Origin of the sequence: Gordonia amicalis, assembly GCF_022059885.1 — a bacterium.
Classification (GTDB): Bacteria; Actinomycetota; Actinomycetes; order Mycobacteriales; family Mycobacteriaceae; genus Gordonia; species Gordonia amicalis.
This window is the reverse complement of the sequence record NZ_CP091855.1, coordinates 3973952-4089294: the sequence shown is the minus strand read 5'-3', so window position 1 is coordinate 4089294 and position 115343 is coordinate 3973952. Positions and strand designations below refer to the sequence as shown.

Here is a 115343-nt window from a genome sequence, read left to right as displayed (position 1 = left end):
CACCATCTCCATCACGACGGCGAAGGCACCGGCCTCCTGGACCGCGATCGCGTCGGCGATGAGCTGGTCGGCGCCGTCGCCGCGACCCTGGACGCGGAAGCCGCCGAGGCCGTTGACGCTCTGCGGGGTGAACCCGATGTGCGCCATGACCGGGATGCCGGCGGCGGTCAGTGCCGCGATCTGGGGGGCGACGCGCTCACCACCCTCGAGCTTGACCGCATGGGCGCCGGTCTCCTTGAAGATCCGGAAGGCGTTCTCGAGGGCGTGCTGCGGCCCGATCTCGTAGCTGCCGAAGGGCATGTCGGCGACGACGAGGGCGTGCGGCGCACCGCGCACGACCGCGCGGATCAGCGGGATCATCTCGTCGACGCTGACCGGGATGGTGGTGTCGTAGCCGAGGACTACGTTGGCCGCCGAGTCGCCGACGAGCAGCACCGGGATTCCGGCGGCGTCGAAGATCCGGGCCGTCGAGTAGTCGTAGGCGGTGAGCATCGACCACTTCTCGCCCTCGGACTTCATCTGGGCGAGGTGGTGGACGCGGGTCACACGACGTTTGGGCGCGTCGGTGGCGGGGGTTGCGGTGGAAGCACCATAGACCGAGGTTTCGGACATCGTCGTCTCTTTTCCTGCCTCGAGTCCCGGCTGGCCAGAAGGGCGCGGCGGGTACCCGGGTTGAACACGGACAAGCGCCATTGTGTCACCGCGGATTTGTGGTGTAACCGCCGTACGTTATGCAATTGGTCACACCCCGCTCGGGGGTGGGCAGGGACCGTTGTGCAGCGGCCGTCGCGGTCCTTCGGCATCCGGGCTGTTCGGGGGCTTCCCAGCCCTACGGGTGGTTGTCCCAGATGATGGGATGGCGCCGACAAACTCGCTGGACAGCGAGTTGGACTTGCGCGTGTAACACAGATTTAACAGCCGACTTCTAATGTCGGCGACCATGGATCGCCAAAAGGAATTCGTGCTGCGGACCCTCGAAGAGCGCGACATCCGTTTCGTTCGACTGTGGTTCACCGACGTACTGGGTTATCTGAAGTCCGTGGCGATCGCGCCGGCCGAGCTCGAAGGCGCCTTCTCCGAGGGCATCGGCTTCGACGGCTCGGCCATCGAGGGCTTCTCCCGCGTGTCCGAGGCGGACACGGTCGCCAAGCCCGATCCGTCCACCTTCCAGATCCTGCCGTGGACCACCTCCGCGGGTCGGCACCACTCGGCCCGCATGTTCTGCGACATCGCGATGCCCGACGGCACCCCGAGCTGGGCCGACTCGCGCCACGTGCTGCGTCGCCAGCTGAACAAGGCGGCAGACCTCGGCTTCAGCTGCTACGTGCACCCCGAGATCGAGTTCTTCCTCCTCAAGGACGCGCCGCTCGACGGATCGGTGCCGACCCCGGCCGACTCCGGCGGCTACTTCGACCAGGCCGTGCACGACGCCGCTCCCAACTTCCGCCGCCACGCCATCGAGGCGCTGGAGTCGATGGGCATATCGGTCGAGTTCTCCCACCACGAGGGCGCACCCGGCCAGCAGGAGATCGACCTCCGATACGCCGACGCCCTGTCGATGGCCGACAACGTGATGACCTTCCGCTACCTCATCAAGGAGGTCGCGATCAACGAGGGTGTGTGGGCCACCTTCATGCCCAAGCCGTTCAGCGAGCACCCCGGTTCGGCGATGCACACGCACATGAGTCTGTTCGAGGGCGACATCAACGCCTTCCACAATCCCGACGACCCGATGCAGCTGTCGGCCACCGGGAAGAAGTTCATCGCCGGCATCCTGCACCACGCGTCGGAGATCAGCGCCGTCACCAACCAGTGGGTGAACAGCTACAAGCGTCTGATCCACGGCGGGGAGGCCCCGACCGCCGCGACCTGGGGCGGTGCCAACCGGTCCGCGCTCATCCGGCTGCCGCTGTACACGCCCAACAAGGCGTCGTCGCGCCGCATCGAGGTGCGCAGCCCCGACTCGGCCTGCAACCCCTACCTCACCTTCGCCGTCCTGCTCGCGGCGGGTCTGAAGGGCATCGAGGAGGACTACGAACTCCCCGACGAGGCCGAGGACGACGTCTGGGCCCTCACGTCCGCCGAGCGCCGGGCGATGGGATACCAGGAGCTCCCCGGAAGCCTCGCGGAAGCACTCACCAAGATGGAGAACTCGGAGCTGGTCGCCGAAGCCCTCGGCGAGCACGTGTTCGACTACTTCCTGCGCAACAAGTGGTCCGAGTGGACGGGCTATCGCAGCATGGTCACCCCGTACGAGCTGAAGAACTACCTGCCGCTGTAGGGACCAACCCGGTCACGTTCACCGACCGCGATGACATCATCGGTGGTCGGGCCGCTACTTTTGTGATGTGACAAGACAATCGGGACGCAGCGCGGTACCCAGCACGGGACGGCTGGGACTTCTGGACACCGCCGCGCCACAGAACCTCGCCGAGCTCGGCTGGAACACGCCCGAGTCCGTCGACGTGCTGTGGGCGCTGTCGCGGGCGCCCGACGCCGACCTCGCCCTGCGTACGCTCGTCCGTCTACGTGGGGCCGTCGAGGACGAGTGGTCCGAGATCGACTCGACGCTGCGCACCAACCGGTCGTTCCGGGGTCGTCTGTTCGGCCTCATCGGTTCCTCCGACGCTCTCGCCGATCATCTCGTCGCCGAGCCGGCGAGCTGGCGTCTGTTGCTCGCCGACGAGCTGCTCGACCGGGACGAGGTCGATCGCCGGATGCTCGAAGCCGTCGGCGCCGAGCCCGAGCCCGGGGAGATCGAGAAGGGTAATCGCGTCTACCGCGCGAAGCTCACCGGACCCAAGTCCGTCGTCGCCCTCCGCCGCGCCTACCGCGACCTGATCCTGCAGCTCGCCGCGCACGACGTCGCCTCGACGGTCGAGGACGAACCGGTGATGTGGCTGCCCGAGGTTGGTGCCTATCTCTCCGACCTCGCCGACGCAGCGCTGACCGCGGCACTCGCCGTCGCCTTCGCCGAGGTGTGCGGCGAGGACCCGATCCCCGTCCGGATCGCGGTCATCGCGATGGGCAAATGTGGCGCGCGCGAGCTGAATTACGTGAGCGATGTGGACGTCATCTTCGTCAGCGATCCCGCCGACGGGGTCGCGTCGCGCATCGCGGGCGAGATGATGCGGATCGGTTCGCTGGCCTTCTTCGAGGTCGACGCCGCGCTGCGGCCGGAGGGCAAGTCCGGCGCGCTGACCCGCACCCTCGAATCCCATGTCGCGTACTACGAGCGATGGGCCAAGACCTGGGAGTTCCAGGCGCTGCTCAAGTCCCGCGCGATGACCGGTGACATGGAACTCGCGAACGAGTACATCGCGGCGGTCAAGCCGATGGTGTGGAAGGCCGCCGAGCGTCCCGACTTCGTGCCCGAGGTGCAGAAGATGCGACGCCGTGTCGAGTCGCTGGTTCCGGAGGGGGAGCGCGAGCGCAATCTCAAACTGGGACAGGGAAGTCTGCGCGACGTCGAGTTCGCGGTGCAGCTGCTGCAGATGGTCCACGGACGAGTCGACGAGAACCTCCGGGTGATGCCGACGGTCGACGCGCTCGCGGCACTGACCGCCGGGGGATACGTCGGACGTGACGACGGCGCGAATCTCAGTGCGTCATACCAGTTCCTGCGGTTGCTCGAGCACCGGCTGCAGCTGCAGCGGATGAAGCGGACCCACCTCCTCCCGAAGCCCGAGGACACCGAGGCCCTGCGCTGGCTCGCGCGTGCAGCCCACATCCGGCGCGAGGGTGAACTCGACGCGACCGGCGTGCTGCGCGAACAGATCCGCCATCAGACCCTCCGCGTGCGGCGTCTGCACCAGAAGCTGTTCTACCGTCCGCTGCTCGAGGCGGTCACCCGGTTCAAGCCCGACGAGCTGACCCTGAGTGACGAGTCGGCCGAGAGGCGTCTGGCCGCACTGGGTTACGCCATGCCCGACCGTGCGCTCAGCCATATCCGCGCGCTGTCGAACGCACCCGGACGCCGTGGTCAGATCCAGCTCCTCATCCTGCCGCAGCTGCTCGAGCACATCGGTGACACCCCGGATCCCGACGCCGGCCTGCTCAACTACCGGCGGCTGTGCGAGGCGCTCGAGGACAAGGACTGGTTCCTCCGTCTGCTCCGCGATGACGGGGTCGTCGCCGAACGGCTGATGAAGGTGCTCGGCACCTCGGAGTTCATCGCCAACATGCTGATGCGGTCGCCGGAGGTGATCCATCAGTACTCCGACGGTCCCGACGGTCCGAAGCTGTGCGACATCCGGCCCGAGGACGTGGCCAAGGGGCTCATCGCCTCGACCGTGCGTCAGCAGGACATGAAACGTGCGGTCGCCGTTGCCCGCTCGCATCGTCGTGCCGAACTCGTCCGGGTCGCCTCGGCGGATGTGCTCGGCCTGATGGACGTGCCGACCGTGTGCAAGGCGCTGTCGAGTGTGTGGGCCGCGGTCCTCAACGCCGCACTCACCGTCGCGATCAGAATCTCCGAACGAGACCGCGGCAAGCCCGCGCCCGCACGCATCGCGGTGATCGGCATGGGCCGGCTCGGCGGCGGCGAACTCGGATACGGCTCGGACGCCGACGTGCTGTTCGTGTGCCAGCCGAACCGCGACGCCGACGAATCGGAGGCCGTCCGGTGGTCGCAGACCATCGCCGAGACCGTCCGATCCGCGCTCGGCAGTCCCAGCGCCGACCCGCCGCTCGAGGTCGACACGGGGCTGCGTCCCGAGGGACGGAACGGGCCGGTCGTGCGAACCCTGGCCGCCTACTCCGCCTACTACGCGCAGTGGGCCCAGGCGTGGGAGGTGCAGGCGCTGCTGCGCGCGCACCAGGTAGCCGGCGACGAGGCCCTGGGGATCGACTTCCTGCACATGATCGATCACGTGCGCTACCCGGTCGGCGGGGTCAGCAACGAGGCGGTCAAGGAGATCCGGCGCATCAAGGCCCGCGTCGACGCCGAGAGGCTGCCGCGCGGAGCCGATCCGGCGACCCACACCAAGCTCGGCCGCGGCGGACTCGCCGACATCGAATGGACGGTACAGCTGCTCCAGCTGCGCTACGCCCACCGCTACCGCAGTCTCCACAACACGTCGACGCTCGAATCGCTCGATGCGATCGGTGCCGCGGAGTTGTTGTCGGAGAACGACGTCGCGTTGCTCAAGAACGCGTGGATCACCGCGACCAAGGCACGCAACGCCCTGGTTCTGGTGCGCGGCAAGCCCGTCGACCAGCTGCCCGGCCCGGGCAAGCAGCTACGACAGATCGCGTTCGCCGCCGGCTGGCCGGAGGACAAGGCGTCGGACTTCCTGGAGAACTACCTGCGGGTGACGCGCCGGGCGAAGGCCGTGGTGCGCAAGGTCTTCGGCGCATAGGCGCCGCCGCTGGTGTACGGGGGGACAGATGAAGAGGTTTCTGTGGGTGTCGGCGTACATCCTCGGCTGGGCGATGCTGGCCGGGGTCCTGCTGGGGGTGTGGCTGCACTTCTACCCGTCGCGCGGGAGTGCCGCCCTGTATCTGACGAGCGGGGTGCAGTTCGCGCTCATCCCGGCGCTCATGGCCATCGCGATCTTCGCGGCGCTGCGTCGCTGGTTCATGCTGGTGATCGCGCTCGCGGTGTCCGGTGTGCTGGCCTACACCCAGATCCCGCTGGTGATCCCGGCGAGCGCCCCGCAGGGGCAGGAGTTCACCGTCGTCTCCGCCAACCTGCTGTTCGGTGGTGGCGACATCGGCGTGCTGGAGAAGATCGTGGCCGACGCGGACCCCGACCTGGTCTCCCTACAGGAAGTGACTCCCGAAGCGCTGGAACGCATTCGCGGGAGTGAGATCGCGCGCCGGCTGCCGAACGAGTTCGCGATCCCGTATCCGCAGGCCGCGGGCACCGCGTTGTTCACCAGGCAGCCGCTGTCGGAGCAGTTCAACATCCCCGACACCATCCTCCACAATCTCCAGGCGCGCACAGATCTACCCGGTGCGCCCGGGACGCAGGTCCTCGCCATCCACCCGGCCGCACCGCTGTGGGGCGAGAAGGACGGCTGGTTCCACGACATGGGCATCCTGGCCGACCACTTCGCGAAACTGCCCGCGGGGCGCGTTCTCGCGATCGGTGACTTCAACTCCACCTGGAACCACGCGACGTATCGCAAACTGCTGGGCAACGGGCTCGTCGACGGTACCGACGTGGCGGGTGCGGGCTTCCTGCCGACATATCCGACCGACAAGCGGATCGGCAACCGCCCGCTCGTCGCCATAGATCGGGTCATCCTGCGCGGATTTGTGGCCACGTCGATGGACAGTCATCACCTGCCCGGTTCCGATCATCGGGCGCTGGTGGTAACACTGGTTGCATCATGAGCGCCAGCATCTCCGGACCCGGCACCGCGGGCCCCAGTATTTCCCAACGCCTTCGCGAGGCCACCTCCGTCGCCCACCAGCGTGCGGAGCACGCCCCATTCATCGACGACCTCATGTCCGGTCGTCTCGACAGCGGTGACTACCAGCGGCTGGCCGTGCAGTTGTACTTCGTCTACGAAGCCCTCGAAGCCGTCGGCGACGGTCTCGCCGATGATCCGGTCGCGGGCGCCGTCGTCGACGACAAGTTGCGCCGGCTGCCCAGGCTCGGAGCAGATCTAGCGTCGTTCGGCATCGACCCGAGGTCGTGCGCGCCGCTGCCGGCCGTCGCGCGGTACGTCGAGGCCATCGAGGCCACGCGAGATGACCCGGCTCGATTCGTGGCACACCACTACACGCGGTACCTGGGAGACCTGAGCGGGGGACAGGTCGTGGCCCATCGCATGCGTGAGCACTACGGTGTCGATGCCTCGGCTCTGAGCTTCTACAGCTTCGACGGCATCGAGAAGCTCAAGCGCTACAAGGATGCCTACCGTGCGAGACTCGACGCCCTGCCGCTCGACGCCGCGGCCACTGAACGACTCGTCGAGGAGGCCATCGCGGCATTCGACCACAATCAGGCGGTCTTCGGCGATCTCGACGGGGCCGACGCCGCCTGAGAGTGACAGGACAGCTCGGTCGGGGTTCTAGTTCACCTGGAGCTTGACGGTGCGATCCAGCACGACCTCGTGGAGGTCGTCGCGGCCCTTGACCAGTTCGATGCGCAACTGATTGTCGTCGAGGCGGCTGGTGGTGCGAACCACGCGCGGGGTGCCTTCGAGGCTGATGCGGTCCCCGGGGACAAGATCTTCGACATAAACATCTCTGGTCATACGACCAAATTAAGGCCGGACAGTGTGGCTTGGCAGAGCAAGAGGTCACATTTGTGCGGCAGATCACATAAGCGGATGTTCAGTTCACGGCAACGAAACGTTTTACTACCTCGCGGTGGGTGGCAGGGGGATCGTGGAGGACGAGACGTCACCGCGATCCCAGGCGGGCTACCCCGGGCGCGAACCGGCGCCGTGTCGCAGTAGAGACATCGCCGCGATGGCTCTGGACGACGAACGCCCCGCCCGCGAGAACGCGGACGGGGCGGTCGTAGGCGATTGCCCGGATCAGCAGTCGTAGTAGAGCGAGAACTCGTACGGGTGCGGACGGATCTGCACCGGCTCGATCTCGTTCTCACGCTTGAGCGCGATCCAGGTCTCGATGAGGTCCTCGGTGAAGACGCCACCGGCGGTGAGGTACTCGTGGTCCTCCTCGAGGCGGTCGATGACGGCAGACAGCGAGGTCGGGGCCTGCGGGATCGACTTGGCCTCCTCCGGCGGGAGCTCGTAGAGGTCCTTGTCGACCGGCTCGTGCGGCTCGATCTTGTTCTTGATGCCGTCCAGGCCGGCCATCATCATCGCAGCGAACGCCAGATACGGGTTACCCGAGCTGTCCGGGCAGCGGAACTCGAGGCGCTTGGCCTTCGGGTTGTTGCCGGTGATCGGGATACGCACACAGGCCGAACGGTTGCGCTGGCTGTAGACCAGGTTGATCGGGGCCTCGTAACCCGGGACCAGACGCTTGTAGGAGTTGACCGTCGGGTTGGTGAACGCCAGCAACGACGGCGCGTGGTGCAGGATGCCGCCGATGTAGTAGCGAGCCAGATCCGACAGGCCTGCGTAGCCGGCCTCGTCGTGGAACAGCGGCTTGCCGTCCTTCCACAGCGACTGGTGGGCGTGCATGCCCGAGCCATTGTCACCGAAGAGCGGCTTCGGCATGAAGGTGACCGACTTGCCGTTCTGCCATGCGGTGTTCTTGATGATGTACTTGAACAGCTGCACGTCATCGGCCGCGTGGAGCAGCGTGTTGAACTTGTAGTTGATCTCCGCCTGGCCCGCGGTACCGACCTCGTGATGGCCGCGCTCGAGCTCGAAGCCCGAGTTGGTCAGGTTGGTCGACATCTCGTCGCGCAGGTCGACGTAGTGGTCGTACGGAGCAACCGGGAAGTAACCACCCTTGGGGCGGACCTTGTAGCCCAGGTTGGGGCTGCCGTCCGGGTCGCTCGGCGAGGCGGTGTTCCACCAGCCCGACTCCGACTCGATCTCGTAGAAGGTGCCGTTCATCTCCGAACCGAAGGACACCGAATCGAAGATGTAGAACTCGGCTTCGGCACCGAAGAAGCAGGTGTCGGCGATGCCGGTCGAGGCAAGGTAGTCCTCGGCCTTGCGCGCGACGTTACGCGGGTCGCGGCTGTAGGCCTCGCGGGTGAACGGGTCGTGGACGAAGAAGCTGACGTTCATCGTCTTCGCCTTGCGGAACGGGTCGATCCGCGCGGTGGCCGGGTCGGGCAGCAGCATCATGTCCGACTCGTTGATCGACTGGAAGCCGCGCACCGACGAACCGTCGAATGCCAGACCGTCCTCGAACACGTCCTCGTCGAACGCCGAAGCGGGGATCGAGAAGTGCTGCATGACACCGGGCAGGTCGCAGAATCGGATGTCGACGTACTCGACACCTTCCTTCTTGATGCCCTCGAGTAGTTCTTCTTTACTGCTGTACACCGTGCGGTGACTCCTTCGTGATCGGGTGGTCAGTGGTACTGACACGCCACACACATCCGCCGCCGAGAAACAGCAGCGGATCTCAGCGGCAACCGTATGGAGGCGAAGTTGCCCAGGCGTCAAGTCCGTGTTTCCCCCGTGTTACACACCCGGTGTTCTTGGCGACACACGGCTCATACCTCGGAGAACGCACTCGGCGAATCCCACCCTAGCCCGCTGGGACGACCGGGGAAGACCGAAGGGGTGACGCCCACGACTACGATGGACACCAGTGAACGCCGCGGTCGTCGACGATGACGCCGCGGTCGCGAGAGGAGTCATCACGATGGGACGAGTCACCGGTTCCTGGCTGTCGGGACCGCAGATCGGTCCCGGCGAAGGCGTCGACAATGATTTCCGCGGTCAGGACCTCGGTCTGCCCGCGTCCGGACCCGGGTCGCTGGCCACCGGATGGCCGCGCGTGGCCGGGTTGCTCGTCGACTGGCTGATCGCCGGCGGGCTCGCGATCCTGTTCGTCGGCTTCGATTCGTCGATCCTGGGCACCACTCAGCTCGGCATCTGGTTCGTGATGGGCATCTTCGCGGTGTCACTCTTCGGATTCACCCCCGGCCAGTACGTCCTCGGAATGCGCGTGGCCCGCGTCGACTACGGGCCCGAACGGAACACCGCCGAGGCCACCGGCAAGGAGAGCCCCGCCGCCGTCGGCATCGTGCGCGCCTTCTTCCGGCAGCTGCTGATGGTGTTCCTCGTGCCGGCCCTGATCAACGACTACAACGGTCGCGCCCTGCACGATCGCGCGACCGGGACGGCGATCCTCCGCACACGCTGAGCCCCACCCCGCAGAACCACCACCAATGGAAAGATCCACCACCCGATCGGTGGTGGATCTCTCCATAAAGGGTGGGTTTGCGCAGTCGGTCAGCCGCGACGACGCGCGGTGCGCTGCATGCTCTTCATCTTCGCGTTCCCGGGCAGCGGGCCCTTCGGCATGCCGGGACCGGGAGCCTTGCTGCTGAGTGCGGCGAGACGACCCTCGAGGGTCTCCATGCGCTTGCGGTCGATGTTGCTGGGCAGCTTGTTGAGGTGGCGTTCCAGCTTCGACAGCGGGACCTGACCGTCGTCGTTACCGACCATGATCTCGTAGATCGGGGTGTCTCCGACGACACGCGCGGCCTTCTTCTTCTCCTGGTTCAGCAGCGACTTCACGCGAGTCGGGGAGCCCTCACCGACGAGGATCACGCCCGGCTTGCCGATCACGCGGTGCACGGCGTCGAGGTGCGAGGTACCCGACACGGCCTGGGCCACGCGCCACTGACCCCGCATGTTGCTCAGCGCCCACCCGGCGGCACCGGGCTGGCCCTCGGCCTTGGTGTAGACGTTCTTCTGCACGCGACGGCCGAACAGGATGAACGCGCCCAGCACGCCCAGCACGACGCCGAGCGGGATGAGCAGCCACGGCGAGCCCAGCAGGAAGCCGAGTGCCGTGAACACCGCGATGGACAGCACGATCACACCCACCATGTAGGGGATGAGTCGCTTGTCTTCCTTGCGCTGCATCTGGAACGCCTGCCACAACTGCTGGCGCCGTTCCTTCGATGCAGCCTTGCGGGCCTGCTTCTTCGCGGCCTTTGCTTCCTTGCTCACGGACTGCGCCTTTGCCATATGGCCAGTTTACGTCCGGTCGTCGGGCGACCTGCCGCATGGTCGGCGGGCGCGGCTACGAATGCGTCAGCGGGCGAGCCGTGCCATCAGGCTCGACGCCTCCTGGCTGGCCGAACCTTCGGCGGCGAGGTGCGCCAGGGCGGGCGAGATCTCGCGGCCGTGGTGAGCCATGGCCTGCGCGTACAGCCGACCGGCACGGTAGGACGACCGCACCAGCGGACCGGCCATGACCCCGGCGAACCCGACCTCCTGGGCGAACTCGGAGTGGTCGACGAACTCCTCCGGCTTGACCCACCGCTCGACGGGATGGTGTCGCGGCGAGGGACGCAGATACTGGGTGATCGTCAGGATGTCGCAACCGGCCTCATGCAGGTCGACGATGGCCGACTGCACCTCCTGCGGCGTCTCGCCCATGCCGAGGATCAGGTTCGACTTGGTCACCAGGCCGAAATCCCGGGCGGCGGTGATGACCTCGAGGGAGCGTTCGTACCGGAACGCCGGACGGATGCGCTTGAAGATGCGGGGCACCGTCTCGAGGTTGTGCGCCAACACTTCCGGCCGGGCCTCGAAGACCTCGGCCAGCAGGTCGGGCTTGGCGTGGAAATCCGGGATCAGGTTCTCGACGCCGGTGCCCGGGTTGAGCCGGTGGATGGCGCGGACGGTCTCGGCGTAGAGCCAGGCGCCCTCGTCGGGCAGGTCGTCGCGGGCGACGCCGGTGATCGTCGAGTAGCGCAGGCCCATGGCCTGGACGCTCTCGGCGACGCGACGCGGCTCGTCGCGGTCGAGTTCGGCGGGCTTGCCGGTGTCGATCTGGCAGAAGTCGCAGCGTCGGGTGCACTGCTCACCCCCGATGAGGAAGGTGGCCTCGCGGTCTTCCCAGCATTCGTAGATGTTGGGGCAACCGGCCTCTTCGCAGACCGTGTGCAGGCCCTCGCGCTTCACGAGTCCCTTGAGTCCGGTGAACTCAGGGCCCATCGTCGCGCGGGTCTTGATCCAGCTGGGCTTGCGCTCGATCGGGGTCTGCGCGTTGCGCACCTCGAGTCGCAGAAGTTTGCGGCCTTCGGGAGCCGGTGAGGTGGGAGCGGTGGTCTCCGGTGCGGTGGCCGAGGCCGGGGGTGTGGCGTCGGGGGCACCGGGTCCGGGGGTGAGAGGGGACGCGGTCACCGGACCGATCCTACGCTCGCGGTCGTGGCGGCTTCGGTTGCCGTCGGGTCGGCCTCCCGCGGGGTGTCCAGGGCAGTCAGAACCGCGGTCGCGGTGGCGTCGAGAAGGGACGCGACCGAAAGCGGTTGTGCCAGTTCACGGGCCAGCGAGGTGACGCCCGCGTCGGCGATCCCGCACGGCACGATGGCCTCGAAGGCGGACATGTCGGGATCGACGTTGAGGGCGAACCCGTGCAGCGCGACCCCGCGCGCCACGCGGATGCCGATCTGGCCGAGCTTGCGTTCACCCGCGTCGTCGTCGATCCAGACTCCGGATCGTCCCTCGACGCGCCCGGTGGTGACCCCGAGGTCGGCGCACACGGAGATGAGGGCACTCTCGAGGCGCCGCACGTATTCGACGACGTCGAGCGGCTCCGCCAGCTTCACGATCGGGTAGCCGACGAGCTGTCCCGGTCCGTGCCAGGTGATGCGCCCACCGCGGTCGACGTCGATGACCGGCGCGCCGTTCGTGGGCCGGTCGGCGTCCTCGGTGCGTTTGCCGGCCGTGTAGGTCGACGGGTGTTCGAGCAGGAGGAGCACGTCGTGGTCGAGCGTGCCGTCGGCGCGCTCGGTCGCCAGACGGTGCTGCATCTCGTAGGCCGCACGGTAGTCGACGATGCCCAGGCGCCGGACCTCGATCGGAGCCGAGTCGGCGCGGACGGAACGGTGGGTCATGTCGCCGGCTTCATCGCGTAGGTCAGGGCCTGGCGGATCTCGGGATGGTTGAACGTGAATCCGTGTTCGGTGAGCACGCGGGGTTCAACGCGTTGACTGAACAGAATCATTTCCTCCGCCATCTCACCACCGACGCGGCGTGCCACGAATTCGGGCACCTGCAGTACCGCGGGACGGTGCACGGCCTTGCCGAGGGCCTTGCAGAACTCGCCGAACGGCAGGGATCCCGGAGCACTCAGGTTGACCGGGCCGGCGATGCCGGGGGAGTCGAGGAGGAACTCGATCGCCCTGACCTCGTCGATGAGGCTGATCCAGGAGAAGTACTGCTTGCCGTTGCCGATCGGACCGCCCAGCCCGAGCTTGAACAGCGGCCGCAACTTGCCGAGCAGACCACCCTGCGCGCTGAGGACCGGCGCGGTCCGCAGCAGGACGACCCGGGTGTCGGGGCCCGCGTTGGCGGTGGCGGCGCGCTCCCAGTCGACGACCAGCCCGGCGAGGAATCCCTCACCGGGACCATCGGTTTCGACCGCCGCCCGGGTCCCGGTGTCACCGTAGAAACCGGTGGCGCTGGCGCTGATGAACGTCGGGATGCCCAGGTCGCGCACGGCCTCGGCGAGTACTTCGGTCGGCGTGATGCGGGAGTTGCGCAACTCCTGCTTGAACCGCCCGGTCCATCGACCGTTGCCGACGCCGACCCCGCCGAGCGAGACGACCGCGTCGACGCCGTCGAGACTCTCGGCGGGCATCCCGATGGTCTCGGGATCCCAACTGAACTCGTCATCGGCGAGTGCCTCGCGGCGGACCAGACGGATGACCGTGTGGCCCGCCGCGCGCAGCGAGTTGACCAGGGCGTTTCCGATGAGCCCCTGTGAACCTGCGACGGCTATGCGCATCGATCGCCTCGACGTCGTCGTGTACCTAGAGACCGAGGTCCGCGGCGAACGAGGCCTCTTCGAGGCGCTTCTTCACCGTGGTGAGGAAACGGCCCGCGTCGGCGCCGTCGATGAGACGGTGATCGTAGGTCAGCGGCAGGTACGACATCGACCGCACCGCGATCGACTCCGAGCCGTCCTCCCCGGTGATGACGACCGGACGCTTGACGATCGCGCCGGTGCCCAGCATCGCCGCCTGCGGCGGGACCAGGATCGGGGTGTCGAACAGGGCGCCCTGGCTGCCGATGTTGGTGATGGTGAAGGTGCCGCCGGCGAGCTCGTCGGGCTTGAGGCCGTTGGAGCGTGCACGGGAAGCGATGTCGGCGATGGCGCGGGCGAGACCGGCCACCGACAGGTCATCGGCGTTGTGGATGACCGGCGACAGCAGACCCTGCGGGGTGTCGACGGCGATGCCGAGGTGCACCTTGTCGTAGTAGGTGATCTCCTTGGCGTCCTCGTCGATCGACGCGTTGACGTTCGGGTGGACCTTCAGCGCCTCGACGACGGCCTTGGCGATGAACGGCAGGAAGGTGAGGTTGACACCCTCGGAAGCCTTGAAGTTGTCCTTGGCCGCCTTGCGCAGGCCGACGATCTTGCTCATGTCGACCTCGAAGACCTGAGTGAGCTGAGCGCTCTGCTGCAGCGACTCGCGGGTCTTCTTGGCGGTGATCTGACGGATGCGGTTGATCTTCTGGGTGGTCCCGCGCAGCTCGGCGAGCTCGGGTCGGATCTCCGGCGATGCCGACGGCGCAGCCTCGGCGGCGGCCGGCTCGGCCTTCTTCTCCGGCGCGGCGGCCGGCTTCTTGGCGGCCTCGGCGGCGGCCAGCACATCCTGCTTGCGGATGCGGCCGCCGACCCCGGTGCCCTTGATCGAGTTCAGGTCGATGTCGTTCTCCGCGGCCAGCTTGCGCACCAGCGGGGTCACGTACGGGGTCGACTCGACGGTCGGCGGGGCCGACTTCGCGGGGGCCTCTGCCTTGGGCTCTTGCTTCGGCTCCGCCTTGGGTTCTTCCTTCGGCTCTGCCTTGGGTTCTTCCTTCGGCTCCGACTTGGCCTCGGGCTCCGGCTCCGGCTCCGGTTCGGGTTCCGGCTCGGGCTCCTTCTTCGCCGGGGCCGCCGAGGCGTCACCGATGACCGCCAGCTTGCCGCCGACCTCGACGACGTCGTCCTCCTGGGCGAGGATCTCGAGCAGGGTGCCGGCAACCGGGGAGGGGATCTCGGTGTCGACCTTATCGGTGGAGACCTCCAGCAGCGGTTCGTCGGCGGCGACCTCGTCACCGACGGCCTTCAGCCAGTTGGTCACCGTGCCCTCGGTGACGGACTCGCCGAGTTCGGGCATCAGCACGTCGGTGCCTTCCGCCGAACCCGAACCGGTGTCGGCGGTGGGCTTCTCGGCCGGCGCCTCTTCTTCGGTGGAGGGCTCCTCGGCGGCCTGCTCGGGCTCGGGCTCGGGGGCAGCGTCGGTGGGTTCGTCGCCCCCCGCGGAATCGTCGGAGCCGGAATCGTCGGAGCCGGCCTCGTCGGCGTCGCCGATCAGTGCGAGTTCACCACCGACCTCGACGACATCGTCCTCCTGGGCGATGATCTTCGTCAGCACGCCCGCGGTCGGAGCCGGGATCTCGGTGTCGACCTTGTCGGTCGACACCTCCAGCAAGGGCTCGTCGGCCTCGACGGTGTCGCCTTCCTCCTTCAGCCACCGGGTGACTGTCCCCTCGGTGACACTTTCACCAAGGGCGGGCATCTGGACGGAGAAGGCCATCGTTGTGAACTCCTGAACTCGACGTGGTGGTCTGTGGATGTGGCCCGTCGGTGTGTGCTCCGTGGGCACGGGGGTGGGAAGCGGTCAGGGGACCGCCGAGATGAGGGGCGGGTCAGCCACTCATCCCCGCGGATCACCCTACCCGTACGCCGCGTCGCCGACTGGATTCGGCTCGTACTCGGCGGTAACGATTCTCAAGCGTGGGATGCCGGTCATGTCAGCCGTTGGCCGCGATGTCCTCGAGCACGGCGGCGATGGTCCGGACGGGTACGCCCGTGCCGCCCTTGGTGGTGTAGCCCCACGGGCTGCCGGTGTTGAACGCCGGTCCCGCGATGTCGATGTGGGCCCACTGGACATCCTCCGGCACGAACTCCTTGAGGAAGATGCCCGCGGCGAGCATCCCGCCCCAGCGATGCGGGGTGATGTTGGCCAGATCGGCGACACGGGATTTGAGGTCGGCACGCAGTTCGGCGGGCAACGGCATCGCCCAGGCGTTCTCGCCGACCTCGGCCGACCGTGCGGCCACCCGATCGCGGAACTCGTCGGTGCCCATGACGCCCGGGGTGCGGGTGCCGAGCGCGACCATCTGCGCACCGGTCAGCGTCGCGGTGTCGATGAGGTAGTCGGGGTCGTCCTCGGCCGCGCGCACGATCGCGTCGGCCAGGATCAGCCGGCCCTCGGCGTCGGTGTTGAGGACCTCGACCGTGCGTCCGCCGTACTGGGTCAGCACGTCACCGGGACGCTGGGCGGTGGCCGACGGCATGTTCTCGGCCATCGGCACGGTCGCGGTGACCGAGACGTCGAGGTCGAGGCGGGCGGCCAGGATGGTCGCGGCGATGACCGCAGCGGCCCCGCCCATGTCCGAGGTCATCTGGTCCATGTTCGCGGCGGGCTTGATGGAGATGCCGCCGGTGTCGAAGGTGATCCCCTTGCCGACGAGGGCGACCTTCTTGGCCGGCTTCTTGCCGGTGTGGGTCAGCCGCACCAGGCGCGGAAGGCGCGCGGAGCCCTTGCCGACACCGATGATCCCGCCGTAACCCTGCGCCTCGAGTTCCTTGTCGTCGAGGATCTCAACCTTCAGGCCGGCTTTGCTGCCGAGGGTGCGGGCGCGGGCCGCGAACTCCTCGGGGAAGAGGTGGCTGGGCGGGGTGTTGACGAAGTCGCGGGCGATGGCCACGGAGTCGGCGACCGCGATCGCGCGGTCGAGCTCCGCCCTGGCCTCCTTGGACTTCGACTCGACCAGCAATGTGATGCGTTGCGGCGGAGTCTTCTTCGGCTTCGACGACTCGGAGCGGAACTCGTCGAACCGGTAGGCGCCGAGGAACAGGCCTTCGGCGGCGGCGGCGAGGTCCACCGACGACAGGGTGGTCGCGACCGACTCGAGGCCGTCGAGTTCGCGGGCGACGATGCCCGCGGCCTGACGGACCTGGTCGGCGTCGTCGAGATCGTCGGCGTCCCCGAGACCGACCGCGACGACGAGGTCGACCGGCAGCGACTCGGGTGCCGCCAGGCGGGTCACCTCGCCGTGCGAACCGGTGGCCCCGAGTGCGGTCAGGGCCGCGGTGATCGCGACTGCCTGCGCGTCGTCGAGGACGCCGTCACCGATGGCGAGCGTCGGTTCGGCGGTGGACTCCTCCTTGCCGCCGGCCTTCTCGTCGCCCTCCGGCGCACTGATCAGGCCGATGACCAGGGCGGTGTCGCCCTTGCCGATCGAGGTGGACAGGTCGAATTCGGGGCCGCGCACGCGGTCGACGGTGTCGTTCTTGCTCACCCGCTCAACTCTGCCACAGCGCGCCGCATGTCGGCGGCGACCGCGGGACCGCTCCGGTCGGCGTGCGTGGCCCGATAGCGTATGGCCCATGAGTGAACTCCTCGCCGGACCCATCGCCGACCGTCATGCCGCACTCGGTGCGAGTTTCGCCGAGTTCGGCGGCTGGAACATGCCGGTGTCCTACGCGGGCACCGTCGCCGAACACACCGCGGTGCGTGAGGCCGTGGCGATCTTCGACGTCAGCCATCTCGGCAAGGCGCTGGTGGCGGGACCCGGCGCCGCCGAGTTCGTGAACTCCACCCTCACCAACGATCTCGGCAAGATCGTTCCCGGCAAGGCGCAGTACACGTTGTGCTGCAACTCCTCCGGTGGCGTCGTCGACGACCTGATCGCCTACCTCGTGAGCGACGACGAGGTGTTTCTGGTCCCCAACGCCGCGAACACTGCGGCCGTCGTGGCACAGATGTCCGCCGTTGCGCCCGAACAGATCTCGATCACCGACCAGCACCGCGACCTCGCGGTGTTCGCGGTGCAGGGTCCGCGCTCGCCGGAGGTCCTCACCGCACTGGGCCTGCCCGCCGACATGGAGTACATGGCCTTCGTCGACGCCGAGCTGTCGACGGCGGACGGGAACAAGCCGGTCCGCGTGTGCCGCACCGGGTACACCGGGGAACGCGGTTACGAGCTACTGCCGCGGTGGGACGACGCCGGCGCCGTCTTCGACGTGTTGCTCGAGGCGATCACCGAGGCCGGTGGACAGCCCGCCGGCCTCGGTGCCCGTGACACCCTGCGCACCGAGATGGGTTACGCCCTCCACGGTCACGAACTGAGCCCGGAGATCACCCCGGTGCAGGCGCGTTCGAGCTGGGCGGTCGGCTGGGACAAGCCGTCGTTCTTCGGGCGCGATGCCCTGGTCGCCGAGAAGGAGGCCGGCCCGGCGCGTCGGCTCTACGGACTCAAGGCCACCGGCCGCGGCGTGCCGCGCGCCGACTGCGCGGTCCGGTTGGGGGACAACGCGATCGGCGTGTGCACGTCCGGGACGTTCTCGCCGACCCTCAAGCAGGGCATCGCGCTGGCCTTGCTGGACACCGCGTCGGGCGTCGCCAAGGGCGATCAGGTGATCGTCGACGTGCGGGGGCGTGATCTCACGTGCGAGGTCGTCATCCCGCCGTTCGTGCCCTCCCACGTGTGACCCCGGCGGTGTGACGCTGCTCCGTGGGCCGTCTCACGCCTCGCGGACGGGCTCGATAATGCTTTTGCGGCCAGCGGTACCATGGGCCGCATGACCTTGGAGTTCAACCGTACCGAGCATCCCCATCCGGTGTCGGACAGCCGTCGCGCGGAGATCCTCTCCGCCCCGGGATTCGGCCGCTACTTCACCGACAACATGGTGATGGTCGACTACGACGCGGACAAGGGCTGGCACAACGCGCAGGTACGTCCGTACGGTCCGATCGCGCTCGATCCCTCGGCGATGGTCCTGCACTACGGTCAAGAGGTCTTCGAGGGTCTCAAGGCCTACCGGCAGCCCGACGGTTCGATCGCCGCGTTCCGCCCGGAGGCCAACGCGGCGCGACTGCAGCTCAGCGCCGAGCGTCTGGCGATGCCGGCGCTGCCCGTCGAGGACTTCATCGCCTCGCTCGAGGCGCTGCTCGCCGCCGACCACGAGTGGGTTCCCCCGTCAGGTGGCGAGGAGGCGCTCTACCTGCGTCCGTTCATGTTCGCCTCGCAGGCAGGCCTGGGTGTCAACGCGCCCTCGTCGCAGTACATCTACTCCGTCATCGCCTCGCCGGCCGGTGCGTACTTCTCGGGCGGCATCAAGCCCGTCAGCGTGTGGCTGTCCGCCGAATACGTGCGCGCAGCTCCCGGTGGCACCGGCTTCGCCAAGTGCGGCGGCAACTACGCCGCGGCCTTCCTCGCGCAGCGTCAGGCCTCCGAGCAGGGCTGCGATCAGGTCGTCTGGCTCGACGCCATCGAGCGCCGCTACATCGAGGAGATGGGCGGAATGAACCTGTTCTTCGTGTTCGGCTCCGGTGCCGATGCACGCCTCGTGACCCCGGAACTGTCGGGTTCGCTGCTGCCGGGCATCACCCGGTCGTCGCTGCTGACGCTGGCCACCGACGCCGGCTTCGCGGTCGAGGAGCGCAAGATCACCACCGAGGAACTCCGCAAGGGCGTCGCCTCGGGTGACATCACCGAGGTCTTCGCCTGTGGCACCGCCGCGGTGATCACCCCGGTGGGCCGCGTCAAGGGCGTGGGCGAGGACTACACGATCAACAACGGTGAGACCGGTGAGGTCACCCAGGCCCTGCGCGACACCCTCACGGGTATCCAGCGTGGCACCTTCGCCGACACCCACGGGTGGATGACGGAGTTGTACCGGGCCTGAGTCCCAGGGATCTCCTGCGGCACAGACATTCTGGCGTCACGATCGGCGGATCGTGGCGCCAGAACTGTTGTGTGCGGGTCTAGACGAGCAGACCGACCACGGCGAGCGCGACACCGAGTTCGATGGTCGCGCCCAGGACGTCGCCGTTCAGTCCGCCCATGCGACGCGCACAGTGCCGGGTGAAAACCCATGCGAACACCACGATCACGAGGACGACGACGAGTCCCTGCACCACCGCGACGAGGTCGAGGTCGATGCCGGACCCGTTGTCGCGCAGTCCGATCGGGATCGTCGCCACCGCGGCGACCAGACACCACACCGGGATCGAGAGCCGCTGGGTGCCGGCGACGAGGGCGCCGAAACCGTTCGGATGAGCGGGCGAGATCGACGTCCGGGTGCCGACGACTGCCCCGAGTCGGCCCAGCGCGACCGCGAAAGCGATTTCATACCAGCGGGATTCGCCCACGAGGCCGGTGAATCCGGCGGTCTGCAGACCCAGTGTGAGGACGAGGGTCGCCACCCCGAACGGGCCGACGGTCCCGCTCCGCATCACTTCGGCGACGCGCTCCGGCGGTCCGTAACACCCGAGCCCGTCGGCGGTGTCGGCCAGGCCGTCGAGGTGCATTCCCCGGGTGAGCGCCGATGTCAGGACGACGACGAGGATGCCGGTGAGCGTGGCCGGGAGGGCGGTGAACGACAGTCCGGCGGCCAGGGCAGCCGCCGCGGCACCCACCACGATGCCGACGACGGGGAGTGCGGCCATCACCGCACCGCCCAGCGCGCGATCCGGCGTCTCGTCCGGGTCGGTGTCCGTGCCGACGGGAAGGACGGTCATCCAGCACAGCGCGGTCCGGACCGCCCGAGACGGCGAGATCAACGGTGAACCGGCCGTGTCATGCGTTCAGGTCGACGCCGTGTCATGCGGTCAGGATGACTCGGGGGCGGGTTCGGGTACGGCTGAGTCGTCGCGGTCGGTCACCCCGGCTTCGGCGAAGGTCGCCATCGAGATGAGGATGTCGGCGGCCGACTGAACGACCGGCAACGCCAGGACCGCACCGCTGCCCTCACCGAGTCGCATCGAGAGGTCGAGGACCGGCTCGAGGTCGAGATGGTCGAGCGCGATCCGGTGTGCGGGCTCGACCGAGCGATGTCCGGCGATCCACCAGCGCATGGCGCCGGGCGCGAGTTCGTTGGCGACCATCGCGGCCGCGGTGATCACGACGCCGTCGAGGATCACCGGCGTGCGACGGAGTGCGGCCTGGGCAAGGAATCCCGCGGTGGCCGTCAGGTCCGCGCCGCCGACCGCGGCGAGCAGGGCGAGCGGGTCGTGGACCACCTTGCGGGCGCGGCGCATGCCGTCCCGGATCGCGGCGGTTTTCCGCATCCAGCCATGGTCGTCGACACCCGTTCCGCGCCCGACGATCTCGACCGGCTCGCGGCGGGTGAGCGCACCGATGAGGACGGTCGCCGGGGTGGTGTTTCCGATCCCCATCTCGCCGGCGATCAGCAGGTCGCTACCCGAGTCGATGAGCCGATCGGCGATGGCCCGACCGGCGGCCAGCGCGGCGCGGGCCTCGGCGAGGGTGATCGCGTCGGTGGTACGCAGGTCCTCGCTGCTGCGACGGACCTTGAACGTCGACAGGTGGGGAGCGGTGTCGGCGTCGACGGACATGTCGACGACCGTCACCGAGGCGCCGACACGTGCGGCCATCACGTTGACCGCGGCGCCGCCGGCGGAGATGTTCGCGACCATCTGCGCGGTCACCTCGGGCGGGAACGCCGAGACGCCGCCGCGGGCGACGCCGTGGTCGCCGGCGAAGACGACGACGCTCGGCGACGTGATCGGTGCGGGTGGGCACTGGCCCTGGCACGCCGAGATCCAGACGCCGATCTCCTCGAGGCGTCCCAGTGAACCCGGCGGCTTGGTGAGCGTCGCCTGGCGCTCGCGGGCCTCGAAGGCGATCGCCTCGCTCGGCGGGGTGACCGGTTCGAAGACCTCGGCGTCGGTGGGATCGGGGAGCTCGCCGGCGGTCGTGACGGGGGTGGGCTCGACAACGTGTCCGTGCGTGACGGGGGCTGGTGTGACCACCGGAGCAGTCATGGCGTGGTGGGGGGCCGGTGCGGTTGCCGCCACCGTTGCGCCGGAGGTGTCGTCGGCGACCGCGTCGCGCGGTAGGTCGAGCACCCGGCCCGCCACGACGAGCGACACCCGGTCGCACGCCTGAGCCACCGCGGAGTTGAGTGTGCCCAGCAGATCCTGGAACAGCCGGCCGGCCGGGGTCGGGGGAACCAGGGAGAGCCCCACCTCGGAACTGATCAGCACCACGTCGGCGTTCATCGTCTGCAGCGCGTCGCAGAGGTCCGCCACGTCGGCGTCGAGATCGATCTCCGAACCCGAGTCCCAGCCGTCGACGGCGTCGATCCGGGCGGTGAGCCAGCTCCCGAGGTCGTCGACGAGTGCCGGGATGTCCGGTGCCGCGCGCAAGGCGTCGGCGAGCTCGGTGGTCTCGATGGTCGTGTAGCGATCATCGCGACGCTGCCGGTGGGTGTTGACCCGCGCCGTCCACTCGGCGTCCGACGTCGTGACCGGGCCGGTGGCCAGGTACCGGATCTGCCGATGCGCGCGGAGCAGCGACTCGCCGTATGCGGATTTTCCCGAACGCACACCACCCAGGACGAGTGTGCGCGTAGCGCGATCGGCCATTGATCAGACTTCGTCGCCGCGCGACACCGACGGCTTGGGCGCACGCATCTTCCGGAGCTGCATGGCTCGGGTGAACGCGTACCAACCGAGCTTGAAGCCGCCGTCCTGTGAATCGGGATAGCGTTCGGCGACACGGCGGTTCACGAGACGACCGAGGATGACGCCGTCGACGGCCATCAGGACGACGAAGGCGACGAGGATCAGGTTGGTGAGCGCGGCCGCCCGCGGCACCATGAACATCAGCACGATCAGCACGATCGCGAACGGCATGAACAGCCCGGCGAAATTGCGGCGCGCGTCGACGAGGTCGCGGGTGTAACGGCGGACCGGGCCCTTGTCGCGAGGCATGAGGTAGGCCTCGTCGCCCTCCATCATCCGCTCACGCTGCTCGAGGCGCTTGGCGCGCCGCTCCGCGGAGAGCTGCTTCTTCTCTTCCTTGGAAAGAGTGTTCTTCAGTTCCTTCTTGCGTGCGCGCGCTTCGGACCGGGTGGTCGGCGGCGGCGCGACGGGACCACGGCGACGGTTCTCGGCCTCACGACGCTTGGGCGTCGGACGGCCCTTGCCGGGGGTGGTCTTGCTGCCCTTGGCCGGCGCGGAGTCCTCGGTGGCCGCGTCGTCGGCGGCGTACGTGGTCACCGAGCTCTCGCCGGAATCCTCCGACGTTTCGTCCTTCTTCCATGGCAGCTTCACGCCTACGAGCGTAGGTGATCGTGATTGCGGTCGAAACGCGTGGTCGTCGCTTTTCGGTGGACCCTTGCGGTCGCCCAAATCGGTCACGCTGCCGGGTGGCCACCGCGTCCCTATACTTCGTGCCCATGACCCGGGACGGAAGTCGGCGTTTGCACGTTCTGATCGCGCCGGATTCCTTCGGCGACACGATGTCGGCCGTGGTGGCCGCGACCGCGATCGCCCGCGGATGGGCGGCCGCCCGACCCGGCGACACCCTCGTCCTCGCCCCGCAGTCCGACGGCGGACCCGGCTTCGTCGACGTCCTGGCCGCGCGGTTCGGCACTCTCGTCACCGCGGACGTGCACGGTCCGCTCGGCGCGGGTGTCACCGCGCGCTGGCTCTTCGACGACGCCTCGTCGACGGCCTACGTCGAATGTGCGCAGGCGTGTGGTCTCCATCAGCTGGGCGGACGGCCGACCCCGCGGACCGCGGTCGCGGCCACCACGCACGGTGTCGGTGAGCTCGTGGCGGCGGCTCTGGCACGCGGGGTCCGGCGGCTCGTCGTCGGGCTCGGCGGCAGCTCGACGACAGATGGCGGTGCGGGACTCGTCGACGCCCTGGGCGGGCCGGAGCGGGCGCGAGAGAGGCTGGCCGGCATCGAGATCGTCGTGGCGTCGGACGTGGAGAACCCGCTGCTCGGCCCGCTCGGTGCCGCGACGGTGTTCGGGCCGCAGAAGGGTGCCGACCCCGACACCGTCGAACTGCTCGAGGAGCGCCTCACCGAATGGTCGGCGACCCTGAACGGGCTCGCGTGCCGGGACATCACCGCCGACGCCGGTGCCGGCGCCGCCGGTGGGCTCGGCGCCGCGCTGCTCGCCCTCGGTGGCCGTCGCGTGTCCGGGGCGACGGTCGTCGCGGAGGCAACCGACCTGACGGCCGACGTCGCGGCCGCCGACCTCGTCATCACCGGCGAGGGGAAGTTCGACTCCCAGACACTCCGCGGAAAAGTGGTCTCGGCCCTGCACCATGAGGCGTCGACCGCGGGCGCATCCGGTGCCGGCGCGCCGACCCTGGTCCTCGCCGGACAGGTCGCGCTGTCGGCGGCTGAGATCGAGGAGGCCGGCATCGCGGAAGCGCATGCCATCGTCGACGTGGCCGGGTCGGTCGAGGTCGCCATGAGCGACGCCGAGAACCAACTCGTGAAGCTCGCGGAGACGGTCGCCGGCTCCTACCCCGCGCACTGGGGGAAACGCACGTCCGAGTAGGCGGGAATACAGCGCGAAGGAGTACGGTTGTACGCACGGGCACAACCGGTCGACCTCCCGGCGAGCGGGGTGTTTCCCGATCATGCGCGGGCAGCAGGTCTCGCGACGCGATCGGGCCACGTCACACCGGGACCACACCACTACAGGAGCATCAATGACCGTGCAGAACGAAACGGGCACTGCCACCGGCGTCATCCTGAGCGACGCAGCAGCCAGCAAGGCCAAGGCACTGCTCGACCAGGAAGGTCGCGACGACCTCGCGTTGCGCATCGCCGTGCAGCCGGGTGGATGCGCTGGTCTGCGCTACCAGCTCTTCTTCGACGACCGCACCCTCGACGGCGACATCACCTCGGACTTCGGCGGCGTCACGCTGGCCGTGGACCGGATGAGCGCTCCCTACGTCCAGGGCGCCACGATCGACTTCGTCGACACCATCGAGAAGCAGGGTTTCACCATCGACAACCCGAACGCGACCGGCAGCTGCGCCTGCGGTGACTCGTTCAACTGAGTCGAACACGTCTTCCGGCACCGGCCGTATCCCTTTTCGGGATGCGGCCGGTGTCGTATGTCGGGGCAGTGGGTAGCGTGGACAGCTGTCCGACCAAACAACTGAAGGGCTGAGAGCGCCAGTGGCAATCGTTGTATGCGGCTCCATCGCAACCGACCATCTGATGAAGTTCCCCGGCAAGTTCTCCGAGCAGCTGCTCGGCGACCACCTCGAACACATCTCTCTCAGCTTCCTGGTGGAGGACCTCGTCGTCCGCCGCGGCGGCGTCGGGGGCAACATCTGCTACGCCATGGGACAGCTCGGCGGCAACCCGGTGCTCGTCGGGGCGGTCGGCTCGGACTTCCACGACTACCGCAAGTGGCTCGAGTCCAACGGCGTCGACTGCCGGGGAGTACGGGTCTCCGAGACCCATCACACCGCCCGCTTCATGTGCACGACCGACGAGACGATGGCGCAGCTCGCCACCTTCTACGCGGGCGCCATGAGCGAGAGCCGCGACATCTCGCTCGCCGACGTCATCGCCGAGACCGGTACGCCGGAACTCGTGCTGATCGGCGCCGACGACCCGGCCGGCATGCTCAGCCACACCGAGGCCTGCCGCGCCGCGGGAATCCCGTTCGCCGCCGACCCGAGCCAGCAGCTCGCCCGTCTCGACGGCGAGCAGGTCCGCACGCTGATCGACGGCGCCGCCTACCTGTTCACCAACGAGTACGAGTGGGGCCTGCTGCGCCAGAAGACCGGCCTGTCCGAGACGCAGGTCGCGGAGATGGTCGGCGTGCGCGTCACGACCCTCGGCAAGGACGGCGTCGAGATCGTCGAGCGCGACGGGACCCGTCTCCATGTCCCGGTCGTCCCGGAGACCGAGAAGGTCGACCCGACCGGCGTCGGCGACGGCTTCCGGGCCGGCTTCCTGTCGGCGCTCTCCAAGGGGCTCGGTTTCGAACGCGCCGCGCAGGTCGGTTCGATGGTCGCCGTCCTCGTCCTCGAGACCGTGTCGACGCAGGACTGGACCTGGGACGTCGAGTCGGCACTCGCACGCATCGAGGGTGCGTACGGCGCCGATGCCGCCGCGGAGATCAAAGCGGCTTTCTGACAACGTCTTTCGCTGACGGGTGGTGCGGGCAATGGCCTGCGCCACCCGTTTTCGCTCAGCAGTGGTCGGTGACCGGTCTGACATTGCCGTCGCGATCGGTGATGTGACAACGTGGAGGCAGAGTCCGCTCTCCTGGACTCCCGGACGAGGGGTGCTGTACCCGGTGTGCGACAAGACGGCCCGCGGGAGGCTGTCATGTCGTGGTTGATACTCGTGCTGTCCGGTGTTCTCGAGGCGGTGTGGGCCACCGCGCTCGGCAAGTCCGACGGTTTCACCAAGGTGGCGCCGTCCGTGGTCTTCTTCGTGGCCCTCGCCGCCAGCATGGGCGGTCTGGCCTTCGCGATGCGTGACCTCCCGGTGGGCACTGCCTATGCCGTCTGGGTCGGTATCGGTGCGGTGCTGACCGTCGTCTTCGCGATGGTCACCGGGGAGCAGCCGGTGTCGCTGGTCCAGGCGTTGTGCCTGGTGATGATCGTCGGCGGTGTCATCGGCCTCAAACTGGCCCACTGAGCGCGCGCCTGACCACTGAAAACCGCCCCTGGCAAGCGCCCTTCAGAGGCTCGCCGACGACAATGTGTCGTCGGTTCGCCTGGTGAGGGTCGTTTCCAGGGGCGGTTTTCGGGGCCGGGCAGCGACAGGGGCTAGAGGCGGACCGGGTAGGTGTGGTCGACGATCTCCGGCACGATCGAGCCCTCGACGAAGATGCCGTGCCAGATCATGAAGATCAGCACCGTCCAGAGGCGACGGCTGTTGTCCACCACGCCTTCCCGGTGCTCGTTCAGCATCGCGATCACGGCGTTCTTGTCGAAGATGTGGTCGGTCTGGCTCTCGGTGATCGTGTCGTGCGCCCAGTCGTACATCTCGGTGCCGGCCAGCCAGTGGCGGATCGGGACCGGGAAGCCGAGCTTCTTGCGGTGCAGGACATGCGCCGGGACGATCTGCTCGAGCGCCTTGCGCAGCGCGTACTTGGTGGTGCCGTGCGAGATCTTCTCGTCGTGCGGCAGCTGCTCGGCGATCGCGAAGACCTCCGGGTCGAGGAACGGCACGCGCAGCTCGAGCGAGTTGGCCATCGTGATCTTGTCGGCCTTCACCAGGATGTCGCCGCGCAGCCACGTGAACAGATCGAGATGCTGCATGCGGGCCACCGGATCCCAGCCCTCGCTCATCGCGTAGATCGGCGCGGTGACGTCGGTGTGGGTCCACTCCGGGCGATAGTCGCGCAGTACCGCACGCAGCCTGGCGTCGTCGAAGCTGCGGGCGTTGCCGTAGTAGCGCTCCTCGAGCGTGAGCGAGCCGCGGTGCAGCAGGCTCTTGCCGCGAGTGCCCTCCGGGATGCGGTCGGACAGTTTGCCGGCCGCCCGACGCAGCGGGCGGGGGAGACGGTCGAAGGCCGCGAGCGACAGCGGTTCCTTGTAGATGGTGTAACCACCGAAGAGTTCGTCGGCGCCTTCCCCGGACAGCACGACCTTGACGTGCTTGCGTGCCTCGGCGGCGACGAAGTAGAGGGGGACGAGGGCCGGGTCGGCGACCGGGTCGTCGAGATACCAGACGATCGACGGCAACGCCTCGATGAACTCCGACGGTCCGACGACCTTGACGACGTGCTTCGCGCCGATCGCCTCGGCCGACTCGGCGGCCACATCGACCTCCGAATACCCCTCGCGCTCGAACCCGGTGGTGAAGGTGATCAGGTCGGGGTTGTGGCGGATCGCCAGCGCGGCGATGGCCGTCGAGTCGATGCCGCCGGACAGGAACGAGCCGACGGTGACGTCGGCACGCATGTGCTTGGCGACCGAGTCCGCGAGAACGTCGGCGATCTCGTCATAGCGTTTCTGGCGCGTGGCGTCGGTGACGGGACGCACCCCGAACTGCGGCGTGAAGTAGCGGCGGACCGAGAGCGGACTGCCAGGGGAGGCGGTGGCGTGGCAGCCCGACTCGAGCCGGCGGATCGAGGCGTGGATGGTCTCGGGCTCCGGGACGTACTGCAACACCGTGTAGTGCTCGACCGCCCGCGGGTCCAGGTCCTTGGACAGGCCGACGCGCTCGATCAGGTCGAGGAGGGACTTCTTCTCGCTGCCGAAGATCAGGCCACCGGGCCCAGATGCCACGAACAGCGGCTTGATGCCGAACGGGTCACGGGCCAGGAACAGCGACCGGTTCTCGGTGTCCCAGATGGCGAAGGCGAACATGCCGCGGAGGCGGCGCACCGCGTCGGGGCCCCAGTGGTGGAACGCGGCGACGATGGCCTCCCCGTCCCCCTCGGTACGGAAGGTCGCACCCTCGTCCTCGGCCAGCTCGGCGCGGATCTCCAGGTAGTTGTAGATCTCGCCGTTGAAGACCAGTGCGTAGCGGTCGGGGTTCTCCGGCGGGCCCCAGCGGAGCGGCTGGTGAGAGTGCTCGATGTCGATGATGGAGAGTCGGTTGAAGCCGAAGACGATGTTCTCGTCGTGCCAGGTGCCGGGCTCGTCGGGACCACGATGCCGCATGCAGTGCGAGGCCACCGCCACCGCGTCGACGACCTCGGTGGCCGTCCGGTCGGATGTCAGAAGGCCGAGCAGACCACACACGTTGGCTTCTCCCCAATCTCGTCGCGAGCACAGGCCCCGACGGGCGTCGGGTCGGGTCCGAGTATGCCTGAGCCACCAGCGGGATTCCGACCTGGAGTGCTCGGACACGGCCGGATCAAACCCCGATCACGAAAGCTTCGCCGGGTTGGTCTACGCTGCGTAGTACTAGGTGCAAGACTCGTTGTGTGTCCACGACGGGTACTTGCCCTGTGCAGGTCATGTGGCATGCACTCACTGCGGCGCAAGGGCGCCGGTGAGCGAGCAGGAAGGCGTGAAATTGGCACACGGTGGACGGCCCCGAGCGCGGCGTGTCTCATCCGCGTCGCAGACGATGAAGCGACTGGGAATCGTCGTCGCTCTCGGACTCGGCGCACTGCTGATGTCGGGATGCGACGCCAATGAGGCGATGCGTTTCGGTTGGCCCGAGGGCGTCACGCCCCAGGGTAAGAAGATGGTCGATCTCTGGACCTGGTCCGTCATCGCCGCACTCGTCATGGGCATTCTGGTCTGGGCCCTGATCTTCTGGACGATCACGTTCCATCGTGCGAACGACGCCAAGAAGGGCGTGTTCCCGCGGCAGACCGCATACAACGTGCCGCTGGAGCTCACGTACACGGCGATTCCGTTCGTCATCATCGCGGTGCTGTTCTACTTCACCGTGATCGTGCAGAACGACGTCGAGGGCAAGAACGACGACTCCAAGGTCGTCGTCGACGTGACCGCGTTCCAGTGGAACTGGAAGTTCGGCTACAACAAGGTCGTCTTCAGCGACGGTTCGACCTACGACGGCTTCGAGGCCGACGGCAACCCGTTCGAACTGCAGCAGCAGAAGGACGGCGAGGTCGAGCCCGAGCCGGCTGTCGAGGGTGAGCACGGCGGCGAGCTGCCCGGTCCGGCCGGTGGGCGCGACGACGACATCCGCGATTACCTGCGGTTCGACAAGATCGAGACCGTCGGCTCGTCGAGCGAGATCCCGGTCCTGGTCCTGCCGACCGACAAGCGCATCGAGTTCAATCTCGCCTCGGGCGACGTCGTCCACTCGTTCTGGGTGCCGGAGTTCCTGTACAAGCGCGACGTGATGCCGTTCCCGAAGGAGAACTCGACCGACCCGATCTTCCAGATCGGCTCGCTCGACCGGACCGGAGCCTTCGTCGGGCGCTGTGCCGAGATGTGCGGCACCTACCACTCGATGATGAACTTCGAGGTCCGCGCGGTGACACCGGAGGACTTCGACAGCTACATCCGCTTCCGCCAGTCGAATCCGGAGGCCACCAACGCCGAGGCGCTCGCGTCGATCTGCCAGGCACCGGAAGCCGTCACCACGGTTCCGTTCGACACCCGTCGCAAGACCGACGGTTCGGTGGGTGCCACCGGCAACCCGGATGACCCGACCCTCGCCAACTGCACCAAGAAGGAGAGCTGACGATGAAGATCGAAGCACGCCTCTTCGAGATGTTGACAGCCTTCTTCGTGCTGACCGGCGTCGCGTACACGCTGTTCACCGCGTTCACCAGCAAGGGCATCGAGTGGGTCGGCGTCGTCGGCCTGTTCTTCGCCGGGGGTCTGACGCTGATCGCGGGCACGTTCTTCCGGTTCGTGTCGCGGCGCGTCGAGATCCGCCCCGAGGACTACGAGGATGCCGAGATCGAGGACGGCGCCGGCGAGTTGGGCTTCTTCAGCCCGCACTCGTGGTGGCCGATCCTGATCGCCCTGGGCGCCTCGATCTTCGCGGTCGGGTTCGCCTCTGGCAACTTCTGGCTCGCGATCTTCGCCGTGGCGGTGATCCTGGGTACCGCTGCCGGACTCGTCTTCGAGTACCACGTCGGACCCGAGAAGCACTGAGCCTTCGGTAGAACCACAAGAGACGACGCCCCACCGCATAGGTGGGGCGTCGTCTTTTCTTGTCTCGTGTCCGGGCGAGCCCTTCAGATCCGCCTGGAGCGAACCGGGCCGTACACCTTCAGCCGGCGGTAGTCGGCGCGGAAGTGCGCGTTCGAGTAGCTTTCCTCGACCTCGCCGTCGTGGGACACCGCCACCGGACCGTCGACGGCCGTGAACCGGAACTCGGGTACCTGCATCTCGTGGTACAGCCGGGATCGTTCCAGGCGGCCGGCGGCGAGAGATCCCAACAGCCGCAGGGTCGCCCAGCGATGTCCCATCTCGAGTATCCGGACATCGAGGAGCCCGTCGTCGAGCCGTAGGCGTCGCGTGGGCAGGAATCCCGTGGGTTGATAGATCGAGTTCCCGAGGAGGAACAGGGAGACGTCGAGCACCTGGCCGTCGACCTCGATCCGTACGTTGGCGTCCTCGCGGAGCACCCGGATGATCGCGGTGGCGGTGGCGAGTGGTCGGCTGATGCGGCGCCGGAGACGTTCCCGGATGCGGACGAAATGCGGATAGGCACCGATGCTGGCGGTGTTCAGGATCAGACGAGAATCGTTGAGCCACACCGCGTCGACCTTGGACACCGACCCGGAGGCAATGGCGTGGACGGTGTCCTGGACTGTCCCGCAACCGATGTCACGCGCGAAGTGATTGAAGGTGCCCGCCGGGAACACCGCGAGCGGAAGCTCCGCGTCGATCGCCGCGCCTGCGGCGCACGCCACCGTGCCGTCCCCGCCCGCGACGCCGATGATCGAGGCGCGCGCCGCGACATCGGCGAACACCGCGGCGACATCGTCGTTGTCGTCGAGTTCGACGATCTCGGCGGCGGGGAGCGCCGTCTGGATGTCTCCCAGCACACGACGTCCGCGCCCGTCCGAGGAAGCCGGGTTCACCACTACGACGAGACCGGCACCGTCGGGTCGAGGTTCGGCCTCGACGAGCGTCGGATCGGCGAGCGACAGGGATGGCCGGGCGATCGGCGGCACGACCCGGGTACCCAGTGTCGCGACGGCGGCCCCGATGCTCAGCCCGGCGACCACGTCGCCGGGGTAGTGGGCGCCGGTGGCGACCCGGGAGAGCCCGACGAGGGCGGCCAGCCCGGACAGCACGAGGCCGGCGGGTGGGTTCTCGACTGCGACACCGATCGCGAAGGCCGCAGCGCTCGCGGAGTGCCCGGAGGGCAGGGAGTTCGACGTCGGCTGTCTGCGGCCGCGTCGTGGGTCGGGGATGAGTCCCGGATGCGGGCGTGTGCGACGTCGAATCCGCTTGGCCGCCTGATTGGTCACGAGACTGGTGACGGCCAGCGAGGCGATACCCCGGGCCGCTCCGCGCTGAAGTGACGGCCGGCCGGAGACGGCCAACCCGGCGGCGATCGCCATCCACAGCTTCGAGTGATCAGCCGCGTGGGTCAGTACCGGCATCGTGGAGTCGAGCAGCGGACTCGGCGAGCGGGCGATCGTGTCATAGATCTCGGCGTCGAGAGTGCCCATCCCACGGGTGATCTGGGACAGGCCGGAACCACGATGACGTAACCGGCGCATGGTGTCCACCGTGCCACATCCGGGCAGTGGCCGTGGGGGCGAGGCCAGAAGGCCCGGCGGGGGAGGGGAGAGGGGGTTTCGACAAGCTCAACCGGCGGAGGAACGCTCAACCGGCGGAGCGGCTCATCCGGCGGGTGACACCAAAAAGCGGGCCGTCATGCACCGGATGGTGCGTGACGGCCCGCTTTCTGGTGTCGGAAGCTACTCGCCGAAGGGGTTGCCACCCTTGGCCTGGAGCTCGCGTAGAGCCTTGCGTTCGGCGGCCTCGAGTTCGTGCTCGAGTTCGACGTTGCGCAGCTGCTCCTCGACCGGGTCGGCGGTCAGGATCGAACCCGTACCCGGTGCGCCGGCGGAACCGAGCTTGTTCATCCGCTTCGGCAGTGCAGCGCCCTGGTAGGGGAGCGGGATCGGGTGACCGTGGTCGTCGACCGGTCCGAGCGGCTGGTGCAGCTCGATGTACTCGCCCTGCGGCAGACGCTTGATGATGCCGGTCTCGATGCCGTGTGCAAGAACCTCACGGTCGCTGCGCTGCAACGAGATCGCCCAGCGATAGGCGATGAAGTACACCAGCGGCGGCAGGATGATCAGACCGATCCGGCCGATCCACGTCGTCGCGTTGAGCGAGATGTGGAACTTGAACGCGATGATGTCGTTCATGCAGGCCAGCGTCAGCAGGATGTAGAACGAGAACGCCATCGCACCGATCGCGGTACGGACCGGGGTGTCACGCGGACGCTGCAGCAGGTTGTGGTGAGCGTCGTCTCCGGTGAGCTTCTTCTCGATCCACGGGTAGGCGAACATCACGCCGAACATGATGGTGATGATCAGGACGACCCAGTTGGACATCACGACGGTGTAGTTGCCCAGGTAGAGCTCCCACGCGGGGAACAGACGTATCAGACCGTCGGTCCACATCATGTAGATGTCCGGCTGCGAACCTGCCGACACCTGCGCCGGGTTGTACGGGCCGATGTTCCAGACCGGGTTGATCTGGAAGATGCCCGCCATGACGGCCAGCACACCGGTGACGAAGGCGAACATCGCGCCGGCCTTGGCGGCGAACACCGGCATGATCCGGACACCGACGACGTTCTTCTCGGTGCGGCCGGGGCCGGGGAACTGGGTGTGCTTCTGGTACCAGACGAGCGCCAGGTGAGCACCGATCAAGGCCAGGATGATGCCGGGGAACAGCAGGATGTGCAGCACGTACAGGCGCGGGATGATGATGTCGCCGGGGAAGTCCCCACCGAACAGCGCCCAGTGGATCCAGGTGCCCACGACGGGGATGCCGAGGACGATGCCACTCATGGCGGCGCGGACGCCGGTGCCCGAGAGCAGGTCGTCGGGAAGCGAGTAGCCGAAGAAGCCCTCGAACATCGCCAGTACCAGCAGCAGGGAGCCGATGATCCAGTTGGCCTCACGCGGACGGCGGAACGCACCGGTGAAGAAGATGCGCGCCATGTGGATGATGATCGACGCCGCGAACAGCAGAGCTGCCCAGTGATGGATCTGACGGACGAACAGGCCGCCGCGAACCTCGAAGGAGAGGTCCAGCGTGGTCTCGTACGCCTTGGTCATCATGACGCCGTTGAGGGGCTGGTACGCGCCGTCGTAGACGACGTGCGTCATCGACGGATCGAAGAACAGCGAGAGGTAGACGCCCGAGATCAGCAGGATGATGAAGCTGTAGAGCGCGATCTCACCCAGCATGAACGACCAGTGGGTGGGGAATACCTTGTTGATCTGGCGACGCATACCCGCGGCGAGGTGATACCGCGAGTCCATTTCTTCGGCTTGTGCGCCGAGACGGTCGGCGATGGTCATGACTTACGCTCCCAGAATGCCGGTCCGACGGGCTCGATGAAGTCACCTGCCGCAACGAGGTAACCCTCATTGTTCACCGTGATCGGCAGCTGTGCGAGAGCACGGGCCGCCGGTCCGAAGATCGGCTTGGCGTACTCGAGCGCGTCGAACTGCGACTGGTGGCAGGGACACAGGATGCGGTTGCTCCGCTGTTCGTACAGCGAGGCGGGGCAACCGAGGTGGCTGCAGACCTTGGTGTAGGCGAAGTAGTCACCGTAGTTGAAGCTCTCCTGGCCCGTGCGCTTGATGGCGCGGGCCGTGTCCTCGGGGCGAAGACGGATGAGCATGACGGGGTTGCGGACCTCGTGGAGGCTCTCCATCAGCGCGTGACGGGAGTGCTCGGTCTCGCCGAACCCGTTGGAACGACGCCACGGGAAGACGGTTTCCATGCCGCCGGCGTCGAGATCCTCCGGACGGACCAGGGCGACCTGGTACGGGTTGCCCGTGTCGCGACGCAGGTAGATCGTCTCGTTGGGGTCTTCCTCGGAGTTGTAGATCGGCGACCAGCCCGAGTGCCACAGCGGGGCGTTCTCGCGCTCGGCCCACGGGTTCTTGATGAAGCCACCGAGGAAGGCGACGAGGCCGGTCAGCGCGAAGGCGCCCAGACCGAACCCGGCCGAACCGATGATCATCTTGCGACGACCCAGGGTCGAGGTGGTGCCGGTGTCCTGGAGGAGTCCGACGATCGTCTTCTTGTCGACCTCGGCCGAACCGCCGTCGTGGCGATCCTGCACGGAGATCTCCGACGGGATGAACTTCTTGGTGATCAGGATCATCGCGATGCCGATGGACAGCACCGAGAGTCCGAACGTCGCACCGAGGAGCGGCGTGTTGAAGGTGTACCACCAGTAGTTCGGATCGTCGGGGAGGGCGAATTCCCAGTGGTTGAACAGGAAGATGCCCAGGCAGGCGAGTGCGGAGATACCTGCGATCGTGAACCAGACCGCGACCTGGCGCTCGGCGCGCTTCTCGACCTTGGTACCGGCCTCGGTGTACCGCTCGGCCCGGTGGATGATCTCGACACCGTCGAGATTGGTGCCGAGTTTGACGAGCTCATCCGTGCTCATCTGCTCCAGTTCGTCCCGCGACGGGACGTCCTTGTCACTGCCGCTCATGCTCGAGATCCCATCCACATGGCGCCTGCGACGATGGCGATGACGCCGACGAACCACATCACCATGCCCTCACTGACCGGCCCGAAGCCGCCCAGTCCGAGTCCGCCGCTGGGCTTGGCCTCGGTCGCGTACTTGACGTAGGCGATGATGTCTTTCTTTTCTTCCGGATTCAGTTGACGGTTCGAGAACTTGGGCATGTTCTGCGGACCGGTCAGCATCGCGGTGTAGATCTGTGCCTCACTGACGCCGTCGAGGTTCGGGGCGTACTTACCCGACGACAGGGCGCCGCCACGACCGGTGAAGTTGTGGCACGAGGCGCAGTTCAGGCGGAACAGCTCGCTGCCGCGTCCGATGCTGTCGCCACGGAGCGAACCCTGGGCGACCTCGCCGTTGGCGTCGCGGGGGACCTGCGGTCCGCCGCCCTCGGCCTGGATGAAGGCGCCGAGCTGGTCGATCTGCTCGGTCGTGAACTTCGCGGGCTTTCGCTGCGCCTGTGCCTCACCACGTGCGGCCGGCATGCGGCCGGTCGACACCTGGAAGTACACGGCGGCGTCGCCGACGCCGAGCAGGGCGGGACCACGGTCGGGCACACCCTGCAGGTTTGCGCCGTGGCAGGTGATGCACGAGGTCTCGTAGAGCTTGCGGCCGTCGTTGATCATCGCGGCGTTGCTCTCGTCGGCCACCGCGACCTGAGGGTCGGGGGTCAGAACCGAAGCGAGCACACCGGCCATGACCAGACCGGCCAGGAGCACGATGGTGCCGCTGGCGCGTCGACGGAGCTTGCGCCGTGCCTTGGCGCGGCGGGCGTCGGTGCCGCTATCCGACGGTCGCGGTGGAGATGAACTCATCTGTGACTCTCTACTAAGCGGGACGGACTGGTGTTCTAGAGCGAGCTGCGCTCTGGGTTGGCGGATCGCGCGTGGCGCGGTGTCGCCGGGGTCATCGGATGAAGTAGATCGTGACGAACAGTCCGATCCAGACGATGTCGACGAAGTGCCAGTAGTAGGAGACAACGATTGCGGCGGTTGCCTGCGCCGGGGTGAACTTTGACAGCTTGGTGCGGATGAGGAGGTAGACGAATGCGATCAGACCGCCGATGACGTGCAGGCCGTGGAAGCCGGTCGTCATGTAGAAGACGGAACCGTATGCACTCGACGACAGCGTCGTGCCCTCGTGCACCAGGTGGTAGTACTCGTATGCCTGGCCGCACACGAAGAACGTGCCCATGGCCAAGGTGAGTACGTACCAGCGGCGGAGGCCGAAGACGTCACCTCGTTCGGCGGCGAACACACCCATCTGGCACGTGACCGACGAGAGGATCAGCACCGTCGTCACCGGTATGGCGAGGGCGAGATTCAGCTCGGTCGGCTCTGGTGGCCAGCCGATGGCGGAGTTGGCTCGGGCGACGAAGTACATCGCGAAGAGGCCAGCGAAGAACATGAGCTCACTGGACAGCCACACAATCGTGCCGACGCTGACCATGTTGGGCCGGTTCAGCGAGTGCACGCGCGAGGTGATGGCTGTTCCTGAGGTACCTACAGCGCTTGTCACAAGTGAAGTATGACGGTTCGTAGTAAGCGGTGGCCACCCGGGTCGGATATTGGGGGCAGGTTTTTCTCCCGCTGCAGGTCGGGCGGGCCGATGACGGCGTCTCCGGCGTGTTCGGCGGCGTGTTCGGCGGCGTGTCCGGGGCGTCCCCGGCACCGTGTCCGGGGCGTTGGCACGGTGGCTACGGTGAGTTCATGTCGAGTTCGGATTCCTCCGGTCCCCGCGACCTGAACGGGCGGGTCGTCGCCCGGGGTCGCCTGGCGCGCCTGCGATCCCGGCTCCGGGGCGGTGGCGGCACCGCTCCCCTCGGACTACGGGACGAGGTGGTTGTCGTCGCCGGTTCGGACGACGATGCGATCGCGAGTTCGGTCGCCCTCGACGAGTCGTCCTGGCGCGGGGAGGAAGAGGTGATCCTCCGTCACGATCTCGAGCTGCCGGCAGATCGCGTGAGCGATGCCGCGGCGGTGGCGGCACTCGACGGATATGAGGTGGTCGGCGACGACCGCTGGGGGCCGCGGCCCGAGGCCGGCGACGACCGGCTCGAGGTGCTCGTCCTCGCACGTGTCCAGTTGCTCGACGCCATGCATCTGTCCCAGGAACGGTCCCGCATGGCCAGTCTGGGTTCCCGTCACGGCGGAATCGCACGACGGTGGTCTGTACTGCAGCGTCCGGCCGGCGGGGCGGGGCACTAGGCTCTCTGCCTGTGAGTACCGCAAAGTCTGCCTTCAGCTGGCCGCAGATCCTCGGCAAGATCACCGATCGCATCGACCTCACCGCCGAAGAGGCCGCCTGGGCGATGAACGAGATCATGACCGACAGTGCCAGCGGCGCACAGATCGCCGCCTTCGGTGTCGGCGTGAAGATGAAGGGCGCGGCTCCCGGCGAGCTCATCGGCCTGGCGCAGGCGATGCTCGACCATGCGACGCTCGTCGAGGTGAGTCGTCCGGCGGTCGACGTGGTCGGTACGGGCGGCGACCGGTCGCACACCGTGAACATCTCCACGATGACGTCGATCGTCATCGCGGCCGCCGGGGTGGCGGTCGTGAAGCACGGGAACCGGGCGGCGTCGTCGAAGAGCGGCGGTGCCGACGTGCTGGAGGCGCTCGGCGTGGACATCACCCTGTCCGCCGACGCGGTCGCGCGCTGTGTGGACGAACTCGGTATCGGGTTCTGCTTCGCGCCGGTGTTCCACCCGGCCTTCCGTTTCACCGGTCCGCCGCGCAAGGAGATCGGCATCCCGACCGTGTTCAACGTGCTCGGGCCGCTGACGAACCCGGCACGTCCCACCGCGGGCCTCATCGGGTGCGCCTTCGCCGACCTTGCACCGGTTCTCGCCGGCGCTTTTGCCGACCGCGGTGGATCGGCACTGGTGGTGCGCGGCGACGACGGCCTCGACGAACTCACCACGACCACCACCTCGACGGTGTGGCAGGTCGTCGGCGGCAGCGTCACCCAGCTCGGCGTCGACCCGGCCGATCTCGGCATCGCGCGCGTCGAGCTGTCCGCGCTGCAGGGCGGCGATGCGGTCGCAAACGCCGCGATCGCGCGGGAATTGTTCGCGGGCACAACCGGTCCCGTACGTGACGCGGTGCTGCTGAACTCGGCCGGCGCGATCGTGGCATTCGAACAGCAGGCGCCGATGACCTCCGCCGAACTCACCGAGGCGCTCGGTGCCGCGAAGGACCGTGCGGCCGACGCCATCGACTCCGGGGCGGCGGCGTCCCTGCTCGACCGCTGGGCCTCACTCAGCACCCAGTTGGGGTCGGCCGCGCGAAACTAGTTCTCGCCGATGGAGAAGCCACCCTCGACGTCCGAGCTCGAGTAGCTGCGGAACGCGATGTGGGTGGCGCTCTTGAGCACCCCGGGCAGCCGGTTGATCTCTCCGGTCACCACTGTCGCGATCTGCTCGTGGTCGCGGACGCGGATCTTCGCGATGAGGTCGACGTCACCCGCGCAGGAGTACACCTCTTCGACGCCGGCGATGTCGGCCACGGCCTGAGCGGTCTCCGGGATCTGGTGGACGTCGGCCTGGATGAGGACGATGGCAGTGATCATGGCGCAAGCCTAGTGGCCACGAGCCGGTGGACCGGCGAGCGCTGTGCGGGCCGTGGTGTCCGGTGCGTCACCGAGTGGGCATCCGAGCGTGCCTCTCGCGCCGACTGCGACCAGCCGCGCCGGCGCTCGGCGCATCCGGCCGGCAGTGCCACCGGATCGGTCGTGGACACGATCCGGGCACCCGGCTCGGTCATCCACCGGTAGATCAGCGCGACTTCTTCCGCGGGTGCCCCGCGTAGCGGACCTGGTCCGGCGATGACCGTCTCGGCGGCGGCGACGAGCGCGTCGACCACCGGCATGGGGGAGACGCCCCGACGGGCACGTCCCGCCGCCGCGAGGCGTCCGTGGCGGACGACGGCGAAATGCCAGCCGCGGTCGTCGTCGGGACGGGCGACGACGATCTCGGCGATCGCACACAGTGCGGCCAGCCGCTGACAACGCGCCAGGGCGTCGATGGTGAGGGCGAGCCGGTCTCGGTGGCGGGCGGCGGTCTCGAACATCTGCGCCTCGGAGAGATCCGCGAGGCGCGCGGTGAGGTCGTCGAGGAGGTCGTCGGCCTCCCCACGCATCAGGCGGCGGGCCGCGGTCACGCGCGGCAGATAGTCCGGGACCGTCTGGGGCGCTGCGGCGGCGGCATGACATCCGCCGGGCTGCCGGACGCCGTCGGGAGTCGGGCACCAGTGGTAGCCGGTGACCCCGAGGCGTTTGGTGCACGTGCGGAGTCCGGCGGCTGCGGCGATCACGTCGGCAACCGTCGACGCGTTGTTGCGGTTGCCCACCGGACCGATGGATTCGTCGGTGGGGGTGCGGCTGACCTTGAGACGCGGGAAACGTTCCTCGGTCAGGGTCACCCACCACCCCTTGTGGGGCTGTGTCGAACGTCCGTTGTAGGCAGGTGCGTGCGCCGCCAGCAGTCGCAACTCGCGGACGGCCGCCTCCAGGGCGTGGGAACACTCGACGGCGTCGACACGCTCGGCGAGCAGGACCATCTCGGTGATGCGTCGCCGGGGATCGCTGCCGGAGAAATAGGAACGGACCCGGCGTCGTAGATCCACCGCGGTGCCGACATAGAGGACCTCGTTCGAGGGCCCGCGGAACAGGTAGACGCCGGGTCGGGCCGGTACCCGGTCGGCGAGGTGACGTTTGCCGCGCAGACGGGGATCGGTGCGCGGCAGGTAAGAGGTGAGGTCCCCGACCGTCGCGATGCCCTGGTTCCCGACGCGCTCGAGCAGACGGTGGAAGACCTCGACGGTGGCGCGGGCGTCGTCCAGTGCCCGGTGGGTGGGACGGACCGAGACGTCGAACAGATCGGCGAGGGCGCTCAGCTTGACCGTCGGCGCCTCGTCGCGCGACAGGATGCGCCGGGCCATTGTCACCGTGCACAGACTCAGGCTGAACGGCCAGTCGAGGTGGAGCCGGAGTGCGTTCTGCCGGAGGAACCCCATGTCGAAGCGAGCGTTGTGCGCGACCAGGATCGCCCCGCGGGCGAACTCGAGGAACGCCGGTAGTACCGACTCGATACGGGGTGCGTCGGTGACCATCGCGGTCGTGATCCCGGTGAGGGTGACGATCTGGGGCGGGATGGGGCGGCCGGGATCGACGAGGGTGGCGAACTCGCCGATCACCTCGCCTCCCCGGATCTTCACGGCGCCGATCTCGGTGATGCGGTCGCCCGCGGGATCGGACCCGGTGGTCTCGAGGTCGACGACGACGAGGGTGGTGTCGAAGAGTGCCCGGTCGCTGAACTCGTTCGATGTCGCGTCGCCACCGGTGGCCTGATCGGCGGCTTCGAGGTCGGCGAAGGTCAGTTGGCCCGAGGTCGTCTGTCCCGCGGCTGCACCGCCACCATCCATGCGCGTCACGGGCCGAACATTAGTTCGACGCACCGACAGGCCGGATGTGACACCCCGATCGATCGTTCTGTTCTCGGCGGAGATCGGCGAGAGGGGCGTTCGTCGATGTCGCCTGTTACCTCTGTGACGCATGTGTCGAACACTGTGCGAACGAGTTTGTCGGTGGTGCCCCCTAGTCTCCACCTCGAAGTGAGAGATCGTCGCCGGCGGCGGCGAACCACACCCCCACGAACCGCCCGATTCGGAGGTCAAACGCCTCCGGCGCCAAGATGAGATGGAGATCACACCATGCACGTTGACTGCGCGACCTGCCCGGCCCGCCCCGTCGCCTGTGACGGGTGCATGATGACAGTGCTTTTCGGCGGCCCGAACTGGGACGATGGGCCCGCTGAAGGTGGAGTTACGGTAACGGCGCAGGCCCTCGACGACGATGCTGAACTGGACCTCGCGATCGATGTGTTCCAGTCTGCTGCAATGGTCACCAGCAATGCTGCACGATCTGCAAGAAACTCGAAAACTGCACGTCATAGGGCATTTCAGGTCGTCGCCGGGACTGATCTCCGCGCGGGCTGAAAGTCGGGTGCGATCTGCGTGTCCGTTGCGTAGTGGACACAGGGCCGTCGATTTCGTAACCTTTCTGAGACCTTTGCGGAGCGTCCCGCTTCAACAGAAGTGGTCCGCACAAGTCACCGCTCAATCGCCCTTGCGGGCGAACCGGGGAACCACACACTTCGGGCAGCGCGGCCAGTCGATGTCAGTCCTGACACGACCTGGTGAGACTGTCCCGAATCGGGGTGAATCGCGTCAACGCGCAAGCGTGTCCTCTCGGGATACGGCTGTGCCGAAAACGCGTAGGGCCACTCTTCCGGCCCGAACCCGACAGCTAACTCGGTCGGCGGTACAGGGAGAAACTGAAGGAGAACTCGCTTCGTGGCCAAACATCGTTTGGAACAGCCCAATCGTGGGAGCAAGGTAGCCAAGAAGGCGGTGATCGCTGGATCGATCACGCTCGGTTCGCTCGCTGCTGCGGCCGGCCCTGCTCTTGCGGCCCCGGTCCACACCCCGCTCGGAACCTTCGAGATCCCGGCTCTGCCCGGCGAGCAGAAGGCTCCCGAGGCTGCGCCCGCGCCCAAGCCCGTCGCGAAGTCGCCGGCCGCAACGGTCGAGATCCCGAACGTCGGCCAGTTCACCATCCCGGGCATCGGCCAGAACCAGATCCCGGACCAGTTCCGTCCGCACGGTGGCGCCCCGCTCGGGCAGCCCCAACTGACCGCAGGCGAGAAGGCCGTCAAGGCCGCGGAGAGCAAGATCGGCTCGCCCTACTCCTACGGCTCGGCCGGCCCGAACGCCTTCGACTGCTCGGGTCTCGTCTACTGGTCCTACAAGCAGGCCGGCAAGACCATCCCGCGTGACAGCTACGGCCAGCTCGGTGGCGGTCGCCCGGTCTCGTACAGCGAGGCCAAGCCCGGCGACGTGATGATCTTCAACGGTGGCGGCCATGCCGGCATCTACGCCGGAAACGGACAGTTCGTCCATTCCTCGACCTACGGCACCCCCGTCAAGCGTGACGCGGTCAAGGAGTGGCAGCTCACCGGCATCCGCCGCTACTGACATCAACTGAACAAGAGCATCAGGGAAAGGGCGGGTCGCGGTTTGGTGCGATCCGCCCGATCCGGTCCTTGGGGTCATCGGGGGAACTTACGGTGGTCCGCGGACGATAACGAAGCGGTAAGGAAGTGACTGGCACCGTGCTTTCCGGGGAGGGGCGAGTGAACGCGACTCGTATCCGTGCACGATCGGGCCCGATGGTGCTCGTCATGTGTCTGCTGGCGGCCATTGTGACCGTCGTCCCACTGACGACCGGCGGAACCGGGCAGGCGCGGGCCGTGCCCGCGCGATCTGCCGATCAGCTTCTCGATCGGTACAAGCAGCTCGGCACCGAGGCCGAGAAGACCACCGAGGCGATGCACAACGCCAAGATCGAGTACGACAAGCAGCGCTCGATCGTCGTGCAGGCCAAGAAGGCCGCCGCCGACGCCCAGCGCAAGCTCGACATCAGCCGTGAGCAGCTCGCCGCTTACCAGGCGAGGGTCGACGCCATCGTGCGGGCCAGCTACCAGGGAGCCCGCGTCAGCGGACTCTATGCGGTGATGGTCAGCGACTCGCCGCAGGCCCTGCTCGACCAGATGTCGGGACTCGACATGATCTCGCGGCAGGCCGCATCGGACCTGACCGCCATCAAGAAGGTCCGCGCCCAGACCGCGGCCGCCAAGAAGGACGCCGACCAGACCGCGCTCGCCGCGTCGGAGGCGGTCTCGCGCGCCGAACGCGTCCGCGGAGACCTCCAGACCAAGCAGGCCGACCTGCAGATGCAGGCGATCCAGATCCGCGCGATCTACCAGTCGATGACCGGCAAGCAGCTCGCCGCCCTGCGCGGCCCGAGCTTCGACTTCGACCCGCGGATCGTCCCGAGGGGCACCGCCGCCGCACTCGTCGCCGTCCAGGCGGCGTTGACGCGAATCGGTGATCCCTATGTGTGGGGTGCCACCGGTCCGAGTTCCTTCGACTGCTCTGGTCTGATGGTGTGGGCCTACAAGCAGGCCGGCAAGACCCTCCCGCGGTCGAGTGAGGCGCAGATGGCCGGCGGACAGCCGGTGTCCCGCGAGGACCTCAAGCCCGGCGACCTGGTCATCTACTACCCGGACGCCCACCACGTGGGGATGTACGTCGGCGACGGATACGTCATCCACGCCTCGACCTTCGGTGTCCCGGTCAAGGTCGTCCCGCTCGACGAGGCCGGTCCCTTCAACTCCGGCCGTCGGTTCTAGACTCCTCTGGTGGTCTCACTCCGCGGGCGTTGGCGCCCGACGCTCGCCTCCGCGGTGGTGCTGCTGATCGGTGTGACCACCGGATGTGGGGGTCCGGGTCCGTCCTCGAACGTCGCATCGGTCTCCACCGGGTCCACCACGACGTCGACGACCCCGGCGAATGTGTATGAGCAGCAGCGTGCCGAGGGTGTGACGCGCCTGCTCGACGACCTCACCACCGCCGTGTCCGCGGGGGACCTGCGGGCGATCGGCCGCCTCGTGGACGACACGGCGATCCCGGCCTTCGAGAATCGATGGGTGACCGCCGCGGAGAACTTCCGTCCCCGGCCGTTCTCCGGCGACGAGTCCGACGGTCGATTGCAGTTCGCCCGTTTTCGCTATCAGCTCGCACCCACCGAGGAAGCCGAGACACTGGTGCCCGCCGATGTCCAGGGGCTTCTCGACGTGAAGGGGAGTTCCGACTCCTGGGTCGCGCCGGTGGAGCTGCGATATGCCCTCGGAGGCGAGCGTGCGCCCGGGGTCGACGAACCCGAGGTGGTGGTGACCAACCAGTTCGTGGTCGCCAGGTACGGCGACGAGTGGAAGCTCGTCGGCGACGCCGAGGCGCTCGGCGGCGAACCGTCCCCGACCCAGCTGTGGGAGCTCCCCGGACTCTCGGTCTCCGATGTGGAGACCGCGGGTGGGACGTCGGTGATCGCCTGGTACCTGCGCACCAACCCGGCGCTGGCGAACCTGCGCCGGCTGCTGCCCGATGCCGTCGACGCGGTGACCGCCTTCTGGGGCAACTCCTGGGATCGACGCGCAGTGCTCGTCGCGACCTCGACACCGAAGGAGTTCGACGAGCTCGTGGCGCCGGGACGCGGGGTGACCGGCACCGCAGCCGCCGCGACCGTGTACAGCCGAGTGGACTTCCCCCGGCGCACCGCCTCCGGCCAGCGCATCGTCTTCACCCCAGCCGCCGACGACCTGGCCGCGCCGACGCTCGCCGTCGTGCTGCGCCACGAACTCACCCACGTCGCGGCCCGGGCCCAGACCGCCCTCGACGCTCCCCTCTGGATCACCGAGGGCGTGGCCGAGTACGTTGGCCGCAAGGGCACCTACACCCGATTCCCCGACGCCGCACCCGACCTGACCGAGGCGGTCCGTGCGGGCAACACCCCCACTGCGTTGCCCGACGACGCTGCCTTCGCCATGAACGGGCAGAACTCTCAGATCGCCTATCAGAGTGCGTGGTCGATGGCTGCCTATGTCGCCGACCGCTACGACGAGGCGCGTCTGAAGAGGCTCTACCTCGGGGTCGCGGCAACCTCCGACCCGGCTCGCCAGGAAGCCGCCATCCGGGCCGCGCTCGGCGTCGGTCGTGACGAACTGGTGGCGGGGTGGGGCCGATGGCTCGAGGGGCAGGTCCGCTGATGTCACGAACCCTGTTGATCACGAACGACTTTCCGCCGCGGCCGGGCGGGATCCAGTCCTATCTGCAGAATCTGGTGGATCTGCTACCGCCGGAGGACATCGTCGTCTATGCGCCGCGCTGGCGCGGCCGGTCGCACATCGACTTCGACGCGGCAGCGCCGTACCGGGTGTACCGCCATCGCACGACGCTGATGCTGCCGACGCCGTTCGTCGCCCGACGTGCCGCGGAGATCGTTCGGCGCGAAGAGATCTCGACGGTCTGGTTCGGTGCGGCCGCACCGCTGGCCGTCCTGGCCCCCGCGATGAGGCGTGCCGGTGCCCAGCGCGTCCTCGCCAGTACGCACGGGCACGAGGTCGGCTGGTCGATGCTCCCGGTGGCGCGTCAGGTGCTCGGACACATCGGCCGCCACACCGACGTGATCACCTTCGTCAGTCGGTACACGCGCGGCCGATTCGCCTCCGCCTTCGGTCCGCACGCCGCACTCGAATATCTGCCGCCCGGTGTCGATGTCGACCGGTTCGCGCCCGATCCGATTCTGCGGCAGAAGTTCCGCGACCGTCACGAACTGGGGGACCGGCCGACCATCCTGTGTCTCTCGCGACTGGTGCCGCGCAAGGGGCAGGACGTGCTGATCCGGGCGCTGCCGCTGATCCGTCGCCGGATGCCCGATGCCGTGCTGGTGGTCGTCGGCGGCGGTCCGTATGCGGAGAAGCTGCACGCACTCGCTGCCGAGGCGGATGTCAGCGATCACGTGATCTTCACCGGATCGGTTCCGGCCGAAGAACTCTCGGCATATCACAACGTCGCCGACGTCTTCGCGATGCCGTCCCGCACCCGCGGGGGCGGACTCGACGTCGAAGGGCTCGGAATCGTCTATCTCGAGGCCTCGGCGACCGGCGTACCGGTGGTCGCCGGACTCTCGGGTGGTGCGCCGGAGACGGTGGTGGAGGGGGTGACGGGGACGACGGTCGACGGCACCGACGTCGACGCCGTCGCCCTGGCGATCCTGGCGATCCTCGGCGACCGGGCGGCGGCGGCCGATATGGGGGCTGCCGGAAGGCGTTTCGTCGTGGAGAACTGGCAGTGGAGTCAGATGGCGGCCCGGCTGCGCCAATTGCTCTGAGTCGTCCCTACGCCTCGGTAGAGACTCGTACCACGATCTTTCCTCGCACATGACCGGACTGGCTGCGCTCGTGAGCGCCGGCAGCGTCGGCTAGGTCGAAGACCTCGGCGATCTCCGGCTTGAGGTCGCCCGCGTCGGCGAGCCGGGCGAGCTCGGCGAGGTCCGCGGAGTCGGGACGCACCCATGCGTACTGGCCCCCGAACTCATCTCGCGCCCGTGCGTCGATGACGGAGGCGACAGTGCCGCCGTCGCGCAATACCTCTGGCACCGAGTCGAGTGCGTCTCCACCGACATAGTCGAGGACGACGTCGACACCGGCGGGCTCCAGCGCACGTACCCGGTCTGCCAGACCATCCCCGTACATGGTCGGCTCGGCGCCGAGGGTTCGGAGGTAGTCGTGATTGGACTCCGAGGCGGTGCCGATCACCCGTGCGCCCAGAGATCGCGCGATCTGAACCGCGAACGACCCGACGCCGCCCGCGGCGGCATGGACCAGCACAGTGTGACCCGACTGCACGCCCGCCCGTCGAATCGTCTGGTACGCCGTCAGTCCGGCGAGCGGTACGGCCGCAGCCTCCTCGAACGACAAGCTGGACGGCTTGTGCGCGAGTGTGCGGACCGGTGCGGCGACCAGGTCGGCGAACGTGCCGCCGGCGACTTCACCGCCGACGACGTCCTTCCGCACGTAACCGAACACCTCGTCGCCCACCCGGAACTCGGGCGTGTCCAGGCCGACCTGCTCGACCACGCCCGCGACATCCCAACCCGGGATCACCGGGAACACGGTGTCCATCACCTCGGCGAGGTGACCCTCGCGGACCTTCCAGTCCACGGGGTTGACACTCGAGGCGCGCACTCGGATCAGTACGGAGTCCGGACCGACCTTGGGTGTGGGGAGATCGGTGACCTCCAGGACATCAGGGCCACCGAAGCGGCGGTAGGTGACTGCACGCATGGTGGCACCAACGGGTGCTCGGGCGGATTGATTCCTGATCCGGCGAACGGATCAGCTCTGGAAGATCACTTCTGGTAGATCGCCTCGATGTCGTCGGAGAACTTCTCCACGACCACGTTGCGCTTGACCTTGAGGGTCGGGGTCATCTCGCCGGTCTCCTCGGTGAAGTCCGACGGCAGGATGCGGAACTTCTTGATCGCCTCCGCGCTCGACACCGTCTTGTTCGCGGCGTCGATGGCCGACTGGATCTCGGCCCGGAGGTCGGCGTCGTCGGAGAGATCGGCGACCGAGGCCGACTCCGGCTTGTTGTTGCGTTCCTTCCATGCGGGGAACGCTTCGGAGTCGATCGTGATCAGCACGCCGATGAACGGCTTCGCGTCGCCGACGACCATCGCCTGGGAGATCAGGGCGTTGGCGCGGATGACGTCCTCGAGTCCGGCGGGGGAGACGTTCTTGCCGCCCGCGGTCACGATGAGTTCCTTCTTGCGTCCGGTGATCGTGATGAAGCCGTCGGCGTCGACGGTGCCGAGGTCGCCGGTGTGGAACCAGCCGTCGACGATCGCGGTGGCCGTCGCCTCGGGGTTCTGCCAGTACTCCTTGAACACGACGCCGCCCTTGAGTAGGATCTCGCCGTCCTCGGCGAGGCGAACGGCGTTGCCCGACAAGGGCTTGCCGACGGTGCCGATCTTCCAGGCGGAGGGGGTGTTCACACTGAACGCGGCGGTCGACTCGGTCAGGCCGTAACCCTCGAACACCGGGATGCCGACGCCGGAGAAGAAGTGGCCCAGGCGTGCACCGAGGGGGCCGCCACCGGAGATCGCCATCCCGCACTCGCCGCCGAGGGCGTCGCGGAGCTTCTTGTAGACGAGCGCGTCGAACAGGGCGTGCTTGAGCTTGAGGACCAGCCCGATCCGACCCTTCTCGCGCGCCTCGGAGTAGGCGATGGCGGTCTCTGCCGCGGCGTCGAAGATCTTGCCCTTGCCGCCGTCGTGGGCCTTCTGGCGCGCGGAGTTGTAGACCTTTTCGAACACGCGCGGCACCGAGAGGATGAGCGACGGCTTGAAGACCGCGAACTCGTCGACGAGGGTCGTGATGTCACTGGTGTGCCCGACCTCGGCACCGGCCTCGATCGCGACCAGGGTGATGGCGCGGGCCAGGACGTGAGCGAGCGGCAGGAACATCAGGAGACGCTTCTCGTCGCGCGTGATGAGGTCGTCGAGGATGTCGCCGGCGAGGACCGCGCGCACCTCGGAGAGCATGTTCGAATGGGTCAGCTCGCACCCCTTCGGGCGCCCGGTGGTGCCCGAGGTGTAGATGAGGGTCGCCGGGTCGGCGGCACCGACGTTCGCGCGGCGCTTGGCGACCTCGTCGTCGTGGACATCGGTGCCGGCGGACACGAGTTCGTCGACGGCACCCGGTCCGTCGGCGCGATCGATCTGGAACACCTTGACCGACTCGGTCAGCGAGTCGATGGACTCGAAGGCGGCACGATGGCCGTCGTCTTCGAGGACGATCGCGACGGCGCCGGAATCACGCATGATCCACTCGATCTGGCTGGCCGACGACGAGTCGTAGATCGGCACGGTGATCGCGCCCGCCGACCAGATCGCGAAGTCGAAGAGGTTCCACTCGAGGCGGGTGCGCGAGAGAAGTGCGACGCGGTCGCCCGGGTTCACGCCGGAGGCGATCAGGCCCTTGGCGATCGACGAGATGCGTGCTGCGGCATCAGCGGCCGTGATCGGCGCCCAGGTGTCGCCCTGTTTGTGGCGGAACACGACGTGCTGAGGTGATCGCTGTGCCAGATCGAAGATGATGTTCGTGCAGTTCTCGTCGTCGGCGATCGAGAATTTCGCAGGCACGCTGTACTCACTCATCGTGGTTACCCTCCAATAGATGCCGTTGTGCAGATCGTAACTCTGTTGGGAACCGGGACGTTCACGGCATCGCCCGTCGGGTGCACTACCCTGCGCCGACACGAGTATGTGAAGCTAGTGGGCGTGACGAGCATCCAGGTGGCCGACGAGGTCTTCGTCGCCGCGGCACCCCGCCTGGCCGCTGCCGTGATCGGCGACCCCGCGAACTGGCGGCGATGGTGGCCCGACCTGCGTCTGGCGGTCACCGAAGACCGTGCCGAGCAGGGGGTCCGGTGGCGTGTCGACGGACCGGTGGCCGGAACGATGGAGATCTGGAACGAAGCGATTCTCGACGGCTTCGTACTGCACTACTTCCTCCATGCGGAACCGACGGAGCCGCTGGCCGGCGAGCGGGGAGACGATCCGCGCGCACGCGCCGACGCGCTGGCGGAGGAGAACAAGCGTCGTCGTGTGGCCGGAAAGGACATGTCCTTCGAGGTGAAGAAGCTCCTCGAGGGCGGCCGGCACGTGGGCGGTCCGGCCGCCGGTGCCGAGACCGCGGAGGCCGTGTGATGGCCGATCACACCGAACGCGACATCGTCATCGGCGCGGACGCCGAGGACATCCTGGCCGTGATCTCCGATTTCGATCACTACCCCGACTGGGTCACCGCGGCGCGTGAGGTCGAGGTGCTGCGCGCCGACCCCGCCGGGCGCGCGCTCGAGGTGCGGTTCGTGCTCGACGCCGGGGTCCTGGAGGACACGTATGTGCTTGCCTACGAGTGGGATCCGGACGGGTCATCGGTGTCGTGGCGGCTGGTCTCCAGCGATCTGCAGAAGGACCAGCGGGGCCGCTACATCCTGACCCAGCAGGTTCCCGGTTCGACGAAGGTCACCTATGAGCTGATGGTCGACCTGCAGGTGCCGATGATCGGACAGCTGAAACGTCGTGCGGAGAAGGCGATCACCGATGCCGCCCTGCACGAGCTGAAGAAGAGGGTCGAAGGCTGATCGATCTCACACCCATTCATGTGGTGCTCGGTCCCGGAGGCTCCGGTGTCTCCGCTGTCGCCGCCGCGGCGGCGTCCCAACGGCCCAGCACGCCCAGGGATTCGCGTCGTGCCGTCACCCGGCCGGAGCAGCACACTCTGCTCATCACGGTCGACCGTTGGTCGCCGGTGCACGACTGGGCTCGGGTCTACCGGCAACCCGGTGAGCCGGTGGCGGTCTCGAAGTTCCTCCACCTGTTGACACTCGACCGGCTCGATCTCACCGAACGCACGTGGTCGGGCTTCGTCGACGTCCTCGAGCACACGGTCGGGCGCAGCAAGGCGGTCATGCCGGGGGTGGGGACCCTCGCGGGCATCGACGCCGCGGAGCTGACCTCGTTGCCGGGTATCGACGACTTCCTGTTGCTCCGGCGGATCCGCGACGAGGCGACGAGCGGCCGGTGGCAACGGATCGTCGTCGACTGCTCGGGGTGTGGCGATCCCTTGCAGTTCCTGCGTGGGGGAGCGGTGCTGAGTCAGGCCCTCAACCGGTTCTGGCCGCGGCACCGGCGGCTCGCGATGGCGGCCGAACGGCCGGTGATGGCACAGTTGACCGCCGCGGTCGACGCCATCGACCGTGACTGCGCGGACGTCGCCGAGTTGTTCGCCGACGCGCATGCGGTGGCCGTCCACCTGGTTCTCGGCGCGGAGGATCGGGCACGCCGCCTCGCTGAGCACTATGTCGCGGGGGCGGACGTCATGGGACTACCGCTGACCTCGGTTCAGGTGAACCGCGGTGTGGGCGCGGAGTCGCCGGAAGACCTCGCCGCGCACGTCAAGGGGCTTCTCGCCGGAAGCGGCGATGTGCGGGTCGCACTGGTGGACCGGTCCACGGAGACGATCGACCGGATGGCGCGGCTGCGCAAACTCGCGGTCCGGTTGCCCGATCCGTACGGCATCCCGCGCGGATCGGCTGCCGCGGTCGTCGAGACCGCCTCCGAGGAGCCGGTCGCCTTCCGGCTGTCGTGGTCACAGCGCCTGCCCGAACCCGATTCGCTGGCCCTCGGCCGCAGCGGCGACGACCTGCTCGTGACCGTCTCCGGGTTCCGTCACCCGGTGCGTCTGCCATCGGTGTTACGCCGGTGCATGGTGGTCGACGCGGCCTGGGACGACGGCCGGCTGACCGTCTGTTTCGTCCCCGACCCCGCCGTCTGGCCGCGCCGGTAGTCGACGCCGCACGGACACCGGGTACGTTCGAAGACCGCCCGCGCAGTCGTGTGCGAGAACGCACGTTCGGCGACCACACGGTACGGTGCTGGGACGCCCGTCCATTTATGGTGGCGAGAGCGAGCGGCACCAGGCCTCCGGGTACGAGCGGTGAGGGGAGACTACGCGAATGGGCACGGACGAGGGGACGTCACGGGGTGACGGGCCCGATCGTGACGACCGCGGTGGTTCGCACGGCGATCCGGTCCGGGACCTGTTGCTCGGTGTGGCCAATCAGATCGACGCGCTGGCGGGTCTCTTCGCAGGTGGCACGCACGACGCGGGTGCGGCTGCCGCCGGGTATGCCGCCGCGTTCGGTGCCGACGGCCCGGTCGGCCAGACACTCGCCGGTGCGTCGGGGGAGATCACCTCGTTGCTGCGCGAGATCGGCGACCTCATCGCCCGGCTTCTCGCGACGGTCATCGCCGTCCTCGAGGCCATCGCGGAGGCTCTGCGGTCGGCTCCCAGTTCGGTGTCCGAACCGCGGAACTACGAGCCGATCGCGGTTCGGATCGGCAGCCCGCGTCGTCCGGACGCGCCCACCGGACCCGAACAGGAGCAGTGATGGGTGAGCTGACGATCGGGATCGACATCGGCGGCACGAGTGTGCGTGCGTCGGTGGTCGACGACCGCGGCACGATGCTCGACACCCTCCGCGCGCAGACGCCGCCCACCGCTCAGGCCCTCGAACACTGCCTGGACCGTCTCGTCGGCGAGCTGACCTCGAGGTGGGACGCGAAGGCCGTCGGGCTCGCGATCGCCGGGTTCCTGACCACCGACCGCAGCATTGTCCGGTTCGCGCCCCATCTGCCGTGGCGTGAGGCCCCGGTGGCCGAGGACATGACCCGACGCGTCGGCATCCCGGTGTTCGCCGAACACGACGCCAACGCGGCGGCGGTGGCCGAGGTGCGGTTCGGTGCGGCCGCGCGTGGACACAACACCGTGGTGCTCGCGATCGGTACCGGCATCGGTGCCGGTCTCGTCATCGACGGCGAGATCTACCGCGGGAGTTACGGCGTCGCACCGGAACTCGGACACCTCGCGATCGTCCCCGACGGTCGTGCCTGTGCCTGTGGCAAACGCGGATGCTGGGAAAGGTATTGCAGCGGAACCGCTTTGGTTGACACCGTGGTCGAGTTGCTGGCCGACGGCGACTGGGGGCGCAGCCAGCTCGCCGCCGACGTCGCCGCCGACCCCGGTTCCCTGACCGGCCGGCGGGTCGCCGGTGCGGCCGCCGACGGCGATGCCGTGGCCCTGGCGGCCTTCGCCCGGTTCGCGACCTCCCTGGGACAGGGTCTGGCGATGATCGCAGACATCTTCGACCCGGACCTGATCGTGCTGGCCGGCGGCGTCGGCGCGGCCTCGGGCTTGTTCCTCGACGAGGCGCGCGAGCACTACGCACGGCAGGTCACCGGTGCCGGCCACCGTCAGCTCGCCCGGATTCGTGGCACCCAGCTCGGTGAGACGGCCGGTGTCGTCGGCGCGGCCGAGGTTGCGCGCCAAGCACTTCGGGCGGCGGCGAGCCGGTCGGCGCCGCCGTCTGCCGCCCGCTGAGGAAACCGGGGCCGGTCGGTAGAGTCGACGCAGGTAAGGTCTTGATGTCGGGACCACGGGGTGCGGGTTCCGGCGGTGGGGGTCCGCTGTCGACACCGGCATCGGGTCAGGAGTAGTGCGCGGCGAGGAGAGTCTCATGTGGTACTGGGCGTTCAAGTACATCTTCCTGGGACCGTTCCTCCGCGTCCTGGGTCGCCCGACGATCGAGGGGCACGAGAACATCCCGGTCGACGGGCCCGCCATCCTGGCGAGCAATCACCTCGCGGTGATGGACAGCTTCTTCCTCCCGCTGATGGTCGACCGCCGGATCTACTTCCTCGCCAAGAGCGAGTACTTCACCGGCACGGGTCTCAAGGGCGCGTTCCAGCGGTGGTTCTTCACCGCGGTCGGTCAGATCCCCATCGACCGGTCGGGTGCGGCCGCCGCCGAAGGTGCCTTCACCGGCGCACGCCGCCAACTCGACAAGGGCAAGCTGATGGGCATGTACCCGGAAGGCACCCGCTCACCCGATGGCCGCCTGTACAAGGGCAAGACCGGACTCGCGCGTCTGGCGATGGACACCGGAGTGCCGGTCATCCCGGTCGCCATGATCGACACCCACAAGTTCAACCCGCCCGGGTCGATCCTGCCGCGCCCCACGAAGGTGACCGTCCGCATCGGCAAGCCGCTCGACTTCTCCCGCTTCGAGGGAATGGAGGGCAACCGCTACATCGAGCGCGCCGTCACCGACGAGATCATGTACGAACTCATGCAGCTCTCCGGCCAGCAGTACGTCGACGTCTACGCCGCGAGCCTCAAGAACAAGGCCCCGTCCACCGAGTCGCAGGCCGCCGACGCGGTCGCCTGAGCAGTGCGACCCGCAGCCCGGTGCACGGCACCCTGATCGAGGTCGCGTGCGACATCAACCAGGGGTGAACGACGTCGACCGAGCTGTGCGCCGAGCGGCGGCCCAACTCACGCATGTAAAGCGTTGACGATCGAAGTGATGACTAACCCGCTTCGCCCACCCGCGCGTCGTCGAGGACGGCGCACAGCTCGGGAATCCAGTCACGGTCGGCGGGTACGACGTCGTCGAGGTCGAGCCGGCGCAGTTCGTCGGCCGAGAACCACTGCATGTCCAGATGTTCCAGGGCGGCCGGGGTTCCGGAACGTAGGCGAGCGCGGTAGGCGTACAGCATCAGGCCGTTGGGGAGGGTGACCTCCGCCCCGATACGCCCAGCCACCTCGATCTCGGCCCCGAGTTCCTCGCGGATCTCGCGGGTGAGAGCGGTCGCGTGGGTCTCGCCGGATTCGACTCGGCCACCGGGCAGTTCCCACTTGCCGGCGAGCTCGGCCGGATGTGCGCGCTGGGCGAGCAGAACCCGACCGTCGTCGACGATGGCCGCTGCCACCACATCCTGCGGGCGGTCGTCGGTCCGGTGGGCGCCGCGCGCCGCACGGGTGGCGATCAGCCAGCCCATCGTGACGAAGGTGGCGATCGACCAGGCCGCTCCGAACACGGCCTCGACGGCAGCCTGGGGCTCGGGTCCGTATTCGATGAGGACGCGCAGGATCCACGGGATGCCGAGCCCGGCGACGACCACCCACATGCCCAGGATCGCGCGGGCGCCGGGGCGTCGAGCGCCCGCGCCGTGTACGAGCCAGACGCCGAGCGGCACCACCCACACCCAGTGGTGGACCCAGGAGATCGGTGAGATCAGCAGGCCGAAGAACTGCACGACGAGCAGGACGCCGAGGGCGTCGGACACCGACCGCCAGGTGAACACGGCCACGACGGTGGCGACCAGGACGCCGAGGAACCAGATCCAGCCGGTGCCGACGTCGAAACCGACGAACCGCGAGAGGGTCCCGCGCAGGCTCTGGTTGATGACCGCCTGGACGGGGCCGATGCGTTCGGCGTCCCCGAACAGGGTGCCGTAGTAGGTCCGGGTGACCTCCGGGAAGAGCAGCAGGCAGCCGAGGACCGTGAGCACGAAGGCGAACGCCGCCGACAGCGCACCCGACGGCTTGCGGACGGCGAGGTACCAGAGGCCGCTGATGGCCGGGGTGAGCTTGATGCCGGCCATGAGGCCGATCAGTGCGCCGCCCGCGAGCACACCGCGCTCGCTCGGGGTCCCGTCGGCGCGACGCGCCCAGGAGATCGCCATCAGGGTGCCGAGCATCAGGAAGACGTTGATCTGGCCGTAGTCCAGGGTCACCCGGACCGGCTCACACCAGATGGCCGGTGCGGTCCACAGCGCCGCGAGTGCGTGGACGTCGGTGGACCGGCCGCACAGTCGGAGCGCGAGCACCACACAGGCGTAGAGGGCGGCGAAGGTCGCGAGCTGCCAGCCGATCGCCACGATGTCCCACGGGATCAGCGACAGGGGATAGAGCACCACCGCGGCGAACGGTGGGTAGGTGAAGGGCAGCGCGAAGTCCGTCTCACCGGAATAGGTGAACAAATAGAGCGACCCGTCGGCGAGACCCGCCGAACCGTCGCGGTAAACATGCAGGTCGACGAAGTTCCTGCCGTTCACGGTCAGCGTGTCCCAGACGAGCCGCGCGATGATCGACGCCGCCAGGAGAGCGGTCGCCAGCACAGACCTGGAGCGCACGAATTACCAGGGTAGCCAGCAAACGACGGCAATGGCGAAACGTACATCGCCCGGGCGCGTGTGCGGGTCCCGTCCGAGGGTGTCCCGGGACGTGGAAAAACGGCGTGTGAAACTGTCCCCATGCGGTTCTTCTACGACTCGGAGTTCATCGAGGACGGAAACACCATCGAGCTGGTCTCGATCGGGGTCGTCGGCGAGGACGGCCGTGAGTTCTATGCGGTGTCCACCGAGTTCGATCCCGGCCGCGCCGGTGACTGGGTGCGGGCGAACGTGTTGCCCAAACTGCCGTCCCCGTCGTCGCCGGTGTGGAAGGACCGCCGCCGGATCCGTGAGGACCTCCTCGAGTTCCTCACCGCCGACGGGACCGACATCGAACTGTGGGCGTGGGTGGGTGCCTACGACCACGTCGTCCTGTGTCAGATGTGGGGTCCGATGACCGCGCTGCCGCGTCCCATCCCGCGTTTCACCCGGGAACTCCGGCAGCACTGGGACGCCGCCGGCCGTCCCGCACTCCCGCCGGCGCCCTCCGACGCCCACGACGCACTGAGCGATGCGCGCCACAACCTGCGCCGCTGGGAGGCGATCGAGGAGGCCCGTCGGAAGATGGCCGGCTGACCCGGCGTAAATCCCGGGCGCGTCTGCTTTACGCTGGACCAGTGGTGAACTGGACCGTAGACGTTCCGATCGACGAACTCCCCGAGCTGCCGCCGTTGCCCGGTGGCCTCCAGGAGCGCTTCGACGACGCGATGAGCCGCCCCGCGCTGCAGCAGCCGAGCTGGCCCGCCGAGGAAGCACGCAAGATCCGCACCGTCCTGGAGTCGGTGCCGCCGATCTGCATGCCCGCCGAGGTCCAGTCGCTGTCGTCGCAGCTTGCCGACGTCGCCGAGGGACGGGCCTTCCTGTTGCAGGGCGGAGACTGCGCGGAGACCTTCGCCGACAACACTGAACCCCACATCAAGGCGAACATCCGCACGCTGCTGCAGATGGCCGTCGTGCTCACCTACGGTGCGAGCCTTCCGGTGGTGAAGGTCGCGCGCATCGCCGGCCAGTACGCCAAGCCGCGGTCGTCGAACGTCGACGCCCTCGGCCTGCCGTCGTACCGCGGCGACATGGTCAACGGCTTCCCGGCCGACGAGGCCGTGCGTGCCCACGATCCGTCGCGCCTGGTGCGCGCCTACGCGAACGCCGCCGCGGCCATGAACCTGGTCCGCGCGCTCACCCAGGCCGAGGCCGATCTGCACCGGGTCCACGACTGGAACCGCGAATTCGTACGGACGTCGCCCGCCGGCGCCCGGTACGAGGCCCTCGCAGCCGAGATCGACCGCGGTCTGCGGTTCATGGACGCCTGCGGCGTCACCGATTCGAGCCTCCACTCGGCGTCGATCTTCGCCTCGCACGAAGCGCTCGTCCTCGACTACGAACGCGCCATGCTGCGACTGGCCGACGACCCCGCGGCCGACGCGAAGAGCGGGGACAAGGTCCTCTACGACCTCTCGGCGCACTTCCTGTGGATCGGTGAGCGCACCCGTCAGCTCGACGGCGCGCACATCGCGTTCGCCGAGCTGATCAACAACCCGATCGGCGTGAAGATCGGACCGACGACGACGCCCGAGCAGGCCGTCGAGTACGTCGAACGACTCGACCCGCACAACGTTCCGGGCCGCCTGACCCTCGTCGCCCGGATGGGCAACGGAAAGGTGCGCGAGGTGCTCCCGGCGATCGTCGCCGCCGTCGAGGCGACCGGTCACAAGGTCATCTGGCAGTGCGACCCCATGCACGGCAACACCCATGAGGCCTCGACCGGCTTCAAGACGCGGCACTTCGACCGCATCGTCGACGAGGTGCAGGGCTTCTTCGAGGTCCACCGCGCGCTCGGCAGCCATCCGGGCGGCGTGCACGTCGAGCTGACCGGTGAGAACGTCACCGAGTGTCTCGGTGGCGCACAGGAGATCTCGGACCTCGACCTCGCCGGCCGCTACGAGACCGCCTGCGACCCGCGCCTCAACACCCAGCAGTCGCTCGAGCTGGCGTTCCTCGTCGCGGAGATGCTGCGCGGCTGACACTTCCCGGCGACGGGGCGGGTGGTTTCGATACGCCTCGTCGCAGGCTCCTCGGCTACTCAACCGGCGGTGGGGGTGTGCCTCGTCGCAGGCTCCTCGGCTACTCAACCGGCGGTGGGGGTGTGCCTCGTCGCAGGCTTCTCGGCTACTCAACCGGCGACGCTCTCCGCCGGCCGAGTAGGTCCGAGGCGCCGGCCGAGGACCGTATCGAGGTCAGCCGATCGTGAGATAGGTGCTGCCGACCCAGAACCCGGCAGCACCCAGACCGACGGCGATCGCCAGCACCAGGAGAATCCACAGCAGCGCGCCCAGGCGTCCGCCCCCGACGAGTTCGGGTTCGAGCGGGGCCTGGTCGCGCGTGTCGGCGGCGTCCCGCCCGCGCGATCCCGGTCGGTCGTTCCGCTCACGGGCAGGTGTGACGGGCCGATCGTCGGCGGGTTCGGCGACCGGTCGGACCGGTGCCGCGGGGGCTTCCGGCGACGAGGCGCCCGGTTCATACGGGCCTGGTGCCGTCTGGATCCGGGTTCCGTGACCGCCCGGTCCGGCCGCGCGATAGCGCGATTTCATCTCGCGCTCGCGCGACCGCTTCGGCGCGGGCACGGTGAACGGCGGCAGATCGAGGTCGTCGGCGACCGTGAGCAGGGCGCGCTGCATCTCGAAACCGTCGGCGTACCGGTCGGCGGGGTTGCGCTCGGTCGCCCGCAGCACGATCTCGTCGAATTCCGCGGGGACACCCGCGATCACGTCGCCCGGCGCGGGGACGTCGTAGGTGAGTCGCTGGTAGGCGAGAGACAGTGGCGAGTCGCCGTGGAAAGGTGTTCGGCCCGTCAGCATCTCGAACATCATCACGCCCATCGAGTAGACGTCGCTACGCGCGTCGGCGTGGGTGGACTCGACCTGTTCGGGCGAGAGGTAGGCGGCGGTACCGAGGATCACGCTGGCCGAGGTCACCCCTGCCTCCGCGACGGCGCGCACCAGTCCGAAGTCGGCGACCTTGACCTCACCGGCGTCGGAGATCAGCACGTTCTCGGGTTTGACGTCGCGATGGACCAGTCCCGCGGCGTGGGCGGTCCCGAGACCGCCGAGTACGGGTTCGGCGACGGCCACCACGGCGTGCGGGGGCATCGGTCCGCGCTCGCGCAGCAGTTCACGCAGGCTTCCGCCGTCGACGAGTTCCATGACCAGGAAGGCGATGCCGTTGTCGATGCCCTGGTCGTAGACCGCGACGAGACCCGGGTGTTTGAGGCCGGCGACCGCGCGCGCCTCGAACTCGAAGCGGCGCAGGAACTGCGGATCGCCCGAATACCGCGAGTCCATCACCTTGACCGCCACCTCGCGGCCGAGCCGGAGGTCGACACCGAGGTAGACCGCCGACATGCCACCCCGCGCGATGGGAGCGTCGATGCGGTACCGGTCCTCGAGGACGGTCCCGAGCATCGGGTCGACGGGGGAGTTCACCCCGCTGAATCTACCTGCAGCACCGTACCGTCGGGGTCATCGGCGCGTGTGAGCTGCGGTCGGTGTCGGACCTCGGGCGGGCACGCGGAGATCGGCGGTTTCACCGGACCCGGAAGTACCGCTACGCTTCTTCCCGTGGGTTCCATACCGTTGTCGCCTGACACCCTGTCCGCAGATGTCGAGATGCTGTCGGTCGACGAGGTCGCCGACCGGCTCGCGGTGTCCACCAACCGGGTGCGCACACTCATCCGCGACCACAATCTGCTCGCCGTCTCCCGCGGTGGACATCCGGTGATCCCGGCGCTGTTCTTCGACGACGACGGCGTCGTCAAACACTTCTACGGCCTCGTCGGGGTCCTGCTCGACGGGGGTTACACCCGGGACGAAGCGATGACCTGGCTGTTCACCGTGCAGGAAGACCTCGATCTGCATCCCGCCGCGGCACTGCACACCGACTCCGCCCGCGAGGTCATCCGCCGGGCGCAGGCTCAGGCCTTCTGACCCCGTCCTCCTCGGCCGCCGGCTCGTCCGGTGCGCCGGAGTGGCCCGAGCCCCACGCCCATCGCCCGAACCGGCCGAGCCGCAACGGATCCGGGCGCAGCAGTGACCAGGCTGCGAGTCCGGCCAGCAGGAACGCCAGGGTGAGTTCGAAGGGCTTGTAGAAGACGATCGCATCGTCGGGCTGGAACACGATCAGCATGAAAGCAGACACCCCGACCACGCTCGCCCGCGCCCACGGCGGCAGTGTGAACGCCACCGCGATCGCCAGCACCCACGTGTAATACCAGGGGAGCGTGGACGGTTCGAGCACGAGCACGGCCAGCATCGCCCACGCCATACCCGCGACCGCGTCCCGGGCGTCGTGCCGGTGACGCCACCACAACGCGACGAGTGTGACCGCGAGGATCACCGCACCGATCGTGTGCGTGATCTCGAGCACCGGTTGCAGATTGAGAGCGGCGAATGGGGCGGCGACCAACGTGACGAGATGGGCGACGAAGGTGGGGAGCGTGAACCAGTTGATGATCACGTCGGCCCAGCCCAGACCCGTCAGCCAGCCGAATCCCAGACCGACCAGCAGAGTCCAGACGCCGAACACCGCGAGCGAGACACCCACGATCGCGGCGAAGACGCCGACGACGTCGCGGGCGGTCACCGGGCGGCGGGACCGTATGTGGGACAGCCAGATCCACAGCAAGAACGGGATCGCGATCCCCGCGGTGATCTTGATCGACACCGCGAGTGCCAGCACCGCGGTGCCGGTGACGTGCCGGCCGGTCACGACCAGGACGAGACCCGTGGTGAGCACCCCGGCCATGAGGAGTTCGACGTGAGGTCCCGCGACGAGATGGATGAGGACCATCGGGTTGAACAGTGCGAGCCAGAGACCGGCCTGCGGCGAGGCGCCGAAGTGGCGGGCGAGTCGCGGGATCGCCCACAGCGACAGGAACAGCCCGGGCAGCAGCACGAGCCGCACGGCCAGGACACCGGCGACGACATGGTCACCGGTGATCTCGGTGACGACACGCAGCAGTCCCATGGTGAACGGTCCGTACGGCGCCGTGGTGGTGGCCCAGACCGTGGCCATGCTGTCGACGAGCGGGCCCGGATGATGGGCCGGACCGTCGGCGTAGGGATCGAACCCCGCACCGAACACCGCACCCTGGGCGAGGTAGGCGTAGACGTCACGGCTGTAGACCGGAACGGCCACGAGCAGCGGCGCTGCCCAGACCAGTAGCCACCGCTGCAGGGTCCGGGTGGACGGGGAGTTCGCGGAGCCGGTCGCGACCCGGCGACCCAGCCGGACCCAGGCGAAGACCATCAGAAAGACCCCGAGCCAGAAGAAGGTCCCGAAGAGGTTCTTGCCGTGGCCGTAGGTGATCCAGCTCAGCCCCAGGTCGGTGAGCGTCGTGCTGTTGCGGGGCGGATCACCGACTCCGAAACTGCCCACGCACACCAGGATCGAGCCGATCGCGCCGATGATCAGATCGCCACGTGCGGGACGGTCGCGGCCGTCCGCGTGCGTGGGCGTCGCAGTTGGTGCTTCCACGCCGGGGTTCACGCCTCGCGATGTGCGGTCCGGTGGGCGACCGCGGTGAGTTCGGTGCGGATGTCGTCGCCGATGTCGGCGGCGTCGAGTGCAGCGAGAGCGGCGCCGAGCAGGTCGTCGATCTTGCCCTCCATCTCGGCGACCGCGCCGACGTCGACGAGAAGTGCTCGCGCGGAACCCAGTTCGTCGTCGTCGAGAGGGCGGCCGATGAACGTGCGCAGGCGGCTCCCGAGTGCGGGGTCGGAGTCGTCCGCTCGTCGCAGCGCGGTGGCGAGCAGGGCGGTGCGCTTACCCGAGACCAGGTCGTCGCCGGACGGTTTGCCGGTCCGTTCGGGATCGCCGAAGACGCCGAGCTGATCGTCGCGCAACTGGAAGGCGATGCCCAGGTCGTGTCCGATCTTCCGCAGCGTCGCGACCAGATCCTCCGACGCGCCGGCGAGTCGCGCCCCGAGTTCGAGCGGGCGGGCCACCGTGTACGCGGCGGTCTTGAACTCCATCACGCGATAGGCCGCGGCCGCGGAGTCGTCGCCGCTGGCCTCGTTCACGATGTCCAGGAACTGGCCACCGAGCACCTCCGTGCGCATCGCCGCCCAGGTGGCGCCGACGGCGGGCGGCAGTGGACGGTACTCGGGGGTGGCTGAGCTCCGATCGCCGGTCGAGCTCGTTTGTCCGCTGGTTGAGCTTGTTTGTCCGCTGGTTGAGCTTGTTTGTCCGCTGGTTGAGCTTGTCGAAACCCCCGGCCGGTGATCGTGCACGAGGTCGTCGGCCCACGCGAGTGCGAGATCGCCGGCCAGGATCGCCGCGGCCACCCCGTGGTCGGCGGGGTCACCCGCCCAGGAGGCCGCGGCATGTCGCGACTGGAACACACGGTGCAGCGTCGGCTGTCCGCGCCGGGTGTCGGACCGATCGATGATGTCGTCGTGGATCAGGGCACAGGCCTGCACGAGTTCGAGGGCCGCGCCCACCCGCAGCGCGTCGCGGGCCTCGCGGCCGACGGTCGACGCCTCATCGGAGTCGACGCGTCCCGACTCGCTCATGCCGCACCGCCACCCGGCGAAGGCGAAGACCGGCCGGATCCGCTTCCCGCCCTGCAGCACGAAATCCCGGACCAGCTCCGCTGCGGTGCCGACCACCGGGGCGATGTCGGACGCAGCGGGTACCGCGACGTCGAAGAAATTGCGCAATTCGGTCTCGACGGCCGCCGGGACCGCATCGAGCGAGGTCGGCGTGGGGAAGGCGGAGGTCACCCTGCCAGGCTATGCGAATCGCTCTCTACACTGTTTGGGTGACCCCAACCGCTCCGGCACCCTCGATCGTCGAACGCCTGTCCGCCCCGCACCGTGGACCGGTGCCGTTCTCCGTCGAGTTCATGCCCCCGCGGGACGCCGAGGGCGAGGCCCGTCTGTGGCGCGCGGTGCGCATCTTCGAGCGGCTGTCCCCGGCGTTCGTCTCGATGACCTACGGCGCCGGCGGGTCGACGCGCGACCGCACGGTCCGCATCACCGGCGAGCTCGCCGCCCAGACCACCCTGCTACCGGTGGCGCACCTGACCGCGGTCAACCACAGCGTCGCCGAACTGCGCGCGCTCGTCGGTGCATACGCCGACCAGGGCATCACCAACATCCTCGCCCTCCGCGGCGACCCGCCCGGCGATCCGCTCGGAGAGTGGATCAAGCACCCCGACGGCGTCGAATACGCGGAGGAACTGGTCCGTCTCATCGGCACCCTCGGCGACTTCCACGTCGGCGTGGCGTCGTTCCCGGAGGGTCACCACCGTGCCCCCGACCTCGAACACGACACCCGCAACCTGGTGAACAAGCTGCGCGCGGGCGCCGAGTACTCCATCACCCAGATGTTCTTCGACGTCGAGGACTACCTGCGGCTGCGTGACCGGGTGCAGGCGGCCGACCCCGAGCAGGGCGCCAAGCCGATCATCCCGGGCATCATGCCGGTGACCTCGCTGGCCAGCATCAAGCGCATGGCCGAGCTGTCCGGTTCGGTGATCCCGCCGAACGTGGTGGAACGGTTCGCCAGGGCTGCGGGCGACGGACCCGAGGAGGATCGGGCCGCCGTGCGCGCGGTCGGCATCGACTTCGCGACCGAGACCGCGGAACGACTCATCGCCGAGGGCGCACCCTGCCTGCACTTCTGCAGCCTCAACTTCGCCAAGGCGACCAGCGAGGTGCTCGCCCGGCTCGGCGTGGACGTCGACGCCGCGCTGCACGTGCCGGCCTGAGCGTCCCCGCCCGACGTCCGGCCCGGCGGCCCTAGCTGTCCTTGGGCGCAGTCGCCGCAGTCGGGTCGGCGGCTGCCGAGAGTCCCTCGCCGGACAGGGTCGACGGCGCGGTGTTGGTGGAAACCGGTCGTCCCGGCCGTGGGCCGCGGTACCGCTTCGAATAGGCGATCCGCACGATGACCAGCACCGCGATCAGGCAGACGATGGCGACGAACCACGACCAACTGCTCACTGCGGCGGTCGCCGGATCCGGGTAGGTGGCGTCGGCGCTGAAGTCCGACGGTTCGCCCGGCGCCGGGGTCCAGGTGACCGTCGACTCGCCGACCTGGTCGCCGTTGGTCGCCGTCACCGGCCCGCCGAACGTGACCGTCAGCTGCACGAAGTCGCGGACCGGGGTGAGGTCGGAGAGGTCGGTGTCACCGCGGAAGCGGACGACCTCGCCGCTGCGCTTGGCCGTGAGGTCCATCGTCAGCGAGGTCTCGCCGTAGGCGTCGGCGATGATGTCGCCGAGCTGCCCGAACTGGCCGGCGGTGAGATCGCTGAAACTCGCGCGGCTGCCGACGCGCGTGACCGCCTCGTCGAGCTTGTCACCGGAGTCCTCGTTGTCGTCTCCCGCGGACCCCGACGGCGCGGCCGATTCCGCGCTCTCCTCCGGCGTCTCCTTGAACTCGGTCACCGAGACCTGCCCCAACATCGATTCGGGGAGATCCAGCTGCGGCGCGCCACGAGGATTGTCCGGCGACGTCGCGACGATGACGCTGCCGGAATACCGGTCACCCACCGTCGTCGACCGCTCGAGACAACCGGCCATCAGCGGGGACAGAAGGAGCGCCACGATCACCACCGCCACCGGCATCAGCCGGCGGCGTCGGGACTGATCGCGGGGGGACTCAGGTGCACCCTGCTCGGGAATCGACGATCGCACGCTGCTCATCGTGCCAGACGCTCAGCCGAACAGACGTCTCCGACGCTCAGCCGAACAAACGTCTCCGTCGCTCAGCCGAACAAACGTCTCCGACGCAGTGCGGCGTGGCCGGCGATGTATCCACTCGCACCGGTCACCCCGCCACCGGGATGTGTCGACGCACCTGCCAGGAGGAGACCGTCGGCACCGGGGACACGGTGGCCCGCCAGGTCCGGGGTCGGACGCCACATGAACATCTGGTCGATCGACATCTCCACGTGCATGATGTTGCCGCCGATCAGGCCCAGTTCGGATTCGAGGTCCTCCGGGGTCTGCACATGGCGATGGGCGATCGACTCCGCGAAACCCGGTGCATGACGGTCCACCTCGGCGCAGACCGCCGCTGCGGCCTGCGCGCCCAGTGTCGACCAGTCGCCCTCGGCGAGCCGATACGGATGCCACTGCGCCCACAGGTTGATCGCGTGCCGACCCTCCGGGGCGAGGGTGGGATCGATCGCCGAGAAGCTCATCGCAACGACAGCGGGCCGCGGCGGCAGTGCGCCGACCGCCGCTGCCGCATGCGCGCCGACCAGGTGTGCGCGATCGGTGACCAACAGCCCGAGGGCCGAGTGGACGCCGTGCGCGGGCAGGTCGTCGGGGAGGTCGCGATAGGCGGGCAGTGCCGTCGTACCGAGGCGCACCGCCATCCCGATCCCGCTGCCGACCACGATGTCCCGTCGCCAGCGGTCGAGGGTTCCGGCGTCGAAACCGCCCGCCGCCAACATGTCCAGGGTCGTCAGCACGTGGCAGGCGCTGATCACCGTCGGCGCGCACCGACGTTCGCCGGATGCGGTCTGCACCCGCCAGTGGTTCCCGCACCGGGTGATCGAGACGGCCGGGTCCCCGCACGCGATCCGCCCACCGTCGGCCTCGATGCGGTGGACGAGCGCGTCGGTCAACGCGCCGCTGCCACCGATCGCCCGGCCGGGCGGGATGCGGTGCATCAGCGCGGCGAACCCGACCATCGGAGCGCTACCGGGTGCATTCATCGGCGGTCCCGACTGGGCGCCGAACCAGGCGAGTCCCGCCTTGAGCTGTTCGGAGTCGAAATAGCGGTCGAGGAGGGAGTCGCCCGAGGCCATGAGCTCGGCGGTCAGGTTCATCATCGCGCCGCTGCGGCGTCCGATGAGGCCGGTGCGTTCGGTGCTGGCGGTCGAACCGAGACCTCTGAACGCCCGGCCGAACTGCCGCATGGTCGCCGGCCGGTAGAACGCGTCCATGACGGCCGCCGACCGCGGCGTCCACGTCTCGACGAACTGTCGGTACGCCGCGGCATCCTTCGCGCCACAGGCCCGTTCGATGGAGGCGCAGGTGGCCTCCAGGTCGGTGCGGAAGACGATCGCCGGTGCGGTCGCGGTCGCCGGGACGAAAGCCCAGGGGTCGCAGTCGACGTAGCGCAGTCCGTGCGCGGCGAGGTCGAGGTCGTCGAGGACGGGGGAGTGCCGGATCATCAGGTGCGCCGAGGAACCGCGATCGATCCGATGACCGGGGAAGCGCTCGACGGTCGACACGGCGCCGCCGGGGATCTCGTCGCGTTCGAGCACCTCGACGTCCCGCCCGGCCTGCGCGAGATACGCCGCGGCGATCAGGCCGTTGTGACCGGCGCCGACGATCACCGCGTCGCGCCGCTCGCCGTGCCCGCTCATGCGGGTCCTGTGCCGTGCGCGATCGTTTCCGGGTGTGCCATGTCCTTTATCCTGCGGGTCGTGCTGGACCAGCCGACGGCGGTTGGAGTTCCAGGGGGAGCGGGCGGCCCAGGAATGCGAACGGCCGCGGGTCGCCGGTGAACGTGAAATGCCGGAGCACGTCGGAGAACCCCATCCGCCGGTACAGCGACCACGCGCGGTTCTGCTCGGCCGGGATCTCCGGGGTCGACAGCAGGACGTGGCGTTCGGGCCGGTCGGCGAGTAGGCGTGCGAGCAGCAACTGGCCGATGCCGCGTCCCTGTGCGGTCGGGTGTACGTGCAGTTCGGTCAGCTCGAAGTAGTCGCGGGCGATCATCTCGATCTCCGCGGGCGAGCGTCCGGTCTGCCGCAGCCCGAGCCGGAGTTGCTGATTCCACCACTGGCCGGTCGCCCCCGTGTACCCGTAGGCGATGCCCACGAGAACGTCGTCGGGACCTGAGCCGACGGGCGTTCCGACCCGACGCCGGGCGGTCGGCATCGCCTGCGCCTCGTGCGGGGGCAGCGAGGCGATCGCGCCGATCGCGCGCCAGCCCGGCCGGGCGATGTGCTCGCGCCAGAGGGCGGCTCGGTGCACCTCGGTCCCACGGGGATATCCCATCGCGGTCACGTAGACGTCGAGCGCGGGCTCCAGCCACACGCGGGAGTCCTGACCACTGAGGTTCACCAGGCGGACGGTCACCGGCGGGTCGTCTTCCGGCTCGCCGTGCGGGCCCGCACCGACCCGGCCAAGCGTTCTCCGACCATCTGGTGTGACTGTCCTCTCGGTGCGGCGGACTCGGCGGAATCGGGTCGCGGGACGCGGTGTTGTAGAAGGGTGCGGGTCGCGGACCCACGCCTTGAAGAGACGCGTGCCGCTAGCTATATTGAACGTGTCGAACGGGTGTTCGATGAATGTGCCTCCGCAAGCTGTTCGCGTTCATCCCGACGACATGACGGTCCGGTGGCGGACGAGGGAAGCGTCTGCCACCGGCCACCGTCGTCCGCGAGTGAGGAGGATGCCATGCCCGGTCGGCCCACATCCCGCCGGTCCGCCCCCGTCGACCCGGTGATGGTCGGACGCGCGCGCGACCTCCTCCAGCGCGCACATCTCCTACTCGACAATGCCGACGGGGTCGAGGACGACGCCGAGCGATTTCGTCAGTTCTATCTTGCCGCGCTCCGTGCCGCCGGAGCCGCGCTCGCGATCGGTGAACCGATCGGTCCCGCTCGCCGTAAGACGTCGAACGCCTGGACCCGGATTGGTGTGGTCGCCCCTGAACTCGCGCCGCTGGCGGCGCGCTTCGCCGCGCTGTCGCCCGTGCGGATGAAGATCGAGTCGGGGATCATCCGAACGCTCGACCCCGACAGTGTCGCCGGCATGCGACTCCTCGTCCTCGACTTCCTTCGTCGGGTCGAAACCCTGGTCATCGCTTACGAGCAAGGCAAATTCGGGACAGAGGACCCCCAAATCGGGCGAACAGCGTGAGGCCGGACACACTTTCGGCGTTCCGTTGTCGTACCGGTATGTGCATCCGGCGCTGCAACAGCGAGTAATGGTGGTCGCGGCAGATTTCACCTCGTATCATGGGAGAATAAGGCGCAGACGCCTCACTGGTCGTGGTTGACCGTCGTCGGCGTCGCGGATCAGGGAGAAGGAGGGTCGGTGCCACTTTCGGAGCACGAGCAACGCATGCTCGAACAGATCGAGAGCGCTCTGTACGCGGAAGACCCCAAGTTTGCGTCCAGTGTCAAGCGTCGTCGGCTGGGCAAGTCGAGTGGCCGTCGTCGCCTACAGGCGGTGGCGATCTTCGTCGTCGGCCTCGTGATGCTCGTCGGCGGTCTCATCGTCAAGATCGACATCGGAGGATTTCCGATCGTCAGCCTCCTGGGTTTCCTGGTGATGTTCGGTGCCGGCCTCTTCGCCCTCTGGGGTGACGACCTCGGCGACTCCGCGACGTCCTCGCCACGCGGGGGAGGCAAGAAACAGTCCGGGTCATCGGGCTCCAAGCGCAAGCTGTCGGAGCGGATGGAAGAACGATTCAACCGTCGGTTCGAGCAGGAGTAGGTTTCCGCCGGCCTGACGGGCACAACTCGTAGAAGAGCCGCGCACCCCACGGGGTGCGCGGCTCTTTTGTCTGTCCTCCCCTCGGCTCTCCCCGCCGTGACCCACTCCCGGCCCCTTCCTCCAACCGGGGTTCCCCACCTTCCCCCACAGGGAGGCCCCACTTTCCCCCACCCGGGCACCCCACCTTGCCCCACCGGCGCGGAGACGCAGGTCGCACGGGTATCTGGCGCCTCATCCAACGCGTCTGTCACACGCCTGACCGACGTCCAGCGGACGCGGATCGCCGTGGACACGCAGGTAGCTCCAAATATTTTGCGTGCCTGAACTGCGAATTTGCTGATCGTGGGAGCTGGTGTGGGCCTCTGGGGTGGAAAGTGGAGGAAAGTGGGGTACTGTGGCATCACTGGGTGAGGCGATCCGGAGCGTGGAACCCAGGGGCAGGAGGTGTCGACATGTCCGTGCGATTTGTCGGCACCTACACGCCGAAATTGGACGACAAGGGGCGACTCACGTTGCCCGCCAAGTTCCGCGACGCACTGGCAGGAGGGGTAGTGGTCACCAAGGGCCAAGACCACAGCTTGTCGGTGTACCGGACCGAAGAGTTCGACGCGATCGCGGCGAGGATCGTCGAGGCGTCACGCAACGACCCTGACCTGCGTGCGTTTCAGCGGACGTTCTTCGCCGGTTCGGAAGAACAGCGACCGGACGGCCAGGGCAGGATCAGCCTGTCCTCCGACCATCGCGTCTACGCGGGACTGTCCAAGGAATGCGTGGTGTTCGGCAGCTTCGATCACCTCGAGATCTGGGATTCGGCCGCATGGGACGAGTACCAGTCGCAGCACGAGGAGAACTTCTCGGCGGCGAACTCGGCCGCGCTGAACGCGGTCTTGTAGCCGAGAGGGGACGAGGCGGAAGCGGTGCACGGGCTTCGGGTGGCACGAGGCCCCGATCCGGTCCGACCCTGGCGTACTTCCCCAACGCCAGGTGCGTGATCGGGTCGGGACCTCGCTCCATCCGGGCGCGGCACGAGGCGAGAGTCCACCGTCCGCGACACGACACTCCGACAAGTCCTTTCGCACCGAAACGCCGACTCTGCCGACCGACATGGCCGACACGCCGATGGGGGCCCTCCGTGGATGACACTGGTGACGACACTCGCCGCTCCGGCGAGTTCGGCCACATCCCGGTCATGGGCCGGCGGATCGTCGAATTGCTCACCCCGGCACTGGAATCCGAAGACCGACGCGTGTTCCTCGATGCGACGCTCGGTGCCGGCGGACACAGCGAACTCATCCTGAACACGTTCCCGAACGTGCACCTCGTCGGCATCGACCGCGACGCCTCGGCCCTGGAGATCGCTCGACGCAGACTCGAACCGCACGCGGACCGGATCTCGCTGCACCAGGCCACCTTCCACGAGATCGCCGATGTCCTCGACGAGGCCGGTGAGGAATCCATCGACGCCGCCCTGTTCGACCTCGGTGTCTCGTCGATGCAGCTCGACCAGGCCGGCCGGGGATTCGCCTACTCGGTGGACGCCCCGCTGGACATGCGGATGAACCCCGACGACCCGCTCACCGCAGCGGACGTGCTCAACACTTACAGCCACGGCGAATTGGCCCGGGTCCTTTCCGAATACGGGGAGGAGCGCTTCGCCGGCAAGATCGCCTCGGCGGTGCTGCGCGAGCGGGAGAAGGAACCGTTCACCACCAGCGCACGCCTCGTCGAGCTGCTCTACGCCACCATCCCGGCGGCGACGCGGCGCACGGGTGGTCACCCGGCGAAGCGGACCTTCCAGGCGTTGCGCATCGAGGTCAACCACGAGCTCGACGTCCTCCGCGAGGCGTTGCCGACAGCACTCTCCGTGCTCACGGTCGGCGGACGCGTCGCGGTGATGAGCTACCAGTCGCTCGAGGACCGAATCGTCAAGCGGGAGTTCGCGGCTCGCACGACCTCGACCTCGCCGCCCGGTCTGCCCGTCGAGTTGCCGGGAACCGCCGCGGAGTTCCGCCTCCTGACCCGCGGCGCCGAGCGTCCCGACGAGGAAGAACTGACCACCAATCCGCGATCGGCACCGGTGCGAGTCCGGGCGGTCGAAAGAGTCGAGAAGAAGGGCTGATCATGACGATCCTGCACGAGGCCCCCAATCGTCCCGGCTCCGGACGTTCCGGCGGCAGGCGTTCCGACACCGGACGTTCCGAGGAGGAACGCGACACCCGGCGGTCGCGGAGGGCGCGCATCGAATCCGAGCGGGCGACGCGCTCGCGGGCGGCCCAGCGTGCGCTGGATCGCCGTCACAAGCGCATGGCGGCCGGTACGAGCGCACCCCGCGCGGTCCGTGGTGGTCTGTCGATGTCCGGCGTCTCGTTCCGGGAACGGTTGCAGCACACGCCTTTCGTGGTCCCGGTGATCGCGTTGCTCGTCCTGGGTCTCGGTCTGAGCCTGTGGCTGTCCACCAAGTCGGCCCAGGACTCCTACAAGCTCGGCATCGAGCGGACGGAGAACCAGTCGCTCATCGATCAGCGGGATGCGCTGAAGCGAAGCTACGAATCCGGCAACTCTGCTCCCGAACTGTCCCGGGAGGCAACGCGTCTCGGCATGATCCCGGCGGACAATCCGGCGCGGATGATCGTCGACGACCCGCGACGGCCCCGTATCGTCGGGAAGCCGGCACCGGCATCGGGGAAGCCGATGGCCGATCTCAACCCCGAGCCGAAGCCCGACCCCACCGAGACCATCGATCCGCGCAAGGTGGACGACTCGATCGGGCTCGGCGGTGGTGCCGCCGGCACACCCAACCCGCCTGCGCAGCAGAGTCCGACGCAACCGAGCCCGACGCAACCGAGCCCGACGCAACCCGATCCGGATCCGGCCCAACCGAATCCATCGGCGACACCTGGTCAGGGAGAGGGTCCGTCGACGTCGACCGATCCGGGGACAACACCTCAGCCGTCGCCCTCGACACCGGTCCCGGCACCGAATGTCGTGCCCCGTACGTGAGGTGCTCGCCGGCCGTGGGGGCCGTCACAGTGCTCCCATCGATCTGCAACCCGCCGATGCCAAATCCCTGTCACGACCTTGAAGCGGTGAACAATTGACGACCATGACACGTGCGACCTTCGAGCGACTCGGCCATGGGCCGTCTCGCCCGGGACGTCGTCCGGGCCACGGGCCGTCTGGCCCGGGACCTCGTCCGGGCCATGGGCCGTCTGGCCCGGGACTTCGTCCGGGCCGGGGATCGAGCGCCGCCGGCGGCCCGCGTGGCCGCGGGCCGGGCAAGGGCGGCCCGCGCAAGGGCGGGGGGCTGCACAGCTTCGGTTTCCGGACGCGGGTGGCCGGTGTCGTCGTGCTGCTCGTGGTCCTCGCGGTGGCGGCCAAGATGATCGTCGTCCACACCGTCCAGGCCGGGTCCATCTCGGCCGAGGCCGCCCAGCAACGCGAGTACACCCAGGTCCTCACGGCCAAGCGGGGTTCCATCCTCGATCGCAACGGACGTCCGCTGGCCTACACGGACGAGGCCCGGTCACTGACGTTCCTGCCCAAGGCGGTTCGCAAGTCGATCGAGGAGGAACACCGCAAGAACGCCGAACTGCCCGGTGTCGACGAGCGGCTCAAAGAGATCGCCAAGGGCGTGTCGGTCGCACTCGGCGGTTCGATCAGCGAAGAGGACCTACTCGGGAAGGTGACCGGCGACGAGCCCTTCGTGTACCTGGCGCGGGCGGTCAGCCCGGACGTCGCCAAGCGCATCACCGAGGAGTTCCCGGAGGTCGGCGCCGACCCGGAGAGCATTCGGCTCTACCCCGGAGGCTCCCTGGCGGCCAACGTCATCGGCGATGTCAACTACGACGGCAACGGCCTCATCGGTCTCGAGGCCTCGCTCGACGCGATCCTCTCCGGCAGCGACGGTTCCCGTACCTATGACCGCGGATCTGACGGCGCGATCATCCCGGGCAGCACGCGCAACGTGCACCCGGCGATCAACGGTTCCACCGTTCGTCTGACCCTGGACTCCGACACCCAGTGGTTCGTCCAGAGCCAGGTCATCAAGGCCAAACAGGCATCCGGTGCACGCGCCGCCTCGGCGGTGGTGCTCGACGCCAAGACCGGCGAGGTGCTGGCGATGGCCAACGACGGCACGTTCAACGCCTCGCTGCCGCTGTCGGATCAGCCGAAGGCCGAACTCGGCAACCCGTCGGTCACCTCCCCGTTCGAGCCCGGCTCGGTCAACAAGCTCGTCGCGGCCTCGGCCGCAATCGAGTACGGCCTCACCCGGCCGGACACCGTCCACCAGGTGCCCGGCAGCATTCAGATGTCCGGTGTCACCGTCCGGGACGCCTGGCCGCACGGTGTCGAGCCGTACACGACCACCGGCATCTTCGGGAAGTCGTCGAACGTGGGCACGCTGATGCTCGCGAAGCGGATCGGCGAGGAACGTTTCGCCGACATGCTCAAGCGATTCGGACTCGGCCAGCGCACCGGTGTCGGACTCCCGGCGGAGAGTGCCGGAGAGGTTCCCGCCCTGAGTCAGTGGTCGGGCGGTTCGTTCGCGAATCTGCCCATCGGCCAGGGGCTTTCGATGACGCTGCTGCAGATGACCGCGATGTACCAGGCGATCGCCAACGACGGTCTGCGTGTCCCGCCGCGCATCCTCGTCTCCGAGGAGCGCGATGGCAGTACCCGGGAGGGGCGTGCCCGTCCGGAGCCGGTGCGGGTCGTCAGCGAGCAGACGGCGCGGACCGTTCGCGACATGTTCCGTTCGGTGGTGCAGGACGATCCGATGGGCGTGCAGATGGGTACCGGTACCAAGGCCGCCGTCAGCGGTTATCAGGTCTCCGGCAAGACCGGCACCGCCCAGCAGGTCGATCCGTCCTGTGGCTGCTACTCGAACTCGCGGTACAACATCACGTTCGCCGGGATCGCCCCGGCCGACGCCCCCCGCTACGTCATCGGGATCATGCTCGACAACCCGCGGCGCAGCTCCGACGGCTCCGGGGGACAGTCCGCCGGTCCGCTCTTCTCGACCATCGCGTCGTGGATGCTGCAACGCGCCCAGGTCCCGCTCTCCGCGCCGGCGCCGAGGCTGACCCTCACCGCCAACTGATCACGACCGCCATGGTCGGCGCACCGCGTCCCGATCGCCGATCCCCGGTCGGTATCGTGAGTGCAATTCTGCGCCGATCACGACCACCGACCGACAGACTGCACGTACACCGACAGGAAGAACCGAGGAGGCGAACTCATGACGTCTCGTGGTTCCACGGGCAAGGGGTCGGCCGGTAGGCGCAAGGGCAAGAAGCTCCCCGGTCGTCCGCGTGAGGTCGCGCCGACATCGGCGACCGTCCTGTCGACGGCCACCGGCGCCCGGCTCGACCTCGTCGGCGGCGCCGACCGCGACACCAGCGTGCAGGGCGTGACCCTGCGCGCCCAGGACGTGCAGCCGGGCGACCTGTTCGCGGCACTGCCCGGAGCGGCCACCCACGGTGCGCGTTTCGCCGACCAGGCGGTCGCCGCGGGTGCGACCGCGATCCTCACCGACCCGGCCGGCCGGGTCGAACTCAGCCGCGTCCTGCCGCCCGAGACCGCAGTCGCGGTGCTCATCCACCCGGCCCCGCGGACCGTGCTCGGCACGGTGAGCGCCCGCGTGTACGGCAATCCCTCGCAGCGGCTCAAGCTGATCGGGATCACCGGCACCTCGGGGAAGACCACCACGTCGTATCTCGTCGAGGCGGCCCTGCTCGCCGCCGGTCATTCGGTGGGACTCATCGGGACCGTCGAGACCCGCGTGAACGGCGTCGCCCAGCCCAGCTCGCTGACGACGCCCGAGGCGCCCACCCTGCAGGCCCTGCTGGCGGCGATGCTCGAGGACGGCGTCGACGTCGTCGTCATGGAGGTGTCCAGCCACGCGCTGTCGCTCGGACGCGTCGACGGCGCCCACTTCGCGATCGGGGCCTTCACCAATCTCTCGCAGGATCATCTGGACTTCCACGGGACGATGCGCGCCTACTTCGACGCCAAGGCGCAGCTGTTCGTGCCGTCGTCGCCCACCCATGCGGTGCGCGCCGTGGTGTGCGTCGACGACGAGTGGGGTCGGCGGATGGCCGATCTCGCGCGCCGGCCGGGGGAGGCGGCGCACCTGCAGCCGGTGACGGTGTCGACCGGTGCGACGCCCGCACACTGGCACGCCGGCCCGTCGGATCTCGTCGGCGACGGCACCTCGCACACCCCCTTCACCGAACCCGACGGCGACCACGTTCTCGTCATCCCGCTGCCGGGCCGCTACAACGTGGCGAACGGCCTGCTGGCCGTCGCCGTGGCGCATGCCGCGGGGGTGCCGATCTCCACCGCCCTCGACGCGGTCGCGTCGGTGAGTGTCCCGGGACGCCTGCAGCGCGTCGATCGTGGACAGCCGTTCCTCGCGCTGGTCGACTACGCCCACAAACCCGGCGCCGTCGAGGCTGTCCTGGCGACCCTGCGGGGTCAGCTCGGCGAGGGACCCGGTCGCGTGGCCATCGTGATCGGTGCCGGCGGAGACCGCGACGCGGGCAAGCGCCCGCTGATGGGGGAGGCCGCGGCACGCGGTGCCGAACTCGTCATCGTCACCGACGACAATCCGAGGTCGGAGGAGCCGGCCGCCATCCGGTCCGAGGTTCTCGCGGGCGCGCGTGCGGTCGACGCCGCCGAACGTCCGGTGGCTGCCGAACCGATACGCGAGGTCGCCGACCGCGCGGCCGCGATCGCCGAGGCCATCGCCTGGGCGGGTCCCGGCGACATCGTGCTCGTCGCGGGCAAGGGACACGAGGCAGGGCAGGAGATCAACGGCGTGAAGCATCCGTTCGACGACCGCGACGTCGTCGCCCGAGCGCTGGAATCGTCGACCCCGCAGAGCGCACCCGCCGGCTCGGTGGCCGCGGAGGGTGATCGATGACCGGACCGTTCGTCACGGTGATCCGCGGGGATACGCCGGTGACGGTCGACGACGCACGTCTGCTCATCCGCCGGCTCGCCGAGCACGCCGGTGCGATGCGGGGCAGCACCTCGGTGGAGATGCGCGGCGACGCCGCGGGGGATCGGCCGCGCACCTGGGCGATCATCGCCGAGGTCGCCACCCCCGAGGGGAGCGCCGAGAATCAGCGTGTCGTCGAACACGATCTCCTCGGACGTCTGGCCGTCCGGTTGGCCGTCGACAAGACTCTCTGCGTGGGCGACTCCCGATCGGTGCGCGCCCTGCACCAGGGCGCCGTCATGGAGGGTTCCTGGGGTGACGAGGCGCGCATCGTCGAATCGGTCGAGGACGCCGCGGCGCTCGTCGACACCGACCCCGATTGGCGTCCCGCCGCCGGTGATGTCATTCTCCTCGCGGCCGCGAGCGCCGACCTGGACTCGGTGATCACCGCCTGGGGTACGAGCTGCGGATGGCAGATCCGCGAGGAGACGAGCGGCGGTCCCGCGGACGAAGGGACCGCACCATGAGGGCGCGCGACAAGGCGTGCCGGCCGAGAACATCGAACAGAGTCGGAGAGAAGAGCGTGGCCCGGAACGGACGAGCGAACACGAGGGCAACACGGTGACCCAGATCCTTCTCGCGGGTGCGATCGCGATCGCGGTGTCGATCCTGCTGACCCCCGTGCTCATCAAGGTGTTCTCCCGTCAGGGATTCGGCCAGGAGATCCGGGTCGAGGGTCCCCAGAGCCATCAGACCAAGCGCGGCACACCGTCGATGGGCGGCGTCGCGATCCTGGCCGCGCTGTGGGCGGGTTACTTCGGTTCGCACCTGGTCGGCCTGTTCACCGATGCCGGCAACGGCCCCACGGCGTCGGGTCTGCTCGTGCTGGGACTGGCGACCGCGCTGGGCATCGTCGGCTTCCTCGACGACATCATCAAGATCCGCAAGCACCGCAACCTGGGACTGAACAAGACCGCCAAGTCGATCGGGCAGTTCATCGCCGCGATCCTGTTCGGCATCCTCGTGCTGCAGTTCCGCAACGACTACGGCCTCACCCCGGCCAGCACCCACCTCAGCTATGTGCGCGACATCAACGCCATCGGCCTCGGCTCGGTGGTCTTCGTGATCTTCTGCTGGCTGGTGGTCGCCGCCTGGTCCAACGCGGTGAACTTCACCGACGGACTCGACGGCCTGGCCGCCGGTTCGATGGCGATGGTCCTCGGGTCCTATGTCCTCGTGACGTTCTTCCAGTTCGTCAACGCCTGCGCCGGCGGCGCCAAGCCGCCCAGCGACATCCCGACCGGGTGCTACCAGGTCCGCGACCCACTCGACCTCGCGATCATCGCGGTCGCCGGCGGCGGTGCGTGCCTCGGCTTCCTGTGGTGGAACGCCGCACCGGCCAAGATCTTCATGGGTGACACCGGTTCGCTGGCGCTCGGCGGCATGCTCGCCGGTCTGTCCATCACGACCCGCACCGAACTCCTCGCGGTCGTCATCGGCGCGCTGTTCGTGGCGGAGATCATGTCGGTGGTCATCCAGATCGCCTTCTTCCGCACCACCGGCCGCCGGGTCTTCCGGATGGCGCCCTTCCACCACCACTTCGAACTCGGCGGATGGGCCGAGACCACGGTGATCATCAGGTTCTGGCTGCTCACGGCCATCGCCTGTGCGCTGGGACTGTCCCTGTTCTACGGAGAGTTCCTGACCACCAATGGCTGATCCGCTCACCGCCGAGAACCCCACGCCGGGCAGCGACCCGCTGGGGCTGACCGGCCGGACCGTGGTGGTCGGCGGGGCGGGTACCGCCGGCATGTCCGCGGCCCGGTACCTGGTGACCCGCGACGTCCACATCGTGCTCGCCGACGACCGGTTCGCCTCGCGGAACGCCGAGACCGCCGCCCGGGAAGCGGCCGTGCGTGCGGTGGCGGGGGTCGCGGATCTGCTCTCGCAGGGTGCGGAGGCGGTCGCGATCGCCGATCTGCTCGCGGACCCGTCGTGGACCGCTGACGCCGCGGTCGTGATCGTGTCACCGGGGTTCGCACCCACGCACGACCTCGTCGGTCAGGCCGCGGCGGGCGGCGTACCGGTGTGGGGTGAGGTCGAACTGGCCTGGCGTGTCGACGCCGCGGGACTGCTCGGCGAGCCGCGCACCTGGCTGGTCGTCACCGGCACCAACGGAAAGACCACGACCACCTCGATGCTCGCCGACATCGTCGAGCGTTCCGGCCGCGCCGGCGCGGCATGCGGCAACATCGGCCTGCCGGTCCTCGACGCCATGCGGGCGACGCCCCGCGTCGACGTGCTGTGCGCCGAGTTGTCGTCGTTCCAGCTGCACTGGGCGCCGTCGGTCCGCCCGGCCGCGGGGGTGGTGCTCAACGTCGCCGAGGACCACCTCGACTGGCACGGCACCTTCGACGCCTACGCGATCGCCAAGGCCGGCGCGCTGCGCGGCGACATCGCGGTCGTGGGTCTCGACGACCCGGTCGCGTCGGGCCTGCCGGGCGCGGGACGCCGTGTCGGCTTCACTCTCGGCGCGCCGCAGGACGGTCAGCTGGGGGTCGAGGACGGCCATCTCGTCGACCGTGCCTTCGGTGCCGGTCGCCTGCTGCCCGCCGACGCCGTGCATCCGGCCGGTCCATCAGGTGTGTCCGATGCCCTCGCCGCCTCCGCACTCGCCCTCGCGATCGGTGTCGGGCGCGACGCCGTCGAGGCGGCGCTGACCGACTTCCGGCCGGCCGCCCACCGCGGCGAGGTGGTGGCGACCCGCGACGGCGTCCTCTTCGTCGACGACTCGAAGGCCACCAACCCCCATGCCGCCCAGGCGGCGGTCGCCGCCTACGACCGCGTGGTGCTGATCGCCGGCGGCCTGCTCAAGGGTGCGTCGATGGACGGGATGCTCACCGCGGTCGGCGATCGGCTCGCCGGGGTGGTCGCCATCGGGCGGGATCGTGACCTGGTCGTCGAAGCGATCGTGCGACACGCCCCAGAAGTCCCAACAGTCACAGTATTCACAGGGGACGATGGCACGGTGAACGTGCATCGCCAGGGTCAGACCGAACCCGTCCTCTCGTCGACACCATTCTCGTCGTCGGCAGAAGCCTCGGAGTCAGACAGCGCCGTCGCCGTGATGGACCGGGCGGTCGCCGAGGCATGGGAGCTCGCCGCAGCGAGTGACCCGACGCCCGACGCGGTGCTCCTCGCACCCGCCGCGGCCTCGCTGGACATGTTCGCCGGTTACGGCCGGCGCGGTGACGCGTTCGCGCACGCCGCCCGGGACATCGCCGGCACCTCCTCGTCCTCGCGGTGAGTCGCGTGAGCAGCGACAAGACCTCGGTCGACGCCGCGGCGGTGGACGACGGCGACCTCGACGATGCGACGGACGACGTGACCGACGGCGAGAACCCGTCCGGTGCGGCGCGGAACACGGCGTCGGAGCGCGCGTCGGCACGGTCGAGGCCGGGCGCGGACGTCTCGGCGGCGGCCTCGACCGCCGCCTCCGTCACCGCCTCGCTGCCGGCGCTGATCATCGACGCCGTCCGGAGCCTCCTGGCCCGACCGCTGGCCTCATATCAGCTGGTCCTCACGATGGCGTTCATGCTGACGGCCTTCGGTCTGGTGATGGTGCTGTCGGCGTCGTCGGTCGAGGGGTACTCGCAAGAGGGATCGTCCTACGGGCTCTTCACGACGCAGGTCATCTTCGCCGGGCTGGGTCTCATCGTCTTCTATCTGATGCTGCGGGTCCCCGTCCGACTGCTCCGGCGCTTCGCCGCGCCGTCGATGGCCATCGCGATCCTGCTGCTCGGGCTGGTGCTCATTCCCGGTGTCGGCACGCTCAGCCAGGGCGCGCGGCGCTGGTTCGTCATCTCCGGCGTGTCGGTGCAGCCCTCGGAGCTGGTCAAGGTGGCGCTGTGTATCTGGGGTGCGCACCTGCTGGCGTCGCGGCGACGTGACAACGCGTCGATCAAGGAACTCCTGATCCCGCTGGTTCCGGTCGCGATGCTGGTCTGCGTGCTGATCATCCTCGAGCCGAACCTCTCGACGACGATCACCATCGCGATCATCGTCGGCGCGATGCTCTGGTTCGCCGGTCTGCCGATCAAGGTCTTCTCGGCGTTCGCCGTGTCCGGTGTGATCCTCGCGGTGATCCTCGCCCTCGCCGAGGGGTACCGGTCGCAGCGCGTGATGAGCTTCCTCGGCGGCATCGACGATCCTCAGGGTGCCGGCTACCAGGCGCGCCAGGCGACCTATGCCCTGGCCAACGGCGGAGTGTTCGGTGTGGGCCTCGGTCAGTCGAGCGCCAAGTGGAACTATCTGCCCAACGCGCACAACGACTTCATCTTCGCCATCATCGGCGAGGAACTCGGCCTCCTCGGCGGGCTGCTGGTGGTGTTCCTCTTCGTCCTGCTGGGTTACATCGGGTTCCGTATCGCGCACCGCTCCACCGATCCGTTCCTGCGCCTGATGACGGCGACCATCACCGTGCTGATCCTCGCGCAGGCGTTCATCAACATCGGCTACGTGATCGGCCTGCTGCCGGTCACCGGTATCCAGCTGCCGCTCATCTCGGCCGGCGGTACCTCGACCCTGACCGTGCTCGCAATGCTCGGTCTCCTGGCCAACGCCGCACGACACGAGCCGGAGGCGGTCGCGGCGCTCACCGCCGGAACACCGGGCCGGCTGGCCCGTGTACTGCGGCTCCCGACACCGGTGGGCTACCGGCAGTCGCGAGCGGAGACCCTGCGCGATCGTCTCGACCAGCGCCGGTCGTCGGGCGGCCGGACGGCCGGACATCCGGGTGCGTCGGGACGGCCTCGGGCGACCGGACGAACCGGGGCGCCGAACCGTCGCGGACGACCGGCCGAGCCGGCTCCGAGCCGGGGTCGTTTCACGATGCCGTGGAAACGGGCGAAGTCCGCCGAACCGGCACCCGCACGCGGTGCGTCGACGCGGCGCCCTGCTACGGGTGGCCGCACCCGACCTGCGCCGTCGACACGAGCGGGCGTCGACTACCGTGGCGGGTATCCCGGCGCCGGCAGTGCACGTCGCTCGGCGTCACCGGGATGGCGGGCGGGCGCGCATCAGCCGCGTACGCCGCGGTCCGCCGATCCCGGGCGCGATCGGCCGACACACGGCCGTGTGGGACGCCGCTGATCCGGTGTTCGCGGTACGGATCTCGCTGCGCGGGACAGACGTGCACAGTGGCTGGAGATGGAGTGACAACGCCGGTGAATTCGGGTGCAGCACAATCTGATACGACCGGAGGCCCGGGTGGCCGGCCGTTGTCGGTGGTCGTCGCCGGCGGCGGGACCGCCGGCCACATCGAACCCGCGCTCGCCGTGGCCGATGCGATCACCCGTATCGACCCCACGGCCCTCGTCACCGCGCTCGGGACCAACCGCGGACTCGAGGTCGACCTGGTGCCCGAGCGGGGATACGACCTCCGGTTGATCCCGCCGGTCCCGTTGCCGCGCAAGCCCGGGATGGATCTCGCCAAGACCCCCGGCCGGCTCGTGTCCTCGGTCGCCGCGACCCGGAGGGTGCTCGCCGACGTGGACGCCGACGTCGTCATCGGCTTCGGCGGGTACGTGTCGGTCCCGGCCTACCTCGCCGCGCAGATGCACCTGCGGCGACGCAACCGCATCCCGATCGTCATCCACGAGGCGAACGCCTCGGCGGGCATCGCCAACAAGGTGGGCGCCCGGTTCGCCGACCGCGTCCTGGCCGCCGTCGACGGCTCGGGACTCGATGCGACCGTCGTCGGCATGCCCGTCCGCGGTGTCCTCACCGAACTCGACCGCCCGGCCCTGCGTGCCAAGGCCCGGCACTACTTCGGCCTCGACGAGGACGCCCCGACCCTGCTTGTCTTCGGTGGATCCCAAGGCGCGCAACGTCTCAACGATGCGGTGTCGGGGGCGGCCGAGGCTCTTGGTGAAGCGGGCGTCGGAGTCCTGCACGCGTACGGACCCAAGAACTCGATCGATCCGGTGATCGTCGACGGCGCGCCGCCGTACCGCGGTGTCGGCTATCTCAAGCGGATGGATCTCGCCTACGCCGCAGCCGATCTGGTGATGTGCCGGTCCGGGGCGATGACCGTCGCGGAGGTCTCGGCGACCGGTCTGCCCGCGATCTACGTGCCGCTGCCGCACGGCAACGGCGAACAGCGGCTCAATGCGCTACCCGTCGTCGAGGCCGGCGGTGGACTCATCATCGAGGACTCGGCGGTGAACCCGGAGTGGGTGGCACGTGAGGTGCCGGCACTGCTGCACGACGCGGAGCGGCTGCGGAAGATGTCGGCGGCCGCCGCGGGTACGGGTCATCGCGATGCCGCCGCGGCCGTGGCCGACGCCGCTCTCGAACTCGCCCGCGGGTTCCGTGCGGGCCGGAGGCCGTCGCGCAGGGCGTTTCGATCCCACCGATCGGCCGTCGAACAGTGACAATCGGACGGGACGGTGCGGGAGGTGACGACATGAGCGAGGGGACGACCGTGGGAACCGGAGGACTGCCGCCGCAGCTGGCCCGCGTGCACATGGTCGGCATCGGCGGCGCCGGGATGTCCGGGCTCGCGCGAATCCTGCTGGCCCGCGGTGGTCAGGTGTCGGGCTCCGATGCCAAGAACAGCCGCGGAATCCTCGAACTCCGCACCCGTGGAGCCCGCGTCCAGGTGGGGCACGATCCGTCGGCACTCGACCAGATCCCGGGCGGGCCGTCGGTGGTGGTGACCACGCATGCCGCGATTCCCAAGACCAACCCCGAGCTGGTGGCCGCCCGCTCGCGGGGCATCCCGATCCTGTTGCGCCCCCGCGTGCTGGCCCAGCTCATGGAGGGCGACCGGACACTGCTGCTCGCCGGGACCCACGGCAAGACCTCGACCACCTCGATGGCCGTCGTCGCGCTCCAGCACGCCGGCAGCGACCCGTCGTTCGCCATCGGCGGCGAGCTCAACGAGTCCGGCACCAACGCCCATCACGGCGGCGACCCCGTCTTCGTGGCCGAGGCCGACGAGAGCGACGGTTCGCTGCTCGAATACACCCCCGACGTCGTCGTCGTCACCAACATCGACGCCGACCATCTCGACTTCTTCGGGTCGATCGAGGCCTATGTGGAGGTGTTCGACAAGTTCACCGAACGTATCCGGACCGGCGGCACCCTCGTGGTGTGCCTCGACGACCCCGGATCGGCCGCACTGGCCGGACGTGTCTCCGACGCCCTGGCCGCGCGCGGGGTCACGACCGTCGGCTACGGCCGCGGGACCCACGCCGGGCTGGCGCCGGTGGTGCCCAACGTGGCGACGCTGCTGTCCTGGGAGCCGCGCGGCACCGGGGGAGCGGCACGGGTCCGGTTCACGACGCCGGTGACCGGCCCCGCCGACGAGGCCGGCACGGTCGTCGACCGTGAACTCGTGCTCCCGCTTCCGGGAGAACACATGGCGCTCAACGCCATCGCCGCGGTGATCGGCGCCGTCCGGATGAACGGTGCCGACACCGGCACCGACTTGGTCGGGGCCCTCGACCGAGTCCTCGCGGGGATCGGCGCATTCGGCGGCGTCCATCGCCGTTTCGAGTTCCGCGGACGCCGGGGCGGCGTCGAGGTCATCGACGACTACGCCCACCATCCGACCGAGGTGCGGTCGGTGCTCTCTGCGGCCCAGGCGATGATGGCCGCACGGGTCGGACCCGACGCGCCGCGCGGCCGTGTCATCGCGGTCTTCCAGCCCCACCTGTATTCCCGCACTCTCGAATTCGCCGACGAGTTCGCCACCGCTCTCGACCTCGCCGACACCGTGGTCGTCGCCGACGTCTACGGCGCCCGCGAGGCGCCGATCCCGGGTGTGAGCGGGCGGACGATCGCGGACCAGCTCACCTCGCCGTCGGTGTTCGCACCGGATCTGTCGCGTCTGGCCGGTCAGGTCGCCGAACTCGCCCGGCCCGGCGACATCGTGCTGACCCTGGGCGCCGGCGACATCACCATGCAGGGACCCGAGATCCTCGCCGCCCTCGGCGGGAGCACCGGGAACGACGCCGTGCACGAGAACGGTGAGGGCTCCGGAAACGGGGACCTCACGGGAGTGCCGTGATCCGCTGGCCGACCCGCCGCCGGTCGCGCCTGATCCTCGGCACCCTCATGGTCGTCGCCGCCGGGGTCGGGCTGGTCCTGATCGCCTATCTGACCCCGCTGATGTCGGTGCGCAACACCGACATCCGGGACAACGGTTCGGTCCCGGCCGACGAGATACTCCGCGCCGCCGCCGTCGCACCGGGCACCCCGCTGCTCCAGGTGGACACCCGAGCCGTCGCGCAGCGGGTCGCCACCATCCCGTCGGTCGAATCGGTCCGGGTGCAGCGGTCCTACCCGTCGTCGCTGACGATCACCGTCGTCGAGCGGATGCCGGTGGTGATCGTGACGAGCGGGGACGAGGTCCACGTCCTCGATCGTTCGGGGGTGTCCTTCCTCCACTATGTCCGCGCCCAGGGCGTGCCGCCCGAGGTGCTCAAGCTCCCCGTGCTCGAGACCCCGAATCCCGGCCCGGCCGATCCCACCACCCGGGAGGCGATCGCCGCGGTCGCCGGACTCCCGGAATCGCTGGCGCGGCAGGTCATCCGGGTGACGGCGACCTCGCCGGTCGACATCGAGTTCATCCTCACCGAGAACCGGCGGGTCGTGTGGGGGGACAGCGACCGGGGAGCGGAGAAGGCGCGAACCCTCACGTACCTGTTGAGCCGCGACGCCAAGATGTACAACGTGTCGAGTCCCGAATTCCCGGCGTACAAGTGATCCCGGCGGTCTCCGTCGGCCGGAGCGGCGCCAGATTCGTTGACGATCGGCCGGATTCACCGAAATTCGGGTGCGACTTCCCGACACGCCGGGCGCTGTTGTGGATACCGGGGCCCGCGATGCCTAGCGTCATCTCCACAACGAACTACTTGACATAACTCTAAATCTATGGTTCAGGTTTAGGGTTTTGCCAGCACCTGGTGCTGAGAAATCAGCACCCGAAACACAGAGCACGATCCATTACGAGGAAGGCGAGCGCATGACGCCACCGCACAACTACCTGGCCGTCATCAAGGTCGTCGGCATCGGCGGCGGCGGCGTGAATGCCGTCAACCGCATGATCGAGCAGGGGCTCAAGGGAGTCGAGTTCATCGCGATCAACACCGACGCGCAGGCCCTGCTGATGAGCGACGCCGACGTCAAGCTCGACGTCGGTCGCGACTCCACCCGTGGCCTGGGTGCCGGCGCCGACCCGGAGGTCGGCCGACGCGCCGCCGAGGACGCCCGCGACGAGATCGAGGAACTCCTCAAGGGTGCGGACATGGTCTTCGTGACCGCGGGTGAGGGTGGCGGCACCGGTACCGGCGGTGCTCCGGTCGTCGCGCAGATCGCCCGCAAACTCGGCGCGCTCACCGTCGGTGTGGTCACCCGCCCGTTCTCCTTCGAGGGCAAGCGTCGCGGGGGACAGGCCGAGGCGGGCATCACCGCCCTGCGTGAATCCTGCGACACGCTCATCGTCATCCCGAACGACCGCCTGCTGCAGCTCGGCGACGCCCAGGTGAGCCTCATGGACGCGTTCCGCAGCGCCGACGAGGTGCTCCTCAACGGTGTCCAGGGCATCACCGATCTCATCACCACCCCGGGTCTGATCAACGTCGACTTCGCCGACGTGAAGGGCGTCATGAGTGACGCCGGCAGCGCGCTGATGGGTATCGGTTCCGCCCGCGGCGAGGACCGCGCCAAGAAGGCGGCGGAGTCGGCCATCAACTCGCCGCTGCTCGAGGCGTCGATGGAAGGCGCCCGGGGCGTGCTGATCTCGATCGCCGGCGGCAGCGACCTCGGACTGTTCGAGATCCACAACGCGGCGACCCAGGTCCAGGAGGCGGCCCACGAGGACGCCAACATCATCTTCGGCACCGTGATCGACGACAACCTCGGCGACGAGGTCCGCGTCACCGTCATCGCCGCCGGATTCGACGGCGGCACCCCGAAGAAGCGTTCCGACGTCCCGGCCGCGTCCGGTCGCACGGCCGTCGGCCAGGGACAGGCCGGTGCGGTCTCGGCGCCGCCGAAGAACGACCCGCTCTTCGGCGACATGCCGAAGGGCTCGGGTGACCCCTTCGGTGGCGAGCGTGAGCCGGAGCCCCCGCGTCGCAACACCGTGCACCTCGACGACGACGACGTCGACGTGCCGTCCTTCATGAAGCGCTGACCCGCATGCGGGTTCGTCGTGTGGTCACCACGCGTGCCGGCGGCGTCTCGGTGGCACCGTATGACTCGTTCAATCTCGGTGACCACGTCGGAGACGACCCGGCGGCGGTGGCCGCCAACCGGAATCGTCTGGCCGAGCAGATCGGGTTGCCCGCATCGTCGGTCGTCTGGATGGAACAGATCCACAGCCGGAATGTGACCGTGGTCGAGGGACCCGTCGACGAGCCGGTCCCCGCGACCGACGCGCTCGTGACCACCACGCCGGGTCTCGCGCTCGCGGTGCTGTCGGCCGACTGCGTGCCGGTGCTCCTCAGCGACGACGAGGCCGGGGTGATCGCCGGCGTCCACGCCGGCCGCATGGGCGCTCGCGTCGGCATCGTGCGCGAGACCCTGAAGGTGATGGTCGAACTCGGTGCGCGCGTCGAGTCGATCGGTGCGTTCCTCGGGCCGGCGGCCTCCGGTGAGCAGTACGAGGTGCCCCCGGCGATGCAGGCCGACGTCGAAAAGCATCTGCCCGGAAGTGCCAGTCGCACCAAGAAGGGCACCACGGGCCTCGACCTCCGGGCGGGCCTGCGCCGCCAGCTCCTCGAGGCCGGGGTCGCCGGGGTCGCGGTGGACCCGCGCTGCACGATCTCGGATACGAGCCTCTTCAGCCACCGGCGTGGCGCGCCGACCGGCCGCCTGGCATCGGTGATCTGGATGGACGAGAGTGCGCCGGACGGGGAGTAGGCCCCCGGTGCTCCGCGCGGAGAATGATGGGGGACATGAACGACTCTCTCGATGACGCACGCACCGCCGAGCTCTCCGGGCGTCTCGACGCGGTGCGCGGGCGACTCGACGCAGCCGTCGCATCCGCGGGCCGTCCGGCGGGTTCGTGTGCGCTCATGGTCGTCACCAAGTACTTCCCGGCCGACGACGTCCGGCGGTTGCTGACGCTGGGGGTCCGATTGTTCGGCGAGTCCCGTGAACCCGAGGCCGGGCGGAAGGTCGCCGAGGTGCTCGCCGACTGGAGTCCGGCCGATGTGGCCGACGTACCGGTGTTCGACATGATCGGCACGGTCCAGTCGAAAAAGGCCCGTAGTATCGCGCGCTGGGCGCGTGCGGTGCACTCGGTGGACCGTCCGAAGGTGGTCGACGCCCTCGGTCGGGCCGCGCGCGCCGCGCTCGACGAAGGGGAGCGGGCCGAGCCTCTCGGCGTGCTGCTCCAGGTGAGTCTCGACGGAGACCCGCAGCGTGGTGGAGTCGTCGAGGTCGGTCTTCCGGCACTCGCCGAACAGGTGTCGAACGACGATGCGCTGACGCTGCGCGGCCTCATGGTCATCGCTCCGCTCAGTGGCGAGCGGAAGCACTGGATGGCCGAATCCGCCCGTATCCACAACGCTTTTCGCGAGCAGTACGCCGACGCCGTCGAACTGTCCGCGGGAATGTCCGGTGACATGGAAGATGCGATTGAAGCCGGGTCGACATGCGTGCGTGTCGGAACCGCGATCATGGGCGAGCGGCCGCTACTCTCTCAGTAATCACATTGGTAACACCAGAACCAAGTGACACAGACATCTCAACAAGCTCAGTGACATCAGATGCACCATCCGGCGGGGTTGCACACACCGGCGTCGCACGACAGAGAGGCCGACAATGACCACGATGCAGAAGTTCAAGGCGTATTTCGGCATGGTGCCGCCCAGCGAGTACGAGGACGACTACCTCGAGGAGTCGGGCTCGGCGCTGCGTGTCCCGTCGCGTGAGCGCGCCTACCGTGACGACTACTACGGCGACTCCTCCTACGACCCCGGCTACGAGCCGTCGCTCCGCGATGTCGGTTTCCGCGACGCCGGCTACCGCGACGAGATGGCCTACGACGACCGTCGTTTCGACGGCGGATACGAACTCGCCGGCGACTTCGCCCCCGAATTCGCCTACGCCGGACCGCGACCCGCCCCCGAGGCGCCGATGCGTTCGGCAGCTCGCCTCGAGCCGCTGCAGCGTTCGTCGAGTGCCGCCCTGCGTGCCGCCTCGTCGCGACCGATGAGTGCCGAGCACCGGGAACTCGAGCGTGTCTTCGCCGACGGCCCGCTGCAGAAGATCACCACCCTGCGTCCCTCGGACTACGGCGAGGCCCGCACGATCGGTGAGCGCTTCCGCGACGGCAACCCGGTCATCATGGACCTCGTCGACATGACCAACGACGACGCCAAGCGTCTCGTCGACTTCGCCGCGGGCCTGGCCTTCGCGCTCCGCGGTTCGTTCGACAAGGTCGCGACCAAGGTCTTCCTGCTGTCGCCGGCCGACGTGGACGTGTCGCCCGAGGATCGGCGCAAGATCGCCGAGACCGGCTTCTACAACCACGCCTGATGCAGGTGGGCGCCCTCGGTTCGCATCGTTCGGTGCTCTTCAGGCAATCTTGACGCGTGGCTGCGATTTTGTTGGGCGTCCTGTACTACGTCCTGTTGGTTTTCTGGTTGCTTCTCCTGGGTCGGCTCGTCGTCGAGTTGGTGCGGACGTTCGCCCGTGAGTGGCGACCCACCGGGGTGGCGGTGGTGATCATCGAGACGGTGTTCACCCTGACCGATCCGCCGATCAAGGCGTTGCGCCGCATCCTGCCGCCGATCCCGCTGGGTCCGATCCGCCTGGATCTGTCGCTGATGATCGTCATGCTCGTCGTCATCATCGCCATGAATGTCGTCAATGGTCTCCGCGCCGACGCGGTCGCCGAGTCGCTGGCCGCCGCACTGGTTCTCACCCGCTCCTAGTCCGCCCGCGGCTCGGCCCCCGGCACCCCTCCGACCCGAGTACCTTGAGGTACGGCGATGAACTACCGTTGGTGGTCGTCTTCAGATGTCCCTGCCGAATCGGACAGTTTCGATCCGGCCGAAGATCAAGGGTGCAACCTACGGTTCGCATGTGACAGGATTGGACGCCAGTTACTATTTTTGACTGGTATGAATAGTTAGTGACAACCTGTATTGGTCGAACGACTCACGTCGCGCGATCCGGGTTGGACGGCACGCCAATTGAACACAAGCTCCACCACAGACACGAGGGGAACCGACATGCGGCTGACTCCAGCTGATGTGCACAACGTCGCGTTCAGCAAACCGCCTATCGGTAAGCGCGGCTACAACGAGGATGAGGTCGATCAGTTCCTCGATTTCGTCGAGGCCGAGCTCGCCCGGCTGATCGAAGAGAACACCGACCTGAAGCAGCGCGTCGAGGAGCTCGAGGGTGAGCTCGCCGACGCCCGGTCGGGAGCCGGCGCCGCCCCCGCCGAAGAGCGGACCCAGATGTTCGCCAAGCCGCCGGTGCAGGAGCAGCCCGCTCCCGTCCAGCAGCCCGCCGCGCCTGCCGCCAACGACGACGCCAACGTCCGCGCCGCCCGCGTCCTCGCGCTGGCGCAGGACACCGCGGATCGCCTGACCGGCAGCGCACGCGCCGATGCCGACGCGATGCTGGCCGATGCGCAGACCCGCGCCGACACGATGGTTTCGGAGGCGCAGAGCAAGTCCGATGCCATGCTTGCCGACGCGCGTCAGCGTTCGGAGGCCATCCTGGCCGACGCGCAGACCCGTTCCGAGGCGCAGCTGCGGCAAGCGCAGGAGCGTGCGGACGCACTGCAGAGCGATGCCGAGCGCAAGCACAGCGAGATCATGGGCACGATCAACCAGCAGCGTGGTGTGCTCGAGGGTCGGATCGAGCAGCTCAAGACGTTCGAGCGTGAGTATCGCACCCGCCTGAAGACCTACCTCGAATCGCAGCTCGAGGAGCTGCAGCAGCGCGGCAGCGCGGCACCGGTCGAGGGTGGTCGTCCCGATCAGTCGTTCTCGAACGACCCGGGCAGCGGCGGTTTCAGCAGCTACTCGCCGAGCTGACCGCGCGCCGGTCATGCACCCTAGGCTGGTGATGTGCTGAGCTTGGCCCTGGGCGCGACCCTCATCGGGTTCGTGCTGCTCATCCTCGGTCTCATCACCGGGACCGTGTGGCTTGCCGTTGCCTGCATCGTCATCTGTCTCCTCGGCCTGGCCTTCCTGCTCGTCGATGTGTTCTCGGGTCGTAACCGGGACGCCGCGCGATCTCTGGAAGACATGGTCCCGGGAGTCGGACGCGAGGACGAGACCGACGACAACGCCGATCGCGAAAAGGCTGCCTACGAGCCTCCGTCCTTCGAACCCGGGATGGCCGAACCGTCGGGACCGTCGGCTTCTCGGCCGGCGTCACCCGAGAGTCGTCCGGCGCCGGAACGTCGCGAGGGCAACCTCGAGGACTACCTGCGGTCGGTCGGCGAGCCCGTCGGCCCCGCAGCCGACTCCGGCCCGACGCCGTCACCGGGTCCGACGCCGGGTGGACAGGCGGCCCCTGGCCGGGCGCCATCGGGGCCGCCGCCGCGTGCGCCCCAGCGGACGGCGGGTCCGCAGCAGTCCGGGGGCCGGCCACCCCAGGCTCCCCGCTCGCCGCAATCCGGTCCCTTCCGGTCCGGTCCGTCCCAGCCCGGTCCACGTCCTCCGCAGTACGGGGCGCCGACTTCGGGTCCCCAGCCGCAGTACGGGCAGGGGCCTTCCGGACAGTTGCCGGGGTGGGGGCAGGACTCCCCGCGATCCGATCCGGCACAGGCCGGCGAACGGCCGCCGGGGGAACAGACCGAATCCCCTGAACCGAGGCCGGGACGGCGACGCGCGCCGGACTTCGATCCGCTCGACCCGAACTGGCGTCCGCCGATCGACTGATCTTGTTCATACGAGGATCTGATTCTCGCGACGATGCACCGCCCGGACGGCGATAGGCGATTCGCCCGTTCGGGCGGTGCGTCGTTACACTGGTTGACGCGTTGATCCGGCCATCACCGGGGAGCACCCGGAAGAACGGCACCGTGAGGCGCTCAGTAGAACCGGGCGGGCGTGGCCCGTTACAGCCACAGGACCGTACGGGGTGACCCGCGCGATCCGATGAGTGGCGCCGGAGTTCCGGCGCAAGCGGGGTGGTACCGCGCAGACCTGACGGTGTGCGTCCCCGTGCCGAGGAGCGACATCACCAGGCACGAGGAGACGAGCCGTGACCAACGCCAACGAGACGGGCGCGAATGCGACCGGGCGTGTGTACCCCAAAGTCGACATGACGGGTGGGACGGGGCGAAGCGCCCCCGATTTCCCGTCCGTGGAGCAGAACGTCCTGAAATACTGGGACGACGACTCGACCTTCGCCGCCTCCATCGACAACCGTGCCGACGCCGAGGAGTTCGTCTTCTACGACGGCCCGCCCTTCGCCAACGGCCTGCCCCACTACGGCCATCTGCTGACCGGCTACGTCAAGGATGTGGTACCGCGGTACCAGACCATGCGTGGCAAGAAGGTCGATCGCCGATTCGGTTGGGATACACACGGTCTGCCCGCCGAACTCGAGGCCGAGCGGCAGCTCGGGATCACCGACAAGTCGGAGATCGAGAAGATGGGCATGGCGAAGTTCAACGAGTACTGTCGTGACTCGGTTCTCCGCTACACCGGCGAGTGGCGCGACTACGTCACCCGCCAGGCGCGCTGGGTGGACTTCGACAACGACTACAAGACGCTCGACCTCGACTTCATGGAGTCGGTCATGTGGGCGTTCAAGGCGCTCTACGACAAGGGCCTGATCTACCAGGGCTACCGCGTGCTGCCCTACAGCTGGTACGAGCAGACGCCGTTGTCGAACCAGGAGTCCAAGCTCGACGACGCCTACCGGATGCGTCAGGACCCGGCGGTGACCGTTCTGATGCCGCTGTCGGTGCCCGAGGGTCCGCTGGCCTCGCTCGACGGTGTCAACGCACTGATCTGGACCACGACGCCCTGGACGCTGCCCTCGAACCTCGCGATCGCGGTCAACCCCGAGGTCACCTACGTCCACGTCAAGGCCGCCGACGGCCGTCAGTACCTGCTGGCCGAGGCGCTGCTGGGCGCGTACGCCAAGGAGATCGCCGAACCCGAGGTGGTCGGCACCCATCTGGGCAAGGATCTCGAGAACCTCTCCTACACACCGCCCTTCGACTTCTTCGTCGGACACCCGAACGCGCACCGGGTGTTGGTCGGCGACTACGTGACCACCGAGAGCGGCACCGGCGTCGTGCACCTCGCGCCCGCGTTCGGTGAAGAGGACATGGAACTCGCGACCGCCAACGGCATCGAGGTCGTGCAGCCGCTCGACCCGGGCGGCCGTTTCACCGCGCAGGTCCCGCCGTACGAGGGCCAGATGGTCTTCGACGCCAACCCGGTCATCATCAAGGACCTCAAGGCGGCCGGCCGCATCCTGCGACACGAGACCATCGAGCACTCCTACCCGCACTCGTGGCGGTCGGGACAGCCGCTGATCTACATGGCGGTGCCGTCGTGGTTCGTGGCCGTCACCCAGTTCCGCGACCGCATGGTGGAGCTGAACAAGCAGATCACCTGGGTGCCCGAACACATCCGTGACGGCCAGTTCGGCAAGTGGCTCGAGGGTGCGCGCGACTGGAACATCAGCCGCAACCGCTACTGGGGTGCGCCGCTGCCCGTGTGGATCTCCGACAACCCGGAGTACCCGCGCACCGACGTCTACGGTTCGCTCGACGAACTCGAGCGCGACTTCGGCGTGCGCCCGGACAACCTGCACCGGCCTCACATCGACGAGCTGACCCGGCCGAACCCGGACGATCCGACCGGGCGGTCGACCATGCGCCGGGTGCCCGAGGTGCTCGACTGCTGGTTCGAGTCCGGTTCGATGCCGTATGCCCAGGTGCACTACCCGTTCGAGAACCGCGACTGGTTCGACGGTGGGGACTCGGCAGGCGCCCCGCCGCACAACCCGGGCGACTTCATCGTCGAATACAACGGACAGACGCGCGGCTGGTTCTACACCATGCACGTGCTGGCGACGGCCCTCTTCGACCGCCCGGCATTCAAAACCGTTGCCGCGCACGGCATCGTGCTGGGCGACGACGGCCAGAAGATGTCCAAGTCCAAGCGCAACTACCCGGATGTCAACGAGGTCTTCGACCGCGACGGCTCCGACGCCATGCGCTGGTTCCTGATGGCGTCGCCGATCCTGCGCGGTGGCAACCTGGTGGTGACCGAGCGCGGCATCCGGGAGGGTGTGCGTCAGGCGCTGCTGCCGTTGTGGAACGCCTACAGCTTCCTGCAGCTGTACGCGGAGCGTCCGGCGACGTGGCGGACCGACTCCCGGCACGTCCTCGACCGGTACATCCTGGCGAAGCTCGCGACCACCCGGGACGCGATGACCGAGGCGCTCGACGTCTACGACATCGCGGGTGCATGCGACGCCTTCCGCGAGTTCGTCGAGGCGCTGACCAACTGGTACGTGCGTCGTTCGCGGGCACGGTTCTGGGCCGGTCAGGACGAGGACACCGACGCCTTCGACACCCTGTACACGGTGCTCGAAGTGGCCTCCCGCCTCGCGTCGCCCCTGCTGCCGCTGGCGACCGAGGCCATCTGGCGCGGGCTCACCGGCGAACGGTCGGTCCACCTGACCGACTGGCCGACCGCCGACGAGCTGCCCGCCGACGCCGACCTGGTCGCCGCGATGGACGAGGTGCAGGCGGTCTGTTCGGTCGCGTCGAGCGTGCGCAAGGCCAACAAGCTGCGTGTGCGTCTCCCGCTGCCCGGTCTGACCGTCGCGTCGCCGACCGCCGCCGCGCTCGAGCCCTACGTCGACCTGGTCAAGGACGAGATGAACGTCAAGGCGGTCACGCTCGCCACCGACGCCAGCGAGTACGGGCGCTATGAGATCGCGGTCAACGCCCGCGCGGCCGGGCCGCGTCTGGGCAAGGACGTGCAGCGCGCCATCAAGGCGGTGAAGTCGGGCAACTGGTCGGTGCAGGCCGGGGCCGACGGTTCCGAGGTCGTCGTCGCCGACGGCATCGAGCTGCACGACGGTGAGTTCACCAGGAAGCTCGTGGCCGTCGAACCCGATTCCACCGCGGAGCTGCCCGGTGGTCGGGGACTGGTCGTCCTCGACACCGCGGTGACCCCCGAGCTGGAGGCCGAGGGCTGGGCGAAGGACCGTGTGCGCGAGCTGCAGGACGCGCGCCGCAACCTCGACCTCGACGTCTCCGATCGCATCACGGTGCGCCTCGTCGTCCCCGCCGAGCGTCTCGAGTGGGCGCAGACCCACGCCGGACTCATCGCCGGTGAGGTTCTCGCCGTGGAGTTCGACGTCACCGCGGAGGGCGCGCCGGGGTCCGTCGAACTCGGTGACGGGGTCACCGCCGACGTCGCGAAGGCCGGCTTACCACCGATTTCGCGGTAGCTGTCACATTTCTGCCGCCGTCGGTGTCTCGAGGATGACCACCTCGAACACCGACGGAAGGCAGAACCATGAGCACCACCGACACCACGCAGGAAATCCAGGTAGTCGCACGGACGCACGTGGTCGTCCTCGGCGCGGGCTATGCCGGCGCGATGGCGGCCAACCGGCTCCGGCGCAACCCCGCCGTCGCCGTCACGGTCGTGAACCCGCAACCGTTCTTCGTGCAGCGCATCCGGTTGCACCAGTTCGTCTCGGGAACCGGTGATCCGCTGGTCGGCTTCGACGACGTGCTGGCCGACGACATCCGCGTCGTCGTCGACACCGCTACCCGTATCGACGCCGGTGCGCGCCGTGTGCATCTCGCGTCGGGCGCGCACCTCGACTACGACCACCTGATCTATGCGATCGGTACCCGGCACCGAACCCCGGAGATCCCCGGGGCGGAGCATGCCCTGTTCATCGCCGATTGGGCGAGCGCACAACGGATTCGCGAACGCGTGGAAGGTCTCGGCGCACACGAGATGATCACCGTCGTCGGTGGGGGACTCACCGGGATCGAGGTCGCCGCCGAACTCGCCGAACGCGGCCACGACGTGCGTCTGGTGGGCGGCAGGGGGATCGCGTCATCGGTGGGGGAGCGGGCCCGGAGCGCCACGGAGAAGCAGCTGATCCGACTCGGCGTCGACGTCGTGGACACGGGCCGCGTGGTCGAGATCGGCGAGCGGACCGTCACCGTCGACATCGACGGCGAACGAAACGTACTGCCGAGCGCGGCAACGATTCTCGCCACCGGCTTCGAGGCCCCGGAACTGGCGGCCGACAGCGGCCTGGCGACCGACGAGATCGGCCGCCTGCGCACCGACGCGACCCTGGCCGGCATCGACGACGATCGGATCGTCGGCGCCGGTGACGCGGTCGCGGTCGAGGGCATGCCCCTGAGGATGAGCTGCCAGGCCGCCGAGCCGCTGGGTGCTCAGGCGGCCGAAGCGGTGCTCGCCCGGATCGCCGGTGAGCAGCCGAATCCCGTCGACCAGGGTTTCGTCGCGCAGTGCGCCAGCATCGGCCGCCGCGCGGCCACCCTACAGTTCACGCGTCGCGACGATTCGCCGGCGCGTGCAGTGGTGACCGGTCGTCTCGCGGCCTGGACCAAGGAGTTGGTGTGCCGCGGTACGGTGTGGAACATCCGTCATGAGGCCACCCACCCCGGTGCGTTCCGGTGGTTCCGCGGCGGCGACCTGACCACGACGACCGAACCGGCCCTCCGATGAGAGGCACGATGGTGAACAGCAGCGAATCCGACCGTCGAGCAACACGTTTCGCGGAACTTCGGCCGCTGCTGTTCACGGTCGCCTACGAGATCGTCGGGTCCGCGGCCGACGCGGACGACGTCCTGCAGGAGAGCTACCTGAGGTGGGCCGAGGTCGACGACGCCGATGTCACCGACCCGAAGGCCTACCTCGCGAAGATCGTCACGCGCCAGGCACTCAACGCCCTGCGTTCCCGCTCGCGGCGTCGGGAGGAGTACGTCGGCCCGTGGCTTCCAGAGCCGATCCTGCTCGACGACCGCGATCTCGCCGACGACGTCGTACTGGCCGAGTCGGTGTCCACGGCGATGCTGGTGGTGCTGGAGTCCCTGAACCCCGACGAGCGTGCGGTGTTCGTCCTGCGTGAGGTGTTCGGTTTCTCCTACACCGAGATCGGGACGATGGTCTCGAAGTCCTCGGCTGCGGTTCGCCAGATCGCGCATCGGGCACGGTCGCATGTCGAGTCGCGGCGGCCCCGTTTCGAACCGGTCGATGCGCAACGTGCCGGCGCGGTCGTCGAGGAGTTCCTTGCCGCCGCGCAGTCCGGGGAGGTCGAGTCCCTCATGGCGCTGCTGTCTCCCGACGTCGTGTTCACGGCCGACAGCGACGGCAAGGCCACCGCGGTCAAACGGCCGGTCCGGGGCGCCCTGCCGGTGGCACGCCTGCTCACCGGCTTCGCGCGGCTCGGGGCGACGATCGACGACTACCGGGTCGAGGTCGCCGTGTTCAATCACGAGCCGGGCATGCTGGTGTACTTCGACGGGAAACTACAGGGCGCCTTCACGTTCCACATCGTGGACGGTGTGATCGAGCAGATCTACGCGATGCGCAATCCCGACAAGCTGGTCGGGGTGGAGGAGCCGCGCACGATCGCCCGCTGACGCGACCGACTCATGCACCTACATGTGCGCAGTTGCGCACATGTAGGATGGCTGCATCGTGTAGTCAGGCGGAATGAGGAGACGCTGTGTGGGATGTCCTGGCCCATCCGGTCTACCGAAGGCTGTTCACCGCTCAGGTGGTGGCCCTGGTGGGGACGGGGCTGTTGACCATTGCGCTGGGGCTGCTCGCCTACGACATCGCCGGCGAGGACGCCGGGGCGGTGCTGGGCACCGCACTGGCGATCAAGATGGTCGCCTATGTCGTCGTCGCGCCGGTGATCACGGCGGTGACCGAGCGTCTGCCGCGGCGAGCGGTGATGGTCTCGGCCGATGCGGTGCGGGCCGTGATCGCGCTGATGCTGCCGTTCATCGGTTCGACGTGGCAGATCTATGTGCTCATCTTCGTGTTGCAGGCCGCCTCGGCGACCTTCACTCCTACCTTCCAGGCCGTGATCCCGTCCGTGCTCACCCACACCGACGACTACACCAAGGGCCTGTCGCTCTCGCGGCTGGCGTATGACCTCGAGTCGCTGACCAGCCCCGCGATCGCCGGCGCACTGCTGCTGGTCATCTCCTACAACCAACTCTTCGTCGCCACGGCGCTCGGGTTCCTCGTATCCGCGGCGCTGGTCATCTCCACCCGACTTCCGCGCATCACCGCGGCCGCCGAGAACGAGCGACTACGTACGCGGATCACCAAGGGAGCCCGGGTGATGGTCGGCCACGCACCTCTCCGGGGCCTGCTCGCACTGAATATGGTGGTCGCCACCGCGACCGGCCTGGTGGTCGTCAACACCGTCGTCTATGTCCGATCGCTGCTCGGCGGGGTCAATGCCGGTGTCGCCATGGCGTTGGCAGCGTACGGCGGTGGGTCGATGCTCGTCGCATTGGCGATGCCGAGACTTCTCGGACGGATGTCGGATCGGCGCGTGATGATGACCGGCGCGCTGCTCGTCGTCGTCGGTCTGGTGTGTACGGCGATCCTGCTCGCCACCTCGGTGTCCCCGGTCGTCGGATGGGTCTGGCTGATCACTGCGTGGACGGTGATCGGCGCGGCGACGTCGGCCATCAGCACCCCGACGGCCCGTCTGCTGCGCGACTACTCCACCGAGTCGAACAGGCCCGCGGTGTTCACCGCGCAGTTCTCGCTGTCGCATGCGTGTTTTCTCGTCACCTACCCGCTTGCCGGCTGGGTGGGGGCGCAGGTGTCCCAGCTCACTGCCGCCATCATCCTGGCAGCCCTGGCTACACTTTCAGCGATGGCGGCCACACGACTCTGGCCGGCTACTTACCCGAGGCCCATCATGGCCGGTGTGGAAAGGTGAACACGAATGGGCAGTGGCACGGAAGGCGCCGATCCCGCCCCTTCGCTCACGTCGACGAGGCCTAGTCTCGACCACCGCACACCACCGGATGCCGAGAGGCTCGACGCGGCCACCCGGACATTCCGGATGCTCGCCGATTCCACTCGGCTCCACATCCTGTGGCAACTCAGTCACGGCGAAGCCGACGTCTCCGCGCTCGCCGAAGCCTGCGATGCATCGCGCACCGCGGTCAGCCAGCACCTCGCCAAGCTGCGCTTCACGGGCCTCGTCGAGACCCGCAGAGACGGCCGCCGGATCGTCTACCGCCTTCACGACGGACACCTCGCACGCCTCGTCCGGGAAGGGCTCAACCATGCCGACCACTTCGTCACCGGCGAACCACCGCACGACTGACCGGCCGTGCGCTGTCACGTGAACAGCATCGACAGCGTCAGTTCGATCTGGGACCGGAAGAGCGCACGCGGATGGGCGAAGGTGTCCGTGCCGTACTGGCCGAAGGTCTCCAGGCTGATGGCGCCGACCAGGACCGCCCACAGGGTGGTCGACGCCGCCAGCACGCGGACCGGGGTGTCGATGCCGAACTCGTCGCGGATGGCGGCCATGTCATCGGTGACTTCGATTGCGGGAGTAGGTAGGTCGTCCCGGATGAGACCCTCGGAGTAGGCGGCCGCGCACTCGCGCAGGAGCAGGGCGGGGATGCGCGTACCCGGCTCGATGGTCTGGTCGCCGGGTGCGGTGTAGCCCGGGACCGGACTGCCGTAGAGCAGTGCCCAGCGGGCGGGGTCGGCGAGTGCCCAGTCCCGGGCGGCCTCGGCCGCGGCGAGCAGTCGCTCCCGGCGGCGGGTGGGGTCGACCGTCTCGACCGCCGCGTCGATCGCATCGCCGACGTCGTTGTAGGCCTCGACGAGCAGCATCGTCAGCAGGTCGTCGCGACTGGGGACGTATCGGTAGACCGCCGACGACACGACACCCATCTCGCGGGCGATCGCCCGCAGTGACAGACCCGCTGCGCCGTGGGTGGCGAGATGCTCGCGTCCGAGTCTGCGGATCTCGTCGGTCATCATCGCGCGGTTCTCCGCGCGGCTTCGTCCGGTCGCCATGCGACGATCCTTCCACAATTCGAGAGCAGTGCTCTTGATTTCTACCGCGTCCGGGTGCACACTTGAAACGAGAGCGGTGCTCTCGAATTCTTCCGGCCACCATGAAAGGCGTCGACACCATGACCTCGACCACCCACTACCGCGCCCCCGAGGGCTTCGACAACGTCGTCAACCGCACCGTCCGCTGGCTCGCCGACCACGGCGTCAACCTGGCCGGTGCCCAGAACCTCACCGTCGTCGGTCGCCGCAGCGGTGATCCGCAGCGCGTCCCGGTGAACGTCCTGCGATTCGACGGCGGCGAGTACCTCGTCTCGCCGCGCGGCAACACCCAGTGGGTTCGCAACGTGCGCGCCGCCGGAACGGCCGAACTCAGCCGGGGCCGCCGGCGGACCGTCGTCGCCCTGACCGAGGTCGACGCGGACCGGCGTCCGCCGATCATCGGCGAGTATCTGCGCAAGTGGGGCTGGGAGGTCGGCCGGTTCCTGCCCGAGGGGCTCGGCACCAAGCCGTCCGACGACGACCTCGCGCGCCATGCAGGTTCGATCCCCGTCTTCGTCATCCGTCCTGCTCACTAGACTCGGACGAGTGGTGCGCCCGGATCCCGACTCGACGATCGCCGACGGTTCATCGGTTCCCGAGCGGTGGATGTCCGGCGGGCAGTCGGGTGCCGCGCCGGCGGGCGACGACTCCGAGCGCGGGGCCCGTTGGGTGATGCATCTCGACATGGATGCGTTCTTCGCCTCGGTCGAACAGCTCACCCGGCCCACTTTGCGTGGCCGCCCGGTCCTCGTGGGCGGTTCCGGTGGCCGGGGAGTGGTGGCCGGGGCGAGCTACGAAGCACGGGTGTTCGGAGCCAGGTCGGCGATGCCGATGCATCAGGCCCGACGCCTCATCGGCCCGACCGGCGTCGTCGTACCCCCGCGCGGCGCGGTCTACGGCAAGGTCAGCAAGCGGGTGTTCCGCATTGTTCGCGAAGCGGTTCCGGTGATCGAAACGCTCTCTTTCGACGAGGCGTTCGCGGAACCGGCCGAACTCGCCGGGGCGACGGTCGCGCATGCGCGGGAGTTCGCGGAGATGTTGCGTACCCGCATCCGCACCGAATGCGGACTCGCCGCCTCGGTCGGGCTCGGCAGCGGAAAGCAACTCGCCAAGATCGCGTCGGGAATGGCGAAACCCGATGGCGTGATGGTGATCCCGCCGTCTGGGGAGATCGATTTCCTGCACGAACTGCCGGTGCGCAAACTGTGGGGGATCGGTCCGGTCTCGGGGGATCGCCTCGCACGTCTGGGAATCGACACCATCGGCGACCTCGCCGCGATGTCGCCGATCGAGGTCGCCTCGGTACTCGGCGCCACGGTCGGACCGGCACTGCACCGTCTCGCCCAGGGGGTCGACGACCGACCGGTGGCCGAGCGTGCCTCGGCCAAACAGATCAGCGCCGAGTCGACCTTCGCCACCGACATCGTCGACCTCGACGAACTGCGCAAGGCGATACGAAAAGCCGCCGCCGACGCGCATCGTCGGCTGCTCAAGGACGGGCGCGGCGCGCGCACGGTGGTGTTGAAGCTCAAACGTTCCGACATGTCGATCCTCACCCGGTCGGCGACCACCGCCGCGGCCACGACCGATCTCGACGACCTCGAGCGCACCGCCCAGCGCCTCGCTCTCGACCCGCGGACGGTCGGGTCGATACGGCTTGTGGGCGTGGGCTTCTCGGGTCTCACGGCGGTGCAGCAGTACGCACTGTTCGACGACCTCGACACCTCGCCCGACGAGACGACGCACCACGACACCGCGTCGGCGGGATCCGCCCCGGGATCGTCACCGGAATCCGGTGACGTCGTCGAGGTGTCGGAGACGGTTCACGATCCCACCGCCGACACCGAATCACCCGAACCCGTGCGATTCGCTCCCGGCGGCAATCCGCTGAGCCGGGCGCCGTTCGCTCCCGGCGCCGATGTGGAACACCCCGAGTTCGGTCACGGGTGGGTGCAGGGGAGTGGGCACGGCGTCGTCACCGTCCGCTTCGAGACACGGACCACCGGGCCCGGACGGACGCGCACCTTCGGCGTCGACGACCCCGACCTACGCCTCGCCGACCCGCTCGACAGCCTCGAATGGGATCTCGCCGGCGACGAGGAGTGATCGCCGCGCCGGCCACTCGTGCGGCGTCACGTCCCGGACGCGGAGAAGAACTCGGCGATGGCCTCGGGGCTCGAGCGTGCCGTCAGCAGCGCGATCAGCGCCATCCGGGCCTGCGGCGCACGCAGCCACGGTGACACGATCGCGCCCGCACGATGCAGGTCGACGGCGCCGCCCCCACCGCCGTAGGTCGCCGACACCTCGCCGTACGGCACCCGACTCGTCACCACGACGGTCACCCCGTGCGCGACCGCGAGCACGACCTCGGCGGTGATGTCCGGATGGGTGTTGCCCGAACCCGTCGCGGCGAGCACGATGCCGGCGGCGTTCTGCGCGACCGCGGCCGCGATCAGCCCGGGCGACACGCCGGGATACAGCGCGAAGGTGTCGACTCGCGCGGTCCGGCCGATGGGGATCTCGTCGGTCAGCACCGGACGCGGCAGGTCGGTGCGCACCGAATCGAAGGCGGCGGTGTCGGTCGTCGACACCTTGAACAGCCCGCGGGCCGGCAGGACGCGGCCGCCGGCGACCACGAGGACGCCGCGACCGCGCGACTCCGGGTCGCGGACCGCCGCCAGGGCCGCGCCGAGGTTCCGGGGACCGTCCGCGTGGGGGTGGTCGGCCGGCAACTGCGCGCCGGTGAAGACGACCGGCCGCTCGTCGAGGCAGTAGAGATCCGCCAGGAAGGCCGTCTCCTCCATCGTGTCGGTGCCGTGGGTCACCACCACGCCGTCGACCTCGGGGTCGGCGAGCGCCTCGGCGATGGACCGCACCACCGCGAACTGGTCGGCGACGGTCATCGCCGAACTGTCCACCGACATCAGGTCGACGCTGCGAACGGTGCCCGCGCCGGTGTCCCCGGTCGCCGACAACAGGTCGTCGGCACCGAGCGCGGGCACGGCACCGTCGGCGGTGGTCTGGGCGGCGATGGTGCCACCGGTGGTGAGCAGCACGGTCGACCGGGCGGGCGGCGGATTAGCGGTCATGGACGTCAAGCCTCACGGCACGTCGCCGGGCCGTCAAGCACCGTGACCGCGTCGAGCCCGCTGGCATCTCCAGGAGCCGTCGAGCGTCGTCGCCCACGGCGTGGAACCCGGATGTCGCGGCTGCGTTTGGCATAGTGGTGTGGGCTGTCGCCGGGCTCGCCCGGCAGACCCCATCGGCGAACCACGGGAAAGCGCCCCGGCGCGCCCACGTCCACAGACATAGTGAGGGAGATCGTTGAAGTATCGGAAGTTTCTTGGCGCGACCATGATCGCGGCCGCATTGATGACCGGCGTCGCCGCCTGCGGTGGTGACGACAGCGACGCACCGCCCGCCCCGACCCTGACCAGCACCGCCGACGCCGCCGCCGGCGGTGACACCGGCTCCGCGATCACCAACGGTGACAAGCCGCCGTCGATCGCCGCCCTCAACGAGCTCGTCGCCACCGCCGTGGACCCGAAGGTCCCCCGTGACGAGAAGATCGTCCTCGTCCAGGGTTCGGAGAAGGATCCGGCCATCTTCGACGAGCTGGTCAAGGCCCGTGCGGAGAACTCGGACGTGGACTGGGTCCTGGTGAACCCGGTCATCAGCTCCGGCCCGAAGAAGGCCCGCGTCAAGGTCCGCATCGAGACCGCAGGCAACCCGCCGACCAACGCCGAGTCGACCATCGTCTACGACGACGGCCGCTGGAAGCTGTCCAACGAGACCGTGTGCAACCTGCTCGGCCTGTACCAGGTCCAGAGCGCCATGTGCAAGCCTGCGAGCTAGGCAGGCGGCCTCTCGGCTGACCCCGGGGAAACCGGGTTGTCCCTCACCGCCAGGTGACGGTCAACCCGGTTTTCTGTACCAGGGGACGCGACGGGTCCGCCCCGACGAGTTCGCGCGCACCGGTGTAGGTCAGCTCGCCGCCGACCGGGAGCCCGCGCGTGAGGTCGACTTCCACGGTTCCACCGCCTTCGGAACTGAACCGGCTGATCGTGAGCGTGTCGTTGCCGCCCGGGATGGCGAACACCGAGTTGACCGGGGTCTCCTCCGCGGAGAACTGGATGGTGAGACGGTTGCCGTCCCAGGCCGAGAGTCGTGCGTCGATCGTCTGCGTGACCGTCGCGGCCGCCGAGATGACGCGTTCGGTGCGCCACCTGGCGCCCACCGCGATCGGTTCGGTCGGCAGTGCGATCGAGGTGTTCAGCGCCGTCACCAGGGACTGTTCGACCGCCAGGCGCGCTTCCTCGCCCGCCTGCTCCGGCGGGGCGAGACGCAACGCGACGGGTGCGAGCCCGGGACCCGTCGTCAGTCCGGCCTTCGTCCCGGCCATCGCCGGCAGTTGTCCGTTGAGGGACGCATCCGGCGAGGTCACGGTGCCCAGCTCGAGTTCCACCTCCGACCTGTCGGTGCAGGAGAACCGCGCGGTCAGCGGTGTCTCGACGGTCTCGGCGTCCGCCGACCCCGGCGAGGCGACCTCGGAGGTCGTCACCAAGGTCACCGACTGTGTGGAGGAGGTGTCAGGAGCGGGGGAGGCGACCCGGCGCTCGCCTTCACCTGCGTCGACCAGCGTGACCGTGGCCGGCGAGATCGGCACCGGCGCCGCTCCGGCTGCCCGGGAGGGTGATTCGTTCACACAGCCGGCCGAGGTCGCCGAACCTGTGCCGGTGTCGTCGTCGGAGTCCGACGAGCACCCCGCGACCAGCACGGACACCGCCGTGACGACTGCGCACGCGGAGACAACGGACCGGAACAAACGACGATGCGAGGACACGGGTAGCCAGCGTATTCGACCGGTCGTGGACAATGAGGCTGTGGATGACCAACCCCTGACGGATTCCGGCAACGCGGATCCGCGCGGCGCCCGCTCTCCGGACGCCGACCGCGATCAGGTCCGATCGGACGACGCGACCCCCGGACGACGCTTCTCCAAGGTGACCGCAGCGCTCCTCGGCGTCGCGCTCGTCGTCATCGGGCTCGATCTGCTGACCAAGACCATCGCCGTCGCCACCCTCGATCCGCAGCGCCCGATCGAGATCATCGGCGACGTCGTCACGCTGCGACTCGTGCGCAACAGCGGCGCCGCCTTCTCGCTGGCCTCGGGATACACCTGGGTCCTGACCGTCATCGCACTGATCGTCGTGGCCGTCATCATCCGCTACAGCAGTCGACTGAACTCGTGGGGATGGGCGATCGGTCTCGCGCTCGTGCTCGGCGGCGCGATCGGCAACCTCATCGACCGCATCTTCCGCGCACCGGAGCCGCTTCAGGGCCACGTCGTCGACTTCGTCTCGGTGGGCTGGTGGCCGGTCTTCAACGTGGCCGACTCCGCCGTGGTCTGCGGGGCGATCCTGCTGGTGGCCCTGTCGGCCCTGGGCTTCGACTACGACGGCAGCCGCACCGGGTGGGCGGCCCGGCGTGACCGGCATCCCGACGACACCGGCAGCACCGACAAGACCGACGGCAACGAGGACGGGGGCAGTACCCATGCGTGAATCACGCGTCGTACCGGTACCCGACGGACTCGACGGCATGCGCGTCGACGCGGGCGTCTCCCGCATGCTGGGACTGTCGCGCAACGTCGTGGCCACCCTGGCCGAGGACGGCGACGTCCTCGTCGACGGGATCGTCGTCGGCAAGTCACACAAGCTCGCCGCGGGCACCCTGCTGCACGTCACGCTGCCCGAACCCGAGGAACCGCTGCGGGTCGAGCCGACGCCGGTGGAGGACCTCGAGGTGATCTACCACGATTCCGACATCGTGGTCGTCGACAAGCCGGTCGGAGTGGCCGCGCATCCATCGCTCGGCTGGAGTGGTCCCACCGTGATCGGCGCGCTGGCCGCCGCCGGGTTCCGGATCTCGACCTCCGGCGCGCACGAGCGGCAGGGGATCGTCCACCGCCTCGACGTCGGAACCTCCGGCGTCATGGTGGTCGCCGTCTCCGAACGCGCCTACACGCTGCTCAAGCGGGCGTTCAAGCAGCGGACCGTTTACAAGGGCTACCACGCCCTCGTCCAAGGACATCTCGACCCGCCGTCGGGCACCATCGACGCGCCGATCGGCCGGCATCGGGGCAACGACTGGAAGTTCGCCGTGACCGCGAACGGCAAGCCGAGCATCACCCACTACGACACCCTCGAGATGTTCGCGGCGGCGTCGTTGCTCGACGTCCACCTCGAAACCGGCCGTACGCATCAGATCCGCGTCCACTTCGCGGCGCTGCACCATCCGTGCTGCGGCGACCCGACCTACGGTGCGGACCCGGTCCTGGCCCGCAGGCTCGGTCTCGAACGACAGTGGCTGCATGCGCGGACGCTGCGTTTCGCGCATCCCGCGGACGGTCGCACGGTCGAGTTCACCTCGGACTATCCAGAGGACCTCCAGCACGCACTCGACGTCCTGCGCGCCACCTGAGCATCGGGTCGGGCCTCGCCGGAGGCGTTGCATTCGTTCGGCCGTCAACCGGCGACATCGTCGGTGAACTCGCCTAGATTGAGAGAGTGTTCGAGCCTGGAACGGTGATCGCCGGGTACCGCGTCGAGCGACTCCTCGGCAGCGGCGGCATGGGCGCTGTCTTCCTCGCCCGGCACCCGGAGCTCCCCAGGTATGACGCACTGAAGGTGCTGAAGGACTCGGCAGGCTTGACCGACAACAACTTCCGGCGCCGATTCCTCCGCGAGGCCGAGGTCGCGGCCACCCTGGACCACCCGAACATCGTGACCGTCTTCAATCGCGGCCGGGCGACGGTCCCCACCGCGTCCGAGACCGGTCGGTCGGATGTGCTGTGGATCGCGATGCAGTACGTGCCGGGCACCGACTGTGCCCGTGAGCTCGCCGACATCGGGAGATTCACACCGTCGCGGGTCGCGCACATCGCGTCGCAGGTCGCCCGCGGCATCGACCACGCCAACCGCCGGGGTCTCACCCACCGCGACGTCAAACCCGGGAACATCCTGCTCGCCGAGGTCGACGAGGACTCGACGGTCGAGGAACAGCGGGTGTTGCTCACCGACTTCGGCGTCGCCAAGATCTCCGACGAGACCGAGGCCCTCACCTCGGTCGGCACCGTGCTGGCCACCCTGTCCTACGCCTCACCGGAACAGCTGATGGGACGGACGCTGGACGGTCGTAGCGATCAGTACTCGCTGGCGGCCTCGACCTTCCACCTGCTCACCGGCCGGGTGCCGTTCGACGACCGCGACACCGGCGCGGTCATCGGCGCACACCTCAAGGACCCGGTGCCGCGGGCATCCGAACTCGTCGCCGGGTTGCCCACCGGGGTCGACGCGGTGATCACCAGGGCGATGGCGAAGACACCCGAGGAGCGGTTCGCGAACTGCCGCGAGTTCGCCGACGCACTGACGGCGAGTCTCCGGCACGTGCCTCGACCGTCGGTTCCCGACGCCGAGGCCGTCACCGTGCGCGGACTCTCGCCGCGCCCGGCCGGCGGGAACCATCAGGCCTCGCGAAACCAACCCGGGCCGATGCCGGCCACACGTCGCGCGGTTCCGCCGCCGGCGCCGGGACGTCCGTACCGCGGCGGACCTCCGCCCGCCCCGCCCGGCGGGGAGGCGACGCGGCGGGCCGCACCCCGGCCGAACCCGGATCGGCGTGCCGGTGAACGCCCGTCCGGGGACAGGCAGCCGCGAGACCGGCCGGCACCACCGCGTCCGGCCACCGGAGCCGATCCCGCCGTGTGGCAGCACCCACCGTCCGGTCCGCACCGCCAGACCAACGACCATCTCCGCGCCGCGGGGTCGGGACCGATGGGACGGCCGCCGGGTGGTGCACCGTTCCCAGGCGGGCCGATGTCGTCCGGCGGTCCGCGTCCGTCGTCGAGCCCGAACCGCCTGCCCCTGGTGCTGGCAGGGGTGGCGGCCGTGCTGCTGATCCTGATCGTCGTCGTGTTTCTCGTTGCGCTGTAGCCCGACGTGGATCGGGGTGTGCGCGAGGCGGCCATGCTGTCACAGCTGTCCCATTCGTCACCGCCCGGAGTGCCTCCCAGGAGGTGTCGGTGGGCGCGCCTAGAGTAGACCCGGACTCGGCGACCGGCGGCACGAGATCAGCGTGCGCATGATCCCCGCGAGACAGCAACCAGCGAGCACAGAAGAGGCACAGTGACGGACTCGTTTGTTCACCTGCACAACCACACCGAGTACTCGATGCTCGACGGTGCGGCCAAGGTGTCACCGTTGTTCGCCGAGGCCAAGCGGCTGGGCATGACCGCCATCGGCATGACCGACCACGGAAACATGTTCGGCGCCAGCGAGTTCTACAACACCGCGATCAAGAACGACATCAAGCCGATCATCGGCATCGAGGCCTACATCGCGCCGGGTTCGAGGTTCGACACCAAACGCGTCCAGTGGGGCACGCGTGAGCAGAAGAGCGACGACGTCTCCGGTTCGGGCGCGTACACGCACATGACGATGGTCGCGGAGAACGCGACCGGCCTGCGCAACCTGTTCAAGCTGTCCTCGCTCGCCTCCATCGAGGGTCAGCTCGGCAAGTGGGCGCGTATGGACGCCGACGTGATCGCCCAGTACGCCGAGGGCATCATCGCGACCACCGGCTGCCCGTCCGGTGAGGTGCAGACCCGTCTGCGTCTGGGGCATGACCGTGAAGCCCTCGAAGCCGCGGCGAAGTGGCAGGAGATCTTCGGCAAGGAGAACTTCTATCTCGAGCTGATGGAGCACGGACTCGAGATCGAGCGCCGCGTGCGCGACGGTCTCCTCGACATCGGCCGCAAGCTCGGCATCAAGCCGATCGTCACCAACGACTGCCACTACGTCACCAAGGAACACGCCGCCGCCCACGAGGCGCTGCTGTGCGTGCAGACCGGCAAGACGCTGTCCGACCCGACCCGCTTCAAGTTCGACGGCGACGGCTACTACCTGAAGTCGGCCGCGGAGATGCGCGAGCAGTGGGACTCGGTGGTCCCGGGCGCCTGCGACAACACGCTCGAGATCGGTGAGCGCGTCGAGTCCTACAAAGATGTCTTCACCCACCGCGACCGCATGCCGGTCTTCCCGGTGCCCGACGGCGAGACCCAGCAGACCTTCTTGCGCAAGGAGGTCGCGAAGGGACTCCAGGAGCGTCGTTTCGCCGGTACCGAGGTGCCGCAGGAATACCTCGACCGGGCCAACTACGAGCTCGACGTCATCATCCAGATGGGCTTCCCCGCCTACTTCCTCGTGGTCGGCGACCTGATCCGCCACGCCCTCGAGGTCGGCATCCGAGTCGGCCCGGGCCGCGGTTCGGCGGCCGGCTCGCTGGTCGCCTGGGCGCTGGGTATCACCAACATCGACCCGATCCCGCACGGACTGCTGTTCGAGCGATTCCTCAACCCCGAACGCGTGTCGATGCCCGATATCGACATCGACTTCGACGACCGTCGTCGAGGCGAGATGGTGCGCTACGCGACGGAGCGATGGGGAAGCGACAAGGTCGCCCAGGTCATCACCTTCGGAACGATCAAGACGAAGGCCGCGATCAAGGACTCCGCGCGAGTCCAGTTCGGCCAGCCGGGGTTCGCGATCGCCGACCGCATCACCAAGGCGCTGCCGCCGCCCATCATGGCCAAGGACATCCCGGTCTGGGGCATCACCAACCCCGAACACGAGCGCTACGGCGAGGCCGCCGAGGTCCGCACGCTCATCGAGACCGACCCGGACGTCAAGAAGATCTACGACACCGCGCTCGGCCTCGAGGGCCTGATCCGCAATGCGGGCGTGCACGCCTGTGCGGTGATCATGTCCTCGGAGCCGCTGACCGACGCGATCCCGGTGTGGAAGCGCGCCCAGGACGGCGCGATCATCACCGGCTGGGACTACCCGTCGTGTGAGGCCATCGGACTGCTGAAGATGGACTTCCTGGGTCTGCGCAACCTCACCGTCATCGGTGACGCCCTGGAGAACATCAAACTCAACCGCGGGATCGACCTCGACCTCGACTCGTTGCCGCTCGAGGACGAGAAGACCTACGAACTGCTCGCCCGCGGTGACACGCTCGGCGTGTTCCAGCTCGACGGCGCGGCCATGCGCGAACTCCTGAAGATGATGCAGCCGACCGGGTTCGAGGACATCGTGGCCGTCCTCGCGCTGTACCGGCCCGGTCCGATGGGTGTGAACGCACACACCGACTACGCCAAGCGCAAGAACGGTCTCCAGGAGATCCGGCCGATCCACCCGGAGCTCGAGGAACCGCTCAAGGAGATCCTCTCCGAGACCTACGGTCTGATCGTCTACCAAGAGCAGATCATGCAGATCGCGCAGAAGGTCGCCGGCTACTCGCTCGGACAGGCAGACCTGCTCCGTCGCGCGATGGGCAAGAAGAAGAAGGAGATCCTCGACGAGGCCTACGACGGCTTCGCGGAGGGCATGCGCAACAACGGATTCTCGCAGGCGGCGATCACCGCGCTGTGGGACACGGTGTTGCCGTTCGCCGGTTACGCGTTCAACAAGTCGCACGCCGCCGGCTACGGCCTCGTCTCGTTCTGGACCGCCTACCTCAAGGCGAACTATCCCGCCGAGTACATGGCCGGTCTGCTCACCTCCGTCGGCGACGACAAGGACAAGGCGGCCATCTACCTCGCCGACTGCCGCAAGCTGGGCATCACGGTTCTGCCGCCGGACGTCAACGAGTCGCAGCGCAACTTCGCGGCCGTCGGCGCCGACATCCGCTTCGGTCTCGCCGCGATCCGCAACGTCGGTTCGGGCGTGGTCGGCTCGATCATCAACGCCCGTGAGGAGAAGGGGAAGTTCACCAGCTTCTCCGACTACCTCGGCAAGATCGACGTCACCGCCTGCAACAAGAAGGTGACGGAATCGCTGATCAAGGCCGGCGCGTTCGACTCGCTCGGCCACCCGCGCAAGGGGCTGTTCCTCGTGCACGCCGAGGCCGTCGAATCGGTCATCGGCACCAAGAAGGCCGAGGCGATCGGTCAGTTCGACCTGTTCGGCGGAGGGGACGACGCCGCGGATCCCGGACTGGCCGAGGTCTTCGCGGTCAAGGTGCCCGAGGAGGAGTGGGACACCAAGCACAAGCTCGCGATCGAGCGGGAGATGCTGGGTCTCTACGTCTCCGGGCACCCGCTGGCCGGCGTCGAACACGCCATCGCCGCGCACACCGACACCTCGATCACGTCGCTGCTGGAAGGCAACATCTCCGACGGTGCCCAGATCACCATCGGCGGCATCATCTCGTCGGTGACGCGCCGGGTGAACAAGAAGGGGGAGCCGTGGGCCGCGGTCACCCTCGAGGACATGGTCGGTGGCGTCGAGGTCTACTTCTTCCCGCGCGCGTACGTGGCGTACGGGATGGACATCGTGGCCGACAACATCGTGCTGATCAAGGCCCGGGTCAACCTGCGTGAGGACAGCATGATGATCAGCGCCAACGACCTGGCCGTTCCCGATCTGGAGACCGCGGGAGCCACCAAACCGGTCGCACTGACACTGTCCGCGCGACTCTGCACCCCTGATCGGGTCCAGGCGCTCAAGCAGGTACTCACGCGCCATCCGGGGATGGCGGACGTGCATGTGACGCTCGTCAGCGACAAACGACAGACGCAGCTCAAGCTGACCGAGTCCCTACGTGTGGCGCCGAGTTCGGCCTTGATGGGCGACCTGAAAGCGCTGCTGGGACCGAGCTGCCTGGGCTGACCTGCTGGTCGAGCCGTGTTCTGCTGGTGAAGCCGCTCCCTGCTGGTTGAGCCGGTAGCGAGCGCTGGCGGCGAGGCGTGTCCTGCTGGTTGAGCCAGAGGAGCGCTGGCGGCGAGGCGTGTCCTGCTGGTTGAGCCGGTAGCGAGCGAAGCGAGCCACCGCGTCGAAACCGCCCGACCAGAACACCGACAGGGTCCCCGTCACCAGGATTTCGGTCCACCGAACATTTCTCTTCGCTGTGGCGCTATACTCGACGCCACGTCCAGTAGCGCCCAGCCGTAGAGGGGAGTGTTCGCAGATGACCACGATGATCGGCATCAACGTGCACCGTCCGGTTCGGCGCGCGCCGCGCACGATCGACGTCTTCGGCATCGAGTGGCCCGCCCACAAGGCTCACGCCGTCCTCGCCGGCATCGCCACCGCCGTCGTGACCCTGCTGATCCTCGGATCGTTACAGGCCACTGCGTGGGCGACGGCGGTGGCAGTCCTCGCGGTGTGGTGGGGCGAGCGCTACCTGGCGGGGAATGCGGCGGTCGCGCCCCGATCGAATCCGCCCGGGATCTCGTAGATCCGTCCGTCGAATCCGGCCCGGTACAGGCGCCCGGCGGAGAACCCGCGGTCGCCGCGACCGTACGAGAGAACGCTCGAGGTCGACAGACCGGTCGCCAGCACGCAGTGACGTCCGGGAGAGGTGATCCGGACGATCTCGCCGGTCGCGTTGAACGGCACGACCGGCCGGTCCCGGGAATCGAGGGTCAGCCCATCGGGAGTCGACGGTGTACCGACGCCGAGCAGACTCTGCACGTTCCGCGGGTCGGCGGTGGAGATCCGGCTGACGCCCGGGTTCACGAATGTCCGCGAGACGTAGAGCCAACGGTCGTCGCGGCTCAGGACCGCGCCGTTGGCGCTCGGCAGGGCGCCCCACGCGGCGTTCACGGCACCGCCGGGTGAGACGCGTCCGATGAGGTTGCCGAAATCATTGGTGGCGTAGACGTTTCCACGCGCGGACACATCCATCCCGTTCGCCGCGGACAGGCCGGTCACCCACGGACGGAATGCGCGTGTGTTGACGTCCAGACGGCCGATGGACGCGTGCCGCAGCGCATCGCCGACGAACACGCGCGGATCGGCGCCGTACCCGACGAGCAGGGTCCCGTCGGGCGTCCAGGCGAGTGCACCCGCCCCGCTCCCACCGGGCACGCGGGCGATCGGCACCGCCGGTGCACCCGGCCCGGACAGCCGATACACGCGCCCCGAGACGAGATCGGTGGTGTAGAGGCGTCCACTGGCGTCGACCGTCAGGCCTTCGAGTGCGGCACCCGGCACGACGCCGACGAGCCGTGCGGGAGCGGCTCCCGGACAGAGCGGCGCGGCCGAGGCGGGGGCGGGGCCGACGGCGGTGGCGAGACCGAGCGCCACGGCGGCGGCCGATGCGCCGGCGGCGATCCGGGTGAGGCGAGAGGTGCGCCGGCGCCGGCGCCGGGATGGGTGGCGAGATGTCATGACTGCTCCCTGGTCAGGTGGCGGGCCGTGCTGCTGCCGTGATCTCGCCCGGTCTTGCGCACGGGTGCGGGGCGACGAGTGGCTCCGCGGGTATACCCACCCGTCCGTCAGGGCAACCCCGGCACCCACCCGCCGTGTCGGAATCGGTGCACCCGGACGGTCCGAACGATCCTGCGCAGTGAGAACATGGCAGTCGTGAGTACGCACCACGTCCCCGTTCACCAGCACGGTCCGGCACTGACCCTCGACGCCATCGAGTCGGCGTCGACGCGAATCGCCGACGCGGTGGCGCGTACCCCGCTCGAGGCCTGCCCGCGACTGTCGACGTCGGGCGCGCAGATCTACCTCAAGCGCGAGGACCTGCAGACCGTCCGCTCCTACAAGATCCGCGGCGCCTACAACGTGATGGCGCAGCTCTCGGCCGACGAACTGTCCCGAGGTGTGGTCGCGGCCAGTGCCGGAAACCACGCGCAGGGAGTCGCATTCGCGTGCCGGAGCATGAAGGTGCCGGGACGGATCTACGTCCCGACCACCACCCCGAAACAGAAGCGCGACCGGATCGCCTGGCACGGCGGTGAATTCGTCGAGCTGAAAGCGATCGGGGACACCTACGATGCGGCCGCTGCCGCCGCACAGGCCGATGTGATGCGCACCGGGTCCGCGTGGATCCATGCCTTCGACGACCCGCGGACCGCGGCCGGTCAGGGAACCATCGCACGCGAGATCGTCGAGCAGCTCGGCCGGATGCCCGACGTCGTCGTCGCACCGGTCGGCGGCGGCGGCTGCCTGGCCGGCATGGCGACCTACCTGCGTGGGCTCTCCGCCGAGGTGGCGATCGTCGGCGTCGAACCGACCGGCGCCGTGTCACTGAGCGCGGCGCTCGTCAACGGCGGGCCGGTCACCCTCGACGACATCGACCCCTTCGTCGACGGCGCGGCGGTGAAGCGGATCGGCACCATCGGACACCGGGTGATGTCCGAGCTCGGCGCGAGCGTCAGCGATCATCCGGTCCTGGCGAGCATCTCGGCGAACCCGGCCGTCCGGGTCATCCCCGACGGCCCGGTGTCGCCGACCCCGGGCTCCGCCCACATCACACATGTGGACGAGGGCGCCATCTGCTCGGCGATGCTGGAGCTGTACCAGAACGAGGGCATCATCGCCGAACCCGCGGGAGCGCTGGCGGTCGCTGCACTCGACAAGCTGCGGCTGCCCGCCGACGCGGTCGTCGTATGTCTGGTGTCCGGCGGCAACAACGACGTGTCCCGCTACGGCGAGATCATCGAACGCTCGCTGGTGCACCGGGGCCTCAAGCACTACTTCCTGGTCGACTTCCCTCAGGAGCCGGGTGCGCTGCGCCGTTTCCTCGACGAGGTCCTGGGACCGGATGACGACATCACGCTGTTCGAGTACGTCAAGCGCAACAACCGCGAGACCGGTGCCGCACTGGTCGGTGTCGAACTCGGCACCCCGGATGACCTGGGCGATCTGATGGACCGGATGTCGCGTTCCCGCCTGCACTGCGAACGCCTCGAGCCGGGGTCGCCGGCCTACGAGTACCTGACCTGATCGTTTATGGCCGGGACCCGCCCGGCGCGGCTTCGGGCTATGAATCGCGCCGGACGCCGACGATCACGTTGTGTCCGGGTGACACTCCGTCGTCCGGTTGCTCCCAGGCCAGCCGGACGTCGAGTGGCCAGGGGAGTGTCACGGACGCGCCGCCGGGGACGCACACCACCGACCAGTCGGCGCGATGCATCGCGAACCACCCTGCCGCCTCGTCGAATTCGGCGTCGACCGAGGCGAATGCCGGATCATGGAGGGCCGGTTCGGCTTTCCGTAATGCGATCAGTGACCGGTAGAAGTCGAGCACCCGCGCGTGGTCGGTACGGGTGAGCTCCGACCAGTCCAGCTTCGACCGTTCGAAGGTCTCCGGGTCCTGCGGGTCGGGCACGTCCTCACTGTCCCACCCGTGTTCGGCGAACTCCGCCTTCCGGCCCTGCGCGGTCGCCCGGCCCAGCTCCGGTTCGGGGTGCGAGGTGAAGAACTGGAAAGGCGTTGCCGCGCCCCATTCCTCGCCCATGAACAGCATCGGGGTGTAGGGGGACAACAGGACCAGGGCGGCCTTGATGGCGAGTTGCCCGCCGTCCAGGTAGGCACTCGGCCGGTCACCGATCGCCCGGTTGCCCACCTGGTCGTGGGTGCACGTGTAGGCCAGCAACGACGACGCGGGCACGAGGTCGGTCGGGATCGGCCGGCCGTGGCAGCGGCGCCGGAACGACGAGTAGGTGCCGTCGTGGAAGAACCCACCGGTCAGGACCTTCGCGAGGCAGCCGAAGCTGCCGAAATCGGCGTAGTAGCCCTGTCGCTCGCCGGAGACGAGCGTGTGGACGGCGTGGTGGATGTCGTCGTCCCACTGGGCCGCCAGCCCGAGACCGCCGCGAGATCGCGGCATGATCATCCGGGGGTCGTTGAGATCGCTCTCCGCGATGAGTGACAGCGGGCGCCCGAGCTCGGCCGAGAGGGCGTCGGTCGCCGCGGCGAGTTCTTCGAGGATGTGGACCGCACGATGGTCGGCGAGGGCGTGGACGGCGTCGAGACGCAGTCCGTCGATGTGGAATTCGGTGAACCAGCGTAGGGCGGTGCCGGCGATGAAAGCGCGCACCTCGTCGGAATCGGGTCCCGACAGGTTCACCGACGACCCCCACGACGTCGTGCCCTCACTGAGATACGGTCCGAAGTCCGGCAGATAGTTGCCGGACGGTCCCAGGTGGTTGTAGACGACGTCGAGGACGACGCCGAGTCCCTTGGCGTGACAGGCGTCGACGAAGCGGGCGAGTGCGGCCGGGCCGCCGTAGGTCTCGTGCACCGCGTACCAGCCGACGCCGTCGTACCCCCAGTTGTGGGTGCCGTTGAATGCGTTCACCGGCATCAGCTCGACCAGATCGACGCCGAGGGTGACGAGGTGGTCGAGCCGTTCGATCGCGGAGTCGAGAGTGCCTGCGGGGGTGAAGTTCCCGAGGTGCAGTTCGTAGATCACGGCCCCGTGCGCGTCGCGGCCGGCCCAGTCGTCGTCGGTCCACCGGCTCTCGTCGACGCCGAAGAGTGCGGACAATTCGTGGACCCCGTCGGGCTGGCGGACGGAACGCGGGTCGGGCCGGGCCGGGCCGTCATCCAGCGAGAACCCGTAGCGCAGGTCCGGGCCGGTCTCGATCGCGTTGTCCGACGGGACCTGCCACCACCCGCCGGCGCCGGCGGACATCGGCACCGACCGGGTGGGGGAGCCGGGACCGCCGGATCGTACGACGAGGTCCACCTTCCCGGCCTCGGGCGCCCACACCCGGATCTCGTTCACCGAGCGTGGCGGGTGGTAAGGGCCCACATTGGAACGAAGTGGTAGGTATTGTTCCCGTTGGTCGACTGACCAAGTTTTGGTGCTCTGGTCATCAGTCGCGGACGTCGTCGGGGAATTCCTCACATCATGCAAGGTATGTCGGGGCTCTCGAAGGCGCATCGCGCGATACTGTGAGGCCGATCACAATCGCCGGACGAAAGCGGGGTATATTACGGCGACGCTCATGTCCAAGGGGGCACCTCGAGCAGATCAGCCGAGCCGATGCGCACGAGTTGGCGCATCACGTGCTCGGCGACCTGACGGCCGGTGAACGGGTGAGCCGAGACGCAAGGGTAGGGATTGAGCACAGACGCAGTCACCTCGGACGACGAGGAGGTCGGTCGGAAGAGACCGAATGCGGTTCGGGCGTGGTTCGACAAGCATGTCGTCGCGTCCTTCGACACCTTCGGACGCCAGCTGGGCATGTTCGTCGAGGTGTTCCGCACGCTCTTCGTCGACCTCGCCAAGCGGCGGTTCCCGTTCGGTGAGTTCATCCGCCAGTGCGCTTTCATGGCGACCACGTCGGTGTTCCCGACCCTCCTCGTCGCCATCCCGATCGGCGTCATCGTCTCGATCCAGGTGTCCAACATCGCCGGCCAGGTCGGCGCCACGTCGTTCTCCGGTGCCGCCACCGGTCTCGGCGTGATCCGGCAGGGCGCACCCCTGGTCACCTCGTTGCTCCTCGCGGGCGCGGTCGGCTCGGCCATCGCCGCCGATCTGGGTTCGCGCACCATCCGCGACGAGATCGACGCCATGAAGGTGATGGGCGTCAACCCCATCGAGCGGCTGATCTCGCCGCGACTCCTCGCCACCATGGTGGTCAGCTTCCTGCTCTGCGGCTTCGTGTGCTTCGTCGGTTTCATCACCGGCTACGTCTTCAACGTGTACTTCCAGGGCGGTACGCCAGGCAGTTACACGGGCACTTTCGCATCGTTCGCGACGACCGCGGACCTGATGTTCGCGTTGGCGAAAGCGGTCATATTCGGCGCGATCGTGGCGATCGTCGCCTGCGATCGCGGCCTCTCGACGAAGGGCGGTCCCGCCGGTGTCGCGAACTCGGTGAATGCTGCGGTGGTCAACTCGGTTCTGCTCCTGTTCACCGTGAACGTGATCCTCACGCAGTTGTTCGCGATCCTCTTCCCGTCGAAGGTGGTGTGAGATGACCGCGTCACGGTATGTGCCACCCGCGCTCAGGCCCGTGGAGGCCGCCAAAGCCGTCTATCGGGGGCCGCGCGACGCGCTCGCGGCGATGGGTCACCTCATCACCTTCCTGGTCCGGTCCATCGGTGCCGTCCCGCTGGCCTTCCGGCACTACAGCAAAGAGGTCTGGCGGCTGCTCGCCGACGTCGCGTGGGGCAACGGCGCCATCGTCGTGGGCGGCGGCACGGTCGGTGTCATGGTGATCCTCGGGATCATGGGCGGTGCGACCGTGGGGATCGAGGGCTACACCGCGCTGAACCTGCTCGGCATGTCGCCGGTGACCGGCGGACTGTCGGCGTTCGCGACGACGCGTGAGATCGCCCCGCTCCTCGCGGCCACGGCGTTCACCGCGCAGTCGGGCTGCCGCTTCACCGCACAGCTCGGTTCGATGCGCATCGCC

The 115343-nt window shown here is 68.5% G+C and carries 100 protein-coding genes and 2 riboswitches (2 of these 102 running past the window's edge); of the genes, 66 read left to right on the top strand and 34 right to left on the bottom strand.

Annotation, left to right across the window (positions count from 1 at the left end; genetic code table 11):
* Positions 1-612, bottom strand: partial view of a 3-methyl-2-oxobutanoate hydroxymethyltransferase gene (panB, locus tag IHQ52_RS18715; RefSeq protein WP_006434930.1) — the 5' portion only. The gene continues 243 nt to the left of window position 1, outside the view; 612 of the gene's 855 nt are visible here — the first part of the coding sequence; its start codon is at positions 610-612; its stop codon lies off the left edge, out of view.
* A gap of 328 nt (positions 613-940) precedes the next feature.
* Between panB and glnA (IHQ52_RS18710) the strand changes: the two genes are divergently transcribed.
* The 4 genes from glnA (IHQ52_RS18710) (at position 941) to IHQ52_RS18695 (ending at position 6995) form a co-directional block, all read left to right on the top strand.
* Entirely contained in the window at positions 941-2281 is a 1341-nt protein-coding gene (gene glnA / locus IHQ52_RS18710) for a type I glutamate--ammonia ligase (RefSeq protein ID WP_096274971.1), read from the top strand.
* A gap of 67 nt (positions 2282-2348) precedes the next feature.
* Positions 2349-5360 carry a bifunctional [glutamine synthetase] adenylyltransferase/[glutamine synthetase]-adenylyl-L-tyrosine phosphorylase gene (locus IHQ52_RS18705; RefSeq protein ID WP_096274130.1) on the top strand — a complete coding sequence of 1004 codons (3012 nt, stop codon included), beginning with the start codon at positions 2349-2351 and terminating at the stop codon, positions 5358-5360.
* A 28-nt stretch (positions 5361-5388) separates the two neighbouring features.
* Complete coding sequence (locus tag IHQ52_RS18700; protein ID WP_096274128.1) at positions 5389-6339, top strand: endonuclease/exonuclease/phosphatase family protein; 951 nt, start codon at positions 5389-5391, stop codon at positions 6337-6339.
* Complete coding sequence (locus IHQ52_RS18695) at positions 6336-6995, top strand: biliverdin-producing heme oxygenase (RefSeq protein WP_096274125.1); 660 nt, start codon at positions 6336-6338, stop codon at positions 6993-6995. Before IHQ52_RS18700 ends, IHQ52_RS18695 begins: the two co-directional genes overlap by 4 nt.
* Positions 6996-7022: 27 nt before the next feature.
* Here IHQ52_RS18695 and IHQ52_RS18690 read toward each other — a convergent pair whose 3' ends face one another.
* Positions 7023-7208, bottom strand: a complete 186-nt coding sequence (locus IHQ52_RS18690) for a hypothetical protein (RefSeq protein WP_006434935.1) — start codon at positions 7206-7208, stop codon at positions 7023-7025.
* Positions 7209-7493: 285 nt separating this feature from the next.
* Positions 7494-8927: a type I glutamate--ammonia ligase gene (gene glnA / locus IHQ52_RS18685; RefSeq protein ID WP_096274123.1), complete on the bottom strand. Its 1434-nt coding sequence runs from the start codon at positions 8925-8927 to the stop codon at positions 7494-7496.
* 325 nt (positions 8928-9252) lie between these two features.
* Here glnA (IHQ52_RS18685) and IHQ52_RS18680 point away from each other — a divergent pair, with 325 nt between their 5' ends.
* Complete coding sequence (locus IHQ52_RS18680; protein WP_096274970.1) at positions 9253-9756, top strand: RDD family protein; 504 nt, start codon at positions 9253-9255, stop codon at positions 9754-9756.
* 89 nt (positions 9757-9845) lie between these two features.
* On the opposite strand, the gene IHQ52_RS18675 is transcribed toward IHQ52_RS18680, so the two are convergent.
* The 6 genes from IHQ52_RS18675 to IHQ52_RS18650 all read right to left on the bottom strand — a co-directional run bounded on the left by IHQ52_RS18675 (position 9846) and on the right by IHQ52_RS18650 (position 16928).
* On the bottom strand, positions 9846-10589 hold the full coding sequence (locus tag IHQ52_RS18675; protein ID WP_096274121.1) for a DUF4191 domain-containing protein: 744 nt from the start codon (positions 10587-10589) through the stop codon (positions 9846-9848).
* 66 nt (positions 10590-10655) lie between these two features.
* A complete protein-coding gene (lipA, locus tag IHQ52_RS18670; protein WP_096274119.1) occupies positions 10656-11753 on the bottom strand; it encodes a lipoyl synthase in 1098 nt (365 codons plus the stop codon).
* Complete coding sequence (lipB, locus tag IHQ52_RS18665) at positions 11750-12466, bottom strand: lipoyl(octanoyl) transferase LipB (RefSeq protein WP_096274117.1); 717 nt, start codon at positions 12464-12466, stop codon at positions 11750-11752. The genes lipA and lipB overlap by 4 nt, the downstream gene beginning before the upstream one ends.
* On the bottom strand, positions 12463-13359 hold the full coding sequence (locus tag IHQ52_RS18660; protein ID WP_096274114.1) for a TIGR01777 family oxidoreductase: 897 nt from the start codon (positions 13357-13359) through the stop codon (positions 12463-12465). The genes lipB and IHQ52_RS18660 overlap by 4 nt, the downstream gene beginning before the upstream one ends.
* Before the next feature lie 25 nt (positions 13360-13384).
* Positions 13385-15157 carry a 2-oxoglutarate dehydrogenase, E2 component, dihydrolipoamide succinyltransferase gene (gene sucB, locus IHQ52_RS18655; RefSeq protein ID WP_096274112.1) on the bottom strand — a complete coding sequence of 591 codons (1773 nt, stop codon included), beginning with the start codon at positions 15155-15157 and terminating at the stop codon, positions 13385-13387.
* 217 nt (positions 15158-15374) lie between these two features.
* Complete coding sequence (locus IHQ52_RS18650; RefSeq protein WP_006434943.1) at positions 15375-16928, bottom strand: leucyl aminopeptidase; 1554 nt, start codon at positions 16926-16928, stop codon at positions 15375-15377.
* An 88-nt stretch (positions 16929-17016) separates the two neighbouring features.
* Here IHQ52_RS18650 and gcvT point away from each other — a divergent pair, with 88 nt between their 5' ends.
* Entirely contained in the window at positions 17017-18120 is a 1104-nt protein-coding gene (gene gcvT, locus IHQ52_RS18645) for a glycine cleavage system aminomethyltransferase GcvT (protein ID WP_006434944.1), read from the top strand.
* 90 nt (positions 18121-18210) lie between these two features.
* Complete coding sequence (locus IHQ52_RS18640; RefSeq protein WP_024500421.1) at positions 18211-19317, top strand: branched-chain amino acid aminotransferase; 1107 nt, start codon at positions 18211-18213, stop codon at positions 19315-19317.
* A 79-nt stretch (positions 19318-19396) separates the two neighbouring features.
* Here the strand turns inward: IHQ52_RS18640 and IHQ52_RS18635 are convergent, their stop codons facing one another.
* From IHQ52_RS18635 to IHQ52_RS18625, 3 genes are read right to left on the bottom strand one after another with little or no spacing between them, the layout of a single operon-like run.
* Entirely contained in the window at positions 19397-20194 is a 798-nt protein-coding gene (locus IHQ52_RS18635) for an adenosylcobinamide-GDP ribazoletransferase (protein WP_006434946.1), read from the bottom strand.
* Between the two features lie 48 nt (positions 20195-20242).
* Positions 20243-22021: a nicotinate-nucleotide--dimethylbenzimidazole phosphoribosyltransferase gene (gene cobT / locus IHQ52_RS18630; RefSeq protein ID WP_006434947.1), complete on the bottom strand. Its 1779-nt coding sequence runs from the start codon at positions 22019-22021 to the stop codon at positions 20243-20245.
* A gap of 3 nt (positions 22022-22024) precedes the next feature.
* A complete protein-coding gene (locus tag IHQ52_RS18625; RefSeq protein WP_006434948.1) occupies positions 22025-22711 on the bottom strand; it encodes a DUF3043 domain-containing protein in 687 nt (228 codons plus the stop codon).
* A 149-nt stretch (positions 22712-22860) separates the two neighbouring features.
* Here IHQ52_RS18625 and IHQ52_RS18620 point away from each other — a divergent pair, with 149 nt between their 5' ends.
* The 4 genes from IHQ52_RS18620 to IHQ52_RS18605 all read left to right on the top strand — a co-directional run bounded on the left by IHQ52_RS18620 (position 22861) and on the right by IHQ52_RS18605 (position 26066).
* Positions 22861-23955: a glycerate kinase family protein gene (locus IHQ52_RS18620; RefSeq protein WP_006434949.1), complete on the top strand. Its 1095-nt coding sequence runs from the start codon at positions 22861-22863 to the stop codon at positions 23953-23955.
* A gap of 154 nt (positions 23956-24109) precedes the next feature.
* On the top strand, positions 24110-24463 hold the full coding sequence (locus tag IHQ52_RS18615; protein WP_006434950.1) for a HesB/IscA family protein: 354 nt from the start codon (positions 24110-24112) through the stop codon (positions 24461-24463).
* A gap of 121 nt (positions 24464-24584) precedes the next feature.
* Positions 24585-25556, top strand: a complete 972-nt coding sequence (locus IHQ52_RS18610; protein ID WP_006434951.1) for a carbohydrate kinase family protein — start codon at positions 24585-24587, stop codon at positions 25554-25556.
* Between the two features lie 117 nt (positions 25557-25673).
* Positions 25674-25741, top strand: a riboswitch (guanidine-III (ykkC-III) riboswitch).
* A 10-nt stretch (positions 25742-25751) separates the two neighbouring features.
* On the top strand, positions 25752-26066 hold the full coding sequence (locus tag IHQ52_RS18605; RefSeq protein WP_006434952.1) for a DMT family transporter: 315 nt from the start codon (positions 25752-25754) through the stop codon (positions 26064-26066).
* Between the two features lie 131 nt (positions 26067-26197).
* On the opposite strand, the gene asnB is transcribed toward IHQ52_RS18605, so the two are convergent.
* Complete coding sequence (gene asnB, locus IHQ52_RS18600) at positions 26198-28123, bottom strand: asparagine synthase (glutamine-hydrolyzing) (protein WP_006434953.1); 1926 nt, start codon at positions 28121-28123, stop codon at positions 26198-26200.
* 331 nt (positions 28124-28454) lie between these two features.
* Here asnB and ctaC point away from each other — a divergent pair, with 331 nt between their 5' ends.
* The gene (gene ctaC / locus IHQ52_RS18595) at positions 28455-29546 is read left to right on the top strand and encodes an aa3-type cytochrome oxidase subunit II (RefSeq protein ID WP_006434954.1); all 1092 of its coding nucleotides are present in this window, start codon (positions 28455-28457) and stop codon (positions 29544-29546) included.
* A 2-nt stretch (positions 29547-29548) separates the two neighbouring features.
* Entirely contained in the window at positions 29549-29965 is a 417-nt protein-coding gene (locus tag IHQ52_RS18590; protein ID WP_006434955.1) for a cytochrome c oxidase subunit 4, read from the top strand.
* An 83-nt stretch (positions 29966-30048) separates the two neighbouring features.
* On the opposite strand, the gene IHQ52_RS18585 is transcribed toward IHQ52_RS18590, so the two are convergent.
* The 5 genes from IHQ52_RS18585 to ctaE form a co-directional block, all read right to left on the bottom strand.
* Positions 30049-31548 carry a bifunctional phosphatase PAP2/diacylglycerol kinase family protein gene (locus IHQ52_RS18585; protein WP_374978497.1) on the bottom strand — a complete coding sequence of 500 codons (1500 nt, stop codon included), beginning with the start codon at positions 31546-31548 and terminating at the stop codon, positions 30049-30051.
* A gap of 201 nt (positions 31549-31749) precedes the next feature.
* Positions 31750-33372, bottom strand: a complete 1623-nt coding sequence (qcrB, locus tag IHQ52_RS18580; protein ID WP_006434957.1) for a cytochrome bc1 complex cytochrome b subunit — start codon at positions 33370-33372, stop codon at positions 31750-31752.
* Positions 33369-34526, bottom strand: a complete 1158-nt coding sequence (gene qcrA / locus IHQ52_RS18575; RefSeq protein ID WP_006434958.1) for a cytochrome bc1 complex Rieske iron-sulfur subunit — start codon at positions 34524-34526, stop codon at positions 33369-33371. The genes qcrB and qcrA overlap by 4 nt, the downstream gene beginning before the upstream one ends.
* Positions 34523-35374 carry a cytochrome bc1 complex diheme cytochrome c subunit gene (gene qcrC / locus IHQ52_RS18570; protein WP_006434959.1) on the bottom strand — a complete coding sequence of 284 codons (852 nt, stop codon included), beginning with the start codon at positions 35372-35374 and terminating at the stop codon, positions 34523-34525. The genes qcrA and qcrC overlap by 4 nt, the downstream gene beginning before the upstream one ends.
* A 91-nt stretch (positions 35375-35465) precedes the next feature.
* Entirely contained in the window at positions 35466-36077 is a 612-nt protein-coding gene (gene ctaE, locus IHQ52_RS18565; protein ID WP_006434960.1) for an aa3-type cytochrome oxidase subunit III, read from the bottom strand.
* Positions 36078-36268: 191 nt separating this feature from the next.
* Between ctaE and IHQ52_RS18560 the strand changes: the two genes are divergently transcribed.
* Both IHQ52_RS18560 and trpD read left to right on the top strand, forming a co-directional pair.
* The gene (locus IHQ52_RS18560) at positions 36269-36766 is read left to right on the top strand and encodes a hypothetical protein (RefSeq protein WP_238064296.1); all 498 of its coding nucleotides are present in this window, start codon (positions 36269-36271) and stop codon (positions 36764-36766) included.
* Positions 36767-36777: 11 nt separating this feature from the next.
* Entirely contained in the window at positions 36778-37854 is a 1077-nt protein-coding gene (trpD, locus tag IHQ52_RS18555) for an anthranilate phosphoribosyltransferase (RefSeq protein ID WP_024500408.1), read from the top strand.
* Here the strand turns inward: trpD and IHQ52_RS18550 are convergent.
* Both IHQ52_RS18550 and IHQ52_RS18545 read right to left on the bottom strand, forming a co-directional pair.
* On the bottom strand, positions 37851-38129 hold the full coding sequence (locus IHQ52_RS18550; RefSeq protein ID WP_024500407.1) for an Lrp/AsnC family transcriptional regulator: 279 nt from the start codon (positions 38127-38129) through the stop codon (positions 37851-37853). The two genes, trpD and IHQ52_RS18550, sit on opposite strands and share 4 nt — an antisense overlap.
* On the bottom strand, positions 38126-39982 hold the full coding sequence (locus IHQ52_RS18545) for a DEDD exonuclease domain-containing protein (RefSeq protein WP_193748699.1): 1857 nt from the start codon (positions 39980-39982) through the stop codon (positions 38126-38128). Before IHQ52_RS18545 ends, IHQ52_RS18550 begins: the two co-directional genes overlap by 4 nt.
* Before the next feature lie 680 nt (positions 39983-40662).
* Positions 40663-40895, top strand: a riboswitch (cyclic di-AMP (ydaO/yuaA leader).
* A gap of 17 nt (positions 40896-40912) precedes the next feature.
* Between IHQ52_RS18545 and IHQ52_RS18540 the strand changes: the two genes are divergently transcribed.
* The 4 genes from IHQ52_RS18540 to IHQ52_RS18525 all read left to right on the top strand — a co-directional run bounded on the left by IHQ52_RS18540 (position 40913) and on the right by IHQ52_RS18525 (position 45347).
* Positions 40913-41593: a C40 family peptidase gene (locus tag IHQ52_RS18540; protein WP_024500405.1), complete on the top strand. Its 681-nt coding sequence runs from the start codon at positions 40913-40915 to the stop codon at positions 41591-41593.
* A gap of 137 nt (positions 41594-41730) precedes the next feature.
* Positions 41731-42810 (top strand): C40 family peptidase, encoded by a 1080-nt coding sequence (locus IHQ52_RS18535; RefSeq protein WP_024500404.1) that lies wholly within the window; start codon positions 41731-41733, stop codon positions 42808-42810.
* A 9-nt stretch (positions 42811-42819) separates the two neighbouring features.
* Positions 42820-44223, top strand: a complete 1404-nt coding sequence (locus IHQ52_RS18530; RefSeq protein WP_006434967.1) for a gluzincin family metallopeptidase — start codon at positions 42820-42822, stop codon at positions 44221-44223.
* Positions 44223-45347 carry a glycosyltransferase family 4 protein gene (locus IHQ52_RS18525; RefSeq protein ID WP_006434968.1) on the top strand — a complete coding sequence of 375 codons (1125 nt, stop codon included), beginning with the start codon at positions 44223-44225 and terminating at the stop codon, positions 45345-45347. Before IHQ52_RS18530 ends, IHQ52_RS18525 begins: the two co-directional genes overlap by 1 nt.
* Before the next feature lie 7 nt (positions 45348-45354).
* Here the strand turns inward: IHQ52_RS18525 and IHQ52_RS18520 are convergent, their stop codons facing one another.
* Both IHQ52_RS18520 and IHQ52_RS18515 read right to left on the bottom strand, forming a co-directional pair.
* Positions 45355-46302, bottom strand: a complete 948-nt coding sequence (locus IHQ52_RS18520; protein ID WP_006434969.1) for an NADP-dependent oxidoreductase — start codon at positions 46300-46302, stop codon at positions 45355-45357.
* Between the two features lie 65 nt (positions 46303-46367).
* A complete protein-coding gene (locus IHQ52_RS18515; protein ID WP_006434970.1) occupies positions 46368-48176 on the bottom strand; it encodes an AMP-dependent synthetase/ligase in 1809 nt (602 codons plus the stop codon).
* Between the two features lie 108 nt (positions 48177-48284).
* On the opposite strand from IHQ52_RS18515, the gene IHQ52_RS18510 reads away from it, so the two are divergent.
* From IHQ52_RS18510 to IHQ52_RS18485, 6 genes are all read left to right on the top strand, one after another.
* Positions 48285-48728, top strand: a complete 444-nt coding sequence (locus IHQ52_RS18510) for a hypothetical protein (RefSeq protein ID WP_006434971.1) — start codon at positions 48285-48287, stop codon at positions 48726-48728.
* On the top strand, positions 48728-49165 hold the full coding sequence (locus IHQ52_RS18505; RefSeq protein ID WP_006434972.1) for an SRPBCC family protein: 438 nt from the start codon (positions 48728-48730) through the stop codon (positions 49163-49165). The genes IHQ52_RS18510 and IHQ52_RS18505 overlap by 1 nt, the downstream gene beginning before the upstream one ends.
* A 20-nt stretch (positions 49166-49185) precedes the next feature.
* Positions 49186-50370, top strand: a complete 1185-nt coding sequence (locus IHQ52_RS18500; protein WP_006434973.1) for an ArsA family ATPase — start codon at positions 49186-49188, stop codon at positions 50368-50370.
* Positions 50371-50539: 169 nt separating this feature from the next.
* Positions 50540-50974: a hypothetical protein gene (locus IHQ52_RS18495; RefSeq protein WP_006434974.1), complete on the top strand. Its 435-nt coding sequence runs from the start codon at positions 50540-50542 to the stop codon at positions 50972-50974.
* A complete protein-coding gene (locus tag IHQ52_RS18490; RefSeq protein WP_006434975.1) occupies positions 50974-51963 on the top strand; it encodes an ROK family protein in 990 nt (329 codons plus the stop codon). Before IHQ52_RS18495 ends, IHQ52_RS18490 begins: the two co-directional genes overlap by 1 nt.
* A 136-nt stretch (positions 51964-52099) precedes the next feature.
* Positions 52100-52810, top strand: a complete 711-nt coding sequence (locus IHQ52_RS18485; RefSeq protein ID WP_040004541.1) for a lysophospholipid acyltransferase family protein — start codon at positions 52100-52102, stop codon at positions 52808-52810.
* Between the two features lie 142 nt (positions 52811-52952).
* Here the strand turns inward: IHQ52_RS18485 and IHQ52_RS18480 are convergent, their stop codons facing one another.
* Complete coding sequence (locus IHQ52_RS18480) at positions 52953-54545, bottom strand: glycosyltransferase 87 family protein (protein ID WP_040004535.1); 1593 nt, start codon at positions 54543-54545, stop codon at positions 52953-52955.
* A gap of 135 nt (positions 54546-54680) precedes the next feature.
* Here IHQ52_RS18480 and IHQ52_RS18475 point away from each other — a divergent pair, with 135 nt between their 5' ends.
* Positions 54681-55175 (top strand): polyadenylate-specific 3'-exoribonuclease AS, encoded by a 495-nt coding sequence (locus IHQ52_RS18475; RefSeq protein WP_006434978.1) that lies wholly within the window; start codon positions 54681-54683, stop codon positions 55173-55175.
* A gap of 41 nt (positions 55176-55216) precedes the next feature.
* Positions 55217-56620 carry a class II 3-deoxy-7-phosphoheptulonate synthase gene (locus tag IHQ52_RS18470; RefSeq protein WP_006434979.1) on the top strand — a complete coding sequence of 468 codons (1404 nt, stop codon included), beginning with the start codon at positions 55217-55219 and terminating at the stop codon, positions 56618-56620.
* 213 nt (positions 56621-56833) lie between these two features.
* On the opposite strand, the gene IHQ52_RS18465 is transcribed toward IHQ52_RS18470, so the two are convergent.
* Positions 56834-58078, bottom strand: coding sequence for a protein kinase domain-containing protein (locus IHQ52_RS18465; RefSeq protein ID WP_238063714.1), 1245 nt, complete (start codon positions 58076-58078; stop codon positions 56834-56836).
* Positions 58079-58213: 135 nt separating this feature from the next.
* On the opposite strand from IHQ52_RS18465, the gene IHQ52_RS18460 reads away from it, so the two are divergent.
* On the top strand, positions 58214-58579 hold the full coding sequence (locus IHQ52_RS18460; protein ID WP_006434981.1) for an Rv2175c family DNA-binding protein: 366 nt from the start codon (positions 58214-58216) through the stop codon (positions 58577-58579).
* On the opposite strand, the gene IHQ52_RS18455 is transcribed toward IHQ52_RS18460, so the two are convergent.
* A complete protein-coding gene (locus IHQ52_RS18455) occupies positions 58548-60128 on the bottom strand; it encodes an alpha-(1->6)-mannopyranosyltransferase A (RefSeq protein WP_051995359.1) in 1581 nt (526 codons plus the stop codon). The genes IHQ52_RS18460 and IHQ52_RS18455 overlap by 32 nt on opposite strands.
* 8 nt (positions 60129-60136) lie before the next feature.
* Positions 60137-61375, bottom strand: a complete 1239-nt coding sequence (locus tag IHQ52_RS18450) for a polyprenyl synthetase family protein (protein ID WP_006434983.1) — start codon at positions 61373-61375, stop codon at positions 60137-60139.
* 11 nt (positions 61376-61386) lie between these two features.
* Between IHQ52_RS18450 and metF the strand changes: the two genes are divergently transcribed.
* Positions 61387-62364, top strand: coding sequence for a methylenetetrahydrofolate reductase [NAD(P)H] (gene metF, locus IHQ52_RS18445; protein ID WP_040004536.1), 978 nt, complete (start codon positions 61387-61389; stop codon positions 62362-62364).
* 31 nt (positions 62365-62395) lie between these two features.
* On the opposite strand, the gene IHQ52_RS18440 is transcribed toward metF, so the two are convergent.
* The 3 genes from IHQ52_RS18440 to IHQ52_RS18430 all read right to left on the bottom strand — a co-directional run bounded on the left by IHQ52_RS18440 (position 62396) and on the right by IHQ52_RS18430 (position 65692).
* Complete coding sequence (locus IHQ52_RS18440) at positions 62396-63298, bottom strand: LppM family (lipo)protein (RefSeq protein ID WP_006434985.1); 903 nt, start codon at positions 63296-63298, stop codon at positions 62396-62398.
* 62 nt (positions 63299-63360) lie between these two features.
* Positions 63361-64974 carry a phytoene desaturase family protein gene (locus IHQ52_RS18435; RefSeq protein WP_238063704.1) on the bottom strand — a complete coding sequence of 538 codons (1614 nt, stop codon included), beginning with the start codon at positions 64972-64974 and terminating at the stop codon, positions 63361-63363.
* A 46-nt stretch (positions 64975-65020) separates the two neighbouring features.
* Positions 65021-65692, bottom strand: a complete 672-nt coding sequence (locus IHQ52_RS18430; protein ID WP_024500384.1) for a GNAT family N-acetyltransferase — start codon at positions 65690-65692, stop codon at positions 65021-65023.
* Between the two features lie 321 nt (positions 65693-66013).
* Here IHQ52_RS18430 and IHQ52_RS18425 point away from each other — a divergent pair, with 321 nt between their 5' ends.
* From IHQ52_RS18425 to IHQ52_RS18300, 26 genes are all read left to right on the top strand, one after another.
* Positions 66014-66478, top strand: a complete 465-nt coding sequence (locus IHQ52_RS18425; RefSeq protein WP_006434988.1) for an SAV_6107 family HEPN domain-containing protein — start codon at positions 66014-66016, stop codon at positions 66476-66478.
* Between the two features lie 177 nt (positions 66479-66655).
* Positions 66656-67057 (top strand): DUF3040 domain-containing protein, encoded by a 402-nt coding sequence (locus IHQ52_RS18420; RefSeq protein ID WP_006434989.1) that lies wholly within the window; start codon positions 66656-66658, stop codon positions 67055-67057.
* A gap of 452 nt (positions 67058-67509) precedes the next feature.
* Complete coding sequence (gene mraZ / locus IHQ52_RS18415) at positions 67510-67950, top strand: division/cell wall cluster transcriptional repressor MraZ (protein ID WP_006434990.1); 441 nt, start codon at positions 67510-67512, stop codon at positions 67948-67950.
* 239 nt (positions 67951-68189) lie between these two features.
* On the top strand, positions 68190-69176 hold the full coding sequence (gene rsmH / locus IHQ52_RS18410; RefSeq protein ID WP_024500383.1) for a 16S rRNA (cytosine(1402)-N(4))-methyltransferase RsmH: 987 nt from the start codon (positions 68190-68192) through the stop codon (positions 69174-69176).
* A gap of 2 nt (positions 69177-69178) precedes the next feature.
* Positions 69179-70057 (top strand): cell division protein FtsL, encoded by an 879-nt coding sequence (ftsL, locus tag IHQ52_RS18405; protein ID WP_024500382.1) that lies wholly within the window; start codon positions 69179-69181, stop codon positions 70055-70057.
* Between the two features lie 103 nt (positions 70058-70160).
* Positions 70161-72158 carry a peptidoglycan D,D-transpeptidase FtsI family protein gene (locus IHQ52_RS18400; RefSeq protein WP_024500381.1) on the top strand — a complete coding sequence of 666 codons (1998 nt, stop codon included), beginning with the start codon at positions 70161-70163 and terminating at the stop codon, positions 72156-72158.
* Between the two features lie 138 nt (positions 72159-72296).
* Entirely contained in the window at positions 72297-73982 is a 1686-nt protein-coding gene (locus tag IHQ52_RS18395) for a UDP-N-acetylmuramoyl-L-alanyl-D-glutamate--2,6-diaminopimelate ligase (RefSeq protein WP_024500380.1), read from the top strand.
* Positions 73979-74527: a UDP-N-acetylmuramoyl-tripeptide--D-alanyl-D-alanine ligase gene (locus tag IHQ52_RS18390; RefSeq protein ID WP_024500379.1), complete on the top strand. Its 549-nt coding sequence runs from the start codon at positions 73979-73981 to the stop codon at positions 74525-74527. The genes IHQ52_RS18395 and IHQ52_RS18390 overlap by 4 nt, the downstream gene beginning before the upstream one ends.
* Positions 74528-74621: 94 nt before the next feature.
* Positions 74622-75719 (top strand): phospho-N-acetylmuramoyl-pentapeptide-transferase, encoded by a 1098-nt coding sequence (mraY, locus tag IHQ52_RS18385; protein WP_024500378.1) that lies wholly within the window; start codon positions 74622-74624, stop codon positions 75717-75719.
* Complete coding sequence (murD, locus tag IHQ52_RS18380) at positions 75712-77307, top strand: UDP-N-acetylmuramoyl-L-alanine--D-glutamate ligase (protein WP_024500377.1); 1596 nt, start codon at positions 75712-75714, stop codon at positions 77305-77307. Before mraY ends, murD begins: the two co-directional genes overlap by 8 nt.
* On the top strand, positions 77304-79151 hold the full coding sequence (ftsW, locus tag IHQ52_RS18375; protein ID WP_024500376.1) for a putative lipid II flippase FtsW: 1848 nt from the start codon (positions 77304-77306) through the stop codon (positions 79149-79151). Before murD ends, ftsW begins: the two co-directional genes overlap by 4 nt.
* Positions 79152-79225: 74 nt before the next feature.
* Positions 79226-80434 (top strand): undecaprenyldiphospho-muramoylpentapeptide beta-N-acetylglucosaminyltransferase, encoded by a 1209-nt coding sequence (gene murG, locus IHQ52_RS18370; protein ID WP_035761002.1) that lies wholly within the window; start codon positions 79226-79228, stop codon positions 80432-80434.
* Between the two features lie 32 nt (positions 80435-80466).
* On the top strand, positions 80467-82074 hold the full coding sequence (murC, locus tag IHQ52_RS18365; RefSeq protein WP_024500374.1) for a UDP-N-acetylmuramate--L-alanine ligase: 1608 nt from the start codon (positions 80467-80469) through the stop codon (positions 82072-82074).
* The gene (locus tag IHQ52_RS18360; RefSeq protein WP_024500373.1) at positions 82071-82772 is read left to right on the top strand and encodes a cell division protein FtsQ/DivIB; all 702 of its coding nucleotides are present in this window, start codon (positions 82071-82073) and stop codon (positions 82770-82772) included. The genes murC and IHQ52_RS18360 overlap by 4 nt, the downstream gene beginning before the upstream one ends.
* A 259-nt stretch (positions 82773-83031) precedes the next feature.
* On the top strand, positions 83032-84204 hold the full coding sequence (gene ftsZ / locus IHQ52_RS18355; RefSeq protein WP_024500372.1) for a cell division protein FtsZ: 1173 nt from the start codon (positions 83032-83034) through the stop codon (positions 84202-84204).
* 5 nt (positions 84205-84209) lie between these two features.
* Complete coding sequence (gene pgeF / locus IHQ52_RS18350) at positions 84210-84932, top strand: peptidoglycan editing factor PgeF (RefSeq protein ID WP_024500371.1); 723 nt, start codon at positions 84210-84212, stop codon at positions 84930-84932.
* 26 nt (positions 84933-84958) lie between these two features.
* Positions 84959-85723 carry a YggS family pyridoxal phosphate-dependent enzyme gene (locus IHQ52_RS18345; protein WP_035761022.1) on the top strand — a complete coding sequence of 255 codons (765 nt, stop codon included), beginning with the start codon at positions 84959-84961 and terminating at the stop codon, positions 85721-85723.
* A gap of 115 nt (positions 85724-85838) precedes the next feature.
* Positions 85839-86555 carry a cell division protein SepF gene (locus tag IHQ52_RS18340; RefSeq protein ID WP_096274097.1) on the top strand — a complete coding sequence of 239 codons (717 nt, stop codon included), beginning with the start codon at positions 85839-85841 and terminating at the stop codon, positions 86553-86555.
* 56 nt (positions 86556-86611) lie between these two features.
* Positions 86612-86953 (top strand): YggT family protein, encoded by a 342-nt coding sequence (locus IHQ52_RS18335; protein ID WP_006438674.1) that lies wholly within the window; start codon positions 86612-86614, stop codon positions 86951-86953.
* A gap of 300 nt (positions 86954-87253) precedes the next feature.
* On the top strand, positions 87254-88069 hold the full coding sequence (wag31, locus tag IHQ52_RS18330) for a DivIVA-like cell division protein Wag31 (protein ID WP_006438675.1): 816 nt from the start codon (positions 87254-87256) through the stop codon (positions 88067-88069).
* 33 nt (positions 88070-88102) lie between these two features.
* The gene (locus IHQ52_RS18325) at positions 88103-88921 is read left to right on the top strand and encodes a hypothetical protein (RefSeq protein ID WP_006438677.1); all 819 of its coding nucleotides are present in this window, start codon (positions 88103-88105) and stop codon (positions 88919-88921) included.
* Positions 88922-89306: 385 nt separating this feature from the next.
* A complete protein-coding gene (gene ileS / locus IHQ52_RS18320) occupies positions 89307-92468 on the top strand; it encodes an isoleucine--tRNA ligase (RefSeq protein ID WP_210737828.1) in 3162 nt (1053 codons plus the stop codon).
* A 68-nt stretch (positions 92469-92536) separates the two neighbouring features.
* Positions 92537-93736, top strand: coding sequence for an NAD(P)/FAD-dependent oxidoreductase (locus IHQ52_RS18315; protein ID WP_006438679.1), 1200 nt, complete (start codon positions 92537-92539; stop codon positions 93734-93736).
* 8 nt (positions 93737-93744) lie between these two features.
* A complete protein-coding gene (locus tag IHQ52_RS18310) occupies positions 93745-94653 on the top strand; it encodes an RNA polymerase sigma-70 factor (protein ID WP_006438680.1) in 909 nt (302 codons plus the stop codon).
* Between the two features lie 86 nt (positions 94654-94739).
* Positions 94740-95978, top strand: a complete 1239-nt coding sequence (locus IHQ52_RS18305; RefSeq protein WP_006438681.1) for an MFS transporter — start codon at positions 94740-94742, stop codon at positions 95976-95978.
* 6 nt (positions 95979-95984) lie between these two features.
* The gene (locus tag IHQ52_RS18300) at positions 95985-96371 is read left to right on the top strand and encodes an ArsR/SmtB family transcription factor (protein WP_096274094.1); all 387 of its coding nucleotides are present in this window, start codon (positions 95985-95987) and stop codon (positions 96369-96371) included.
* A 14-nt stretch (positions 96372-96385) separates the two neighbouring features.
* Here IHQ52_RS18300 and IHQ52_RS18295 read toward each other — a convergent pair whose 3' ends face one another.
* Positions 96386-97078: a TetR/AcrR family transcriptional regulator gene (locus tag IHQ52_RS18295; RefSeq protein ID WP_006438683.1), complete on the bottom strand. Its 693-nt coding sequence runs from the start codon at positions 97076-97078 to the stop codon at positions 96386-96388.
* A 119-nt stretch (positions 97079-97197) separates the two neighbouring features.
* On the opposite strand from IHQ52_RS18295, the gene IHQ52_RS18290 reads away from it, so the two are divergent.
* Together IHQ52_RS18290 and IHQ52_RS18285 are read left to right on the top strand one after the other, a co-directional pair.
* On the top strand, positions 97198-97653 hold the full coding sequence (locus IHQ52_RS18290) for a nitroreductase family deazaflavin-dependent oxidoreductase (protein ID WP_006438684.1): 456 nt from the start codon (positions 97198-97200) through the stop codon (positions 97651-97653).
* 70 nt (positions 97654-97723) lie between these two features.
* Positions 97724-99223 carry a DNA polymerase IV gene (locus IHQ52_RS18285; RefSeq protein ID WP_051995454.1) on the top strand — a complete coding sequence of 500 codons (1500 nt, stop codon included), beginning with the start codon at positions 97724-97726 and terminating at the stop codon, positions 99221-99223.
* A 26-nt stretch (positions 99224-99249) separates the two neighbouring features.
* Here IHQ52_RS18285 and IHQ52_RS18280 read toward each other — a convergent pair whose 3' ends face one another.
* A complete protein-coding gene (locus IHQ52_RS18280) occupies positions 99250-100206 on the bottom strand; it encodes an asparaginase (protein WP_096274092.1) in 957 nt (318 codons plus the stop codon).
* Positions 100207-100441: 235 nt separating this feature from the next.
* Here IHQ52_RS18280 and IHQ52_RS18275 point away from each other — a divergent pair, with 235 nt between their 5' ends.
* A complete protein-coding gene (locus IHQ52_RS18275; protein ID WP_462920462.1) occupies positions 100442-100972 on the top strand; it encodes a WKL family lipoprotein in 531 nt (176 codons plus the stop codon).
* A gap of 43 nt (positions 100973-101015) precedes the next feature.
* On the opposite strand, the gene IHQ52_RS18270 is transcribed toward IHQ52_RS18275, so the two are convergent.
* Positions 101016-101960, bottom strand: a complete 945-nt coding sequence (locus IHQ52_RS18270; RefSeq protein WP_006438688.1) for a hypothetical protein — start codon at positions 101958-101960, stop codon at positions 101016-101018.
* Between the two features lie 40 nt (positions 101961-102000).
* Here IHQ52_RS18270 and lspA point away from each other — a divergent pair, with 40 nt between their 5' ends.
* From lspA to IHQ52_RS18245, 5 genes are all read left to right on the top strand, one after another.
* Positions 102001-102681, top strand: coding sequence for a signal peptidase II (lspA, locus tag IHQ52_RS18265; protein ID WP_051995453.1), 681 nt, complete (start codon positions 102001-102003; stop codon positions 102679-102681).
* Complete coding sequence (locus IHQ52_RS18260) at positions 102674-103600, top strand: RluA family pseudouridine synthase (protein ID WP_006438690.1); 927 nt, start codon at positions 102674-102676, stop codon at positions 103598-103600. Before lspA ends, IHQ52_RS18260 begins: the two co-directional genes overlap by 8 nt.
* An 86-nt stretch (positions 103601-103686) precedes the next feature.
* Positions 103687-105111: a serine/threonine-protein kinase gene (locus IHQ52_RS18255; RefSeq protein ID WP_096274088.1), complete on the top strand. Its 1425-nt coding sequence runs from the start codon at positions 103687-103689 to the stop codon at positions 105109-105111.
* A 192-nt stretch (positions 105112-105303) separates the two neighbouring features.
* Complete coding sequence (gene dnaE, locus IHQ52_RS18250) at positions 105304-108849, top strand: DNA polymerase III subunit alpha (protein ID WP_096274086.1); 3546 nt, start codon at positions 105304-105306, stop codon at positions 108847-108849.
* Between the two features lie 298 nt (positions 108850-109147).
* Entirely contained in the window at positions 109148-109417 is a 270-nt protein-coding gene (locus IHQ52_RS18245; protein ID WP_040005061.1) for a hypothetical protein, read from the top strand.
* Here IHQ52_RS18245 and IHQ52_RS18240 read toward each other — a convergent pair.
* Complete coding sequence (locus tag IHQ52_RS18240; protein WP_040005062.1) at positions 109360-110352, bottom strand: SMP-30/gluconolactonase/LRE family protein; 993 nt, start codon at positions 110350-110352, stop codon at positions 109360-109362. The genes IHQ52_RS18245 and IHQ52_RS18240 overlap by 58 nt on opposite strands.
* Before the next feature lie 186 nt (positions 110353-110538).
* Between IHQ52_RS18240 and ilvA the strand changes: the two genes are divergently transcribed.
* On the top strand, positions 110539-111918 hold the full coding sequence (gene ilvA / locus IHQ52_RS18235; RefSeq protein ID WP_006438538.1) for a threonine ammonia-lyase IlvA: 1380 nt from the start codon (positions 110539-110541) through the stop codon (positions 111916-111918).
* 37 nt (positions 111919-111955) lie between these two features.
* On the opposite strand, the gene treZ is transcribed toward ilvA, so the two are convergent.
* Entirely contained in the window at positions 111956-113689 is a 1734-nt protein-coding gene (gene treZ / locus IHQ52_RS18230; protein ID WP_006438539.1) for a malto-oligosyltrehalose trehalohydrolase, read from the bottom strand.
* Between the two features lie 354 nt (positions 113690-114043).
* On the opposite strand from treZ, the gene IHQ52_RS18225 reads away from it, so the two are divergent.
* A complete protein-coding gene (locus IHQ52_RS18225) occupies positions 114044-114901 on the top strand; it encodes an MlaE family ABC transporter permease (protein WP_006438540.1) in 858 nt (285 codons plus the stop codon).
* 1 nt (position 114902) lies between these two features.
* Positions 114903-115343 carry the 5' portion of an MlaE family ABC transporter permease gene (locus IHQ52_RS18220; protein WP_096274084.1) on the top strand. It continues 426 nt past the right edge of the window, so only the first 441 of its 867 coding nucleotides appear in the window; it begins with the start codon at positions 114903-114905; its stop codon lies beyond the right edge, outside the window.

Coding starts and splice junctions, on each gene's coding strand:
- glnA (WP_096274971.1), top strand. CDS start 941: ATGGATCGCCAAAAGGAATTCGTGCTGCGGACCCTCGAAGAGCGCGAC.
- IHQ52_RS18700 (WP_096274128.1), top strand. CDS start 5,389: ATGAAGAGGTTTCTGTGGGTGTCGGCGTACATCCTCGGCTGGGCGATG.
- IHQ52_RS18695 (WP_096274125.1), top strand. CDS start 6,336: ATGAGCGCCAGCATCTCCGGACCCGGCACCGCGGGCCCCAGTATTTCC.
- IHQ52_RS18690 (WP_006434935.1), bottom strand. CDS start 7,208: ATGACCAGAGATGTTTATGTCGAAGATCTTGTCCCCGGGGACCGCATC.
- IHQ52_RS18680 (WP_096274970.1), top strand. CDS start 9,253: ATGGGACGAGTCACCGGTTCCTGGCTGTCGGGACCGCAGATCGGTCCC.
- IHQ52_RS18675 (WP_096274121.1), bottom strand. CDS start 10,589: ATGGCAAAGGCGCAGTCCGTGAGCAAGGAAGCAAAGGCCGCGAAGAAG.
- lipB (WP_096274117.1), bottom strand. CDS start 12,466: ATGACCCACCGTTCCGTCCGCGCCGACTCGGCTCCGATCGAGGTCCGG.
- IHQ52_RS18660 (WP_096274114.1), bottom strand. CDS start 13,359: ATGCGCATAGCCGTCGCAGGTTCACAGGGGCTCATCGGAAACGCCCTG.
- sucB (WP_096274112.1), bottom strand. CDS start 15,157: ATGGCCTTCTCCGTCCAGATGCCCGCCCTTGGTGAAAGTGTCACCGAG.
- gcvT (WP_006434944.1), top strand. CDS start 17,017: ATGAGTGAACTCCTCGCCGGACCCATCGCCGACCGTCATGCCGCACTC.
- IHQ52_RS18640 (WP_024500421.1), top strand. CDS start 18,211: ATGACCTTGGAGTTCAACCGTACCGAGCATCCCCATCCGGTGTCGGAC.
- cobT (WP_006434947.1), bottom strand. CDS start 22,021: ATGGCCGATCGCGCTACGCGCACACTCGTCCTGGGTGGTGTGCGTTCG.
- IHQ52_RS18615 (WP_006434950.1), top strand. CDS start 24,110: ATGACCGTGCAGAACGAAACGGGCACTGCCACCGGCGTCATCCTGAGC.
- IHQ52_RS18605 (WP_006434952.1), top strand. CDS start 25,752: ATGTCGTGGTTGATACTCGTGCTGTCCGGTGTTCTCGAGGCGGTGTGG.
- ctaC (WP_006434954.1), top strand. CDS start 28,455: ATGAAGCGACTGGGAATCGTCGTCGCTCTCGGACTCGGCGCACTGCTG.
- IHQ52_RS18590 (WP_006434955.1), top strand. CDS start 29,549: ATGAAGATCGAAGCACGCCTCTTCGAGATGTTGACAGCCTTCTTCGTG.
- IHQ52_RS18585 (WP_374978497.1), bottom strand. CDS start 31,548: ATGCGCCGGTTACGTCATCGTGGTTCCGGCCTGTCCCAGATCACCCGT.
- qcrB (WP_006434957.1), bottom strand. CDS start 33,372: ATGACCATCGCCGACCGTCTCGGCGCACAAGCCGAAGAAATGGACTCG.
- qcrA (WP_006434958.1), bottom strand. CDS start 34,526: ATGAGCGGCAGTGACAAGGACGTCCCGTCGCGGGACGAACTGGAGCAG.
- qcrC (WP_006434959.1), bottom strand. CDS start 35,374: ATGAGTTCATCTCCACCGCGACCGTCGGATAGCGGCACCGACGCCCGC.
- IHQ52_RS18560 (WP_238064296.1), top strand. CDS start 36,269: ATGTCGAGTTCGGATTCCTCCGGTCCCCGCGACCTGAACGGGCGGGTC.
- IHQ52_RS18550 (WP_024500407.1), bottom strand. CDS start 38,129: ATGATCACTGCCATCGTCCTCATCCAGGCCGACGTCCACCAGATCCCG.
- IHQ52_RS18545 (WP_193748699.1), bottom strand. CDS start 39,982: ATGGATGGTGGCGGTGCAGCCGCGGGACAGACGACCTCGGGCCAACTG.
- IHQ52_RS18525 (WP_006434968.1), top strand. CDS start 44,223: ATGTCACGAACCCTGTTGATCACGAACGACTTTCCGCCGCGGCCGGGC.
- IHQ52_RS18520 (WP_006434969.1), bottom strand. CDS start 46,302: ATGCGTGCAGTCACCTACCGCCGCTTCGGTGGCCCTGATGTCCTGGAG.
- IHQ52_RS18515 (WP_006434970.1), bottom strand. CDS start 48,176: ATGAGTGAGTACAGCGTGCCTGCGAAATTCTCGATCGCCGACGACGAG.
- IHQ52_RS18505 (WP_006434972.1), top strand. CDS start 48,728: ATGGCCGATCACACCGAACGCGACATCGTCATCGGCGCGGACGCCGAG.
- IHQ52_RS18495 (WP_006434974.1), top strand. CDS start 50,540: ATGGGCACGGACGAGGGGACGTCACGGGGTGACGGGCCCGATCGTGAC.
- IHQ52_RS18490 (WP_006434975.1), top strand. CDS start 50,974: ATGGGTGAGCTGACGATCGGGATCGACATCGGCGGCACGAGTGTGCGT.
- IHQ52_RS18485 (WP_040004541.1), top strand. CDS start 52,100: ATGTGGTACTGGGCGTTCAAGTACATCTTCCTGGGACCGTTCCTCCGC.
- IHQ52_RS18475 (WP_006434978.1), top strand. CDS start 54,681: ATGCGGTTCTTCTACGACTCGGAGTTCATCGAGGACGGAAACACCATC.
- metF (WP_040004536.1), top strand. CDS start 61,387: ATGCGAATCGCTCTCTACACTGTTTGGGTGACCCCAACCGCTCCGGCA.
- IHQ52_RS18440 (WP_006434985.1), bottom strand. CDS start 63,298: ATGAGCAGCGTGCGATCGTCGATTCCCGAGCAGGGTGCACCTGAGTCC.
- IHQ52_RS18435 (WP_238063704.1), bottom strand. CDS start 64,974: ATGAGCGGGCACGGCGAGCGGCGCGACGCGGTGATCGTCGGCGCCGGT.
- IHQ52_RS18425 (WP_006434988.1), top strand. CDS start 66,014: ATGCCCGGTCGGCCCACATCCCGCCGGTCCGCCCCCGTCGACCCGGTG.
- mraZ (WP_006434990.1), top strand. CDS start 67,510: ATGTCCGTGCGATTTGTCGGCACCTACACGCCGAAATTGGACGACAAG.
- ftsL (WP_024500382.1), top strand. CDS start 69,179: ATGACGATCCTGCACGAGGCCCCCAATCGTCCCGGCTCCGGACGTTCC.
- IHQ52_RS18400 (WP_024500381.1), top strand. CDS start 70,161: ATGACACGTGCGACCTTCGAGCGACTCGGCCATGGGCCGTCTCGCCCG.
- IHQ52_RS18395 (WP_024500380.1), top strand. CDS start 72,297: ATGACGTCTCGTGGTTCCACGGGCAAGGGGTCGGCCGGTAGGCGCAAG.
- IHQ52_RS18390 (WP_024500379.1), top strand. CDS start 73,979: ATGACCGGACCGTTCGTCACGGTGATCCGCGGGGATACGCCGGTGACG.
- murD (WP_024500377.1), top strand. CDS start 75,712: ATGGCTGATCCGCTCACCGCCGAGAACCCCACGCCGGGCAGCGACCCG.
- murC (WP_024500374.1), top strand. CDS start 80,467: ATGAGCGAGGGGACGACCGTGGGAACCGGAGGACTGCCGCCGCAGCTG.
- ftsZ (WP_024500372.1), top strand. CDS start 83,032: ATGACGCCACCGCACAACTACCTGGCCGTCATCAAGGTCGTCGGCATC.
- pgeF (WP_024500371.1), top strand. CDS start 84,210: ATGCGGGTTCGTCGTGTGGTCACCACGCGTGCCGGCGGCGTCTCGGTG.
- IHQ52_RS18345 (WP_035761022.1), top strand. CDS start 84,959: ATGGGGGACATGAACGACTCTCTCGATGACGCACGCACCGCCGAGCTC.
- IHQ52_RS18340 (WP_096274097.1), top strand. CDS start 85,839: ATGACCACGATGCAGAAGTTCAAGGCGTATTTCGGCATGGTGCCGCCC.
- wag31 (WP_006438675.1), top strand. CDS start 87,254: ATGCGGCTGACTCCAGCTGATGTGCACAACGTCGCGTTCAGCAAACCG.
- ileS (WP_210737828.1), top strand. CDS start 89,307: ATGACGGGTGGGACGGGGCGAAGCGCCCCCGATTTCCCGTCCGTGGAG.
- IHQ52_RS18315 (WP_006438679.1), top strand. CDS start 92,537: ATGAGCACCACCGACACCACGCAGGAAATCCAGGTAGTCGCACGGACG.
- IHQ52_RS18310 (WP_006438680.1), top strand. CDS start 93,745: ATGGTGAACAGCAGCGAATCCGACCGTCGAGCAACACGTTTCGCGGAA.
- IHQ52_RS18300 (WP_096274094.1), top strand. CDS start 95,985: ATGGGCAGTGGCACGGAAGGCGCCGATCCCGCCCCTTCGCTCACGTCG.
- IHQ52_RS18295 (WP_006438683.1), bottom strand. CDS start 97,078: ATGGCGACCGGACGAAGCCGCGCGGAGAACCGCGCGATGATGACCGAC.
- IHQ52_RS18290 (WP_006438684.1), top strand. CDS start 97,198: ATGACCTCGACCACCCACTACCGCGCCCCCGAGGGCTTCGACAACGTC.
- IHQ52_RS18285 (WP_051995454.1), top strand. CDS start 97,724: ATGTCCGGCGGGCAGTCGGGTGCCGCGCCGGCGGGCGACGACTCCGAG.
- IHQ52_RS18280 (WP_096274092.1), bottom strand. CDS start 100,206: ATGACCGCTAATCCGCCGCCCGCCCGGTCGACCGTGCTGCTCACCACC.
- IHQ52_RS18260 (WP_006438690.1), top strand. CDS start 102,674: ATGCGTGAATCACGCGTCGTACCGGTACCCGACGGACTCGACGGCATG.
- IHQ52_RS18245 (WP_040005061.1), top strand. CDS start 109,148: ATGACCACGATGATCGGCATCAACGTGCACCGTCCGGTTCGGCGCGCG.
- IHQ52_RS18240 (WP_040005062.1), bottom strand. CDS start 110,352: ATGACATCTCGCCACCCATCCCGGCGCCGGCGCCGGCGCACCTCTCGC.
- ilvA (WP_006438538.1), top strand. CDS start 110,539: ATGGCAGTCGTGAGTACGCACCACGTCCCCGTTCACCAGCACGGTCCG.